The 115343-nt window shown below is 38.7% G+C and carries 99 protein-coding genes, 1 pseudogene and 1 riboswitch (2 of these 101 running past the window's edge); of the genes and pseudogenes, 60 read left to right on the plus strand and 40 right to left on the minus strand.

From position 1 onward, the window contains the following. Positions 1-625: the 5' portion of a phosphate regulon transcriptional regulator PhoB gene (phoB, locus tag AC2117_RS00535; RefSeq protein ID WP_042895848.1), read on the minus strand. It extends 86 nt beyond the left edge of the window; only the first 625 of its 711 coding nucleotides appear in the window; the start codon lies at positions 623-625; the stop codon falls past the left edge of the window. Between the two features lie 254 nt (positions 626-879). Next, positions 880-1551, minus strand: coding sequence for a TetR/AcrR family transcriptional regulator (locus tag AC2117_RS00540; RefSeq protein ID WP_042895847.1), 672 nt, complete (start codon positions 1549-1551; stop codon positions 880-882). Positions 1552-1763: 212 nt separating this feature from the next. Between AC2117_RS00540 and AC2117_RS00545 the strand changes: the two genes are divergently transcribed. After that, positions 1764-2597, plus strand: coding sequence for an SDR family NAD(P)-dependent oxidoreductase (locus tag AC2117_RS00545; protein WP_133971172.1), 834 nt, complete (start codon positions 1764-1766; stop codon positions 2595-2597). Between the two features lie 56 nt (positions 2598-2653). Here the strand turns inward: AC2117_RS00545 and AC2117_RS00550 are convergent, their stop codons facing one another. The 5 genes from AC2117_RS00550 to AC2117_RS00570 all read right to left on the minus strand — a co-directional run bounded on the left by AC2117_RS00550 (position 2654) and on the right by AC2117_RS00570 (position 7796). Further along, complete coding sequence (locus AC2117_RS00550; RefSeq protein WP_197730960.1) at positions 2654-4021, minus strand: MATE family efflux transporter; 1368 nt, start codon at positions 4019-4021, stop codon at positions 2654-2656. Between the two features lie 106 nt (positions 4022-4127). Continuing rightward, on the minus strand, positions 4128-5282 hold the full coding sequence (locus AC2117_RS00555; protein ID WP_133971174.1) for a pyridoxal phosphate-dependent aminotransferase: 1155 nt from the start codon (positions 5280-5282) through the stop codon (positions 4128-4130). Positions 5283-5310: 28 nt separating this feature from the next. Continuing rightward, positions 5311-6621: a DUF445 domain-containing protein gene (locus tag AC2117_RS00560; RefSeq protein ID WP_133971176.1), complete on the minus strand. Its 1311-nt coding sequence runs from the start codon at positions 6619-6621 to the stop codon at positions 5311-5313. Between the two features lie 13 nt (positions 6622-6634). Beyond that, positions 6635-7198, minus strand: a complete 564-nt coding sequence (locus AC2117_RS00565; protein ID WP_004640061.1) for a CC0125/CC1285 family lipoprotein — start codon at positions 7196-7198, stop codon at positions 6635-6637. 58 nt (positions 7199-7256) lie between these two features. Further along, positions 7257-7796: a DUF924 family protein gene (locus tag AC2117_RS00570; protein ID WP_032054534.1), complete on the minus strand. Its 540-nt coding sequence runs from the start codon at positions 7794-7796 to the stop codon at positions 7257-7259. A gap of 168 nt (positions 7797-7964) precedes the next feature. Between AC2117_RS00570 and gshA the strand changes: the two genes are divergently transcribed. The 6 genes from gshA (at position 7965) to AC2117_RS00600 (ending at position 16970) form a co-directional block, all read left to right on the plus strand. Further along, positions 7965-9542, plus strand: a complete 1578-nt coding sequence (gene gshA / locus AC2117_RS00575) for a glutamate--cysteine ligase (protein WP_133971177.1) — start codon at positions 7965-7967, stop codon at positions 9540-9542. 16 nt (positions 9543-9558) lie between these two features. Further along, positions 9559-10080, plus strand: a complete 522-nt coding sequence (locus tag AC2117_RS00580) for a disulfide bond formation protein B (RefSeq protein ID WP_133971179.1) — start codon at positions 9559-9561, stop codon at positions 10078-10080. 158 nt (positions 10081-10238) lie between these two features. Continuing rightward, positions 10239-13532, plus strand: coding sequence for a type VI secretion system Vgr family protein (locus tag AC2117_RS00585; protein ID WP_133971181.1), 3294 nt, complete (start codon positions 10239-10241; stop codon positions 13530-13532). Further along, positions 13522-15426 (plus strand): glycoside hydrolase family protein, encoded by a 1905-nt coding sequence (locus AC2117_RS00590; protein WP_133971183.1) that lies wholly within the window; start codon positions 13522-13524, stop codon positions 15424-15426. The genes AC2117_RS00585 and AC2117_RS00590 overlap by 11 nt, the downstream gene beginning before the upstream one ends. Beyond that, on the plus strand, positions 15413-16153 hold the full coding sequence (locus AC2117_RS00595) for a lysozyme inhibitor LprI family protein (protein WP_133971185.1): 741 nt from the start codon (positions 15413-15415) through the stop codon (positions 16151-16153). Before AC2117_RS00590 ends, AC2117_RS00595 begins: the two co-directional genes overlap by 14 nt. 106 nt (positions 16154-16259) lie before the next feature. Then, the gene (locus AC2117_RS00600) at positions 16260-16970 is read left to right on the plus strand and encodes an SH3 domain-containing protein (RefSeq protein WP_133971187.1); all 711 of its coding nucleotides are present in this window, start codon (positions 16260-16262) and stop codon (positions 16968-16970) included. Between the two features lie 79 nt (positions 16971-17049). Here the strand turns inward: AC2117_RS00600 and AC2117_RS00605 are convergent, their stop codons facing one another. Beyond that, on the minus strand, positions 17050-18393 hold the full coding sequence (locus tag AC2117_RS00605) for an alpha/beta fold hydrolase (RefSeq protein WP_133971189.1): 1344 nt from the start codon (positions 18391-18393) through the stop codon (positions 17050-17052). A 210-nt stretch (positions 18394-18603) separates the two neighbouring features. Here AC2117_RS00605 and AC2117_RS00610 point away from each other — a divergent pair, with 210 nt between their 5' ends. Beyond that, the gene (locus AC2117_RS00610; RefSeq protein ID WP_042895825.1) at positions 18604-19185 is read left to right on the plus strand and encodes a YqiA/YcfP family alpha/beta fold hydrolase; all 582 of its coding nucleotides are present in this window, start codon (positions 18604-18606) and stop codon (positions 19183-19185) included. A gap of 14 nt (positions 19186-19199) precedes the next feature. After that, a complete protein-coding gene (gene parE, locus AC2117_RS00615; protein ID WP_042895824.1) occupies positions 19200-21083 on the plus strand; it encodes a DNA topoisomerase IV subunit B in 1884 nt (627 codons plus the stop codon). Between the two features lie 136 nt (positions 21084-21219). Here parE and AC2117_RS00620 read toward each other — a convergent pair whose 3' ends face one another. Both AC2117_RS00620 and alc read right to left on the minus strand, forming a co-directional pair. Continuing rightward, positions 21220-21723 (minus strand): ureidoglycolate lyase, encoded by a 504-nt coding sequence (locus tag AC2117_RS00620; protein WP_197731014.1) that lies wholly within the window; start codon positions 21721-21723, stop codon positions 21220-21222. Then, positions 21720-22730: an allantoicase gene (gene alc / locus AC2117_RS00625; RefSeq protein WP_133971193.1), complete on the minus strand. Its 1011-nt coding sequence runs from the start codon at positions 22728-22730 to the stop codon at positions 21720-21722. The genes AC2117_RS00620 and alc overlap by 4 nt, the downstream gene beginning before the upstream one ends. A 199-nt stretch (positions 22731-22929) precedes the next feature. Here alc and hpxO point away from each other — a divergent pair, with 199 nt between their 5' ends. Further along, entirely contained in the window at positions 22930-24087 is a 1158-nt protein-coding gene (hpxO, locus tag AC2117_RS00630; protein ID WP_133971195.1) for an FAD-dependent urate hydroxylase HpxO, read from the plus strand. 52 nt (positions 24088-24139) lie between these two features. On the opposite strand, the gene AC2117_RS00635 is transcribed toward hpxO, so the two are convergent. From AC2117_RS00635 to puuE, 5 genes are all read right to left on the minus strand, one after another. After that, a complete protein-coding gene (locus tag AC2117_RS00635) occupies positions 24140-24865 on the minus strand; it encodes an outer membrane protein OmpK (protein WP_133971197.1) in 726 nt (241 codons plus the stop codon). A 121-nt stretch (positions 24866-24986) separates the two neighbouring features. Beyond that, positions 24987-26354, minus strand: coding sequence for a nucleobase:cation symporter-2 family protein (locus tag AC2117_RS00640; protein ID WP_133971199.1), 1368 nt, complete (start codon positions 26352-26354; stop codon positions 24987-24989). Between the two features lie 26 nt (positions 26355-26380). Continuing rightward, a complete protein-coding gene (uraH, locus tag AC2117_RS00645) occupies positions 26381-26704 on the minus strand; it encodes a hydroxyisourate hydrolase (protein WP_133971201.1) in 324 nt (107 codons plus the stop codon). Beyond that, complete coding sequence (gene uraD, locus AC2117_RS00650; protein WP_133976111.1) at positions 26701-27204, minus strand: 2-oxo-4-hydroxy-4-carboxy-5-ureidoimidazoline decarboxylase; 504 nt, start codon at positions 27202-27204, stop codon at positions 26701-26703. The genes uraH and uraD overlap by 4 nt, the downstream gene beginning before the upstream one ends. Before the next feature lie 99 nt (positions 27205-27303). Continuing rightward, positions 27304-28269 carry an allantoinase PuuE gene (gene puuE, locus AC2117_RS00655; RefSeq protein ID WP_197730961.1) on the minus strand — a complete coding sequence of 322 codons (966 nt, stop codon included), beginning with the start codon at positions 28267-28269 and terminating at the stop codon, positions 27304-27306. A gap of 251 nt (positions 28270-28520) precedes the next feature. Here puuE and AC2117_RS00660 point away from each other — a divergent pair, with 251 nt between their 5' ends. The 4 genes from AC2117_RS00660 (at position 28521) to dsbD (ending at position 32192) form a co-directional block, all read left to right on the plus strand. Then, positions 28521-28871, plus strand: a complete 351-nt coding sequence (locus AC2117_RS00660) for an HPF/RaiA family ribosome-associated protein (RefSeq protein WP_197730962.1) — start codon at positions 28521-28523, stop codon at positions 28869-28871. Between the two features lie 153 nt (positions 28872-29024). Continuing rightward, a complete protein-coding gene (locus tag AC2117_RS00665) occupies positions 29025-29570 on the plus strand; it encodes an ankyrin repeat domain-containing protein (RefSeq protein WP_133971207.1) in 546 nt (181 codons plus the stop codon). Between the two features lie 12 nt (positions 29571-29582). Then, the gene (locus tag AC2117_RS00670) at positions 29583-30350 is read left to right on the plus strand and encodes a transporter (RefSeq protein ID WP_133971209.1); all 768 of its coding nucleotides are present in this window, start codon (positions 29583-29585) and stop codon (positions 30348-30350) included. Between the two features lie 15 nt (positions 30351-30365). Continuing rightward, a complete protein-coding gene (gene dsbD / locus AC2117_RS00675; RefSeq protein WP_133971211.1) occupies positions 30366-32192 on the plus strand; it encodes a protein-disulfide reductase DsbD in 1827 nt (608 codons plus the stop codon). Here the strand turns inward: dsbD and AC2117_RS00680 are convergent. Next, entirely contained in the window at positions 32187-33380 is a 1194-nt protein-coding gene (locus AC2117_RS00680; protein WP_197730963.1) for a GGDEF domain-containing protein, read from the minus strand. The genes dsbD and AC2117_RS00680 overlap by 6 nt on opposite strands. Positions 33381-33555: 175 nt before the next feature. Next, positions 33556-34467: an alpha/beta hydrolase gene (locus tag AC2117_RS00685; protein ID WP_133971213.1), complete on the minus strand. Its 912-nt coding sequence runs from the start codon at positions 34465-34467 to the stop codon at positions 33556-33558. Between the two features lie 151 nt (positions 34468-34618). On the opposite strand from AC2117_RS00685, the gene AC2117_RS00690 reads away from it, so the two are divergent. Continuing rightward, on the plus strand, positions 34619-35056 hold the full coding sequence (locus AC2117_RS00690; RefSeq protein WP_003654111.1) for a DUF2147 domain-containing protein: 438 nt from the start codon (positions 34619-34621) through the stop codon (positions 35054-35056). 39 nt (positions 35057-35095) lie between these two features. On the opposite strand, the gene AC2117_RS00695 is transcribed toward AC2117_RS00690, so the two are convergent. Together AC2117_RS00695 and AC2117_RS00700 are read right to left on the minus strand one after the other, a co-directional pair. Continuing rightward, complete coding sequence (locus tag AC2117_RS00695; RefSeq protein WP_133971215.1) at positions 35096-35446, minus strand: arsenate reductase; 351 nt, start codon at positions 35444-35446, stop codon at positions 35096-35098. 454 nt (positions 35447-35900) lie between these two features. Beyond that, positions 35901-36725, minus strand: a complete 825-nt coding sequence (locus AC2117_RS00700; RefSeq protein ID WP_133971217.1) for an exodeoxyribonuclease III — start codon at positions 36723-36725, stop codon at positions 35901-35903. 38 nt (positions 36726-36763) lie between these two features. Here AC2117_RS00700 and pyrE point away from each other — a divergent pair, with 38 nt between their 5' ends. Continuing rightward, positions 36764-37414 (plus strand): orotate phosphoribosyltransferase, encoded by a 651-nt coding sequence (gene pyrE, locus AC2117_RS00705; protein ID WP_133971219.1) that lies wholly within the window; start codon positions 36764-36766, stop codon positions 37412-37414. Positions 37415-37464: 50 nt separating this feature from the next. Here the strand turns inward: pyrE and AC2117_RS00710 are convergent, their stop codons facing one another. Together AC2117_RS00710 and AC2117_RS00715 are read right to left on the minus strand one after the other, a co-directional pair. Continuing rightward, entirely contained in the window at positions 37465-39657 is a 2193-nt protein-coding gene (locus AC2117_RS00710; protein ID WP_227549217.1) for a TonB-dependent receptor, read from the minus strand. A gap of 230 nt (positions 39658-39887) precedes the next feature. Then, positions 39888-40100: a DUF1737 domain-containing protein gene (locus AC2117_RS00715; RefSeq protein WP_133971221.1), complete on the minus strand. Its 213-nt coding sequence runs from the start codon at positions 40098-40100 to the stop codon at positions 39888-39890. 814 nt (positions 40101-40914) lie between these two features. Here AC2117_RS00715 and hemG point away from each other — a divergent pair. Beyond that, the gene (hemG, locus tag AC2117_RS00720) at positions 40915-41469 is read left to right on the plus strand and encodes a menaquinone-dependent protoporphyrinogen IX dehydrogenase (RefSeq protein ID WP_133971223.1); all 555 of its coding nucleotides are present in this window, start codon (positions 40915-40917) and stop codon (positions 41467-41469) included. A gap of 22 nt (positions 41470-41491) precedes the next feature. Here hemG and AC2117_RS00725 read toward each other — a convergent pair whose 3' ends face one another. Next, complete coding sequence (locus AC2117_RS00725) at positions 41492-42361, minus strand: hypothetical protein (protein ID WP_133971225.1); 870 nt, start codon at positions 42359-42361, stop codon at positions 41492-41494. A gap of 1 nt (position 42362) precedes the next feature. After that, positions 42363-43178, minus strand: a complete 816-nt coding sequence (locus AC2117_RS00730; protein ID WP_133971227.1) for a hypothetical protein — start codon at positions 43176-43178, stop codon at positions 42363-42365. Between the two features lie 1079 nt (positions 43179-44257). On the opposite strand from AC2117_RS00730, the gene gshB reads away from it, so the two are divergent. From gshB to lpxC, 8 genes are all read left to right on the plus strand, one after another. Next, the gene (gene gshB / locus AC2117_RS00735) at positions 44258-45202 is read left to right on the plus strand and encodes a glutathione synthase (RefSeq protein WP_042895789.1); all 945 of its coding nucleotides are present in this window, start codon (positions 44258-44260) and stop codon (positions 45200-45202) included. A gap of 237 nt (positions 45203-45439) precedes the next feature. Beyond that, positions 45440-46537 (plus strand): undecaprenyldiphospho-muramoylpentapeptide beta-N-acetylglucosaminyltransferase, encoded by a 1098-nt coding sequence (gene murG, locus AC2117_RS00745; protein ID WP_133971229.1) that lies wholly within the window; start codon positions 45440-45442, stop codon positions 46535-46537. An 11-nt stretch (positions 46538-46548) separates the two neighbouring features. Further along, the gene (gene murC, locus AC2117_RS00750; protein ID WP_005044271.1) at positions 46549-47997 is read left to right on the plus strand and encodes a UDP-N-acetylmuramate--L-alanine ligase; all 1449 of its coding nucleotides are present in this window, start codon (positions 46549-46551) and stop codon (positions 47995-47997) included. A gap of 36 nt (positions 47998-48033) precedes the next feature. Then, entirely contained in the window at positions 48034-48960 is a 927-nt protein-coding gene (locus AC2117_RS00755) for a D-alanine--D-alanine ligase (RefSeq protein ID WP_133971231.1), read from the plus strand. Positions 48961-48962: 2 nt separating this feature from the next. Further along, the gene (locus AC2117_RS00760; RefSeq protein WP_133971233.1) at positions 48963-49817 is read left to right on the plus strand and encodes a cell division protein FtsQ/DivIB; all 855 of its coding nucleotides are present in this window, start codon (positions 48963-48965) and stop codon (positions 49815-49817) included. A gap of 60 nt (positions 49818-49877) precedes the next feature. Beyond that, positions 49878-51140: a cell division protein FtsA gene (ftsA, locus tag AC2117_RS00765; protein WP_042895778.1), complete on the plus strand. Its 1263-nt coding sequence runs from the start codon at positions 49878-49880 to the stop codon at positions 51138-51140. 164 nt (positions 51141-51304) lie between these two features. Then, positions 51305-52480, plus strand: coding sequence for a cell division protein FtsZ (ftsZ, locus tag AC2117_RS00770; protein WP_133971235.1), 1176 nt, complete (start codon positions 51305-51307; stop codon positions 52478-52480). A gap of 110 nt (positions 52481-52590) precedes the next feature. Next, positions 52591-53493, plus strand: coding sequence for a UDP-3-O-acyl-N-acetylglucosamine deacetylase (lpxC, locus tag AC2117_RS00775; RefSeq protein ID WP_133971237.1), 903 nt, complete (start codon positions 52591-52593; stop codon positions 53491-53493). A 94-nt stretch (positions 53494-53587) separates the two neighbouring features. On the opposite strand, the gene AC2117_RS00780 is transcribed toward lpxC, so the two are convergent. Beyond that, positions 53588-54031 carry a DciA family protein gene (locus tag AC2117_RS00780; protein WP_133971239.1) on the minus strand — a complete coding sequence of 148 codons (444 nt, stop codon included), beginning with the start codon at positions 54029-54031 and terminating at the stop codon, positions 53588-53590. Positions 54032-54138: 107 nt separating this feature from the next. Here AC2117_RS00780 and AC2117_RS00785 point away from each other — a divergent pair, with 107 nt between their 5' ends. The 5 genes from AC2117_RS00785 (at position 54139) to AC2117_RS00805 (ending at position 61003) form a co-directional block, all read left to right on the plus strand. After that, positions 54139-54831 (plus strand): M23 family metallopeptidase, encoded by a 693-nt coding sequence (locus AC2117_RS00785; RefSeq protein ID WP_005038016.1) that lies wholly within the window; start codon positions 54139-54141, stop codon positions 54829-54831. A gap of 250 nt (positions 54832-55081) precedes the next feature. Continuing rightward, entirely contained in the window at positions 55082-57799 is a 2718-nt protein-coding gene (gene aceE, locus AC2117_RS00790; protein WP_133971241.1) for a pyruvate dehydrogenase (acetyl-transferring), homodimeric type, read from the plus strand. Positions 57800-57801: 2 nt separating this feature from the next. Further along, positions 57802-59766 carry a 2-oxo acid dehydrogenase subunit E2 gene (locus tag AC2117_RS00795; protein ID WP_133971243.1) on the plus strand — a complete coding sequence of 655 codons (1965 nt, stop codon included), beginning with the start codon at positions 57802-57804 and terminating at the stop codon, positions 59764-59766. Positions 59767-59911: 145 nt separating this feature from the next. Beyond that, the gene (locus AC2117_RS00800) at positions 59912-60190 is read left to right on the plus strand and encodes a hypothetical protein (protein ID WP_133971245.1); all 279 of its coding nucleotides are present in this window, start codon (positions 59912-59914) and stop codon (positions 60188-60190) included. A 36-nt stretch (positions 60191-60226) separates the two neighbouring features. Continuing rightward, positions 60227-60412, plus strand: a riboswitch (yybP-ykoY riboswitch). 15 nt (positions 60413-60427) lie between these two features. Continuing rightward, positions 60428-61003 carry a TMEM165/GDT1 family protein gene (locus AC2117_RS00805; RefSeq protein ID WP_133971247.1) on the plus strand — a complete coding sequence of 192 codons (576 nt, stop codon included), beginning with the start codon at positions 60428-60430 and terminating at the stop codon, positions 61001-61003. Positions 61004-61062: 59 nt separating this feature from the next. Here the strand turns inward: AC2117_RS00805 and AC2117_RS00810 are convergent, their stop codons facing one another. Next, on the minus strand, positions 61063-63195 hold the full coding sequence (locus AC2117_RS00810) for a TonB-dependent siderophore receptor (RefSeq protein WP_133971249.1): 2133 nt from the start codon (positions 63193-63195) through the stop codon (positions 61063-61065). 253 nt (positions 63196-63448) lie between these two features. Between AC2117_RS00810 and AC2117_RS00815 the strand changes: the two are divergent. The 5 genes and pseudogenes from AC2117_RS00815 to recJ form a co-directional block, all read left to right on the plus strand. Then, positions 63449-63538, plus strand: a pseudogene (locus AC2117_RS00815) (MBL fold metallo-hydrolase); the annotation flags it as partial. Between the two features lie 176 nt (positions 63539-63714). Continuing rightward, on the plus strand, positions 63715-65181 hold the full coding sequence (guaB, locus tag AC2117_RS00820; RefSeq protein ID WP_003654069.1) for an IMP dehydrogenase: 1467 nt from the start codon (positions 63715-63717) through the stop codon (positions 65179-65181). A 149-nt stretch (positions 65182-65330) separates the two neighbouring features. Beyond that, the gene (gene glmM, locus AC2117_RS00825) at positions 65331-66668 is read left to right on the plus strand and encodes a phosphoglucosamine mutase (RefSeq protein ID WP_133971251.1); all 1338 of its coding nucleotides are present in this window, start codon (positions 65331-65333) and stop codon (positions 66666-66668) included. A gap of 10 nt (positions 66669-66678) precedes the next feature. Continuing rightward, positions 66679-67335 carry a pyridoxamine 5'-phosphate oxidase gene (gene pdxH, locus AC2117_RS00830; protein ID WP_133971253.1) on the plus strand — a complete coding sequence of 219 codons (657 nt, stop codon included), beginning with the start codon at positions 66679-66681 and terminating at the stop codon, positions 67333-67335. Beyond that, positions 67336-69036 carry a single-stranded-DNA-specific exonuclease RecJ gene (gene recJ / locus AC2117_RS00835; RefSeq protein WP_133971255.1) on the plus strand — a complete coding sequence of 567 codons (1701 nt, stop codon included), beginning with the start codon at positions 67336-67338 and terminating at the stop codon, positions 69034-69036. 45 nt (positions 69037-69081) lie between these two features. Here recJ and AC2117_RS00840 read toward each other — a convergent pair whose 3' ends face one another. After that, positions 69082-69849 (minus strand): putative porin, encoded by a 768-nt coding sequence (locus AC2117_RS00840; RefSeq protein WP_133971257.1) that lies wholly within the window; start codon positions 69847-69849, stop codon positions 69082-69084. A 335-nt stretch (positions 69850-70184) separates the two neighbouring features. Continuing rightward, positions 70185-71042, minus strand: coding sequence for a putative porin (locus tag AC2117_RS00845; protein WP_133971259.1), 858 nt, complete (start codon positions 71040-71042; stop codon positions 70185-70187). Between the two features lie 207 nt (positions 71043-71249). Here AC2117_RS00845 and prfB point away from each other — a divergent pair. The 5 genes from prfB (at position 71250) to AC2117_RS00870 (ending at position 76125) form a co-directional block, all read left to right on the plus strand. After that, positions 71250-72345, plus strand: a protein-coding gene (gene prfB, locus AC2117_RS00850; protein ID WP_133971261.1) for a peptide chain release factor 2 whose coding sequence is annotated in 2 segments (ribosomal slippage) — positions 71250-71321 and positions 71323-72345 — 1095 coding nt in all. Because the reading frame shifts where the segments join, the coding sequence is not laid out codon by codon here. Positions 72346-72567: 222 nt separating this feature from the next. Beyond that, positions 72568-72870 (plus strand): ArsR/SmtB family transcription factor, encoded by a 303-nt coding sequence (locus tag AC2117_RS00855; protein ID WP_133971263.1) that lies wholly within the window; start codon positions 72568-72570, stop codon positions 72868-72870. A 28-nt stretch (positions 72871-72898) separates the two neighbouring features. Next, positions 72899-73957 carry an alkene reductase gene (locus AC2117_RS00860; RefSeq protein ID WP_133971265.1) on the plus strand — a complete coding sequence of 353 codons (1059 nt, stop codon included), beginning with the start codon at positions 72899-72901 and terminating at the stop codon, positions 73955-73957. Between the two features lie 171 nt (positions 73958-74128). Then, complete coding sequence (locus AC2117_RS00865) at positions 74129-75421, plus strand: 3-deoxy-D-manno-octulosonic acid transferase (protein WP_133971267.1); 1293 nt, start codon at positions 74129-74131, stop codon at positions 75419-75421. Next, entirely contained in the window at positions 75418-76125 is a 708-nt protein-coding gene (locus AC2117_RS00870) for a 16S rRNA (uracil(1498)-N(3))-methyltransferase (RefSeq protein ID WP_133971269.1), read from the plus strand. Before AC2117_RS00865 ends, AC2117_RS00870 begins: the two co-directional genes overlap by 4 nt. Here AC2117_RS00870 and AC2117_RS00875 read toward each other — a convergent pair. Both AC2117_RS00875 and AC2117_RS00880 read right to left on the minus strand, forming a co-directional pair. After that, entirely contained in the window at positions 76105-77085 is a 981-nt protein-coding gene (locus AC2117_RS00875) for a mechanosensitive ion channel family protein (protein WP_133971271.1), read from the minus strand. The genes AC2117_RS00870 and AC2117_RS00875 overlap by 21 nt on opposite strands. Positions 77086-77199: 114 nt before the next feature. Further along, positions 77200-77775, minus strand: coding sequence for a DUF805 domain-containing protein (locus tag AC2117_RS00880; RefSeq protein ID WP_133971273.1), 576 nt, complete (start codon positions 77773-77775; stop codon positions 77200-77202). Between the two features lie 294 nt (positions 77776-78069). Here AC2117_RS00880 and acs point away from each other — a divergent pair, with 294 nt between their 5' ends. Beyond that, positions 78070-80019, plus strand: a complete 1950-nt coding sequence (gene acs / locus AC2117_RS00885; RefSeq protein WP_133971276.1) for an acetate--CoA ligase — start codon at positions 78070-78072, stop codon at positions 80017-80019. 36 nt (positions 80020-80055) lie between these two features. On the opposite strand, the gene AC2117_RS00890 is transcribed toward acs, so the two are convergent. After that, on the minus strand, positions 80056-80598 hold the full coding sequence (locus AC2117_RS00890; protein WP_133971278.1) for a cysteine hydrolase family protein: 543 nt from the start codon (positions 80596-80598) through the stop codon (positions 80056-80058). 105 nt (positions 80599-80703) lie between these two features. Here AC2117_RS00890 and AC2117_RS00895 point away from each other — a divergent pair, with 105 nt between their 5' ends. Continuing rightward, a complete protein-coding gene (locus tag AC2117_RS00895) occupies positions 80704-81117 on the plus strand; it encodes an Lrp/AsnC family transcriptional regulator (RefSeq protein WP_133971280.1) in 414 nt (137 codons plus the stop codon). Positions 81118-81210: 93 nt separating this feature from the next. On the opposite strand, the gene sfnG is transcribed toward AC2117_RS00895, so the two are convergent. Then, on the minus strand, positions 81211-82323 hold the full coding sequence (sfnG, locus tag AC2117_RS00900; RefSeq protein ID WP_133971282.1) for a dimethylsulfone monooxygenase SfnG: 1113 nt from the start codon (positions 82321-82323) through the stop codon (positions 81211-81213). Positions 82324-82367: 44 nt separating this feature from the next. After that, a complete protein-coding gene (gene msuE, locus AC2117_RS00905; RefSeq protein WP_133971284.1) occupies positions 82368-83105 on the minus strand; it encodes an FMN reductase in 738 nt (245 codons plus the stop codon). Between the two features lie 376 nt (positions 83106-83481). Here msuE and AC2117_RS00910 point away from each other — a divergent pair, with 376 nt between their 5' ends. Then, the gene (locus AC2117_RS00910; RefSeq protein WP_042895731.1) at positions 83482-84132 is read left to right on the plus strand and encodes a response regulator; all 651 of its coding nucleotides are present in this window, start codon (positions 83482-83484) and stop codon (positions 84130-84132) included. 44 nt (positions 84133-84176) lie between these two features. Here AC2117_RS00910 and AC2117_RS00915 read toward each other — a convergent pair whose 3' ends face one another. Both AC2117_RS00915 and AC2117_RS00920 read right to left on the minus strand, forming a co-directional pair. Continuing rightward, entirely contained in the window at positions 84177-84944 is a 768-nt protein-coding gene (locus AC2117_RS00915) for a hypothetical protein (RefSeq protein WP_197730964.1), read from the minus strand. A gap of 387 nt (positions 84945-85331) precedes the next feature. Further along, the gene (locus AC2117_RS00920) at positions 85332-88829 is read right to left on the minus strand and encodes a PAS domain-containing hybrid sensor histidine kinase/response regulator (protein WP_133971288.1); all 3498 of its coding nucleotides are present in this window, start codon (positions 88827-88829) and stop codon (positions 85332-85334) included. Positions 88830-89011: 182 nt separating this feature from the next. On the opposite strand from AC2117_RS00920, the gene AC2117_RS00925 reads away from it, so the two are divergent. From AC2117_RS00925 to AC2117_RS00940, 4 genes are all read left to right on the plus strand, one after another. After that, on the plus strand, positions 89012-89344 hold the full coding sequence (locus AC2117_RS00925; protein WP_133971290.1) for a DUF485 domain-containing protein: 333 nt from the start codon (positions 89012-89014) through the stop codon (positions 89342-89344). A 1-nt stretch (position 89345) separates the two neighbouring features. After that, positions 89346-91061, plus strand: coding sequence for a cation acetate symporter (locus AC2117_RS00930; RefSeq protein WP_133971292.1), 1716 nt, complete (start codon positions 89346-89348; stop codon positions 91059-91061). A 171-nt stretch (positions 91062-91232) separates the two neighbouring features. Then, complete coding sequence (locus tag AC2117_RS00935; protein ID WP_003654029.1) at positions 91233-91925, plus strand: ion channel; 693 nt, start codon at positions 91233-91235, stop codon at positions 91923-91925. A 167-nt stretch (positions 91926-92092) separates the two neighbouring features. Then, a complete protein-coding gene (locus tag AC2117_RS00940; protein WP_133971294.1) occupies positions 92093-94060 on the plus strand; it encodes a BCCT family transporter in 1968 nt (655 codons plus the stop codon). A 59-nt stretch (positions 94061-94119) separates the two neighbouring features. Here AC2117_RS00940 and omp33-36 read toward each other — a convergent pair whose 3' ends face one another. After that, positions 94120-95025, minus strand: coding sequence for a porin Omp33-36 (omp33-36, locus tag AC2117_RS00945; RefSeq protein ID WP_042895717.1), 906 nt, complete (start codon positions 95023-95025; stop codon positions 94120-94122). 1011 nt (positions 95026-96036) lie between these two features. Between omp33-36 and AC2117_RS00950 the strand changes: the two genes are divergently transcribed. Further along, positions 96037-97746, plus strand: a complete 1710-nt coding sequence (locus AC2117_RS00950; RefSeq protein WP_133971296.1) for a GGDEF domain-containing protein — start codon at positions 96037-96039, stop codon at positions 97744-97746. Between the two features lie 38 nt (positions 97747-97784). Here the strand turns inward: AC2117_RS00950 and uvrA are convergent, their stop codons facing one another. After that, positions 97785-100616 (minus strand): excinuclease ABC subunit UvrA, encoded by a 2832-nt coding sequence (uvrA, locus tag AC2117_RS00955; protein ID WP_133971298.1) that lies wholly within the window; start codon positions 100614-100616, stop codon positions 97785-97787. Between the two features lie 295 nt (positions 100617-100911). Here uvrA and AC2117_RS00960 point away from each other — a divergent pair, with 295 nt between their 5' ends. The 4 genes from AC2117_RS00960 to AC2117_RS00975 all read left to right on the plus strand — a co-directional run bounded on the left by AC2117_RS00960 (position 100912) and on the right by AC2117_RS00975 (position 103309). Continuing rightward, positions 100912-101514 (plus strand): TetR/AcrR family transcriptional regulator, encoded by a 603-nt coding sequence (locus tag AC2117_RS00960; protein WP_133971300.1) that lies wholly within the window; start codon positions 100912-100914, stop codon positions 101512-101514. Positions 101515-101517: 3 nt separating this feature from the next. Continuing rightward, positions 101518-102495: a zinc-binding dehydrogenase gene (locus AC2117_RS00965; protein ID WP_133971302.1), complete on the plus strand. Its 978-nt coding sequence runs from the start codon at positions 101518-101520 to the stop codon at positions 102493-102495. A 66-nt stretch (positions 102496-102561) separates the two neighbouring features. Further along, positions 102562-102915: a DUF1304 domain-containing protein gene (locus AC2117_RS00970; RefSeq protein ID WP_133971304.1), complete on the plus strand. Its 354-nt coding sequence runs from the start codon at positions 102562-102564 to the stop codon at positions 102913-102915. 52 nt (positions 102916-102967) lie between these two features. Then, entirely contained in the window at positions 102968-103309 is a 342-nt protein-coding gene (locus AC2117_RS00975) for a GlpM family protein (protein WP_133971306.1), read from the plus strand. 44 nt (positions 103310-103353) lie between these two features. On the opposite strand, the gene AC2117_RS00980 is transcribed toward AC2117_RS00975, so the two are convergent. The 3 genes from AC2117_RS00980 to tenA all read right to left on the minus strand — a co-directional run bounded on the left by AC2117_RS00980 (position 103354) and on the right by tenA (position 105373). Continuing rightward, positions 103354-104157: an SDR family NAD(P)-dependent oxidoreductase gene (locus AC2117_RS00980; protein WP_133971308.1), complete on the minus strand. Its 804-nt coding sequence runs from the start codon at positions 104155-104157 to the stop codon at positions 103354-103356. A 103-nt stretch (positions 104158-104260) separates the two neighbouring features. Next, positions 104261-104632, minus strand: a complete 372-nt coding sequence (locus AC2117_RS00985; protein WP_133971310.1) for a MerR family transcriptional regulator — start codon at positions 104630-104632, stop codon at positions 104261-104263. A gap of 66 nt (positions 104633-104698) precedes the next feature. Continuing rightward, complete coding sequence (gene tenA, locus AC2117_RS00990) at positions 104699-105373, minus strand: thiaminase II (protein ID WP_133971312.1); 675 nt, start codon at positions 105371-105373, stop codon at positions 104699-104701. A 262-nt stretch (positions 105374-105635) separates the two neighbouring features. On the opposite strand from tenA, the gene AC2117_RS00995 reads away from it, so the two are divergent. The 7 genes from AC2117_RS00995 (at position 105636) to AC2117_RS01025 (ending at position 114346) form a co-directional block, all read left to right on the plus strand. Beyond that, positions 105636-106718: a DUF475 domain-containing protein gene (locus AC2117_RS00995; protein ID WP_133971314.1), complete on the plus strand. Its 1083-nt coding sequence runs from the start codon at positions 105636-105638 to the stop codon at positions 106716-106718. A 147-nt stretch (positions 106719-106865) separates the two neighbouring features. After that, the gene (locus AC2117_RS01000; RefSeq protein ID WP_133971316.1) at positions 106866-108230 is read left to right on the plus strand and encodes an MFS transporter; all 1365 of its coding nucleotides are present in this window, start codon (positions 106866-106868) and stop codon (positions 108228-108230) included. A 51-nt stretch (positions 108231-108281) separates the two neighbouring features. After that, positions 108282-108878: a single-stranded DNA-binding protein gene (ssb, locus tag AC2117_RS01005; protein ID WP_133971318.1), complete on the plus strand. Its 597-nt coding sequence runs from the start codon at positions 108282-108284 to the stop codon at positions 108876-108878. A gap of 155 nt (positions 108879-109033) precedes the next feature. Beyond that, the gene (locus AC2117_RS01010) at positions 109034-110260 is read left to right on the plus strand and encodes a site-specific integrase (RefSeq protein ID WP_133971320.1); all 1227 of its coding nucleotides are present in this window, start codon (positions 109034-109036) and stop codon (positions 110258-110260) included. Continuing rightward, the gene (locus AC2117_RS01015) at positions 110253-111809 is read left to right on the plus strand and encodes a site-specific integrase (protein WP_133971322.1); all 1557 of its coding nucleotides are present in this window, start codon (positions 110253-110255) and stop codon (positions 111807-111809) included. The genes AC2117_RS01010 and AC2117_RS01015 overlap by 8 nt, the downstream gene beginning before the upstream one ends. Further along, complete coding sequence (locus AC2117_RS01020; protein ID WP_133971324.1) at positions 111802-113925, plus strand: integrase; 2124 nt, start codon at positions 111802-111804, stop codon at positions 113923-113925. Before AC2117_RS01015 ends, AC2117_RS01020 begins: the two co-directional genes overlap by 8 nt. A gap of 1 nt (position 113926) precedes the next feature. Beyond that, positions 113927-114346, plus strand: a complete 420-nt coding sequence (locus tag AC2117_RS01025; RefSeq protein ID WP_133971326.1) for a hypothetical protein — start codon at positions 113927-113929, stop codon at positions 114344-114346. Between the two features lie 87 nt (positions 114347-114433). On the opposite strand, the gene AC2117_RS01030 is transcribed toward AC2117_RS01025, so the two are convergent. Next, positions 114434-114748 carry a type II toxin-antitoxin system Phd/YefM family antitoxin gene (locus AC2117_RS01030; protein ID WP_133971328.1) on the minus strand — a complete coding sequence of 105 codons (315 nt, stop codon included), beginning with the start codon at positions 114746-114748 and terminating at the stop codon, positions 114434-114436. 321 nt (positions 114749-115069) lie between these two features. Between AC2117_RS01030 and AC2117_RS01035 the strand changes: the two genes are divergently transcribed. Next, on the plus strand, positions 115070-115343 hold the beginning of the coding sequence (locus tag AC2117_RS01035) for an AAA family ATPase (RefSeq protein ID WP_133971330.1). 1940 nt of this gene lie beyond the right edge of the window; only the first 274 of its 2214 coding nucleotides appear in the window; its start codon is at positions 115070-115072; the stop codon falls past the right edge of the window.

Consider the following 115343-nt stretch of genomic DNA (forward strand, 5'->3'; position numbering starts at 1 on the left):
CTAAAACTTTACGCAAACGACGGATGTGCACATCGATAGTTCGATCTTCGATATATACATTACCGCCCCATACCTGATCGAGCAACTGGGCACGTGTATATGCTCGCTCTGGATGGGTCATAAAAAACGCAAGTAAGCGATATTCAGTTGGACCCATTTCTAAAATACTGTTGCCGAAGCTTACGCGTTGGCTTACAGGATCAAGAATTAAACCATTGGCGTCAATCATTTTTTCGCCACTTAATGCATTTGCACGACGTAAGACTGCTTTAATACGTGAAACCAGTTCACGTGTTGAGAAAGGCTTCGTCATGTAATCATCTGCGCCAGCGTCAAGACCTTGTACTTTATGGTCTTCTTCTCCGCGAGCGGTGAGCATAATTACTGGAATTTCTGCTAAGTTCTCATCTCGTTTTAAGCGGCGACATAAATCGACACCACTTACGCCTCCAGGTAACATCCAATCGAGCAAGATAAGCGCCGGACGTTGGTCGACGATAATTTGATGAGCTTGTTTGGCATCTTCCGCCTGTAAACACTGAAAGCCTGCCATGTCCAAAGATGTATGGATCATTTCGCGAATAGGAAGCTCATCATCGACAATTAAAATATAGTCATCTTTCACAGCGCAATATCCTATAGATTTAACGGTGAACCGTTTTGTAGTTATGACAGGCTTATTACAAAGATTAATTATGACAATTTCATTGCAGAAAAGTCTATAAAATTAAAATTAGCAATAATTTGTGACAAAAGTAAGGCAAAGATGTGACCATATGATGACATGAAAGATTAAATATTATTAAAAACATTCAATAAGTTAATGCCTTAAAAGCTTAAATAGTTTTGCACATTTTAGAGTGTCAAAAAACTTTCATATTATTTTGAAACCTTGGCCAATAAAGATAAGAATACAATGCGGCATGCGGTTAAAACCTGTTCAAGAGACTGCTCAAACCCTCCCATGACCCATCGAATTGCAATTTGAGTGACATATCCATTTAAGCCAGTGGCGATTAAAGAGAGCTCATTTTCGTTGTGTTGGATTTGTGGCATGGTGAGCATGACAAAAGCCTGAATCATGCGATCAAACTGTGCAAGTGTTTCTTGAATGGTTGCCTGATTATGTAATTCTTGTACCAAAACTGCGTCAACATAGACAATGCGGGCTAACCGTGGGTCATTTTTTAATGTAGTCAGCAGTGCTCGTAAACCAGCATCTACCATTTTTTCTGGATCTGGTGTCGCTTTAATTACGGCTTGCATTAAGTTTTGCTGCAATTCTTCAATCATTTTTAAAAAAATCGTTTGGAATAAATCCTCACTTTTTTTAAATGATTCATAAAAATAACGTTCAGTCAGTTTTGCCTCTTGGCAGACATCTTTGACAGTAACTGAAAAAAAACCAAGTGTTCCATAGGTGGCAATACCGGCTTCAATCAATTTTTCTCGGCGTGCCTCTTTACGTTCTGAAAGAGATAACCCTTTGAACTGACGTTCTTTACTCACACTTTTGGTTTTCTTTTTACTGGTTGAGTCGTTTGTCGCCATAAATAAAACGTATCCTAAAGAAGGGCTTCCTAATTTATCAGTTTTTACCAAATATGCTCACTATGATAAAGCTCTCAGCAGAATTGTGCCATTCTATCTGAAATTACAGTGTACTATATTGACAATGGATATTGTCAAAATTATATTGAAGATGTCTGAATTGCACATGCAATGAACCGGTTGTGCAAATATCGAAAAACAAAGGATGGACAATGAAAAATTTTAAAAACAAAGTCGCTGCAATTACGGGCGCAGGTTCTGGCATTGGGCAACAACTCGCAATTCTTTTGGCACAACAGGGCTGCCATCTTTCGTTGAGTGATATTAATGAACAAGGGCTACAAAAAACTGTCGAGCTTTTAAAGCCGTACAACGATATTACCGTTAGCATAAAAAAGCTTGATGTTTCTGATCGTGAATCAGTAAAGCAGTGGGCTCAAGAAACTGTGCAAGATCATGGTTGTGTTAACCTGATTTTTAACAATGCTGGGGTGGCTTTAGGCTCAACTGTTGAAGGTGCAACTTACGAAGATTTAGAGTGGATCGTTGGAATTAACTTCTGGGGCGTGGTTTACGGAACTAAAGAATTCTTGCCGTTTATTAAGCAAACTCAAGATGGCCATATTATTAATATCTCAAGCTTGTTTGGTTTAACTGCTCAACCGACACAATCTGGCTATAACGCAACTAAATTTGCGGTGCGTGGTTTTACCGAATCACTCCGCCAAGAGTTAGATATTGAAAAAAGTGGTGTAAGTTCTTTGTGTGTGCACCCAGGGGGAATTCGGACCAACATTGCTAAGGCTGCAAAAATGAGTGATAGCCTGAGTACTTTAGGTATGGACCCTGCTAAATCGATTCAAAATTTTGACAAGTTACTGCGTACTCCACCCGAAGAGGCAGCACGTCAGATTTTAGAAGCGGTATTGAAAAATAAACGCCGTTTACTCATCGGTAGTGATGCAAAACTTCTTGATGTATTCCAGCGCTTATTCCCAACTGGATATCAACGCGCTTCTACCATTGTGACCAAATGGATGAAGTAATTTTAAATTAAAAAAAGCCATCAATTGATGGCTTTTTTTATAAGAATTGATTGGTTCTAAATAAGAACTTTAATCTTCTTTTTCTTCCAGATAAATTGGTAGTACAGTCCTTGAATAATACATAAACTGACAAATGCCAAGGCGTAGGCAAACCAGATACCTTTAAGTCCCCACATTGAGCTAAACCAATAAGCACATGGAATTTCAATAAATAAAATAGCAGAAATATTAATGAGCATCGGGACAGTCACAGTGCCACTTGCACGCATGATTGATGCAAAAATGGCACCTGCACCAAAAAATAAAATTGCCCAAAGCACAATAAATAAAAGTTGTTGGCCTAATACCACGACAGTTGGGTCGGTAATGAACAGAGCCATGAGGTATTTTGAAAATAGATAGCCCAGTACGATTAAAGCACCCGTAAATAAAAAGTTCATGCCTAAGGCAGTACGGGTCACACGAGATAACAAATCAGGTTTACCCGCGCCAATTGCCTGTGCTGCAAAAATTGAAGCTGCAATTGAAATAGAGATAGCAGGGAACTGAATGTAATTGAGTACCTGATTTACTGCGCCATAGGCTGCTGTAGCATGAGATCCATAGTGGTTGACCAAACCAACAATAACTAAGCCTGCCATAGAGGTGGTAATCATTTGAATGCCGGTTGGAACACCTAAGCGTAAAATGATTTTACTCAGTTCTGAATTATGACGGATATGTTGCAGAAGCTGACGATTCGGTCTAAGCGGATGCTTTTTCTTGTTCAGATAAATCGCAAGAAAAATTAATATTGCGATATAACTAATAATTGATGCTATGGCAGGTGCAATAATCCCTAGAGCAGGGAAGCCAAAATAACCTTTAAGTAGGATTGGTGTAATAATTACGCCGATGATACTGGTTAAGGCAAGAGCCAGCAAAGGCGTGGTACTGTCACCTACACCACGTAAAATTGAAGTGTAAATAATATAAACAAACAGAAGCGGGCTGCCCGCTAGCATCCATTGAACATAAGGCAAAGCGAGGTGCATGACCTTTGGATCTGTGCCTAATAACTCTAAAATATCATGGGCAAAAAACACACCGATAATCGCGGTAATTACCCCACCAATCAGTGTCATAAACAGGGTAGAACCGACCACACTTTGGACTTTCTCTATATTTTGCGCGCCCCATGCTTGCCCTACTAAAACAGTCGTACCCGTTGAAATCCCGATAATAAAAGCGAGGAGCAAGAATAAAATAGGGAAATATACAGAAACTGCTGCAATTGCATCTACTCCCATCATTTGGCCAACGAAGATGGTGTTAATGGTTCCCGACAAGTTCTGCAAAATATTGGTTGCGATCAGCGGCAACAAGAAAACAAAAAATGTTTTCCATAGATTTTGCTGATGAATTAATGACTGTCTTGGTGGCATGTGTTCTCCATCGCCCATCTCTTTGATGAGCGGGGCAGATATCCAACTTAGCATAGTTGGAGCAAATGGCTTGTAGTGTTTTTACTATGCTAAGTGACTAAATTTATTAACATTGATTCAAAATTTCTCCAGCTTTTTGCAGAGTCTCATCATTTTTAGCAAAGCAGAAACGAATTAGGCGTAAGGACTCTGGCGCGTGCTGATAGAAAACTGAAACAGGAATAGCCACAATTTTGTGTTGTTCGGCTAGAAACTGGCACATTTCAACATCGTTCAGGTCAGGCCGAATTTGGCTGTAATCGAGATTTTGAAAATAAGTGCCTTGAGAAGGCTTAAGCAAGAAACGACTATTATGGATCGCCTGATTAAAACGATCTCGTTTAGTCTGGTAAAACTGCGAAAGCTCTTGAATATGTTCTGGATGTTGCTCCATATATTGCGCTAGAGCAATCTGACAAGGTGTAGTGCCACAGAAGTTCGCATATTGATAAATTTGACGGAATAACCGCATTAACTCAGGTGAGGCGACGCAATAACCTGTTTTCCAACCCGTCACATGAAAGGTTTTTCCAAAAGAACCAATCACAAGACTACGCTCTCTGAGCTCTGGAAAATGCAATGCACTAAAGTGTTGTTGTCCATCAAAAACTAAATGTTCATAGACTTCATCGGATAAAATCACAATGTTTTTATCTTGAATCAGTTCAATAAGTTCTAACCAGTCTTGTTTATCCCAGATTGTCCCTGTCGGATTATGGGGAGTATTCACCACAATCATACGAGTTTTGTCATTAATCAAATCTTTAACGTGTTGCCAGTTCACCTTAAAGTCTGGAGCTTCAAGCGCAATATGAATCGCTTTACCACCTGCTAACTGAACAGAAGGGCCATAGCTGTCATAACTTGGGTCAAAAATAATGACTTCATCGCCCGCATTGATGCATGCTTGTATTGCACAAAAAATTGCAATGGTTGCGCCAGGAGTAATGGTAATTTGCGTTACAGGATCAAGTTGAAGTTGGTCGCGTTGCTGAAATTGTAAAGCAAGCTGTTCACGTAAAGCGAGAATACCATCACCAGGTGGATATTGGTTATGTCCAGCTAAAGTTGCCTGAGCTAAAGCTTCCAGCAGGGCAGGCGGTGCTGGAAAATCTGGAAAGCCCTGCGACAGGTTGAGTGCACCTAGTCGCTGTGCCATTGCCGTCATGGTACTGAAAATAGTAACGCCTTGCGTGGCCAATTTTGACTGAAGCTGTAGCATATTGTTCTCTTATTAAAAATATTTAAAGTTATAAAATTGATTCGATAACCGCCCGTATTACGCCTAGTGTTAAGCCGATAAATGCCCCGACTACAACGCCGTTCACACGGATCATATGCAAGTCGCCACCGACTTCGTTTTCAATTTTCCCGATCATTTCACGTGAGTCCCATTCATGAATGCGTTCACTGACATAGCGGATGATTTTGTGACTATATTGGTCCGTAAAATTCATCGCAAGACCTGTCATTTCATGATTTAAAACTTCGCGGACTTTTGCATTCTGAACGAGATTTTCACCCAACTGTTGAATAGCGGCCTGAAGGTTCATTGCGATACCAGAGTCTTTTTTCATTAAATCTTCTTTAATGGCATCACACAAAATGGTCACTGCACCACTAATAAAATTCAAGACTTGTGGACTATCTAAAAGGGCATCTTTCCCGCTGTTGAGGCGTTGACTGGCAGCACTGTCCGGTTTTGCCAGCTCAAGCATGAGAGCATGCGCTACCGTTTCAATTTCTTGGCGCCATGGGTGTTCATGGTCTGCTAGCATCGATTCTACTTTTTCAACCAGTGAATCGATTGTTCGTTGCTGAACATCAATACCAATCCAGCTTGCACCTTTTGCAAGTGACCAGACACCAAGTGCTTTAAACATTTTTCGGGTTAATTCACGGGTTTTATCTGGATTTTGTACCACCCACTCATGAGCGATATCGAGTCCGCGTTGTAAAACGTCTTGGTGAAAGTCATTTTCCAGCACGGCGCGTAACATTTCACTCGCAAGTTTGTTAACTTGTGTATTACGTACCCATTGCACACTATTGTTTTGCACAAAATTTGCAATTTGCTCTTGGCTGACAAACTCAAAAATTTTCGGCACAGTTTGCTGAATAAGCTGCACCACTTGTGTATTGTTTTGTGGACTTGCCAACCATTGACCAATTGCGAGGCTTAAGTCAGTTTTTTCTAAGCTTCGTTCTACCACTTGAGGCGAAAGAAAATTTTCCTGTACAAAACGGCCCATTGACTCTGCAATACGCGCTTTATTACGTGGAATAATTTCGGTGTGATCGCGTAGAAATTTAGGAATGGGTAATTTACCAAAGGGGTTCCGAAACAGAACTGTAATGGCATACCAGTCAGCTAATCCACCAACTACACCAGCTTCTGCTCCTAGCATCAAAATATGAATAAATTCTGTGTATTCTGGCAGAAAGCGATCGACCACCATCAGCGCAACCCACAGCACAATCACGATGATAAGCGCTAGAGTGGCAAAATATTTGCTACGTTTAAGACTGGGCACGTGGTGAACTTCTTCTGCCATGTTCATAAATTTATCCTATTCATTTTTGTTTTACTGGCGGCTCAGGCGGGGGCAACAGCTCTCCTGTCGGACTCAATCCATATTTTTGTCCGATTGATTTCAAGATCAATGTCGCATCAAAAGCGTCCTGAGGAGCCTGCTTTTGATCCCGATAACATTCAATAGTATACGACACTTGAACAGGGTCGATATTGACCACTTGTGGGTAATCATAGAACGGATCATGCCAGAAACCAGGGTAGCGACGACCGTAACCATATGGGTAAAAGCTTGGGGCAGATGGATAGACCACAGCCTGACGTGGTGGTTTCTGACTTTGATTACTTGGGTCATTTTGCACTTTAAAAAAGCGGAAACCTTTTTGTACCGTCGTTTGTGCTGATTTCACCAAGGTAATTTCTTCGGCTGCGCCATAACTCATGTTTGGGTCTGCTTGAAAGCTGATCCGAAAAGTTTGTGCATTGAGAGGATAGGCCGAGAATTGTCCGAGCTGGTCAAAGGTTCGTGGTTTACTTGGCGTTGTCGCACAGGCAGTTAAAGTTAAGGCAGTGCCTAAAGCTAAACAAAGAGAGAGATATTTCATGATGAACTCCCAGCTGAGCATTAAAAATAGATGACTCAGCGTTAAAAATTAAGAAGTTTTAAAAACTACTGTTGGGTTCTAATAAAAATTCGGTTTCCTCTGGAGTGGAGACACGTCCAAGAATCGTATTGCGATGAGGATAACGTCCAAAGCGATCTATAATCACTTTATGCTTTTTCTCAAAGCTTAAGTTAATTTCATTGCCGAGGCGTTGAAATAGTTTCAAGGCAAACTCATGAATCAGTTTTGATTCACTATGCATAAACGGCATATATAAAAAAGAGCGTTGCTCTGGATTAAGCTGTGCGTCCAATTGCAAACTAATAGCTTCTTGTGCCAACGCTAAGGCTAAGCTGTCATAGGCAAAAGATTGGGGCTGATCACGATAAATGTTGCGAGAAAACTGGTCTAGTACAATAATCTCTGCCAGACGGCCTTCAGCCGTTTTTCTCCAAGACCAGAGTTCTGCTTGAGTTGCCTGTCGATGAACGTCAGAAAAATTTTCACGAATTTTTTTGTCAAAATCATCACTTTTTGCAAACCAAAGTGAACGGTGTTCAGGTGAAAACCAGAAGTTTAAAATGTCTTGATCGTTCATGATATTGACAACTCTTTAGCAATTATTCTTCAATAAAATCACAATTCTTTCGTGTCTTAAATAACAAGATTGTGATAAAAATTGCCAAACTGGAATGATGTGAGTATATAAATAGCCGTATCATCTCACGATTTTGTATATAGTGATCTTTAATAAGCGAGCAAATGCATGAGTCAACCCACTACACCATCTCAATCAGTTATTCCTGCTTGGGTGGATTCGTCGCTACTACAAGGCATGTTACGTGGAATAGAGCGTGAAAGCCTACGTATGCAAAGTAATGGGTTCTTATCGCAAGAGTTACATCCAAAAGCATTAGGTTCGGCTTTAACACATCCGCAAATTACGACTGATTATTCAGAAGCATTGATGGAGTTTATTACTTCTCCAAAGCCAACCATTGGTGAAGCTTTGCATGAGCTCACTGATATCCATGCGATTGTGCATCGTCATCTAGAAAATGGTGAAAAACTCTGGCCGCTGTCTATGCCATGTATGTTAGACGACAATGAAGAACGGATTCGTCTAGCGCAATACGGCACTTCTAATATTGGTCGCTTTAAAACACTATATCGTCGTGGTTTGGGAATTCGATATGGTCGTCGTATGCAGACGATTTCAGGTGTGCATTACAACTTATCTTTTCCTGATACGCTTTTTGCTGAATTGCAGGCACAAGAAACAGATGAACAATTAAAATCATTAAGTTTGCAGGATTATCGCAGCCATCGTTATTTTGGCCTCATTCGTAATTTTATCCGCTTAACACCACTGGTTATGTTTTTAGTGGGAGCGAGCCCAACAGTATGCCGCTGTTTTTTAACCGGACATAAACATCAGTTGTTGCCTTTAATCAAAGGTTCATACTATTTGCCGTATGCTACAGCTTTACGTATGGGACGCTTGGGCTATCAAAACTCTGCTCAAAAAAGCTTAGGTATTCATTACAACAATTTGACTGGCTATCTGGATGGTTTACAAAAAGCCGTTCATTCTCCTTACCCACCATTTAGTCGTTTAGGGTTAAATGATGCCGCTGGTGAGCCGTTGCAAATTAATGACCATGTTTTGCAGATCGAGAATGAATATTACAGTCTAGTCCGTCCAAAACAGGTGCCTCAAGCAGGTGAAACGCCGTCTCAAGCCTTAAAAAATCGAGGGGTGGGATATGTTGAGCTACGTGCTGTTGATGTAAACCCATACTCGGCAATTGGTGTTGATGAAATAACGGCAGGCTTCCTTGAAGTGTTAGCACTTTATTGTTTGCTAAGTGACAGCCCAGAGTTGTTAGGCCCTGAGCAAGACTTGATTGAAAAGAACCAGACGGAAGTGGTAAACCGAGGTCGTGCGCCGAACGCAACCATTACAGATTCAAATGGGTCTTATCACATCGAAGATTGGGCACGTTTGCATATTGCTCAAATGCAAGATTGTGCAGAATTACTCGATCAGACTTATGCAACAGACTTATACAGTTCAGCATTGGCAGTTATGCAAGCGCGAATTGATGAAGTTGATGAAACTTTATCTGCCCATGTCATCGACGATACGCTAAAGCATGGTGGAACTTGGAGTTTTGGTAGTCACATGGCGCAATTACATGCTGAAAGTTATGAACAGCATGAGCTTAGTGTGGGCACTTTGAAACATTTTGAACAGTTGGCTGCACAATCTTTACAGCAGCAAGAACAACTTGAGCACGATACTCAGATCAGTTTTGATCAATATCTTGAACAATATCGATAATAAAACGAGGTTTTACATGCGATTAAGTTACCGTTTGGTGAGTGGACTACTTGTTTTAGCAAGTATTGTCGGCATGTCTTTTGCGTTGTATCTGGAACATGTAAAAGGTTTAGAGCCATGTCCGCTCTGTATTTTTCAACGTGTTGGCTTAATGGCAATGGGCCTTATAGCACTGATTGCATTTTTGCATAACCCAGTTTCTAACGCGGTTAAACGCTTTTATGCATTTTTGGCTGGCATCGCGATTTTATGGTCAGTAAGTGTGGCAGGACGTCATGTCTGGCTACAACATTTACCCCCAGATCAAGTACCAAGCTGTGGTCCAGGCTTAAACTATTTAGTTGATGCCTTACCAATGAAAACAGTTTTACAAGAAGTCTTGTCGGGTTCAGGTGAGTGTGCAGCAATTGACTGGGCCTTCTTAGGCCAATCTTTACCAGTTTGGTCATTGGTCTATTTTATTTTGCTATTACTAGTCTGTTTATGGCAATTGTTCCGCTTCTATCCAGTGTTTAAGACCGCTAAAAAAAGAGTTTAAATAGATTAAAAAAAGCCCAACATTGTGTTGGGCTTTTTTTATTGTTTTAGAATTAATCAAAATATAAAAAAACGAATTGAAAAAAAGAATAATGTTGTAGACAGATAGGTCTGTTTTTTATAAAGTGCAGCCGTTTTATATCCTTATGATTATAAAAAATGTTTTTTAATATCTTTAATGTTTTGGAAAAAGTAGGATTAAGTGCGCAGAAACGTGCGATCCACGTGCAATTTTCTAATGAATTGCTCAATCACCAAGTTTTTTTACAACGTATAGAAGGCCAACATCAGCTAAATGGGGGAATTGAAGCTGAGTTAATTTGCCTTTCGACGAGTACCCAAATTGCATTGAAGCAGTTTATAGGTGTTCAGGTTGCTGTTGATCAGGTTACAGATTCGGGCCAATTATTTCGAACTACAGGAATTGTGACTGAAGCCAGTTATGGCCAAAGTGATGGTGCTTTAACGCTTTATAAATTGACCTTAAAAGACACGACAAATTTATGGCATAAACGCCGTAACAGTCGTGTTTTTATGAATAAAAGTATCGTAGAAATTACCGAAGTTCTATTCAAAGAATGGCAAGAAAAAAGTCCACTTTTTGCGACAAGTTTAAGCCTAGACCTGAGTGGGTTAAGCCAGAGTTATGATACTCGTCCATTTATCATGCAGCATAATGAATCCGACTATGACTTTCTTACGCGTTTATGGCGAAGTGAAGGCGTGAGTTGGTTAGTTGATGAATCAGAACTTTTTGTTCCTCATTTTACTGCTCCGGTACAGGGCCAAAAGCTTAGATTAATTGATGATAATAACCAGTACCAAGCTTTAGCACGCCGTAGCATTCGCTATCACCGCAGTAGCGCGACAGAATATCAAGATAGTATTACGGGTTTTGTTGCGGTGCGGAGTCTGCAACCGACTGCTGTACATGTGCAACGCTGGCAGCCCGATGCCTTAGCACAAGAAGAAGGCGCTGGTTCCGTCATCACTACCCATACACATTCAGACAATTTTGATTCGGCGAGTTTAAGCCTTGAGCAAGCATGGCACATGAGTCCAGCTTGGATGCAAGATTTAAAAGGTGAGGATCAAGCTACTGCTTCAACTAGTAATCAGCTAGAGAAACTGAATCAGCAGTTCAATGAGATGTATGCCAGTCAGGCCAAATACTTCAAAGCTTATAGCAGTGTCCGCGATAGCCAAGTCGGCTATTGGTTTAATCTCCGAGAGCATCCTGAAGTTGATCAACATGAAGGGGTTGATCAAGAGTTCCTAATTATCGCTAAAAATTTCTATAACCAAAACAATTTACCAAAAGATCTACATCAGCAAGTTAGTCAGTTACTAACTCAAAGTCGATGGGACAAACATGGTGGTGATGATATTGAGCGACAAGGTAATGAGCTGACTTTAATTCGCCGTCAAATCAAAACTACACCTGAATATAATCCAGAACAGCATCGTCCGATTGCCTACCCGCAAAGAGCGAAAGTTGTGGGGCCAGAGGGAGAAACCATCCATGTCGATGAATGGGGACGCATTAAGGTCCGTTTTCTGTTTACCCGTAGTGATGATCATGGTCATGATGGTGGTGCAGGTAGCAATGACAACGATACCGACTCGGCTTGGGTCGATGTACTGACTCCGTGGGCAGGGGAAGGCTATGGCGCACGCTTCTTACCGCGTATTGGTGAAGTGGTTGTCATTGACTTCTTTGATGGCAATATTGACCGTCCATTTGTGACGGGGCGCATCCATGAAGCACAGCGTTCACCAACCAAGTTCGATGTGAAAGGACAGCTTCCTGCGACTAAAAAACTGAGTGGTATTCGTAGTCAGGAAATCAGCGGTAGTGGTTTTAACCAATTACGATTTGACGATACGACAGGGCAAATCAGTACCCAACTACAAAGTAGTCATGCAGCAACACAGCTGAATTTAGGTAATTTAAGCCATCCTAAAGAACAATCGACTAGTCAAGGTCGTGGTGAAGGCTTTGAGCTGAGAACCGATGCGTGGGGAGCTGTGCGTGCGGGCAAAGGCATGCTCATTAGTACCTATGCACAAGAGCAGGCAATTGCAGATCATTTAGAGGCTGCACAAGCACAATCCTTACTTTCACAAGGCTATGAAAGCATGAAAATGCTCAGTGAAGTTGCAGCCAAGCAACAAACTGATGCTTTGAACGTGATTAACCGGTTACCCAAATTCATCCAGTCCCTTGAGCTAAAAACCACAGGGCAGGCTTTAAATAGCACGGTAAATCTATTTAAAGAAGGGATTAATAGCGATCCTATTCATGCGTTAAAAGATTGTGGTGGTTTTATTGAAGATATTGGTGCACTAGGTGGCGATGCAAAAGGAGTTGTAGATGAATTTAATACTTTCTTTAGCGATGCTAAAGATTCGGTAGAGAATTTAAAAGCCTTTATTGAAAATGTTGAAGAACATGGTGCTGACATTATTAAAGGCAAACTCGCAAGCATTAAAGATCGAATTCATCAAAATCCATTTGAAAGTCTTAAAGAGGTCAGCAAAGTCTTAGGGAATGTCGAGACTAAAGACTTTGACTTGATGAGTGTATGCGGAACTTTTAGTAAAGGCAGTAAATTGGACGTGACACCTTCTAAAGCGTTGAGTTCTTTGCAAGGCTTTATGGAGGGTTATACCCAAGGCTTAGAAAGCAGTTCCGATACTCAACAGCAAGAACAAGGCAAAATCTTTAGACAAGCTCTTATGTTATTAGCATCACCAAATGGTATTGCTTTAACGACACCTGAAAATATTATTCTGCAAGCGTCGCAAGATATTGCCCAAAGTGCCAGTGGTTCAATTAATTTCAGCGCACAGAAAAATATTATTGGACATGCACAAGACAAAATCAGTTTGTTTGCTGCACAAAAGGGTTTTCGCGCTTATGCAGCAAAAGGAAAGCTCGAATTACAAGCGCAAGACGATGCCATTGAAGCGATTGCCAAGAAGGTCATCAAGCTTATTTCTACTGAAGAAAAAATTGAGCTTACGAGCCCAAAAGAAATTGTATTAACAGCGGGTGGATCTCAGCTCAAAATTAATGCGGATGGCGTATTTTCAACAACAGGCGGTAAGTTTGAAAGTAAAGCTGGACAGCATTTGTTTACGAGTGGAGCTAAGGTTTCTTATGAGGTTCCACAGCTTCCAAATACTGCTATGTATAGTAATAAGTTAGATGTTTATGATTTATTTTGGGAGAGCAATTTTAGTCAGTTTACTTATAAAGCTTTTATTCAAGAAACAAATTCATTTATCTCAGGAGCCTTAGATGAACATGGGCGAACTGGGAAAATTACAAAAGAAGATCCGTTTAATATAAAAGTTTTAGTTGGAAAAGAGCAAGAGCTGTGGGATGTAATTGTTGATGAATGGGATAATGAGGATTTTACTTTAGGAGTAAAAAATAATGAAAAATAAGTGTTTAGTAACCTTTATTTTATTAGACCTACTAGGGCATCCCATTAAAAATGCTAAATATCAAATAAAAAATGGTAATAATCTCATTGCTGAAGGATTAACAAATTCTAAAGGAGCGATTGTTGATATAAGTAGAGATAAAGGAGTTGTACTTGATGTTTATTTCCAAAATATTTTAAATCAGATGCAACTTATCAGCAGAGTTTGTCTTGAAAAAAGCCATGCTATCGTTAAGTTATATAGTCCATCAGTTTTAATAAAAACTCAGCTGAGAGAGAAAGGGAAAACTGGTCAATATAGTAGAAAAACATATAAAGTGAAAAAGGGTGATACTTTATTAAAAATTTCAAAAGATACGAATTGTAAAATTGAAGAAATTCAAAGAATAAATAAAATTAATGATGCAAATAAGATTTCGGAAGGACAAATACTAAAGCTACCTTTAAACAAAGGAAATAATGGAGAACCAAAGAAAATAAATAATAGTTCTAACATTAATAATGGAGTTGCTAAAAAGGATAATCATGATGATAAAGATGATCATTGGTTTGGCACATTAGCGAAAGCTCCGGATTGGGTGCCAGATATTAGTGCAGATAAGATCTATAATCATATTAAAGATCAGATTCTTAATAGTACTGCACCAGAATTAAAAAATATGAATGCTGAAAGTCAAGATACAGGGAATCCAAAACAGAATATATCTAATTATAAACCAAGTATTATTTTCCCTTTTAAAGTAAAACCTATCAATGATATTGGTGGAGAGCTATCAAATTATTATTGGGGAGCTAAACTCAATGATACTAATGCTTCAATGGCAATCTTTGGAAGAAATAGAAGTGGTAATAGAAAGCATGCGGGAAGAGATTTATATAGTAATTGTAAACCTGTCAGCAAAGCAGAAAGTGGCTTTGACGTAGTTGCTATAGCACCAGGTAAAGTAATAGCTTCGCAAGGATTCTATCTACAAACTAATCAAGTAAGTATTAGGCATAAAACTGATGATGGTAGAGAGTTTGTAATTAGGTATGGTGAATTGGATCCAGAATCAATAACATTAAAAGTGGGGGATCCCGTTAAGCAAGGCCAAATATTGGGCAAAACAGGTGTAATGAAAAATAAGAATGGACCAGTTGCTATACCTATTGCTGGAAAAACAGCACATAATGTTTCAATGCTACATTTTGAATATTTTACAGGCAATGGTTTTTCATTAGATGATGCGTCAAATCTTACAATAAAAGAACATGGACTTTATTCGAGACGTGATGATATAGCTGATCCTTTAGCAATATTGTTAGAAGGATATAGAAATAGTTTTGATTTACAGTTGCCTCAAACTACTTCTCAGAAATCAATTGGAAATAGAATACCTATAAGCAATTTAACAACAAGTGCAAATGCAAGATTATTTGTTCAAGAATGGGAAGGAAAATATTTAACTCCTGATGGGCAAGGAACATACTATTACGATGATTCTAAAGGATATTGTACAGTTGGCTGGGGGCATCTCGTAGGTCAATCATCATGTAAAGCTTTAGGTAAAAAGGCTTTAAAAGATTTTATCTCAATATCTCAGGCTAAAACTTATTTTGAAGAAGATGTTTTGAAACATGAAGCTTATGTCAAAAAAGCTATTAAAGTTCCTCTATATCAATATGAATTTGATGCTTTAGTATCGTTAGCATTCAATATCGGGAATATTGCTAGTAAAGCCCCAAATTTATGTAAGCTTATTAATGAAAGTAATTATAAAGATGGGCCTAAAGAAATGTTAGATATAAATAAAATAACTGTAAATGGAAAAAAAGTTCCAGATCTCGGTTTAACGAAAAGACGTAATAGTGAATATCAATTGTTTATTAAAGGAACGTACGATGCAAGGCATTAATCTTAATTTTCTTAGTGTGCTATTAGTCTTTAGTTTGAGTGCCTGCTCAAATGCTGCAGATTATAAGCCACAACAGTTAGATGAGAAAACAGTATATAAAAATAGTGAGCATGATCTGAATAGTACATATTCAGATATAAAAAGCTATATTAGTGATAATAAAAACGAAGTTAAGTATCTTGTTGACAATCAACGTTCTTGGTTGAAAAATAGAAATTTAAAATGTAATTTTAATGGGAAAGAAGCAAATAATGAAAATTATAAATGTCTGAGTGATTTTAATAATTCTAAAATTAAAGATTTAAGAATGTCATACCTAGACTTTGATAGTTTAGAAGGGAACTTAATAAAGCCATTTAAGTATAAAGATGGTGTTATAAAAGAGTTGGAAGTAGGTGGGTGTTATTGTAATGAAAGTACAATTAAGATTTTAAAAAATAAGATTTATATATATCAAGTTTGTGATAAAAAATTAAATGAACCACGTATATATAATATTGTTGATAAGAAAAAAGATGAATTTTCTGTAGAGTATCAAATTGATACTAATAATAATAAAGTCCCAGAATTTAATTTGGTTTTTGTCACTAATGGAAAAAATGTTTGGAATATTGTCCCTAAGGTTTTTAGAAAAGAAGACTTATTAAATTTAAATTTTAAGATTGGCTATACAACTGATGCAAATTTAAAAAATAAGAAAATTGATTGTAATGATTATGAGGAATAATTATAAATTATTGGAACTTTGATTGTATTTAATAATAGTAATATTAGCTAAAAGATAATATTGCTATTTTATTAAAATATAAAATTAAACACGGAACTTATCCTAAATGAAGAAACAACTTAAGTTTATAATTTTTATTGTTTTAATGATTGGGTCTATTGAGGTTTCATATGCAGACTTTGGTTTTATTCAAGATAAGGATGGGTACGTTAATGTACGAAGAAATTCAAGTTTGAATTCTAAAGTTATATCCAAATTAAATAATAACGAAATTGTTTCTTGTGTTATGGATGAAAGGATGAATAATTTTTGTTTAGCTAATGCAAGCAATGGTGTAACTGGATTTGTTTATAAAAATAGAATAAATAATTTTAGTGGCTTTACTTCTATTAATCTATCTCAATATTCTAGAGAAAAAGCTGTTTATACTGATAAAAATTTAATAATAGAAATATATGCAAGAAAAGCTATTTCAGATCCTAAACTTTATAAAAGTTTTAAAGGTGAATATAAGTATTTTAATGATAAAACATTCTTTGGTACTGATGGTAGTCTACCTAATAATGATTTTTTACAACTTGATAAAATTATAATTAAGGATAAAGATAAAAAAATAGAAATTGGTAAAACAGATATAGAGCAATATTTCTTCCCCAAAAAAGGTATGGATGGTGATAAGAATGAACTTGCTGACTTTAAAATATATTATTTGAATAATAATATTTATATTTTAAATACTTTTAATAATGGTGGTGCAGCAGCCTACAATATAGTTTTAAATATAAAAAATGGAAAAATAGCTACTAATAAAGCTTGAAAGGTTGAAATTTGATAATATTTCTCTTTCTTCATAAAAGCTAATTAATTAGAAAAACCCAACATAAGTTGGGCTTTTTTTACGTCTCTACAATCCCTTCTAAATCTTCGAGCGTATAGTTCGGCATATCAATAATATGGGTTTGGATACCTTCTTGCACGTAATCATTAACATGAGGATATAACCAGCGAGTGATCTGCTCGGCAACACCTGAATGATACTGAATTTCAAAGTGATTTAAGCCATAAAACACGGCTTTATGTGAATCAGGAACTTTGAGCTGAAAACGTGGATTTGGATGTTCACCCAGCGCGCTTTTAATACTTACCAAGTAGTCACCAATCACAGTAAGTGCTTTATTACGTACTTTTTCAAACTCGAGGGTGCCTGCCACTAAAAAGGTATTGATATGGGAAGGCAAAGGAGCAGGGGCGCGGTTATCATCCATCATGCCAATACGGGCATCCATATATTCCCAGTCGTCATCACGAACACTACCATGTCGTAAATCTAAAATACCGTCACTGCGAATATTGACCAGTTGACCCAGTAAACCCACAAAAGGGAAAGCCCCTAGTTTATCTTGTATGGTAAAACCAAAACGCTCTAAGACTGCACCATGATGTGGAGAGCCAATACAAACTAGATTCTCAACCATATGAATCCATTGGTACATATTTTGTTTGCCGTAAAACAGCGCACTACGGGAAACGAGTCCACCCATACTATGGCCAATCACATCAATGCTGGTAATTCTTGGGTTACGCTGTACCAGATCTTCTAATAAATTTGAGAAACTGCGTCCATTGGCTGAAATACGGCGGCCTGTATTGTAATTTAAATACAACATCGTGTTATGGTCACGCTGGGCTAATAAGCGTTCCCCAATGCCACCATAATGTGCATTTGACCAAGTCAGATGGTTCATACACAAACCATGAACTAAAATCACAATACGACCCGCAAGCTCACCTTGTTGTATAGCTCCGTAGTGATCGTATAGGACCATTGGCAAGGCGAGAGGACTGTGCTGTTTGAGTAAATAATCCCCAAAAATACCATTCAAAATTCCCACCAAAAAATGAAGACTTGGTGTCAGAGGCTTTTCATGGAGCGTTGGGAACTTTTCAATAATACGGCGTAAGCTGGGTGCTAAAAAGCAACTCCCATATTTTTGTAAGGCGCCATAAGAAAACTGATATGCCTTTTGAACTAAAGGTCTTTTTTGAAAGTTTTTAGCATTTTGAGTACTAATACCAAAAGCATTTTTTAATACTTCAATATTAATGACTTGTATTAATTCATGTACACCATTTAAGCTGGTACTGAACAGTTGAGCTAAACCCTCTAATACATCTGCCTGACTAGGTGGCGTACTATCCCATTTACAATAAGTCTCATGTAGTGGTGTTAAGCTCGGCATATCTTTTCCCCATATACGTTATAACCGACGTTTTAAGCTGTACTTTTTATAAACGGCAGTAAACGTTTCCATCTTAGTAGTTTAAATAACACATTTTTTTAAAATACTGATGAATGGTTAGTTGAGTGGTTTTTCTTGTCTGACAATTGTGCTTTTCTATACAAACTGAGAACAAAATTGTGAAATTTGTCTCAATTTAGAGGGAAATATATGAATATTATCTACCTCCATGGTTTTAATAGTAGCTCTCTTTCGATTAAAGGATTGAGCTTACGGCAGTATTGTAGCGAATTAGGAATTAAAGTGCATTTGCCAAACCTAAATAGATCTCCAGATCAGGTGGTTGAGCAAGTTTCAGAGCTTATTGAAAGTCTGGATGATGTTGCATTGGTCGGAAGTAGTTTGGGTGGTTTTTTTGCGACATATTTTGTCGCGAAATATAACATTCCGGCTGTACTGATTAACCCTGCTATGCAACCATGGAAGTTGTTTGATGAGTTGTTTCAAGTTGAAAGCATGCCCTATGTGGTCAACGATCAGTGGTCAATTGATCATGTTCAGTTACGACAGTTACAACAACTTGAACTGAAACAGCCTAAAAATGCCGACAAAATACTCGTCTTGTTGCAACAAGGCGACGAAATTTTGGATTATCGTCAAGCACAACGCTATTATAGTGCTGCAACCCCATCCTCATTGATTTTGACGGATGCTCATGGCAATCATGCTATGGAAGATTTTGAAGAAAAATTACCGTTAGTGATCGAATTCTTTGCGCACACCATCAAATAAGGAAAACGTACAACGTGACACAATATACGGCTCAATCGCTTGAAGTCCTTTCCGGTTTAGACCCTGTTCGTCGTCGTCCAGGTATGTATACCGATACGACTCGACCTAACCATTTAGCCCAAGAAGTTATTGATAATGCTGTTGATGAAGCATTAGCGGGTCATGCCGACAAAATATGTGTCACAGTTTATAAAGATGGTTCGTTATCTGTTGAAGATAATGGACGTGGTATGCCAGTTGATATTCATCCTGAGTATGGCCAAAGCGGTATCGAAATTATTCTGACCAAGCTCCATGCTGGTGGTAAATTTAGTACTGATAATTACCAGTTTTCTGGTGGTTTACACGGTGTCGGTATTTCTGTTGTTAATGCTTTATCAACACGTGTTGAGGTAGAAGTACAACGTCAGGGCAATCTTTATCAGATGGCTTTTGAGCAAGGTGAACCCGTTGCTCCTTTAACTGTGTTAGAAGGCAAAGTCCCAAAACGTGCGACAGGTACGACCGTACATTTTTGGCCCGAAACTAAATATTTCGACAGTCCGAAGTTTGCTTTAAAAGCACTCAAACATAACTTAAAAGCCAAAGCTGTTTTAGCAGCAGGCTTAAAAGTTATCTATATTGATCAAATTAATGATGAAAAAATCGAATGGCAATTTGAAAATGGGCTAGTCGACTATTTGATGGATGAATTGCAAGATCGTGAAATCTTGCCAAATCCGGCTTTTGTGAGTTATGGGCAGGCAGATCGTGCGGCATGTGAATTTGCAATTTGCTGGAATGTAGAAGGCGGCGAGCAGGTTCAAGAAAGTTATGTGAACCTGATTCCTACTGCCCAAGGCGGTACTCATGTGAACGGTTTACGTTCAGGGGTGACCGAAGCATTACGTGAGTTCTGTGAGTTACGTAACTTGTTACCGCGTAATCTGAAGCTTTCAGCAGAAGATGTCTGGGATGGCGTGAACTATATTTTATCACTCAAGTTTCAGGAACCTCAGTTCTCGGGTCAAACCAAAGAACGTTTATCAAGCCGAGAAGCGGCCAATATCGTTTTAAATATCGCTAAAGATGCTTTTTCACTTTGGCTGAACCAACATGCTGAAATTGCCATGCAATTGGCAGAAATGGCGATTTCGAAAGCGGGTCGTCGTTTAAAAGCGGCTAAAAAAGTTGAGCGTAAAAAGATTGTTTCTGGGCCTGCTTTACCGGGTAAATTGGCTGACTGTGTGGGGCAAACGCGAGAAGACAGTGAATTATTTATTGTTGAGGGTGACTCAGCAGGTGGCAGTGCTAAGCAAGCACGCAATAAAAACTTTCAGGCGATCATGCCAATTCGTGGAAAAATCTTAAATACTTGGGAAGTTTCTTCAGATGAAGTTTTGGCTTCTCAAGAAGTTCACGATATTGCGATCGCAATTGGGGTAGATCCAGGTAGCGATGATTTGTCCGAGCTACGTTATGGCAAAGTTTGTATTTTGGCCGATGCGGACTCAGATGGTTTACATATTGCGACTTTGTTATGTGCGCTGTTCGTTAAACACTTTCCTGCATTGGTTGAAGAAGGTCACCTGTTTGTAGCAATGCCACCATTATTCCGTATTGATATAGGTAAAGATGTACATTATGCCCTTGATGATGACGAGCTTGAAGTCATCTTGAAAAATGTCAAAGGCAATAGAAATCCGCAAATTACCCGATTCAAAGGACTGGGTGAGATGAACGCGATTCAGCTACGTGAAACGACCATGGACCCAAATACACGTCGTTTGGTGCAGCTTGATTTGGACGATACACATTTAACAGCAGGATTGCTTGATAAATTACTTGCTAAAAAACGTTCCGCGGACCGCAAGCAATGGCTTGAGCAAAAAGGCAATTTAGCAGATATTTCTGTCTAAAAAATCTATTAAAAAAGTCCCCGCCAGTTGAACGGGGATTTTTTATGTAAACTTAAATTGTTGGAAATCACCACAACGGTTTCTACTATTGGTTTTTAGACATCAAACTTAAATAGACAGATCTATATATTTAAGTTTAGACAGTAATTTTTATAGCGTGTGGAAATTGAAAAACATCACAATTTGCTCCGCCTCCAATTCGGTCTACTACTGCAAAATCACTCGGTGCTTCAAAGGTAAGTAGCGGATGATGCCACGTACCTGCGCGGTAATTAATGCTTTGCTTTCCATCCGAAATAAATGCACATAGCTTTGAAATATCGGGAATATTCTCGTCCAAAGCGGGTGCTACAATAATTAAAAACTTTTGTTGTTGTAAGGGGATAAATGCTTGAGAACCTTTTGGATGACGCTCAAGCATCGAAATTTCCAGAGGTAACACGCTGGCCTTAATATTCCGAAAAATACTGATCCCCGTTTTTGCTTCACCTTCAATTTCGGTTTCAACGAGCGCGTGGTAGCGCTCGGTGTGGGCATCATTAATATGAAAAAAGTCATGCCCGTCACAACAAATGACTTCTCCGAAGGGCTGAAAGCTCTCAATTGTTAAGGGTTGAATTTGGACACTATTCATGATCATGACTTGGCAATTTTTCCCCATAAACGTACACGGCTAATGCCGCCATCTGGAATCATGTTAATACGAATATGAGAGATTTTTTCATGCTGCAAAATTTCATTCACATATTCATGAATATGGTCCATTTGCATAGGTTGAGCTTCAAGTAAATAAGACCAGAACATACTCTGTGGAATTAATTGTGCATCTGTTGCATTTTCAAGATAAACCGCCTGAATGGAGACTTGGGCAGGAAAGTTTCCTTTAAAGTGAGCCGTATCAATTTCAAGCTTCTCAATTTTCCCGCTTTTACCCAATGCAAGAATACACCAGTCATAACCCGGTGCTCGGCGGCGTTTGGTTTCCCATCCATCACCCATATTGACTCCACGGCCGGGATTAAGCAAATTACGTGGATGTCCAAAATGGGCATCGCTATACGCTACTACGCGACCGCCATTTTCTAGGGCCAATAAATCGAGTGTTTGCTCGCTGTCAGTCACCTGAATATGAACTTCCCCATAGACACGTAAACGGGCAATACCACCATCTGGGAAAATGTTGAGGCGTATATGAGTGAAAAGTGCACCATTATTGACCATAAAAATATGATGTTGGCTTGGGCCTAACTCAGTATTTCCTAAAAGACTCTCCCATTTTGCTCTTGTAAGGTCATCATTTGGTGCATAACAAGCTTCTAATGATGCAGATGCAGGATAATTTCCTGTAAAAAAGCTGGTATCAATATCAAGCGCACTAATTTTCCCACTCACACCAAGCTTCACAATACACCAGTCATAGCCTGCATGACGCTTACGGCGCGTTTCCCAACCGTCCATCCATTTACCGTTGTCATCAAATTTATCTTCAACAAAAATAGGTGCTTCAAATTGCAGCATACGCTTTGCTTCTGCAAAGAAATCATCTGAACACTCAATGATTTGTGCACCAATTCGGGCATCTGCCAAATTGGTTTTTGTATTCAAAATTTCAGGAAGTTCAAAAGCTGGAGCGTGCAGTGTTGCCATAATGGAGTATCCGTATTTCTTATTAAAAACATGATTTTTCATTTAAAACAGCCCTAACACTGAGCGTGCTAAGACGAGTTTTATCCTTAAATATATAAGCATGGTGCATGCCAGTTTTGTGGAAAAGCCAAATAAATTTTGAACGATGGCATGTTTTTAGCATAAGCACCCTATAGGTGAATATCTATAGGAGAGTGTCATGAATGTGGTGATTATTGGTGCGGGAATGGGAGGTCTAACTACAGGCATTGCATTAAAGAAATTTGGTCATCAAGTTCGCATTCATGAGCAAACTGAAAAAATTCTTCCTGTCGGCGCGGCAATTTCGCTGTGGTCGAATGGTGTGAAATGTTTAAACTATCTGGGATTAACCGAGAAAATCGCCCAACTTGGTGGACAAATGGATGACTTGGCCTATGTAGATGGTTTAACTGGAGATGTGATGACACAATTCAGTTTACTGCCATTAATTGAAGAAGTCGGACAAAGACCTTATCCAGTTGCACGCGCCGATTTACAAAACATGTTGATGGATGAGTTTGGCCGAGATCAGATTTATTTAGGCAAAAAAATGGTCAATCTTGAGGATAAGGCTGATTTTGTTGAGGTTCATTTTGCAGATGGTAGTTCTACACAAGCTGACTTACTGATAGGGGCTGATGGTACTCACTCACTTACACGGACCTATGTGTTGGGGCAGCAAGTACAGCGCCGTTACGCGGGTTATGTAAACTGGAATGGTCTGGTTGAAATATCTGAAGATTTAGCACCGGCCGAGCAATGGACGACTTATGTGGGGGAAGGCAAGCGTGCTTCTTTAATGCCAGTTGCAGATGGCAAGTTCTATTTCTTTTTAGATGTGCCTTTACCAGCAGGTTTAGAAAATAATCGAGATGAATATAAAAAACTTTTAAAACAATATTTTGCTGATTGGTGTTTACCAGTACAGCAGCTCATTGAACGTTTAGACCCGCAAAAGACCAATCGCGTAGAAATACATGATATTGAGCCATTCACCCAGTTTTATAAAGGTCGCGTGGTGATTTTAGGTGATGCTGCACACAGCACGACACCTGATATTGGACAAGGCGGTTGCCAAGCAATGGAAGACGCTATTTATTTAGCACGTTCTCTGCAAATTAATACTTTAGGTGTCGAAGACGCTTTGCGTCGCTATCAAAATAAGCGTAATGAACGTGCCAATGAATTGGTACTTCGTGCGAGAAAACGCTGCGATGTGACGCATATGAAAGATGAAAGCGTTACACAAGCGTGGTATGCAGAATTACGCCGTGAGCAAGGTGGACATATTATGCAGGGGATTATTAGTAATATTGTGGGTAATCCACTCGATTAAAATAAAAACAGCAAGGAATTTTCCTTGCTGTTTAATCTTCTAAATTAAAATTTTAGAAGTGGTATTTAACCAATGCGCTTACGTTATTTTCGTCAGCACCTTTAATACCGAATTTGTTATTCCACACAGAGTGTTCAATACCGAGGTATAAACGTGTGTCAGGAGAAATGTGTTTACCTACATTCCATTTCCATTGGGTGGTCCAGTTTAACTCGCTGGCATGGTCATCTTCTGCAGTTGACCAGTCAAGGAAACCATCTACCAAGAAATCTTCAGATGCGAGTTTAAATGGAATGCCATAAACAAACGTCATTTGGTAATCGTCGTCAGTGTTCTCATTATTTGCACGGTAGAAGTTTAAATTTGCATATTGGAAATATGGAATATCTAAATCAACTGCAAAGCCATAAAGAAAGTTGTCGAAGTTGTTGCCATTTTGGGAGTTGCTTTCCCACGTGGTACTTACTAGCACATCTTTTACTGGACCATACGCCAGTTTTTTACCTGACACTTCGCCTAAGCTTAAACGTGGTGATAACTCAAAATATGTACTTTTATGATCGTCTTCACCACGCATGTGGTCCATGAAGAAAAACACATCAGCGTATTTAACTTTCGCTGCATATTCCAAAGTAATCGTGGTTTCTTTTTCATCTACAACTTCATAGTTTTCACCATAAAGTCCAGTCACGCTAAAATCTTGCCAGATTGGTTTTGCCTGAACCATGGCAGTTGCAGATAACAAGGCACAAGTTGCCGCAAGTTGCTTTAATTGCATTTAAATGATCTCCCCCCAAATAAAGCATGCTAAGGATACATTGTCTTAAGCAAAAATGAAGCCAAATTTGATCAACGGTTAAAAAAAGGCCCACCGAAGTGGGGCGCTAAAAACTGAATTATTAATGTGTATTTTGTGTCTTTATTGTTTGGCTTAAATGTGGGGTACGCGAGCTGCGAAATGTAGGTAAATGATTAAATAACAAATTCAACAAGATAGCAAAAATACAAGTTGAACTAATGCCTGAATGGAACAAAGTTTGTACCCAAACAGGAAAATGAGCATAAAACTCATGGTTAATAATTGGAATCATACCAGCAGATAAAGCAGTCGCGACAATAATTAAATTTTTCTGATCGTTATAATCTATTTTTGCCAAAGTGCGAATTCCGCTCGCTGCAACTGACCCAAATAAGACTAAACCTGCACCACCAAGTACGGGCATTGGAATCGCTGCAATTAAACGCCCCATAATAGGGAGTAGCCCCAAAATAATCAGGATGAATCCACCTGCTGCCACTACAAATCGGCTTTTGATGCCTGTAATCGCAACTAGTCCTACATTTTGAGCAAAAGCGCTTTGCATGAACGAACCAAAGAGAGGAGCGAAAGCACTTGAAAACATATCCGCACGAACACCATTGGCGATACGTTTAGCATCTACTTCCGTTCCTACAATGTCGCCGACAGCAATAATATCGGCTGTGGTTTCCGTCATGATGACTAAGGTCACAATCAGCATTGACAAGATTGCACTTAATTCGAAAGTTGGTAAGCCAAATGCAAATAAATGTGGGAATTGTACCCATGCACCAGAGCTCACTTGACTAAAATCACCAAAGCCCATGAAGTAGGCCAGTATAGTGCCTGCAACAATCGCCAATAAAATTGATAAACGGCGAATGCTGGCTTGAGGCAGCATATTTAGAACAATCACAATACCTAAGGTCAGCAAGGCCAAAGAGATATTTTCTACGCTACCCCAGTCAGGTGCTTTATTGTTACCACCCATCATCCAGCGAACTGCGACAGGTAATAGAGATAAACCAATAATCGTAATAACACAGCCCGTTACAACAGGTGGAAAAAATCGAATAATTTTAGAAAAATAAGGCGCAAGACATAGGCCAATCAGAGATGCGGCAATGACCGCACCGTACACCGCAGGTAGGCCGCCTCCTGTGGTGATAATGGCCACCATGGTTGCCACACCAGCAAAAGACACGCCCTGAACTAAAGGTAATTTTGCGCCTAGATATTTGGTTCCAATGGTTTGAATCAGTGTTGCCAATCCACCTACAAATAGGGCTGCTGCAATTAACATTCCGACTTGTGCTGAGCTTAATCCAGCTGCTGTTCCAATAATCAGGGGTGGGGCTACAATGCCACCATACATGGTCAGGACATGTTGTAACCCGTAAGCAAAACTTTTGGATATTCCTAAATATTCATGCTCTGGAGAAATAGAGGTTTTTTGCTGACTATTCATATTTTTCTCCTATCTATATTCTGTTTTTAACTGCCGCGATAAGTGGAGTAAGCAAACGGGCTGATCAGTAAGGGAATGTGGTAATGCTGATTAATGTCTTCTATAAAAAATTGAATACAAACACGCGGGAAAAAAGTTTTGACTTGTTGCGATGAAAAATAAGGCGCAATTTCAAATTCAAGTTGATACGCCCCTTTAGTCAAGTCTTTTAGTTCAAAATCACTCACTCGACCATCTGGGTTGGTGGTTGCTGTCGCAATCAGCTCATGGGTTTCTGCATGAAATAACTTCACTTCTACGTGTGCAGCTGGTTTGCCTAAATTCGTATCTAAAATATGAGTGCTGATCATGCTTGTATTTCCTGAGAAAGACGTAAGAGGGCAATCGCTGCGAGTTGCTCATGTACAATTATTTTTTCTGTGGCTAAATCATTTTGAAGACGGTCATGTAGATTTTTTAAAATCTCTTCGCTACTTAAGCCTGCTGCTTTAATTAAAAAAATGAAGCCAAATTTTTGTTCATAATCGAGATTGCCTTGCGGTAGGGCTTGCTGCGTTTTCTCATCTAGAGAAATGCCGGCCTGTTCTTGATTTGAAAAATGTTGCTCTTTTGCATTGAGCTGATTTTTTGCCTGCCGTTCACCAATTTTGGGGTGGGTTGCTAAAGCCGCTTCTATCTCTTGCCAAGTCCACATTTGACTTAAATTTTCTGCATATTCCAGAAGAGATGCTTTTGATAAATAGGGACGTTCTGAGATGATTTTTTCGGCCCATGCGGGAATGTGGACACAGTTTTTTAACAAAGTCTTGAGTTGTGCGGGTGGGGCTTGATTAAACTCGGCTAAAAACACTGTTATTCCTAAACTCATTGTCGTGATATAGAGTTTTAGCAATAACAGTGCCAATAGTGGTTTGTGATTCACTTATGAATTTTGAAAATTAAAAATCAATTATTCAGTTATGTGATTTTTATACCAATGTTCAGCAATATCCTGACGTCGACATATCCAGATACGATCATGCATTTGAATATAATCGAGGAATCTTTGTAATGCTTTAAAACGGCCGGGCCGCCCTAAAATGCGGCAATGCATTCCAATTGACATCATTTTTGGTGCAGTTTCACCTTCTGCGTACAGCACATCAAAGCTATCTTTTAAATATTGGAAAAACTGCTCCGAGTGATTAAAACCTCCCGGTGAACAGAACTTCATGTCGTTACATTCCAAGGTGTAAGGAATAATTAAATGTGGGCGGGATGCACCAGAAACATCGGTCAGAGTCACCCAAAAAGGCAGGTCATCACCATAATAATCAGAGTCATATTGTATTTGTGGGAACTCTGCAAGTAACTGACGAGTATTGGGGCTGTCACGTCCGGTGTACCACCCTATCACTTTATTTCCAAACAAGTTTTCTAAAACAGATAAAGCTTGTTCCATATGCTGTTTTTCTAGTTCGATATCAGTATCTTGATAGTGAAGCCAGCGGTAGCCATGAGACACTACATCATAATCAGCTTGCTTAATGGCTTCTACAATATACGGGTTGCGGGCAAGCGCCATTGCAACTCCAAAAATGGTCATTGGAAGCTTACGTTTTTGGAATTCAGCATGAATGCGCCAAAATCCAGCACGTGAACCATATTCGTACATTGAGTCCATCGACATGTGTTTAGCTGGGTAGCTTGCAGCACCAATAATTTCAGAGAGAAATTGCTCAGAACCTGCGTCGCCGTGCTCAATATGTTTTTCGCCACCTTCTTCATAATTAAGAACAAACTGGATGGCAATTTTGGCGTGATTAGGCCACTGAACCTGTGGTGGTTTTCCGTGATAACCGATTAAATCACGTGAATAAGGAGATTTTTGAATTTGCTCAATAAGCTCGGCTCCAGATAGATAAGATTCAAGCACGATTGTTCTCCTTTTGTTCGAATTTTCATAAAAATTTAAAAAATCAGCTTGCATATTTTTATAGATGGACTGATATTGAAGATAGAAGATCTTCTAAAACACTCCAAAACAATACGGTCAAGTGAGGAGATAAAAAACCATTACACCGTCAAACTGTACAATTGAACTCGATTTATGCATGCTTAAAACATGCCAAGATAAAAAAGTTTTGCATAGAAAAGATCCACAGTAAGAAAGAGAGGATGGTATTTATGAATATTGAAATCCGCACAGATAAAAACATCCATAATAGTGAACGTTTAATTACTTATGTACGTGCAGAACTTACTCAAGAATTCCAACGTCATAGCGAACGTATTACACATTTCTCGGTTCATTTTAGTGATGAAAATGGGGATAAAAGTGGCGACAAAGACATCCAATGTATGATCGAAGCACGTCCTTCAGGTTTGAAACCAGTTGCAGTGCACCATAAAGCAGGCAATATTGATGCTTCAATTCATGGCGCGATTGAAAAATTAAAACGTAGCCTCGAACATACTTTTGAGAAAAAAGAACACCCGAGAGGTGGGCAACCAGAATTCATTGATGATGAAGTTTAATTGAAAATGCTAAAAAGCCCTTCGGGGCTTTTTTTATATTTGATGAAAATAAAACTATTCACAACATTAGGTTTGCAATGCTATGCAATCAACCTCTAAAATCTGGAGAAGAGATTAGGCATAATAGCCCTAATATATTTTTGAGAGATGGTCATGTTAACCACCCAGCAGCAAGCTTTAATTAAAGCCATAGAAGAATTAGAACTCGCGCAAGTGCAGAAATTACTTGCTGACGGACTTGATCCGAACTTTATTGATCCGGAACAAGGACCACCTGTATCAATTATCTGTGACGGAATTTTTAAATGGTGGGAAAATGTATCAGAAGCTTATGAAGCAGGTACACCATTATCAAAAGAAGAAAAGCAACAAGCATTGCAAGTTTACCTCGATATTCTCGAAGCTTTGATTCAGGCCAAAGCCAATGTATATCTTTGGGATGCAGAAGAGTTCTATGGTCCGTTATGGGATGCTGCAAGCTCAGCATGTGCGCCAGCCGTTCAACGTTTACTTGATGAAAAAGTAGATCCAAACACACGTGATGAAGAAGGACTTACTATTTTATCTTCGATCAGTCAGTTATTTTTTGATTGTGATTTTGATGAAATAGATTGGGCAGAATCGCTTGAAGAAGAGCGTGAAACATTAGAGTTATTGCGCCGTCATGGGGCTAAAATGACAAAAGAATTAACTACTTGATTGGATATTAAAATGAAAATAGTACAAGTCTTAACTTTTGCTTTATCTACTGTTGCTGCTGGAAGTACTTTTGCAGCTGAGTTCTCGTTTGACCGCCCAGGGGCAGGAATGGGGACGGGTATTACCCCCGTAGGTAATTTGGTTTGGGAGCAAGGTTTACCAAGCGTAACCTATACTGAAGCAACTGTTGATGGTGTTAAAGAAAAGGCCGTAACCTTAAATCAGGATATGTTGTTCCGTACAGGTTTGGCCCGTGACTTAGAATTACAGTTAGGATGGCAGGGTCCGGCATGGACTCAGACTAAACGTGCTGGCAAAAAAAATGATACTTCGGGCTTTGGTGACGTAAGCATCGGTTTAAAAAAAGCGATTGATTTAAAAGATGACAGACTGTCTATGGCAGTGTTGGCTGAGGCGATCATTGCAACCGGAAATGATGAATTTACGGCACATGACGACATTTATAGTCTTACCTCTGCGGTAGCTTACCAATATAGTGATTTAGTAGGTACTTCAATTACCATGCGCTATGAAGTGCAAAATAGTGATTGGGCAGTGACAGCTGTACCAACTATTGACTATAAAATTGCAGGTAAGCTCTCAGGTTATTCAGAGTTCATTTACCGTAAAGCTGAAAGCCAAGACTATGAATATGGTCTAGGTACAGGTCTGGTTTATGCGGTAAATAATCGTACTCAGCTTGATGCAAGTGTAGGGGTAGATTTAAACGGGCAAGATAAGAGTTATAACGGTGGCTTAGGCGTATCGTTCTTGTTTTAAAGAACGATTGATTAGATGTTAATGAAAAAGTTTATTCAGCAAGGAATCATTTATTTTCTGGCAATTGTTTCGCTTGTACTTAGCCAATTTATCTTTGCGCAGGACAAGTTATTGTCGCCTGAACAAGCTTTTTCATTTTCGGTTGAATCTTCTGAGTCGCATACTGCGAATTTATCTTGGCAGATTCAGCCAAATTACTATCTATATCAGCATAAATTTACCGTACAACAAGGTACTCAACCTTTAGCTTTAAAGTTACCTAAAGCTGTTGCTCAATATGATGAAAATTATGGGCAAAGTCAGGTTTACTATCATCAAGTTAATTTCCAAATTAAGACGAAACCTTCTGAACACTATAGTGTGACTTGGCAGGGCTGTGCCAAAGATCGGATTTGTTACCCACCACAAACCATTGAGTTTCAAACTGATGCAGATGGTTTAGTTGGTGTACAAAACCAAGCTGGAACAGCACCAAAACGTTTGCTGGATTTGGCAAATTCCCAACCAGAAGCTTCTTCAGATTCAAAAGTTTTAGAAAAAGAGCAGAGTACAGAGCCAGTAATAGATCCATCCACGCCAGAAATTGCGCAAGATCAGATCTGGTCAGCGAAGTTAATTGAACACTCACTTTGGTATGGGATTTTATTATTTTTAGGTTTAGGCATGCTGCTCGCATTTACGCCATGTTCTTTACCGATGCTTCCTATTTTAACTTCGTTAATTATTCGAGAGCATAAAGGCTTAAAAGCTTGGGCTATTGCACTTACTTTTGTCTGTAGCATGGCATTGGTTTATGCAGGTTTAGGTTTAATTGCTTCTTCAGCAGGCTTGAATTTCCAACGCTGGCTACAACAGCCTGCTACTTTAATTGCTTTTAGTTTGTTGTTTATCGTATTTGCACTCAACCTATTTGGTTTGTTTGAACTTCATTTGCCACAAACATGGTTAAATCGACTTGACCGCATTCAGTCAATGCAACAAGGTGGCACTTTAGTGGGTGCTGGAGTTATGGGTGTAGTTTCTGCACTCTTGGTGGGTCCTTGTATGACCGCACCTCTCGCTGGAACTTTATTATTTATTTCTCAAACACAAAATCAATGGCAAGGTGCTTTGCTTTTATTCTGCCTAGGTTTTGGAATGGGAATTCCGTTGTTACTGGCAAGTATTTTAGGTGCAAAATTCTTACCTAAAGCGGGCGATTGGATGCATCAGATTAAAGTAATTTTTGCTTTTCTGATGTTGGGCTTAAGCCTCTACTTTATTCGTCCTTTATTGCCAGATTGGGGCATGCAAGTAATTAGTCTCGTATTAGGACTCGCTTTTATTGTCTATTCACTTTATCAGCTTTTCTGGAAAAAGGGACAGCTACAATGGCTCTACGCGATCTTATTGTTAGTCGTTACACCTTTTGTAGCCTATAACCAATATCAGCATATTCATAATCGAAATTTGCAAAGTTCTGATCACATGGTCGAGTGGCATGTTGCGGCTAGCGCGGCAGACTTCCAAAAGATTTTAGCAGCAGCGCCTGCTGATCGGGCCATTGTGATTGATGTCTATGCAGACTGGTGTGTTGCCTGCCAACCGATTGAGCACCGTATTTTAAAAGCACCCGAGGTTCAATCTGCTCTTACGCCATATTATTTAATTAAGCTTGATTTGAGCCATTATGATCAGTCGCATGAAGCGCTACTGAAACAATGGAATATTTTAGGGCCACCAACGTATCTATTTTTAAACCCAGAGCAAAAAGAAATTCGTGCTTTGCGTTTAACTGGTGCCTTTAGTCAGCAAGAGCTTTTGCAGCAACTCGCGAACTTGGCGAAACTAAAAGAATCATAAGGTATTAATAGCTTCGATCTGATGAAATGTGCGCACCTGATTACGTCCCGAAGCTTTTACCGCGTAGAGGGCTTGGTCTGCCTGTCGGATAACAAGATAAGGGTCTTGTGCAAAAGCTGAACTACTTATTCCAAAACTTGCACTAATATGAATGGGATTATTTTGAGCACTAAAAACTGGTAGTTCTTCTAAAGCGTGACGGCAACGCTCAGCAATTTTTTCTGCTTGAATAATATCAGTATGGGGCAATAGTAAAATAAATTCTTCTCCACCAAACCTGCCAATAATATCTTCATTACGCAAGTTTTTTGACAGACATTGAGCGATTTCAATTAAAACCTGATCGCCTTGATGATGCCCATAAATATCATTAATTTTTTTAAAATGATCGATATCCAGAAGTACCACCGCATAATCAAATTGCTGTTGGTGTAGCGATTCTAAATGCGTGTTTAAACTACGTCTGTTTAATACATTGGTTAATGGGTCAAGTTGACTTAAACGTTGAATATAAGTTTCGCGCTGGCGCCATTGGGTCAATAATATTTCAAATAAAACAAAACAGGCCAATAAAATCGGCATAATAAAAAATGCCATACTTCCCAGCCAAAAAGGATTGGTTTGAGCACGTTGCATAGCAATAAGATTAAATAACGGCGCATAAGATAAAGTGCCTCTCATACTTAAATACGTACATACCGTTAAAATAATCGTTGCAGGTACGAGAGCGCTATAAACAATTTTTCGGTCAAATAACACGAGTCCTACACCAATGGTACCGACATAACCGACCATAGTGGCGGGACTAATACTTCCAATTAAATATCCATCGTGGCATAGCATGAGTGCAAAAAACTGCACACTAATGAAAGGAATAATTCTTTGAGCCCATTCATAATTTTTATAGCAATAGCAGGAAATAATCAGTAAAACTAATAAAAATAAGGTGAATAGATTGAGCCGGATTTGCGACTCAACTAAAGGTAAATTTGCCCATTGCCAGATATCTGGAGTAATTAAAATATAAGCTTTCCACAAGATCCAACTAAAATTCATTGCACAAGCAAGTGTGAGCATGAGTGCGCTTTTTTGTAATGGTGTCCAGTTGATGATGTGATTATGGTGGATGAAATCGATTATCACCTGTTTTATTCTATGTATTGGACGAGTGATTAAACGACTTTTCATAATAAGTAAGGGCTCCTAAATATAGATGCCTCTTTGTTGGACCATCCTAAAATTGGATTGTTTAAATAATTTATATTTTAAACATAACATGATTTTCAATTTATACATGATGACTTTTTTATAAAGATAATGATGTGAAAAGTTTGCGGGACTATTCACATCATTTATAGATAAATTAATTTTTATCGAGCTCATGGGCAAATTCAGCAATATCTGCCAATGCTTGTTTAGCCTCATCAAACCATGCATTGAACATCTGGAAGTTATGCCACATACCTGTATAAAGTTTGAATTGAACTTTAACACCTGCATCTTCGGCTTTTTCTCTAAAGCGCTTGGCATCATCTAATAATATTTCTTTAGAACCTACTTGAATCAAAGTCGGCGGTAGGCCATGCAAGTCATCGAAAATAGGTGAAACACGTGGGTCGTCAGCTGCAATTTGATTACCAATATAATGTTGGATCCCTGTTTGCAGGGCTTCAAGCGAAAGCAGGGCATCATGTTTCTGGTTATATCTAAGAGACTCGCTGGTTAGCGTTAAATCCAGAAATGGAGATAATAAAATCAGACCACTTGGCATGATTTCAGGTTGTTCTTTTAAGCGTAAGCAAAGCGCCAGTGCTAAATTTGCTCCGCATGAATCACCCGATAAAATAATATCTTTTGGCTGAACGCCTTGTACTACTAAAGATTGATAGATGTCATATAGAGCTTCAGTTGCCTCAGGGTACGGGTGTTCAGGCGCAAGCGGATAATCTACATGAATAACCTGCATTTGGGTGCGAGCGGCCAAATCTGTCATAAAAGCATGGTGTGTTTTGACACTACCAAGAAAAAAAGCACCGCCGTGAATGTGAAAAATCAGCTGAGTAGCATGATCTTGTGGTTTGATTTCTTCACCTTTAATGCCTGCTAGCCGAATTGGGCGAACAGAGACATTTTTTTGTCGTGGAAAAGCACGACACATTTGGTCTAAAACAGGACGTAAGGCAGTAGGCGGTAAATTTAGCTGACTTGGCTTGCGAATTGTTGTTTTAAGAAAAGTTTCTGTAAAGTAATATTTCCAAACATTTGATATATTCATAGAGCATCCATTTTTATGCTAGTTTCTTGTTTTCTTGTAAATTTTATTTTGCAAGATTACAAGGTTACACGAAACAGTCACATTCAAAAATTGCAATATCTTTGCGACTTCTGAATACTAAAATCTTGAAAGACCCAAGGATATTACAAAAATGAAAAAGATTGCTTTAGCTTTAGGACTCATTGGTATGGCTGCATTTGCCAATGCGGCTGATACACTCAATGGAACGGTATGGAAAACAATTGATGATCAGACCAATAAGCCAAAAGCCGTAGTTAAATTTACGGAACAGAAGGATGGAACCTTAACTGCTACTATTCAAAACATTTTGACACCAGGCGAAGAAAACGCTTGTACAAAATGTGAAGGTCCGTACAAAAATAAACCGCTAAAAGGCGTCACCATTGTACATAATTTAAAAAATGTAGGTGGCAACAGTTATGAAAACGGTACGATTTTAGATCCTAAATCTGGCAAAACTTACAAATTAAAAGGTGAGTTAACAGACGGCGGTAAGAAGCTTAAATTGCGTGGCTATATTGGCGTTTCTGCCCTTGGTCGTAACCAAACGTGGATTCGCGCTAACTAAAAGTTTTAATAAAAAAAACGAGCCAAATGGCTCGTTTTTTTATGCTTGGATATTTTGATAGGTTGTTTCATCAAAACCGACGATAAAACCTTGGGAGGTTTGTAAAACGGGTCTTTTAATTAAACTTGGTTGAGCAATAAGTGCTTCAATAAGATGGTCTTCACTGCTTAACGCACGCGTTTGTTCTTCTTCTGATAACTTGCGCCAAGTGGTTCCTTTTTTGTTTAAAACCGTATCTTGCCCAATTTCTTTTAACCAGATTTTTAGAGTATCTGCATCAATACCTTGTTTTTTATAATCATGAAAATCATAGTTAAGCCCTTTGGCTTGTAAAGCATCAAATGCTTTTTTCATTGAGTTGCAGTTTTTGATTCCATAAATTTTTAACATTTTATCGGACCATGTCAAAAAGAGAGAGCCCACAGCCTAACCCAAAAAGCATTTGAGCACTACTTTATACAGATACTTTTAAAACAAATGAAAAATTATGATTAATCGAAAGAGAAATGTCATGTTATTGTCATAAGACAAAGCGATAATGGGTTTAATAAGAAGAAGTTAAAACTAAAAAAACTTAGCGCAAAAAATAAGAGATTGAAAAGAGAAAACCCGCATTTAATCATCCTGATCATGCGGGTCTCATTTCAACGTCCAATGTCACATCCTTGCAAATAAACTTATCATAAGTTTATTTTATCTTCCTACGGCGTCCTATCCTTTTGCGTCATCCTGACTGCTTCCCTGTGCCGTGCAGCTATAATGCCGTTAAAGCTGTGTAAGAAAAATACTCAAAAACGACAGATGCTGTAAGCGAAAACGACAAGGTAAGTGAACGAGTGTTCACTTAATCTTGAATTTTATAGTCAATAATGACTGGTGCATGGTCGCTAAGCCATTGATCTTTATAGACCCATGCGTTAACTGTACGTGCTTGCCAGTCTGGTGAGCAGGCTTGGTAGTCAATACGCCACCCAACATTTTTTGCACGAGCTTGACCGCGATTTGACCACCATGAATAAAGTTCGGCTTCTGCTCGAACTACACGGAATGTGTCAACATAACCAAGTTCATCATAAATATGATCAAGCCATGCGCGTTCATGCGGCAAACAGCCAGATGATTTTTGGTTACCCGACCAATTTTTAATATCAATCCGTTTATGAACAATGTTGTAGTCACCACAAATGATGACTGACTTATTTTCATCACGCCATTGTTTTAAGATTTTCGCGTATTCACCTAAAAATAAATCTTTACGGGCTTGCGCTTCTTCACCACTTGAGCCTGAAGGTAAGTATAATGACGCAATATGTACCGGATGTGACAAACCTAGATCAAATTCAGCAGAAATAAAGCGACCTTGACTGTCAGCCAGTTCAAACCCTAAACCGTCTTTAACAGAGACAAAGGGTAAACGACTATATATGGCAGTCCCTGCGTAACCTGCACGCTCTGCTGGAAAGAGATGGGTATGCCATCCTTCGGGTCTAAATTTTTCAGTCCATTGTTCATGGGTAATGCGGCTTTCCTGCATGCATACGACATCGGCATCTGATTGTTCTAACCATTCAAGTAAGCCTTTCGTCACCGAAGAACGCAAGCCATTTACGTTAATGGAAACGACTCGAAGAATTTTTACATCACTTGGATACTGATCCTTTGGTATCATGCGAAAATTTAACCTCAATTGTGAATTTGGAGCACCTCATGACAACGCCTGTGTCATTTAACCCGCAAGCATTTATCGAACTCGCATTATCACGCGGTGTGCTTAAATTTGGTGAGTTTACTTTAAAATCTGGACGTGTGAGTCCTTATTTTTTTAATGCAGGCCTACTTAATGATGGTGAAGCTTTATCTCTTTTAGCACAAGGCTATGCCGATAAATTAACACAATGTGAAAATGTTGATGTTATTTTTGGGCCAGCTTACAAAGGGATTCCGTTTGTAGCGGCAACTGCTGTTGCCTTGTCGCAAGTACATAACAAAAGTGTGCCATGGGGTTTTAATCGTAAAGAAGCTAAAGATCATGGTGAGGGCGGCGTTTTAGTTGGTGCTGCGGTTGAAGGTAAAAAAGTCTGGATTATTGATGACGTCATTACCGCAGGTACAGCCATTCGTGAAGTCGTAACGATTTTGAAAAATGCAGGCGCGACTATTGCAGGTGTATTGGTAGCATTAGATCGTCAGGAATGTGGGCAAGGTGAACTTTCTGCAATTCAAGAAGTTCAAAAAGAGTTAGAAATTCCTGTGCATGCACTGATTACTATGAAAGATTTAATGGATTATTTAGAAGAGAAAGGCGAAAAAGAAGCGCTAGCAAATATGCAAGCTTATCGTGAGAAATACGGTATCTAAAAATAAAAGGGCATACCTCTAAATAGGGGTATGCCAGTTTAATATTTTATTTAAAATTGATAATTAAAACGAACTAAAATATTACGTGGTGTGCCTGGCATGCTGTCTGAACGCCAGTATTCTTTATTGGTTAGGTTGTTCACTGCAAGTGTGACATTCCAAGGGTCAGCACTATAACCAATTGCTGCGTCGACACGATTGAAGCCTTCCATTTTTACTGCATTATTAATGTTCGGATAATAAGACCCCACATAGGTTACACCCATTTCGGTATACCACTGTTCGGTTGGTAAATAACGAACAAATAAATTACCTGTGTTTTTAGATGTGTTGGCTAAATAGTTACCTTCTTGCTCAGGCTTTTGTTTGTCTTCTTTTACTTTGGCATCGGTGTAACCATAACCACCGCGGACAAAGATATTATCTATTACGCGACCAATAAAGCTAAATTCAACACCACGTGATTGATGCTGACCAGCAGTTGCCCACACCTCTGGTTCACTGTCAGGATTCGGTTTATAGCGAATATTATTTTTACGAATATCAAAGACAGAAAATTGAGTATTTAAACGACTATCTAACCATTCACTTTTTACCCCAACTTCATATTGCTCGTTATATTGAGGCTCTTTATCCATTTTTGTGACATCGGTGCTGCCTGTAACTTGGTTAACACCCATTTGTCCGCCAAATGGTGCAAAACTCTTAGAGTAAGACGTGTAAAAACTATGTTCAGGAAGCGGTTGCCATACCAAACCAACATTTGGGCTAACAGTACTGTCTTTTACATTGCGATGTGCATTAGTGAGTTTGTTAGTGGTTGAAAAGTCAAAGTAATCATAACGTAAGCCTAACATGAGTTTAAGTTGGTCGTTTAGACCAATTAAATCCTGAATAAATATGCCGTAAGTTGTGCCTTCATTATAGTTATGCTGACTAATCTTTAATGGGCCATTGCCACGACTTGATTCTCTTTCACCTGTGAATGGATTGACGTAACCATAAATGGCTGAACCATTTTGAGTCTTATTAGCTAGACGTGGTTCTCGTTGTTCATAGGTCCAGTCTGTACCCATCATGATTTGATGTTCAAGCTGGCCGGTTTTGAACTTGCCTTTAATATCAAAGGTATTGGTGGTGGTTTTATTGCTGGTTTGCTGCCAGTAGTAATTCTGATTGATATAACCTTTTTTGGTGTTGCATTCTTTGCCTTTCAGGTCATTTCCATCGAGGCCACAATAAGTTCCAAAGTAAAAATGATCAAAGTTCTGTTCTGCTTGTCGGTAACTTGCTGCCCAGTGAAAGTTCCAATCAGGCGCATATTGATAATTCACATCGGTGCGGACCACTTGCAAAATATCATCAACATAATCGCCGTCTTGGGCAAATCCTGTTTTGATCGAAGTTCCCGCAGGTAGAGTGTCACGTGATGGTCCGCGATCAGGTACACGACCTAATTTGTCATAGGTATATTGTGTGGTCCAAGTGAGTGTTCCATCGTCATTTTTATAAGTAAAACTTGGTGAAAACATCTCAATTTTATTTTCAATACCAGAGTGGAAACTGTCGGACTCTCCATATTCTCCGGTAAGACGTACTGCTAAATTGTCATTAATGACTTGGTTGATGTCAGCAGTTGTTCCATAGTTGTCGTATGAACCTGCATAAGCGCCAACTGAACTTTTAGAGTCGAAATTGGCGAATTTACTCACCATATTCACAACCCCGCCACCAGCACTACGACCATATAAAACAGAAGCTGGGCCTTTTAAAATTTCTATACGTTCGATATTTGCTGTACTACGACGTACTTGTCCGCTTTCACGTATACCATCGCGGTAAATATCGCCTGCGTCCGCTCCAAAACCACGAATGGTAATGCCATCACCGCGCATATCGTAATTGGTAGATACGCCAGGGGTACCTTGTAACATAACGCTTAGATCATTTGATCCATAAACTTTGTACTTCTGAACATCAATGGTATCAATGGTTTGAGGAATATCTTTTTTATCTAAACCATTACGTGTGACATTGGCTTTGTCATAATCGATATAGCTTTTGATTGGGTCGAGTTCACTCATGGCCTCAATTTTTATGGTAGGCATGGTCGCTGCAACTTTCGAGGATGAGTTACTAGAGTCTTCAGCGTATACACCTTGGATATTCAAGATCATTAAACTGAGTAAGCTGAGCGGGAAAAGACGCTTAATTGGGGGAGATGATATAGAAATTCTTAACATAAAGATAAAGTCAGTTAACAAAAATAAAAGTATAAATGATAATTATAATCATTTAATTGTTTAGAATAAAAGAACTATTACCTTAAAAAATGACATATTTAATTTTTAGTAACTGATTTTTAGTAGTGTAATGAGTAAATTAAAAGAACTGGTAGAATCAACTTATTAGTTTTTCTTGTTAATTGAGTCTAAAAAGGGTGCTTTTTATAGAGAAAAGCACCCCCTTAGAGTTAAGCATTATTTTTGAGAATATCTAAAATATCCATTTCTGGATCATAATTCTCATCAATCGTTTTACAAATTGCTTGTCCAACAATCACATGTGTGCCATTAAAGGTCATGCTGGGTGCTTCATATAATTCCCAGCCGTGATTCAATGCTTTAGTTACTCGTGTACAAAAAGCAGAGTCATCTGGTCCGGTTAAATAGCGATAAAGTTTCATCATCAAGCCTAAAAATTAATATTTTATGGTCATAGTTTAACTGAATTTACCTTAGTGTAATCGCGAATAAGGAATTGAATTAAAAAATATAAGCGCTGGAGTCATCAGTAGAGTTACCACACCAAATTGACATCTTTTAAGAATGAAAATAGTTCAACTGAGTGTTTCACAAATTAGCTTTATTGCTATCTTATAAAAGTGTTTCGAATTTAATAATTTCAAAACATTTTTCTCACAGTTAAAATAATAACAAATTCGTTTATTTAAAAGTTTACCTTGTAAATCAATAGCCCATATTGTATTCCTTGATAAAAGCCATTGAGATAGTTTTATGGTTCTAAATTATACATTTCCTATATTAGAGTGATTGAACAATGAGTCAAATTTTTATAAACAAAGTATTAATGGATAGTTGTTGTATCAGTCAAGATTTAAAAAGAAAACTGAAAGAGCATGGATTCTGTTGAATTTTTTGATCAGATGAATATTACTTAAAACAACCTGATGAAATAGAGAATTTATGTAAATATCAATTAGTACATCAAAATAATCCTATGATTTGAATTATGGATCCTTAGGTGAAAAAGTATTTGGGTTAATTGTGAATAGTAATTTATTTTTATTCGATCCAAATTTATTTTTGATCTTACAAAAATAAATCGCTAATAGAAAATCGTATATATGATATAGATATTTGTAGCTTTTCATATGTCTAAAAATGGTTTTAGTTGTAAATGTTATTGGATTAATTTTAAGATATTATATAGAATTAATCAATTTTAATTTATTAATATATTGAAGGATTTTATTGTAAATGAAAAATATTCTTATATTGTTTTCAACTACAGATGGTCAAACATTAAAAATAAGCAACTATATAAAAGATATATTGCTTGGTTATGGTTTTAAAATTTCTGTTTTTTCTATAGATGATTACTCTAAAATAGATATTAAATATGATTTCATTCTTATAGGTGCTAGTATTCGTTATGGAAAATATAGTCAATCTCTTTATAAATTTATTGAAAATAACTTGCAAGAGTTAGAATCAATAAATAATGGTTTCTTTTCAGTCAGTGCAACAGCTAGAAAAAAAGGTAGAGATATACCAGAATTAGATAATTATTTTAAAAAATTTAAAGAAAAGACAAATTGGAAACCTGATATTGTTGGTGTTTTTTCAGGAGCTATTAATTATCCTAAATATAATATTATTGATAGATACATGATAAAATTTATAATGTATCTAACCAATGGACCTACAAATTTATCTAAGACATTTGAGTTTACAGATTGGAATAAAGTTTCCTTATTCGCTATCAAAATAGTTGATATTTTTAAATATCAAAATAATTTTGATAGTCAGTAAATTCATTTGACTACTAAAGATATTATTTTAGAGCTTCGTACGCTGCATTAGAAAGTATGGTATCAGAACTTAGCTTTGCCTTTTCCCAAATTTCATTACGTAAAGTCGGGTTAAATTTAGTTAGTTCCTTCATTATTTCAATACGTGTTCTTCTACAACTATGGGAATCTTTTAATTTCCAAAAACTGTCTAAGCATTTAGAACCGAGTAAATCAGCTATAAGATGTACAGTTTGGGCTCTTTTGAATGTATCGTTTTCCAAAGGTCTTATGATTTTCTTATTGGTTAAATCAAAAGCATATTGGTCATTAAATCGCTGTTGACCTTGTTTTCGCACAATCAAATTTAGGCTAATAGAAAAATCATCTGGAGAACGTTGTTGATGTATTTCTTTACCTGCACGGAAGAGATAGGTTTGGCCTAGTTTTAATTGATTGAAAGAGATCTTTTTCATTTCAATACTTTCTCCAGTTTTACCTATAACTGAATCATAATCATATTCATAAGTTTCCGTATAGTAACCTGAGCCATAATGACCAACTGTTAAGAAACTGAAATCATGATCATGTGCTATAGAATAAATTAGTAGACCTCGATCAACATCTACATTTACAAATTTTCTTTCTTTATCTGAAATCCAGCAAACTGCCCTTATTACAAAATCTTCATCTTTATAAAGAACATAACCACTAGCTTGATAAGGATTATTTTCTTGAAAAGGTTTATTTGAGTACCTTAATTCTTCACATACAGCTTTAGGTAATAAGTCTTTATCGTTACTTAATTTTATCAACATTGGAGCAGCAGAGTTAATAGAATTTAGATCATCTAAGTCTATGTTTTTTTTAATATAATCAATAAATTCATCTAAAGAGATTTTATCTTTATTCATTTTATTTATTCCTATTTTGGATTAAAAATAAACTTTGATTAATAGCATTAATAACATGAGGATGTTGTTCTTCTGCTAAAACTCTTGAAAGGAATATTTCTGCTTGATCAGGGTTTACTTTACAGAAAGTTCTTGTAGCTTCCCATCTAATAAAGTAATCACTATGATTAAAAGCTAAATGTTCTGCTACATCTGAACAAGCTTTATAATTCATATGTCCCATAGTAAACAACATAAGTTCTAAACGTGATGATGCAAGACTATTTGATACTATATGGCTAAATTTTCCAGTATTTATAGAATAAACTTCTCTTATTGATTCATTAGTCACATTTGTATTATCAGTTAAATATAAAAGATAAGTTGAGACGGTAGAATTATTTTCTATGACCACCAGTTCATGATCTATTAAAGTGGATTGTCCACTAGATATGATTTCTTTTGAAATTTCGATTATTTCTTTTTTATCATTTTTTTTTGAAAATATTTGTATTTTAGCACTACCGATCAATACGCCAATAGCTTGTTTACTGCCGTTAGGGGATATGAAATTCCTCGGTGGAATATTTGCAGGTAAAATTTCTAATTCTAAATGAATTGATTGTGTTTGAAGTAATGTTGTGCGAGATGATATTGCTGGGTTAAATGAAGGAACAAAATCGTGTTTTCTTTCTAATAATTCTAATAAATACTCACCTATGGTTTGATAAACTTTGGGTGATAAATATGTGTTAAATTTATCTAGATTAATAGAATTTTTACTAAAAACAGATTCTATGTGATTAAAAACTTTATTAAAATTAAACTGTTTATTCATTTTAAACTTATTTGATAATATTAATTTTTAAATTGGAAAGAATTTATAATAAGTAATTAGGGGTGATGGAATTAAAAACTCTAATCACCCCTAATTCTTTATCTAACTAAAAATTAGATAAACCACCATATCAGTGCTAACTGACCATTTCCATCACACACATTTTGTTCTAGGTTTACTAAACAATCATCAATACGCATTTTAAAATCCTCTGTAATATAGGGTTGAGACCACAATATATATTAAAGAATTTGAAATAGTAAATATTAAAATTAATTTTTTTATATTTTTTTATTAAAATAATAAGATTAATTTAAGAGTAAGTTGTTTTATTTAATTTATTCTAAACACCTTTTAAATTAATTTTAATAATGCTATGAGATAGTGGTTTTTATATAAATAATAAGTTTAATTAATAAAAGTATATTTTTATTAATTATTTTATATAAAATGAAAAGCCATTATGTATTTTTAAATTTAGCTTAATAGATAATGTATTTTTAAATTATCTGAATCGTGGATAAGAATTTGACTTGAAAATATAGTGGTTAGAGTCATCAGTAGAGTTGTCATACCAAACTATCACTTTTTAAGAGTGGGAATGGTTCAACTGAGTGTTTCAGACATTACCTTTATTACTATGTGGTATGAGTATTTTCAATTTAATAATTTCAAAGTATTTTTCTTATAATTAAAACAATATAAAGTCATTTGTTTAAAAGCTTACCTTGTTATCAAGGCGTGATTTATTTGATCAATATGTATCAATTGGTACTATCCATTTTATATATGGCTATGAGTTATATATTGTGATGAATTAGTTCGCTGAAATTGTTAGTTCTGTTTTATCTAATGGGTATATGCTGATATTAAAATAGTTAAGCAGTTAGTCAAACAAAGCTTGGGCGGCTAGTTGTTACATCAGCTGGGATTTAAATTTAAAAACAAAACTGAAAGAATAGGATTCGGATTAGTCTAAGCTAAAGGAATAACAGATAACGATGTACTTAAATTAAGAAAAACCAGTGAAAAATCTCAGCTATACTCATGCTAATTTAAATTTTAAGAAGAGCTTGAGCATGCGTGTACTTGTCGTCATGGATCCGATTGAAACCGTGAATCTGAAAAAGGATTCAACCATGGCAATGTTGTGGGCGGCGAGCCGCCGTGGACATGAATTGGGTTATGCATTACAACAAGATTTATATATCGACCAAGGTAAAGCTTACGGTTTGATTTCACCATTAGAAGTGTTTGAAGATTACAACCATTATTATGAGCTGGGCGAAAAGAAAAAAGAATCAATCGCTGCTTATGACGTTGTGCTCATGCGTAAAGACCCACCGTTTGATATGAATTTTGTCTATACGACTTACGTGCTTGAGCAAGCTGAACGCGAAGGTTCATGGATTATTAATAAGCCTCAGTCACTGCGTGATTGCAATGAAAAACTTTTTGCAACCCAATTTCCAGAGCTACAAGTTCCTACGCTGGTAACTTCACAACAAAGCTTGATTCGTGAATTTATTAAAGAACATGGCGATGTCATTGTTAAACCACTTGATGGTATGGGTGGTACGGGAATTTTCCGTTTATACCAAGATGGTGTGAATATTGGTTCTACTTTGGAAATGCTGACCGAGTTAGGTAACCGTCCAATTATGGCTCAACGTTATATTCCTGAGATTGTAGAAGGGGATAAGCGTATTTTGATGGTAAATGGTGAACCTATTCCTTACTGCTTGGCACGTATCCCACAAAATGGCGAAGTACGTGGTAATTTAGCGGCGGGTGGTTTGGGCCAAGCGCGTCCACTCACTGAAAATGATAAATTGATCGCAGCTAAAGTTGGGCCATTCCTACGCGAAAAAGGTTTGATTTTTGTTGGCTTAGATGTAATTGGTAATTATGTTACTGAAATTAATGTCACTAGCCCAACCTGTATTCGTGAAATTGATGCTCAGTTTGGTACATCAATTGCCGATAACCTGTTTGATGTATTAGAAGCTGGTCGCCCTGCATAATTGATTGTTTCAAGTGGTTTTCTGCCTAACGGGTAGGAAATCACTTGAAAATATATGAATTTGTAAAATAACAATACTAAATACACCATAGCTTTGTAGGCATATTTTCAAAAAAGCACATCTTTCTGTTATAAACGAGTGAAATTAGCTTTTCGTTAATGAAGCTTTAGGATTAAAATAAACGGCTACAAAAATAGATGACAATTTCCATTGTTTTTTGAGTTGAAGAATTAGACCGTGACCGATTCGCAGCAAAGTAAACCTAAACATGTCTTGATGATGGCTGCTGGTACAGGTGGACATGTTTTTCCAGCCCTCGCCGTAGCCAAACAACTTCAACAACAAGGTTGTCAGGTTTCATGGTTAGCCACGCCAACAGGTATGGAAAATCGATTATTAAAAGATCAAAATATTCCAATATATCAAATTGATATTCAAGGTGTTCGTGGGAACGGCGTGATCCGTAAGCTTGCTGCGCCTTTTAAAATTTTAAAAGCAACATTAAGCGCAATGCGCTATATGAAACAGCTTAAAGTTGATGCTGTAGCTGGATTTGGTGGTTATGTTGCGGGGCCTGGTGGTTTAGCAGCGCGATTATTGGGTATTCCTGTACTTATTCATGAGCAAAATGCGGTAGCGGGTTTTACCAATGCTCAGTTATCACGTATCTCTAAAGTGGTATGTGAAGCATTTCCAAATACATTTCCTGCTAGTGAAAAAGTAGTGACAACCGGAAATCCGGTACGTCGTGAAATTAACGATATTTTAAGCCCAAAGTGGCGCTATGACGCTCGTGAACAGGCGGGGCAGCCTCTAAATATTCTTATTGTTGGTGGTTCTTTAGGCGCCAAAGCACTCAATGAACGCTTACCTCCAGCATTAAAACAATTACAAGCACCACTCAATATTTTTCACCAGTGTGGTCAGCAACAAGTTGAGGCAACTCAAGCACTTTATGCTGATGCGCCAGCTAATTTAACGGTACAGGTTTTGCCGTTTATTGAAGATATGGCAAAGGCTTATAGTGAGGCTGATTTAATTATTTGCCGAGCTGGAGCATTAACGGTAACGGAAGTCGCAACAGCAGGTATTGCCGCAGTTTTTGTACCTCTTCCTATAGCAGTTGATGATCACCAAACTGCAAATGCCAAATTTTTGGCCGATGTTGGTGCTGCAAAAATTTGCCAGCAATCGACCATGACACCAGATGTTCTAAATGAATTGTTCACTTCGCTGATGAACCGCCAATTACTTACAGAAATGGCAGTGAAAGCGCGTCAACATGCCCAACCAAATGCGACTCAGCATGTGGTTGATCTTATCCAAAAAATGTAATCGGATTTACTATGTCTCCATCAACAGCTGCGAACCAAGCAAAAAAACTGATTAAAGTGCCTGAAATGCGCCGTATCAAACACATTCATTTTGTGGGGATCGGTGGGGCTGGGATGTGTGGCATTGCAGAGGTATTGGGTAACCAAGGTTATAAAATTTCTGGTTCAGACATTAAAGCATCTAAAACTACAGAACAATTAGAGAAAAATGGCATCAAGGTTTATATTGGCCATCAAGCGGAAAATATTAAAAATGCCAATGTGCTTGTAGTTTCTACAGCGATTGATCCAGAAAATCCGGAAATTAAAGCAGCGATTGAACAACGTACTCCAATCGTACGCCGCGCAGAGATGCTAGGTGAGCTTATGCGTTACCGTCATGGTATTGCTGTAGCTGGTACACATGGTAAAACCACTACTACAAGTCTTTTAACCACCATGTTGGCTGAAGAAAACCTTGATCCAACCTATGTCATTGGTGGTTTACTTAACAGCACAGGTGTAAATGCTGCACTTGGTGAAAGTCGTTTTATCGTAGCGGAAGCTGATGAGTCAGATGCATCTTTCCTTTATTTACAACCAATGGCAGCGATTGTAACGAACATTGATGCTGACCATATGGATACCTATGAAGGTAGCTTTGATAAATTAAAAGATACGTTCGTACAGTTCCTTCATAACTTACCATTTTATGGTTTGGCAGTTGTTTGTGGTGATGACGCCAACATTCGTGAAATCATGCCGCGTGTAGGCCGTCCAGTTATTACTTATGGTTTTAATGAAGATAACGACATCCGCGCAATTGATGTTGAACAAGATGGTATGCGTTCACACTTCACCGTGTTACGTAAAGGTCGTGAGCCGCTACGTTTAACCATCAACCAACCGGGCATGCATAATATTTTGAATGCTTTGGCTGCTATTGGCGTTGCGACTGACGAAGGCGTTTCTGATGGAGCGATTAGTCGTGCTTTAGACGGATTTAGCGGTGTTGGTCGTCGCTTCCAAGTACAAGGCGAATTTGAACTTGCCGATGGTAATGTTAAGTTAGTTGATGACTATGGACACCATCCGAAAGAAGTAGAAGCAACAATTAAAGCTGCTCGTCAGAGCCATCCGGATCGTCGTTTGGTTATGCTATTCCAGCCACACCGTTACTCTCGTACCCGCGATTGTTTTGATGACTTTATTGAAGTGCTTTCTCAAGTCGATCAATTATTATTACTGGAAGTTTATCCTGCCGGCGAAAAGCCTATTGTCGGTGCAGATAGCCGTACTTTAGCGCGTAGTATTCGTTTACGCGGACAGGTGGAACCGATTTTGGTCGATCCGGTTGAAGGTAATTTGCAAAACATCATGCAAAATGTGTTACAACCAAATGACTTGTTATTAACGCAGGGTGCGGGTAACGTTGGAGCAATTTCAGTAGAACTTGCACAACACCATTTGTATGTGAAATAAACAAAAATATTGAATTATCGGGTTAAGGATTTAAACGTGTCAAATGCTACAAAATTCGGCAAAGTTGCCGTGTTATTTGGTGGGAAATCGGCTGAGCGTGCTGTGTCTTTAGATAGTGGTCAGGCAGTTCTGGATGCTCTGTTACGTTCAGGTGTTCAGGCTGAAGCATTTGATCCGCAAGACCGCAGTGTGACTGAGCTTGTAAATTATGATCGTGCATTTATTGTGTTGCATGGTCGTGGCGGTGAAGATGGCCAGATTCAAGGTGTACTTGAATGGTTAAATTTGCCTTATACCGGAACAGGTGTACAAGGTTCTGCTATTGGCATGGATAAAGTCAAAACCAAGCAAATCTGGCAAGGTAGCGACTTACCTACCGCGCCATATCGCATTATTACTAAAGAAACAGATTTAGATGCGGTTATTGCTGATTTAGGCTTACCTGTGATTATCAAACCTGTACATGAAGGCTCAAGTGTGGGCATGAGTAAGGTTGAGAAAGCGGAAGATTTTGCTGCTGCAATTGAAAAGGCGACTCAGCACGATGCTGTTGTTATGGCAGAAAAATGGATCACAGGTCGTGAGTTCACAATCTCATTCCTAAATGGTCAGCCTTTGCCTGTTATTCGTTTACAACCACCAGCAGATGTTGCCTTCTATGACTATGAAGCAAAATATGAACGTAATGATGTTGAGTACGGTATTCCTTGTGGTCTAAGTGAGACAGAAGAGAAGAACCTACAGGCATTGTGCTTACGTGCTTTTCAGGCGGTTGGTGCAGAAAGCTGGGGTCGTATTGATGCGATGCAGGATGAGCAGGGTAATTTCTGGCTTCTAGAAGTAAACACTGTGCCGGGTATGACTAGCCACTCTTTAGTTCCAAAAGCTGCGAAAGCTGTTGGCTATAGTTTTGATGAATTGTGTGTTGCCATTCTTGAGCAAACATTGGAAGGTACGGCTTAAATATGGCACAACTTCCGGCTTCCATGCGCCGTAAACGTGCGGCCATCACCTCTATTCATGATAAACCACCTACACGTAAGCAGAAGCTTGCCAATGCTGGTGGATGGGTGCTGTTGGTTATTGCTTTTGTAGTGCTGGCATTCGGAATTTATGGGTTATATAAAGTTATTACAGATGCAAAAGTTGCAAAGCTAGAGGTTGTCGGGTCAACGTCTTCAGTTGAAACACAACAAGTGATGCAGCATGTTGCTCCAATTATAAAAGCGAATTATTTCACATCTGATTTAGAACAGGTTCGTGATAAAACGTTAGAAATTTCTTGGGTAGACCGAGTTGTCGTATCTCGTGCTTGGCCCAATGGTATTCGTGTTCGTGTTATGCCTCGACATGCCATCGCCCGTTGGGGAACAGGTCGCTTGTTAAGCGATGGAGGCGATGTGTTTAGTGAGGCAGAGCCGACAATTCATCCTGAGCTTCCGTTACTACATGGTCCGGTAAGCCAGTCGAAAATGATGATGCGACGCTATAATGAAATCAATCAATTATTCCATCCCGCCAATTTGCGTCTAAAAGAGTTATATCTGACGGAGCGAATGACTTGGTTTATGCAGTTTGATACAGGTTTGCGAATTATTGTTGACCAAGATCAAACAATGAATAAGTTGCAACGTTTAAGTCATCTGGCACAATCTGACTTAAAACCGGTGTGGTCGAAAATCTCAGCCATTGATTTGCGATATCGTAATGGATTATCTATTCAATGGAAGAACGCAACACCACCTAAAATTGTGAATGGTCAGTTTGTTGTAACGATTGATGACACAAGCATTGCAGGTGGAACAAAAGCAAAGCCATAATACGTGGCTTTAAAATAGGCAATTTGCCTGGTATTAAACAACAAAGAAATGGTATGAGTGATGAATGAAGCTGTTCCCTCAGTTGTTGCGATTGACATTGGGACGCATAAAGTTTCAGTTTTGATTGGAAAAATTCATGCGCCGGATAACATTCAAGTTATCGGTATGGCAACTGCTCGTAATCGAGGCATGAATAAAGGAAAAATTGTAAGCCTCGATAAAGTCATCGCTGCGATTAAAAATGCTGTTGCTGAAGCGGAAAATATGGCCGAATGTCGCATTCATAGCGCGTGGGTATCGATTCCGAGTACCGAGTTGCAAAGTTTTTATGCCTCTGGTCGTACACCAGTCGCTAATCCAGCACATGTTATTACAACAAATGAAGTCGTGCGCGCGTTAGAATTGGCAAAAGCAAGTCATGTGACTTCTGATTACTATTTAGCAAGTGCAGTGCCGTTGGGCTTTGAGTTGGGTGATTCTGCTGAATGGGTGCAGAATCCAATTAACATGACTGCCCATAGTATGACAGGACATTATCAGTTAATGATGATGCCGATTGCGACTATGCAAAACCTTGATCGCGCTATGAAAGGTGCAAATATCGGGGTTGAAAAAATGGTGGTATCTTGTCTGGCAACCGCTGAGGCAAGCTTGCTTAAAGATGAAAAAGAATATGGTGTTTGTCTAGTCGATGTTGGTGCAGGCATTACCAATCTTGCTGTTTATCTGGATGGGCGTCTGGCTCTGGCACGCACATTGCAGCGCGGTGGTGAACACGTTACACGTGATATTGCTGCTGTATTGCAAACCACGACAGAAGAAGCTGAACGCATTAAAATTCTATATGGTTGTGTCGATTTAAGTGCTGTTAAGCCAGATCACATGATTCAGGTGGAAGGAATTGATGGCCCTCAAACCATTAGTCGAATTGAGCTGTCAGAAATTATTATTGCCCGTTATGAAGAGATCTTTAGCCAGATTCGCGATGAACTCGAACACAGCGGCGCAATTCATGGTTTATACCATGGTGTAGTGTTGACAGGGGATGCTTGTCAAATCGAAGGTATGGTGAGTTTGGCTCGCCGTATGTTGGGGGTATCTGCACATTTAGGTAATCCACCGTTACAGGTTTATGCTGATGATCAGCATCAAGCCTCGTTACGTCGTTCGATGTATGCAACAGCAGCTGGTTTGCTCATGTTTAGCCAAAGTGAGTTGCAAGAAGCTGTTGAAGAGCCTGAAGAGGCAAATGACCGTTCGGTATGGGAGCGAATGGTAAATGGCTGGAATGCATTTAATAGCAAGCTAAAAGCCATTTTTTAGGATGTATGGATTTATTGGTAGAATTGTTAGGAAGTTGTAAGAGAAAACCACTGTACTTGACAAGGTTTGTATTGCACAGCATTCTTAAAATTAGTTATTTTTGAAAATCAAGGCAGTATACGGGCTGAAGTGACTGCCATAATGTATTAGGAACCCTAAAGGTCATGGCCTCATTTGAATTTATAGAAGATGAACTAAACGATGGCAACGGTCAAGCCCGTTTCACTGTATTTGGTGTAGGTGGTGGTGGCGGTAATGCCGTTCAACATATGGTGCAGTCTGATATTCAAGGTGTTAAATTCGTTTGTGCCAATACAGACAAACAAGCACTGGACTGTATGAATGCACCTTTCAAAATTCAGTTAGGCGAGCAAAGTACACGTGGTCTAGGTGCTGGCGCTAACCCTGAAGTAGGGCAAGTTGCAGCAGAAGAAAGCCGTGAAATTATTCGTCATCATCTTGAAGGTACGGATATGGTATTCGTTACCGCTGGTATGGGTGGTGGTACGGGTACGGGCGCGGCACCTGTCGTGGCTGAAGTTGCCAAAGAAATGGGTATTTTGACTGTTGGTGTTGTAACAACTCCATTTAACTTTGAAGGCCGTCGCCGTTTAAAATCTGCTGAACGCGGTATTGAAGCGCTTGAAGCACATGTTGATTCATTGATTATTATCCCTAACCAACGCTTGTTAAGCGTATATGGCGATATTTCAATGAAAGATGCTTATAAAAAAGCTGATGATGTATTGTTAAACGCTGTACGTAGTATCTTTGACCTTGTTGTAAACCGTGGTCACATTAACCTTGACTTCGCCGATTTGAAAACTGCAATGAGTACTCGTGGTTATGCCATGATGGGTGCTGGTTTAGGTCGTGGTGAAGATCGTGCACGTCAAGCTGCTGAACAGGCTATCCGTAGTCCATTGCTTGATAACGTCAATATTATTAATGCTAAAGGTGTGTTGATTAACATTACTGGTGGTGATGATATTACTTTACGCGAAACTGAAATCATTACTGATGTTGTGAATCAGATTGTTGACCTTGATGAAGGCGAAATCTTCTACGGTACTGTATTTGATCCAGATGCGCGTGATGAATTACGTGTAACAGTGATTGCAACTGGTTTAACTCGTAATGCAGCAGATGCAGAACCGAGAAAACGTAATACAGTAAGTCATGCATCGTCTCAATCAGCTCAATCTGTTGATGAAGATGACGTTCCTGCAATTAATAAGCGTCAAAATGCAGACAATGAAGTGAGTAGTAACGCAAGTTCTTCTCCGCGCTCTTCTCCGATGAGCATTCAAGATTACTTGAAAAATCAGCAACGTAAGTAAAATATTATTAAATTTAAAAAAAGGCAGTGTTTAAACACTGCCTTTTTTTGTTTTTGATCAATGACTAAATATGCTAACGTATAGCGGTTTTAAAAAAGAAGTTACAAAGCATGGTGAAACAACGTACTCTCAATCGTGTGGTAAAAGCGAGTGGAATAGGTCTTCATAGCGGTCAAAAAGTGATGATCAATTTCATTCCACATACCGTGGATGGAGGTATTGTATTTCGTCGTATCGATTTAAATCCGCCTGTGGAAATCCATGCGAATGCTTTGCTGATTCAAGAAGCTTTCATGTGCTCCAATTTAGTGATTGGAGATATAAAAGTTGGAACAATTGAGCATGTGATGAGCGCAATTGCAGGTTTGGGAATTGATAACCTTATTGTTGAGGTATCTGCGTCTGAAGTTCCGATTATGGATGGAAGTGCTGGCCCATTTATTTACCTGTTAATGCAAGGTGGATTGCGTGAGCTGGATGCGCCGAAAAAATTTATAAGAATATTAAAACCAGTTGAAGCATTAATAGATGATAAGAAAGCAATTTTTAGCCCGCATGATGGTTTTCAGCTAAATTTTACGATTGATTTTGACCATCCGGCATTTGCTAAAGAATATCAGTCTGCGACTATCGATTTCTCTACTGAAACTTTTGTATATGAAGTCAGTGAGGCTCGTACTTTTGGTTTTATGAAAGACTTAGATTATCTCAAAGCAAATAATTTAGCCTTAGGTGCAAGTTTAGATAATGCAATTGGCGTAGATGATACAGGCGTAGTGAATGAAGAAGGCTTACGTTTCGCCGATGAATTTGTGAGACATAAGATTTTAGATGCAGTAGGTGATTTGTATTTGCTTGGTCATCAAATTATTGCCAAGTTTGATGGCTATAAATCAGGACATGCTTTAAATAATCAGCTGTTACGCAATGTTCAAAGTGATCCGAGTAATTATGAAATTGTAACATTTGATGACGAGAATGAATGTCCAATTCCCTATGTGAGTGTGACATAAGTCATTGTCTTTATTTGGCTACGTTATAATGTAACATTTTAAAATGTGATTTATGTCACAAAAATATAGCTAAACTTTTCATAGAATATAAAGTTCATAATTTTTTATTGCTTGCCAAACGTAGTAAAGCTTGGCTAAGCTTAGGGTCGCTCACGAAGTCGGCTGCACTACGTAACATTTCTTGTGTTTCCGGGGGGATGGGTTTAGATGGCTCAGATGAGGGTGGATTGGGAATGTTTTTATTCCTCAAGCGAACCTGAATTCTTTGTAAGTCTTTTAACCCTTCAAGTTGAGATAATTTAGATACATATTGGTTCTGTAAGTAACTGAGTTGACTGATCATCGCCTGATTTTCACCAGTAATGATTAAAGAGCCATTTTGATAACACACGACCTGCCATTGTTCCGGTTGGGGCAATAAGGGTTGGACCATTTTCGTAAGTCTTTGCCATTGCGCGACTTGCGTTGTTAGAAACGTAAGGTTTCCTGTTTTTATGTGTTTTCCGGATTGTTGAAAAACGTTATCGGGTTTAGACATGGGTCATTCTCGGATAGATTCTTGTCTTCATCTTAAGCGTTCATTTCAATCGATATCAAGGAAGAGATCATAAGGAACTTAAGTAAGAACAGTTTCAAGAGGTTTTTATGCACACGCGTCGTATTTTATTAGCGTTTTCACTTGCCGCTTCGGCAGCATCAGTTGCTTTTGCAGATTATCAAACAATTAACCAATCTACTGATTCAGATCGATTGGAACAACTATCAAAAACATTATCTCAAGGTTCATATACTCATCCTGATGATTTAGATCTTCCAGCGAGTGCGAAAGTTTCAGTGACCTTACGCCAAAAAACGGTTGAGCTCAACAATGAGTCACTCGCTAAAAAATATGGCAATACGACAGCTAAGAACTCTTTCAATACCTCTTCTTCAAATGCTTATTCATGGTTAGTTTCTCATCCTCTTCCTGATACAGTGCGTGTTTCTTCCAACTTTGGTGGCCGTACGATGGGTGGTCGTGCCGAACATCACGGTGGATTGGATATGGCTGCTCCAAGTGGTACGCCAATTTATGCTACAGGGCCAGGTATTGTAACCAAATCTGGTTGGGGTACTGGCTATGGTCAATATGTTGAAATTAACCATGGTAATGGCTATTTAACACGCTATGCGCATGCTTCTCGTTTAATGGTACGTGTAGGTGAACAAGTCTCTGCAGGTGAACATATTGCCAATGTAGGTTGTACTGGTCGCTGTACTGGCCCACATTTGCACTATGAAGTAGTAAAAGATGGTCAACGTAAGAATCCAACAACTTACTTGGCGATGCTTCCTTAAAAGCATAGTTAAAAAGATTAAGGTTATTAAATTTATGAATCTGAAAATAACTTAAACCTTTTTTAACGTAAAGATTGTATAAAAAAACGCCATTATTGGCGTTTTTTTGTTATTTTGTTTAATGCTCGGTCAATGACTATTCATTCAGAAAATAATAGGACCCCCTCACATTCACCCATGGCAATAACTAGAGAGGGGTAAAACGTGGTAAAAATACAAAGTAGATTAAAGGACAAGGAACAGGTGAATTATGGCGTTTTACGGTGACTCCGATGCACAAGAAACCCAAGAGTGGCAAGATGCATTCGATTCAGTTTTACAACATATGGGAACTGAGCGCGCGGCATTCTTGTTGGAGAAACTTTATCAACAAGCAATTGCTAAGCATGTTCCCATTCAACGTCTGAATACACCTTACTTAAATACAATTTCTGTTGAAGAACAACCTGCAATGCCAGGCGACCAAGATATGGAACGCCGTATTCGTGCATTGATTCGTTGGAATGCCTTAGCAATGGTACTTCGTGCGAATCAAACAGGTGATGATTTAGGTGGACACTTGGCGAGCTTCGCATCAAGTGCAACATTATATGACGTAGGTTTTAACCATTTCTTCCGTGCAAACAGCAATAACTTTGGCGGAGATATGATTTATTACCAAGGGCACTGTGCTCCTGGTATTTATGCACGTTCATTCCTTGAAGGACGTTTAACTGAAGAACAGTTAAGTAATTTCCGTCGTGAAGTTGGCGGTAACGGTTTACCAAGCTACCCACACCCATATTTAATGCCGGACTATTGGCAATTCCCAACTGTATCAATGGGTCTTGGTCCAATCATGTCGATTTATCAAGCACACATTCAGAAATATTTAATGAATCGTGGCTTGATTAAAGAAGAAAATCGTAAAGTCTGGGCTTATCTGGGCGATGGTGAGATGGATGAGCCAGAAAGTACTGGTGCAATTTCACTTGCTGGTCGTGAAAAACTCGATAACTTGATCTGGGTTGTTAACTGTAACTTACAGCGTCTAGATGGTCCGGTACGTGGTAACGGTAAAATTATTCAAGAATTAGAATCTTTATTCCGTGGTGCAGGCTGGCGTGTCATTAAAGTAGTATGGGGCCGTCATTGGGATCCACTACTTGCAAAAGACAACACAGGCGCTTTAAAAGCGGTAATGGAAGAAACAGTTGATGGCGAGTACCAACGCTATCAAGTGAAAGGTGGTGCATATACACGTGAGAAATTCTTTGGCAAGTACCCAGAAGCTGCGGAACTTGTAAAAGATTTAAGTGATGAAGATATCGATAATCTTAACCGTGGTGGTCATGACCCGTACAAAGTTTTTGCTGCCTATGCAGAAGCAATGAAAGCCAAAGGTCAACCAACAGTTATTCTTGCGAAAACTGTTAAAGGTTACGGTTTGTCTGAAGAAATTGAAGCGGTGAATAAGACTCACCAAATCAAAAAAATGCAGATCGACTCTTTAAAATATGTGCGTGACCGTTTTAACCTGCCATTTACAGATGATAAATTAGAAGAGCTTCCATTCTATCGCCCAAGTGAAAACTCTCCTGAAATGAAGTATATGAAGGCGCGTCGTGAAGCTTTAGGTGGCTATTTACCTGCACGTCGTAAAGAGAGTGAAATTTTAGCGATTCCTGAATTATCTGTATTTGATGCAGTATTAAAAGGTTCTGCAGGCAAAGAACAATCAACTACCATGGTGATGGTGCGTTTAATTGCTTCTTTACTTAAAGAAAAAGCAATTAAAGACCGCGTAGTGCCAATCGTTCCAGATGAAGCGCGTACTTTTGGTCTAGAAGGTATGTTCCGTCAGCTCGGTATTTATGCCGCTCACGGTCAAAAATATACCCCAGAAGACCAAGAACAGTTAATGCATTACCGTGAAGCAAGTGACGGTCACATGCTTCAAGAAGGGATTAACGAAGCTGGGGCGATGAGCGCATGGGCTGCGTTGGCAACAAGTTATTCAACCAATAACTTGCCAATGATTCCAATGTACATGTACTACTCAATGTTCGGTTTCCAACGTATTGGTGACATTGCGTGGGCTGCGGGTGATGCACAGGCTCAAGGTTTCTTGTTAGGTGCAACTGCTGGTCGTACAACATTGAACGGTGAAGGTTTACAGCACCAAGATGGTCATTCGCATATCTTGGCGAACACGATTCCTAACTGTGTATCTTATGATCCATGTTTTGGTTATGAATTAGCTGTAATCGTACATGATGGTTTACAACGTATGTATGTGAACCAAGAGCGTGTGTTCTATTACTTAACTGTAATGAACGAAAACTACGAGCATCCTGCAATGCCTGAAGGCGCTGAGGAAGGCATTAAACGTGGTATGTACTTGTTCGAAAAAGATGAAAAAGCAACTGTTCAATTACTTGGTTCAGGTGTAATTCTTCGTGAAGTGATTAAAGCTGCGAAAATCTTACGTGATGAATACCAAATCCGTTCAAACGTTTGGAGTGTAACAAGCTTCAATGAGTTGTCGCGTGATGGTATGGCATGTGAAGAATACAACCGTTTACACCCACTTGCTGAAGAAGTGAAAGAGTCTTGGGTATCTAAACAATTACGCGGTACAGAAGGTATTGTGGTTTCAGCAACAGATCATATGCGCGCTTATAGCGAACAAATCCGTGCCTATCTTCCAGATGGTCGTCCATTTGTTGCGTTGGGTACAGATGGTTATGGTCGCTCAGATACACGTGCTAACTTACGTAGTTTCTTTGGTGTTGATGCTGCACATATCGTTGTTGCTACTTTGAAAAAATTAGCTGACGAAGGTGAAGTGGATGCACGTTTAGTGAAAGATGCAATTTCTAACTTTGAGTTAGATACTGATCGTCCAGTGGCATGGGCTCCACAAGCACATCCAGAAGTTCAGGCAGTTGCTGAATACAATGAAGCGCAAACAGGTGAGGGGAACTAAGCATGCAAATTAAGACCCCTGATATTGGCGTAGATAAAGCAGTTGTTGCTGAAATTTTGGTAAAAGTTGGCGATAGCATTGCTGAAAACGACAGCCTTGTTTTGCTTGAGTCAGATAAAGCCTCTGTTGAAGTGCCTAGCACTTCAGCAGGTGTAGTCAAAAGCATCTTAATCAAAGAAGGCGATAGCGTAACTGAAGGTACGGTATTGTTTGAACTTGAAGCTGAGGGCGCTGCACCTGTAGCTCAAGCAGAAGAAGTTGCAAAACCTGCACCAGCAGCTGAAAAAGAAGCACCTGCTACAGCACCACAAGTTGCTGCGCAACCAGCAGCGGCAACCACTAGCCAAGTTGTTGAAGTTCAAGTTCCTGACATTGGTGTTGAAAAAGCACTAGTTGGTGAAATTTTAGTAAAAGTTGGCGAGCAAATCGATGTTGAGCAAAGCATCGTTGTGGTTGAGTCTGACAAAGCAACTGTAGAAGTACCGAGCAGTGTTGCTGGTACTGTAGAAAGCATTCAAGTTAAAGAAGGCGATACAGTTAAAGAAGGTGTTGTACTCATTCAAGTGAAAACAACGTCTGCATCAAGTGCGCCAGTTGAAGCTCCTGCTTCTACAGCAGCTACAGCGGCAGCACCTGCACCAGTTCAACAAGAAACTGTAGCTGCGGCTGCTACTCAATCTGGACCAGTTGATATTAACGTTCCTGATTTGGGCGTAGACAAAGCAGTTGTTGCTGAAATTTTGGTACAAGTTGGCGATAAAGTTGATGTAGACCAAAGCCTTGTTGTGGTTGAGTCTGATAAAGCAACTGTAGAAGTTCCAAGTACTGTTGCTGGCGTTGTGAAAGCGATTCACTTGCAAGCAGGTCAACAAGTTTCACAAGGTGTTTTGCTTGCAACAATTGAAGCGGAAGGCCAAGCACCTGCTGCTGCACCAGCGGCAAAAGCAGAAGTAGCTCCAGCTCCTCAGGCAGCAGCACCTAAAGCGGCAGCTCCGACTCAGGCTGTATCTGCTCCAGCGTCTGGTAGTGACAAGTTAACGAAAGAGCAAGAAGCTGAAAACGCTAAAGTTTATGCTGGCCCTGCTGTTCGTAAGCTTGCTCGTGAGCTTGGTGTAGTTTTATCACAAGTTAAAACTTCTGGTGAACATGGTCGTGTGATTAAAGAAGATATCTTTGCGTATGTGAAGACTCGTTTAACTGCACCACAAGTGGCACCAGTTGCTCAAGCTGCTGCTCCGGCTGGTTTACCTTCATTACCTGACTTTACTGCTTTTGGTGGTGGTGAAGTGAAGCCGATGACTCGTTTACAGCAAGTATCTGTGCCACAGTTGTCTTTAAACAACTATATTCCACAGGTAACTCAGTTTGACCTTGCTGATATCACTGAGTTAGAGGCTTGGCGTGGTGAATTGAAGGATGGCTTTAAGAAACAAGGTGTGAGCCTAACAATTTTGGCATTCATTGCAAAAGCGTTAGCACACTTGTTGAAAGAAGAGCCGTATTTTGCTGGTCACTTGTCAGATGATCAAAAGTCTGTATTGCTTCGTAATGAAATTCATATGGGTATTGCGGTTGCAACACCAGATGGTTTGACAGTACCAGTGCTACGTAATCCTGACCAAAAATCAATTAAGCAAATTGCTATTGAATTAGGTGAGCTAAGTAAGAAAGCGCGTGATAAGAAATTAACACCGAAAGACTTACAAGGTGCGAACTTCACGATTACAAGCTTAGGCTCGATTGGTGGTACATCATTTACACCGCTAGTAAATTGGCCGCAAGTTGCAATTTTAGGTATTTCACCAGCAACTATGCAGCCTGTGTGGAATGGTAAAGACTTTGACCCACGCTTAATGTTGCCGTTGTCATTGTCTTATGACCACCGTGTAATTAATGGTGCAGATGCCGCTCGCTTTACCAATAAACTTACGAAACTTCTTAAAGATATTCGTACTTTATTAATCTAATATTTTGAAATGAATTATTAAAACCTCGCTTCGGCGGGGTTTTATTTTGGTATTTAATTTAATTGATTTTAGGTTAATCTAAAGATTAAGAGGGAGTAATCGAGAGAGGAAAAATTTCTCGTTTTGGTTAAAGGAAAAATAATAAATGGCGAGTTTCTTAAAAATCATGTTGCCGATTCTGTTGATTGTATTTTTACTGATGGGATTATGGGTCAGTATTTTACACTTTCCTTGGGAGTGGATGACTTACGTTGCAATGGGCTTAGAAGTATTTGTGGCAACGCTTATTTTGCCATTTGAATTTCAATCACAGCAGGTAGCTGGTATTAACAATTTTGGGTTTATTAACTTAAGTATTTGTTTAGCCATACTATTGGGCTTAGGTCGGTTGTTGGTGTGGGCATGGATAAAATTTTTTGTCTGAATGTTTGAAAAATACCACTACTCGAATATAATAAGCACATACTTCATTGGGGAGTAGCCGCTATTCATTTCTGAATGAATAGGTGATGGTCAACATAATTGTTCAACAGAACATGGTCATCATAGCTTAAACGTCTCATCGTTTCCGAGTTGGCAAGACCTTTGATTTACCACTCTGCAGATATTTGGCTAGCAGGAGGGGTAGGTCATGGGCATTTATGCTAGCCAGAGAAACGATATGCAAGAATTTCTGATTTCTACCTCAATTGTTGCCCTAGCTGAAATGGGCGATAAAACTCAATTACTCGCTCTTTTATTGTCTGCACGTTTCCGTAAGCCAATCCCTATTCTCATTGCGATTCTTTTAGCAACTTTAATTAACCATGGTATCTCTGCTGTGCTTGGGCAGTGGATTACGACCGTTTTGAGTCCCGAAATCTTAGTTTGGGTTCTTGCAGGTGGTTTTATAGGTATGGCGTTCTGGATGCTTATTCCAGATAAGTTAGATGATGAAACAGATAGCATTAATAGATGGCAAAAATTTGGTGTTTTTGGCGCAACTTTTATCTTGTTTTTCTTAGCTGAAATTGGTGACAAAACCCAAATTGCAACAGTGGCCTTAGCTGCTCGTTACGACAGCATTTTCTGGGTCATGCTAGGTACAACTTTAGGTATGATGATTGCCAATGCACCAGCTGTATTTATTGGTAATAAATTGGCTGAACGTTTATCTATTTCACTCATTCATAAAATTGGTGCCGCTATTTTCTTAATTGTAGGTATCTCTACTTTGGCACAACATTATTTCTTCTAAAGTATTTAAAGCTGCCATCAAAAACGCACTCGAATTGAGTGCGTTTTTTGTAGATCGTTTTAGTAGTTAAATTTCACTGTAAAGTTAATTTGGCGTGGGTTGCCCAGAGTTACCATATTTTCATTCAGTGCTCCAGCATAGTAATCTTTATCAAATAGATTACGGATAGCAAGTTGAGCACCCCAATGCCCAGCGTCATAGCCAGCTTCAGTGTCAAAGACTGTATAGCCTGGAATATGAACATCTAACTTATCCATGGTTTTATAAGTTTCTCCACGGAACCCGCCGCCTACATACCAACCAAGTTTTGACGCAGGATCAAATTTATAGCGTGCTGATAAGCTATAAGCATGTTCTGGAATATTATCAAGAGACTTTCCAACATTGCTAATATTTGCATCTTTACTAATTTCTGCATCAGCCGTGTAGGTATAAGTTGCGGTGAGCTTTAAACCATCAAGAATATCTGCATTTAGTTCAGTCTCAATCCCACGAGTTAACTGTTCACCGCGCTGGATTTTGAAAGTAGTATCCGTAGGGTCGTTGACCAAAAAATTTTGACGTTTTAAATCATACCAAGCGATACTACCTTGTACACGCTGATCATGACTTTGTAATTTCATCCCGACTTCAACCTGTTTACCTTTTTCAGGATCAAAAGTATTTCCAGCAGAGTCTGAGCCACTTGTTGGGAAGAAGGATGTTGCATAGCTGACATAAGGTGCGACTACATCATTGATTGTATATAACAATGAGGCATTACCCGTAAAAGCTTCTTCCGATTTTTTAGTATTTGTATTTTTAACTAAATCTACAGTTTGAGTTTGAGCCCAATCTTGGCGGCCAGCAAGATTTAAAACGAGCTGGTCATTAATCTGAATGCGGTCGCGTAAATATAACCCCATATATTTTAGACGGTTTATATCATGGTTCGTGACTTTTTCAGGGCAAGTAACTTTTGTGCCGTACTTTGGTGAATAGAGATTCAAATTTGTGGCAGTACAGCGATTATTTAGATAATCATTTTTATCTTGCAGACCATCTATTCCGACCGTTATCTGGTGTGCCATATCCGCAATTTGAAAGGTCTTTTGGACACTATTGTCGATTGAGAAACTTAGATTGCTGACATCCTGATAGCGTGCTTGACGCTTAAGGGTTGTATGGTTTTTATCCGTCCAGCCATTGTAAAATACGGCAGGGCCAATCATTTCGGTTTTTTGAATTGCAAAGTTTTGCTTAAACTCCCAGCCATTATTAAAAGCATGCCTAAAGTTATAACCTGTACGGAATACGTCGGCATCATAAGCTCCGTAGCTCGGTTCACCAATAAATAAGTCTTTAGGTAAGCTTCCATTAGGATTATCTTTTAAGGTACCAATGACGGGTAAACCTTGCTGACGAATATATTCGCGGTGTTGGTAACTTGCGATGACAGAAAGGTCCGTGTTATCTCCTAAATCGAAGTTATAAGAAGGGGAGATGTAGTAATTTTTAAAATACACATAATCTGTCGGGTCATCTTGGTCAGAAATACGGCCATTTAAACGGAAAGCACCTTTTTCACTATTATTGGGACTATAGTTGAAATCGAATGTGCCTTCTTTAAGACTATAACTACCATAAGTCATGCTAGCACGAGCAAAACTTTCTGCTTGAGGGCGTTTAGTGACTAAATTAACAACGCCACCGGGCTGGACCAATCCAAAATTAATAGAAGCTGGACCTTTTAATATTTGTACTTGGTCAAGTCCTGATATTTCGGCACCTACAAAAGTATTTTGTTGGGCTTGTCGTAAACCATCTATGAAAATTTGATCAGAAGATGTTTGTCCACGAATAATAAAATCATCCCAACCCCGACGACCAAGTTGCCCAGCAGAAATACCAGCTACACCATTTACTGCTTCTGCTAGAGTTCTTGCTTGTTTTTGGTCAAGCTGTTCACGTGTTACCACCGAAACCGACTGCGCAGTTTTAAATAAGGGTGCATCTGATTTTAAAACCGATGCAGCTTTCGTTGCGACATAGGGAGAGGTAGTTTCTTTTTGTGCCTGAATAGAAATTGTGGGTAGCACACTGGTCGAATTTTGTTGTTCTGCTGTTTCATCAGCATGACTTGCTGTCATCAAACTAAAAATAGCAACTGCTAACAATGTTTTGGAGCTTGAAAAATAAGGTGCTTGGTTCATGGGAGGCCTAGGCAGCGCAAAAGACAAAACTGATAATGAGAATTATTTTAATTTATTGTGAGTTAATTTTAAATAACATTATGATTCATTTATAAAATAAGAAAAGCAAAAGCTATTTTAAAATATTATGAGAAAAATAAAGCAATTCATTGCAAGAATTATCGAATCTCTTCATTTTTATATGGGTATAAAAATAACTAATATTTAAAGTTTTTTTGGGGATTACATAGGGTTTGAAAAAATAATATCGTAGATATTATTTGATAATGGCGTACATAAATGTATTAGTTTTACCAGTTTGGTCAAAGGCGAAAGCATACAAGCCAATCAATTTTTAATTATTGTTTAAGATAGGGCTGTCGTGATTAATTCAGTTAGGTTAATTGGTATGCTAAAAAGCAGATTAATAAGGAATATTTAGAAACGAACTTTATCTATTGCTGAAAAAGGCAAAGATAATATGAAAATTGCATTGAAATTTGTTTATAATAGCTCACGGAATTTACCAGTGAGATTGTTATGCTGACCATCGTTCAAGAAGCGCTAACCTTCGATGATGTCTTATTACTTCCTGCCTACTCTACTGTTCTCCCAAAAGATGTCTCTTTAAAGACACGTTTAACTCGCGGCATTCATTTAAATATCCCATTAGTTTCTGCGGCAATGGATACAGTGACTGAGTCACGTATGGCGATTGCAATGTCACAAAATGGTGGTATCGGGATTTTGCACAAAAACATGGATATTGCTGCTCAAGCTGCAGAAGTACGCCGTGTAAAGAAATTCGAAGCGGGTATGGTGAAAGATCCTATCACTGTAACGCCTGAAACTACAGTACGTGAACTGATTGCAATTACCACTGCTAATAACATTAGCGGTGTACCTGTTGTTAAAGACGGCAAGGTTGTTGGTATTGTGACAGGCCGTGATACACGTTTTGAAACCAATTTAGAACAACCTGTTAGCAACATCATGACAGGCCAAGATCGTTTGGTGACTGTGCGTGAAGGCGAGTCTAAAGAAAATATTCAAGCATTATTGCAAAAACACCGTATTGAAAAAGTCTTGGTCGTTGGCGAGAGCAACGAACTTAAAGGTCTCATTACAGTGACTGACTTCCGTAAAGCTGAGAGTTATCCAAACAGTTGTAAAGATGATCTTGGTCGTTTACGTGTTGGTGCTGCGGTAGGTACAGGTGCTGATACTCCAAGTCGTGTGGAAGCATTGGTTGAAGCTGGTGTTGACGTAATTGTTGTTGATACAGCACATGGTCATTCAGCTGGTGTAATTGAACGTGTACGTTGGGTGAAACAAAACTTCCCTCAAGTACAAGTAATTGGCGGAAACATCGCAACTGGTGATGCTGCATTAGCATTATTAGATGCAGGTGCAGATGCTGTAAAAGTGGGTATTGGTCCTGGTTCTATCTGTACAACTCGTATTGTGGCAGGTATTGGTATGCCACAGATTTCTGCGATTGATAGCGTTGCTAACGCACTGAAAGATCAAATTCCTTTAATTGCAGATGGCGGTATCCGTTTCTCTGGCGATATGGCAAAAGCGATCGGTGCAGGTGCAAGTACAATCATGGTTGGTTCACTTTTAGCTGGTACTGAAGAAGCGCCTGGCGAAGTTGAGTTTTTTCAAGGTCGTTACTACAAAGCATATCGTGGTATGGGTTCATTAGGTGCAATGGCGGGAGCAACCGGTTCTGCTGACCGTTATTTCCAAGACTCAAAAGCGGGTGCTGAGAAGTTAGTACCAGAAGGCATTGAAGGTCGTGTTCCATATAAAGGCCCAATGGGTAACATCGTTCATCAAATGATGGGTGGTTTACGTTCATCGATGGGTTATACAGGTTCATCTGTGATTGAAGATCTTCGCCAAAATGCAAAATTTGTGAAAATTACTTCAGCAGGTATGTCTGAGTCACATGTTCATGATGTAACGATTACTAAAGAAGCTCCAAACTATCGTGTTGGTTAGATTTTGGTAACCAAAACAATGAAGAAAGCCGTCATTACACTGACGGCTTTTTGTTTTTGGTGTAAAGTAAATCTAACGAAAAGAAATATGGCGGAATTGCCATATATGAAGTGAGCCACCGCTGAAGTGGCGTAAGAATGAGATAAGCTATGAGTTATTTTGGAACGGATGGTATTCGTGGAAAATTTGGGCAAATGCCTATTACTCCAGAGTTTGCTTTAAAACTCGGTTTTGCTGCAGGGAAGGTATTAAAACGAACGAGTCCAAAAAATAAACCGCTCGTTGTATTAGGAAAAGACACACGTTTATCTGGCTATATTTTAGAATCTGCTTTACAGGCAGGCTTAAACGCTGCTGGCGTATATGTTCATTTACTTGGTCCATTACCAACACCAGCAATCGCACATCTTACTCGTGCTTTGCATGCACATGCAGGTATTGTTATTTCTGCTTCGCATAATCCATATTATGATAATGGGATTAAATTCTTCTCAAGTGAAGGCAAGAAATTACCAGATTCATTACAAGAAGAAATTAATCAAGAATTAGAAAAAGACTTATTTATTGAGGACACTGCAAACTTAGGTAAAAGTGTTCGTGTAAATGATGCAAACGGTCGTTATATCGAATTTTGTAAATCTACTTTCCCTTACCACTTTGATTTAAATAATTTAAAGATTGTGTTGGACTGTGCTCATGGCGCGGCATATAGCGTTGGGCCTTCAGTTTTCCGCGAGCTAGGTGCAAAAGTCATTGCTTTATATAATGAACCAGATGGCTTAAATATTAATGAAAGCTGTGGTTCAACACATCCTGAACACTTGCAAAAAGCAGTGGTTGAGCACCAAGCAGATTTAGGAATTGCATTTGATGGCGATGCTGACCGTGTTGTGATGGTTGATAAGTTTGGTAACTTAATTGATGGTGACCATATCTTATATATTTTGGCAACTCAGGCTCAAAATAAGCCAGCTGGTATTGTTGGTACTGTCATGAGTAATATGGCACTTGAAGTTGCACTTGAAAAAGCAAATGTTAATTTTGTTCGTGCAAAAGTCGGTGACCGCTATGTATTACAGGCTTTAGAAGAAAATGGTTGGGTGACAGGTGGCGAACCTTCTGGTCACATTCTCACTTTAGACAAGAGTACGACTGGTGATGCCATTATCGCCGCGCTTCAAGTTTTAACGGTGATGGTCGAGCAAAATAAGGCTCTTCATGAATTGGTTCAAGACTTTAAACTATTCCCACAAGTTCTTTTAAATGTACATTTAGAACAAATGCTTGATCCATATTCTATTCCAGCATTGGTTACTGAATTTGATAAAGCAGAAGCACAGCTTAAAGGCCGTGGACGTATCTTGATCCGTAAGTCTGGAACAGAACCAGTGATTCGTGTCATGGTTGAAGGGGATAATGAGCAAGAAGTAAATACTTTAGCTCAGCATTTAGCAGATGCGGTTCGTTCACAAGCACAAGTCGCATAAGGTGTATGACATGAGTGATGTCATTAAAGATTTAAGTGAATTACGCTTGAGCTATGAGCAGGGCGAGTTGTATGAGGGACAGGTTGAATCAAACCCTCATCAGCAGTTTCTTGGTTGGTTTAACCATGCTCTAGCTGCCAATTTGCATGAACCCTATACCATGTCGTTAGCAACAGCAGGTGCTAATGGCAGACCTCATGTTAGAACTGTTTTGTTACGTGGTGCCACGGAAGCTGGGTATGATTTTTATACTAACTATGACAGTCAGAAAGGTATTGATTTGGCAGAAAATCCTTATGCCGAATTATTATTTTACTGGCCGAGTCTAGAGCGTCAGGTGAGAGTTGGTGGTCGTGTTGTAAAAATTTCTGAACAGGAATCTACAGACTACTATCGTAAACGACCACGTGATAGTCAAATTGCAGCGCATATTAGTGCTCCTCAGAGTGGCAAAATCGAAAGTCGGGAACTGTTACAACAACGTTTCCAAGACTTACAGCAACAAGTTGCAAGTCATGAAGTACTCGATAAACCGGAGTTCTGGGGAGGCTATCGTCTGCAACCGGATTATTATGAATTCTGGCAAGGGCGACCAAATCGTTTACATGACCGCTTGAGTTATGAAAAAATCGACGGTCAATGGATGTTGCACCGGCTGATGCCTTAAATGACAAAAATACAAATCAAACAAAGACCTTTATTGACACGCCCTGAACAGTTTCAGGGCGTGCCTCCGTTTATTGCCGAGATTTTGGCAAGACGTGGAGTCCAATCTGAACAGGAACTAGAGCTCAAGCTTAAGAATTTACTCGCTCCTGAGCTCAAAGGTTTAGAAACCGCTGTAGCCTTAATGGACCAAGCCATTGATGAGCAGAAAAAAATTGTTATTGTCGGGGATTATGATGCCGATGGAGCAACCAGCACAGCTTTAATGGTTCTGGCACTTCGTGATATGGGTGCACAAGTTGACTATCTGGTTCCTGATCGGTTTAAGTATGGTTATGGTTTAACGCCTGCTATTGCTGAATTAGCCTATTCAACATACCACCCCCATATATTAATTACTGTGGATAATGGTATTTCGAGCCATACGGGTGTAGAGGCTGCTCATACATTAGGTATGCAGGTCATTATTACCGATCACCATTTAACCACTAAAGAAACTCCACCAGCAGAAGCAGTTGTAAACCCAAACCAATTAGGCTGTGATTTTCCAAGTAAAGCTTTAGCGGGAGTTGGCGTTGCTTTTTATGTCTTGGCGAATTTGGCAAGTTTACGTAACAAGCAAGGCAAGAGCACAAGTAAGGTAACTCAATACCTAGACTTAGTTGCTTTGGGGACTTATGCGGATGTTGCTGTATTAGATTATAACAACCGAATATTGGTTGATGCAGGCGTAAAAAGAATTCAACAACAACAATGTCGAGTGGGAATTCTAGCGCTATTAGATATTGCTGGTCGAGAAGCCGTTTCATTGCGGGCACAAGATCTAGGATTTGTGATAGGGCCCCGTATTAATGCTGCTGGGCGTATGGAAAGCATGCGTATTGGTATTGAGTGCTTGTTGGCAGAGAATATGGAAACTGCTTATCCTATTGCTCAACAATTAAATCAATTAAATATAGAGCGCCGTCAAGTTGAAGGAGCGATGAAACAACAGGCTCTTACAGCTTTAGATAATCTGCAACTTTCAAAAGAAAATATCCCGTCCGCTCTCGTACTGTTCGAAGAAAGCTGGCATCAAGGTGTTATTGGAATTGTGGCCGGGCGTTTAAAAGAGCAGTTTCATCGACCTACTATTGTTTTTGCCCCTGATGAAGATGGTATTCATATCAAAGGGTCTGCGCGTTCAATTGACGGCGTGCATATTCGAGATACGATTGAACAAGTTGCAGAGCGGCATCCAGAGCTGGTCAGCCATTTTGGTGGGCATGCCGCAGCAGCAGGTTTAACAATTCGAAAAGAGAACTTTGATGCTTTTAAAACGGTTTTTACCGCTTGTGTAGATGCAATGGATGAATCACTTTTTCAGGCAACTTTGTGGACTGATGGAGAGTTGCCAGCTTCGGCTTTACAACTTGACACGCTAACCTGGATAGAGCAGTTGGGGCCATGGGGACAAAAATTCCCTTTTCCTCAGTTTGAAGGCCTTTTCAAGATAATAGATTATCGTTGGCTTAAAGAAACCCATCTAAAACTTAAAGTGGCACTAGATCAATATAGTTTTGACGCAATTGTCTTTAATGCAGCAGGTCGATTTGAGTTCGACCCTATGCGAGATCATGTCCATTTAGTTTATGAGATTGACCGTAATGTATTTAATGGGAACGTGAATTTGCAGTTGCGCATCGTACATTTAAAGCAATAAAAAAACCGCTCTATTGAGCGGTTTTTTATAAGCTTTTAGACTAGATTAGAAGCGGTATCCTGCACGAACACCATAAGTGTTGTCGTTGTCACCGAATCCAATACGACCTTCAACACTTACTTGCTGATTTAAGAATTTTTTAGCATTGATGCCAAATTCATCTTTATCAGTTAAGTCATTGTTGTAGTAGTCAGCACCTACACTGAAAGTTTTGTCGATGTAGTAGTCACCACGAACTTTATATTCGTCTAGGTCACCAAACGCACCGAATGCTTCAAGGTTTACGTCATGTTGACCTACTTGAGTAACGTATTTAGCACGAACTGTTGGATCAGCGCCGTCTTTACCGTCTTTTTCGTCGTAGCCTTTAACACCTAGAGCAAGTAATAAACCAGGAGCTGGTAAATAACCTACTTCAGCAGCATAAGTCGTAACTTTACTATCAATATTAGTGTTGTCGATTTCACGTTCATTTCGGCCTACATCACCGCTAACGTAGAAATCTGAGTTAGGAACATAGTATTCAACGCCTACGCCATACTGAGTGTCTTTTGTACCGCTGTTATCGCCATAGTTGATAAGAGCGTTAACATTACTTGCACGGCTTAAGAAAGCTGCTTCAGCAAGTGGAGCGTTACGAGTTTGAACAGGATTAAAGTAATAAGTCCCGTCAACACCAAATTTGCTTACACTGCTGCCGTCATCTGGATCAAGATAATTGTAAGAACCACCAACTTCAGCTTGGTAAGCGTTTGCTGCGCCACTTACTGCCAGTGCAGATAAAAGAGCTGATGCAATTGCTAGTTTTTTCATGGAATCTCTCCCCTCTAAAAAGCGATTTTATAAATGTTTTGTTACAACTTTTAGTCTAGAGGAAAATGCTTGATCGTCAATCTTAGACAAGTAACCATACTGTAACTATGTGCTTTTTTTGTAAACATATTTAACTTAAGTAATTGATTTTAAATTATAAAAATAGAATGTTTTATTTTATTAAAATTGAGGATGTTTTGTGTAGATCATAAAAAATGCTGTAAAAGTACCCGATTTTGTATGAGGATGTTACCAATTAATCTTAAAATGAAATGAAGAACGCTCAGATAAATCTATCCAAGCGTTTATATCTTTAATTAATAAATTCTTATGAATTAGAAACGGAATGTTCCATTAATACCAAAAGAATCAGCATCCTCAACAGTCGTATAAGTTAAGCCTACTGCTAATTGTGGTGTAATGAATTTTTGTGCACGAAGACTAAAAATTGTATCTGAATCTTCTGCTGTTGAATCTGCAAAAGATGCTCCAATACTTAAAGTTGGATCAAGATAAAGATCTGCACCTAAACGATAAGTGGTTTCATCCCCAATATAAGTTTGTCCTTCAAAATTAGTATAAAAACCAGAAATTTGAGTAACATACTTGGCACGTAGAGTTACGACTGTATCTTCATCTTCACCAGTTACGGCTGCGGCATTTGACAACGAAGTAATAAAGCCATATTTAGCTGCTTGTATTGGATCGAAACTTTCAGATAAATCTGTTACACCAGCAGCCAATAATAATCCATCTGTTGGTAGGAAACCGACCTCTACAGCATAGCCATTACCGTTATCATCAGCTGAACCGAAATCATTTGCAGTGGCTTCTCTTTTTGTACGGTTAAATGCTCCTGATAAATAGAGCGAGGTATTTGGAATAAAGTATTCACCAGTAATACCTACAGAACTAAATTCGAGTTTTCCAGAATCTTCATCATCTTCTAGTTTGCTATATGCATAGCCTAGTCCAATATTTGAAGATTTATTTAGAAATGCAGCTTCTGCTAAAGGATATGTTTTTGTTTCAACTGGATTAAAATAATATTTGCCGTTAATACCGAAGCTATTATTTTCTCCCCCATCCATATCTGTAAATTCGTACATTGTACCAACTTCAGTTTGATAGGCATTTGCATTGAAAGCACATGTGGCGGTAAGGATTGCGAATAAAATATTTGATTTTTTCATGAGAAAAACTCTAGTAATGAATGTTATAAAGTTATTAAGATTTTAAGTTGTTAATTTTAATATATTTTTATGATATTAATCAATAATATTATATCTACTTATCTTTTTTAGAGTGATAAAAATCAATAAGTTTTAGTCCTTTTGTTTGGGAATGACAAGCTATGCTAAAATAATCGACTGTTTATCTGCTTTTATGGGAACACTCGCGTGGAAATTAATCCTTATCTAAACCAATTGAAAGACTTAACTGATCGTAGCCAAACACTACGGGGGTATCTTTGACTACGATCTAAAGAAAGAACGTTTAGAAGAAGTTTTACGTGAGTTAGAAGACCCTGCAATCTGGAGCGATCAAAGTCGTGCTCAGGCTATGGCCAAAGAAAAGGGCGAGCTTGAAAATGTCATTAATGTGTTAGACGGTTTAGCAACACAGCTTGAAGATGCAAAAGCAATGCTAGATTTGGCCGTAGAAGCCGATGATGAAAGCCTGCTTGAAGACGTTCAGTCTGAGCTTGGTGCTGCCGAAGATGAACTGGCTAAACTTGAATTCCGTCGTATGTTTAGTAATCCAATGGACCCAAATCCTTGCTATGTCGAGATTCAATCGGGTTCAGGTGGTACAGAAGCACAAGACTGGGCATCTATGCTGTTACGTATGTATATGCGCTGGATTGAACGTCACGGTTTTAAAGCAGAACTTATGGAAGTATCTGACGGTGATGTGGCTGGTATCAAGTCTGCAACGATTCGTGTTGAAGGTGAATATGCCTATGGTTGGTTACGTACCGAATCAGGTGTACATCGTCTAGTTCGTAAATCACCATTTGATAGCGGTAACCGCCGTCATACCTCATTCTCTGCGGTATTTATTTCACCGGAAGTTGACGACAATATTGAAATTGATATCAATCCGTCTGATGTTCGTACCGATACTTACCGTGCATCGGGTGCGGGTGGTCAGCACATTAACAAAACTGATTCGGCAGTACGTTTAACTCACATGCCAACAGGTATTGTGGTGGCATGTCAGAACCAGCGTTCACAACATGCTAACCGTGACCATGCATGGAAACAGTTACGTGCGAAGTTGTATGAATTGGAAATGCAAAAACGTAATGAAGCAGCTCAAGCTCTAGAAGACTCGAAGTCTGATATTGGTTGGGGAAGCCAGATTCGTTCGTATGTATTAGATGATTCACGTATTAAAGATTTACGTACGGGTGTTGAAAACTCTAATACGGGTGCTGTTCTTGATGGTGACCTTGACCGCTTTATTGAGGCGAGTTTAAAACAAGGTTTATAAGAGTCTGATGAACTTTTAGTTTAAATACAGTTCATCTATGAATATGTAGGACTCTTGGATTTTTAGCGATTAAAACGGCAAAGCAGTTCAGTACTTAAATGTTAATCGAAAAAATACGATATCAATATCGAAAAAAATAGATATGAATATCGAAAAAATGCGATATGATGTTTTTGAAATGCTGAACAAAGCTTTGTTCGTTTAAAAAGACGTGTTGAGCCTATGGATATTGATGCAATTAGCAAAGCCCTTTCCAATCCTCTGCGCAGGCAAATTTTGCAATGGTTAAAAGAACCTGAACATTATTTACCTGTAGAAGAATGTGGCGGTAGTTTTGAGAAGGGTGTTTGCGCAGGTCATATTGAACGTTTGGGTGAAGTAGCTCAGTCTACAATGTCTAATCATTTGTCTGTGTTACAGCAGGCGGGGCTTATTCAGGTCCAAAAATATGGTCAATGGTCTTATTTTTCACGTAACGAAGCTTTGATTCAGCAATATATCGAACATTTAAAACAAACACTTTAACTATACTAAAGTGTAAGTCGAGGCGATTATGGCTGAACTCAATACTCCTTTAACGGTTGGTGATTTTGAAATTAAAAATCGACTAGTTATGGCTCCACTAACACGTGCGCGTAGTGGTGAAAGTCGAGTACCTAACGATTTAATGGTGGAATATTATCAACAACGTGCAAATGCTGGTCTGATTCTGACTGAAGCAACAGTGATTGGTTCAAAAACTGTGGGTTATGCAGAAACTCCAGGGTTATGGTCACAAGAGCAAGCACAGGCTTGGAATAAGATTATTGAGGCAGTTCATGCTCAAGGTTCGAAAATTGTAGCTCAACTTTGGCATGTGGGACGTATTTCGCATCCTGAACTTTTAGAAGGTGATACACCTGTTGCGCCGAGTGCGATTCAGCCTGCTGGTGAAGTGAGTTTGTTACGCCCTAAACGTCCATATGTGAAGCCGCGTGCACTTTCAATTGAAGAAATTAAAGAGGTCGTTGCTCAATATAAACATTCAGCAGAATTGGCTAAGGTTGCTGGTTTTGATGGCGTTGAGTTACATGCCGCTAATGGTTATTTAATTGACCAGTTCCTTCAAAGCAATACCAACCAACGTAATGATGAGTACGGTGGTCCGATTGAAAATCGCGCTCGTTTATTATTAGAAGTGATTGACGCATTTATTGAAGTGTGGGGCGCTGGCCGAGTAGGTGTACATATTGCACCACGTGGTGATTCACACGATATGGGTGATGAAAATCCGTTAGCGACATTTGGTTTTGTCGTTGAGCAATTGAATCAACGTAATGTTGCTTTCATTTTCTCTCGTGAATATGAAGCTGCTGACAGTATTAGTCCTCAACTTCGTGAAAAATTTAATGGTGTATGGATTGCCAACGAAAACCTAACTCCAGAATCTGCAAAACGTATCTTGCGTGATGGTGGGGCTGACGCTGTATCTTTTGGTAAAGCTTATATTGCAAATCCGGACCTGTTGCAGCGTTTAGAGCAAAACTTACCTTTAAATGAGCTTCAACCTACTACTTTATATGCTAAAGGTGCGGAAGGTTACACAGATTATCCAGCGTTGGAAGCTTCATAAAATAGTATTAAATATTTAAAGATTTACTAATTGCTGATCTTGTTAGTTTATGAGCTCAGTAAATAGCTTTTCTTATAAATGGTAGAGTTTCAGTATAGAAGCTCTGCCATTTTTTTTATCTATGTTATATTTTCCCCAGTTTTTAAACTTTGATTATTTGAGGCAAACCGCTTGGCGACCCCATTTTGGTACAACACCGCACTTCATTTATTAAAACCTTTTTATCGCTGGCGAATAAAAAAACGTGCAGAAAACCAGCAATTGTATGATCAGGAATGTCTAGAAAGATTTGGACCGTTTGAATCTCCTAAAAATGTGCGAGCGATTTGGTTCCATGCCGTTTCGGTCGGAGAAACAAATGCTGCGCAGCCATTAATAGAACATTATCTTAAACTTGGGCAGCCTGTTTTAGTCACCAATACCACTAAAACAGGGCAGGCCCGTGCCAAATCATTATTTTTAAAACCACCTTATCTAGACTTATTTCAAGCGGTCTATTTGCCAGTGGACCAGAAGCATTCGGTGAAAGAGTTTTTTGAATTATATCAGCCTCGATTGTTAGCATTAGTTGAAACAGAACTTTGGCCAAATTTAATTGATCAGGCCAAGCAACAGCATGTGCCTTGTTTATTATTAAATGCACGCTTGTCGGAAAAATCGGCTAAAGGATATGGGCGAGTTGCGGGGCTAACGGCAGGAATGCTCAAAAACCTTGATTGGGTCTTGGCACAAGATGCTGCGACTCGACAACGCTATGTGGAACTTGGTTTAGATCAACAAAAAAGTCAGGTGGTTGGAAATATTAAATTTGATATTCACGCCCCAGAAACATTTGTAAATCAGGCAGCACAATTACGCCAGCAATGGTATTTGGGGCAACGTAAAGTTCTGACAATTGCCAGTACACATGCACCCGAAGAACAGCAAATTTTGCAGGTACTTCAGCCTTATTTAAAGTCAGATCCAGATTTAGTTTGTATTGTGGTGCCACGTCATCCTGAACGGTTTGATGAAGTATTTGAAATTTGCCAAAACTTAGATTTAGTGACTCATCGTAGAAGTATGAATCATGGCATTCATGCAAGTACGCAGGTTTATTTAGCCGATAGTATGGGGGAGCTTTGGTTATGGTATGCCTTAAGTCAGGTGTGCTTTGTGGGGGGATCGCTTAATGAGCCAGGTGGTGGGCACAATATTTTAGAGCCTATGGTTTTAAATGTGCCGACAGTCATTGGACCACGTTATTTTAATTTCCAAACGATTGTTGATGAATTCATTGATGAAAATGGTGTGCTGATTGCTCAAGATGCTGAGCAAGTTGTAGCAATCTGGATGGCTTGCTTAGCTGAACCTGATGACGCTCAGCAAGTGGTAGAGCAAGCGCATAAAGTTTTACATCGCAATAAAGGTTCTTTGCAAAAACATATTGGGATAATTAACAGATATCTAGCCGAAAAATCATGAATATCGTTTTATTAGAACCAGAAGATGTTCAATCAGACACGTGGTTAATTCACTCAAAACGCCAATTACAGCATTTACGTGAACACCTTGATATTGCGGTTGGAGATCAGCTTAAGGTTGGGATTCGAAATGGTGCGCGATATGTCACTGAAATTGTTTCTATCACAGAACAAAAGGTAGATGTACGCCCAGTTTGCGAAGAAATAGTACCTGCAAAACTTCCAGTACATTTAATTGTAGCTTTGCCAAGACCTAAAGTTTTACGCCGTTTAATGATGGATAGTGTGACTTTAGGTGTTGAAAAAATTAGTCTGATTCATAGTTATCGGGTCGATAAAAGCTATTGGCAGACTCCATTTTTGCAGCAAATCGACAACTATGTGACTTTGGGGCTTGAGCAAGCAGGGGACACGATTGTTCCTGAAATTCAAATTTATAAACGCTTTAAGCCTTTTGTTGAAGATGTTTTGCCGAGCTTAATTTCAAAAGAAATACCTGCCTATGTGGCGCATCCTTATGCTGAGCAGAGCATGCCAACCCATATTAGCCATGCTTGTAGTATTGTGGTCGGACCCGAAGGTGGTTTTATCCCTTATGAGGTTGATTTGCTCACAAAAAACGGCTGCCAAGCTGTGAGCTTAGGCAACCGTATTTTAAGAACTGAAACGTCTATTTCTTATATTTTAGGTCGTCTCTTTAGTTGATGCTTCAGGGTTTAAAAGCGGCTGATTCGCAGCCATTTTTAATTCCTGAATTGGGTAAGGAATATTAATACCATGCATACTAAAAGCCTGTTTTACTTGAGCTTGAATTGTACTCGTAGATGAAGACATATCAGTTTCAGTTGTATCAACCCACCAACGTACAGTTAGGTTAACCGAGAAATCTGCTAAAGCTGTGACGTTAACAGAGAAGGCTGGCTGACTAAGTACATTTCGGTCATTATTAAGAATATCTAAAATAATCTGTTTGGCCTTTTGTTCATCATCGTCATATCCAATTCCGACCACAAACTCGCAGCGTCGTTGTTGATAAGCAGTATTTACAGTTAAAGCACTCGTATAAACAGTTGCGTTTGGAATGACAATACGACGACCATCTGGCGAACGTAAGAATGTTGCACGAATCTGAATATCTTCAACAGTTCCTTCAAGTGAGTTCACCACGATTGAGTCGCCAATACGGAATGGCTCACTTAATAAAATTAAAATACCTGACAGTAAGTTCTGAAAAATATCTTTAAATGCGAAACCAATTGCGACCGAACCAATCCCTAATGCGCTCATTAATTGGCCTGGAGTAAACCCTGGAATCATGATGACTAATGCAATTAAGAAACCAAAAAATAAAATTGCTGTACTACCTACGCGGTTCAATACCAGAACTAGATTTTGACGAGTATAAGATCGGTTTTCTAAGGTTTTACGAACAAAGAATTTAAATAATTTGGTGAGTAGCCAAAAAATAACAAAGACGATGATTGCAATACAAATATAAGGCACACGTTCCCAGAAGCTATCCACAATTTTATCAATTGTGGTATAGGCATCATGATACTTTTCAGTATGGGCCAAAACCGTTTGAGTGGTTTTAGTCCCAGCCTCTTGCAAAAGTTCGCCTGTATTTTTTGCGACATCCGTTAAGGATTTTTGTTCATCAGCCACGATAAGTCTCTATTAAAAAAAGTTTATGAAAGCGATGATCGGCTTTCATTATAGTAGGAGATAAAATGTGCGCCTACTATAATGAGTTCATCTGAATAATAAAGTGTTTTTTAATTAAAAGTATTCCGTTCCTTTTTGTAAGATTTGTGACGGTGTTTCTAGAGTATCGGTCCCTGAGAAATAGTAAAAAATTCCTGCTGTTGAAATGAGGCTAATTAAAATAGCCACTAAAATAAGCCAAGCCATAAGTTTTTCTATAAACGTTGATGGTCGAACAGGACCATACTGATTGGTACCTGCTGTACCTGAGGCAAGCAGTAAATAAATCATAAAGAAGAACTGAATAACTGGAATGAATAACAGTAATCCCATCCAGCCACTCTTATTTAAATCATGCAGACGTCGAACAACGAGAACAATATTTAAATAAATCAAGAAGACCGAAAAAGCCCAGACCACTAAAGCACTGAGGCCAGAAAGAGAACTATAAAATTCAAAATTAAACAGATTACTTGAAAGCTGAAAACTTCCAAAAAATGAGGCCAAAATAAGATAACCTACAAGGGTGACTAAATAAATTAGTCCATATCCACCTAAATAGCTCATACGATTAAAGCGACCATGAATTGAAAAAGGACTATCTTTAAAAGGGAGCTGGGGTGGGCGTGAAGAGGTTGTTTGGGCAAACATATTATTTTATTCCTGTGCTCGATATGAGAGACAAAATAATCTTTGTTGATGATCAAAACCATCAAATCTTGAAAAAATTATAAAAGTAAAAGCTATAGACAAATGTTTTAAATCAACTTAATTTTATAAAAATGTTCACAATTTCGTATGCTTGAGTAAGTGGTTAATATATGACCAAAGTCGCATTGTTTGGACTTTGAAAGAGTCATCATACTGCAAAGGCATGCAAATAAGATCCAGTAAAATAATAGCCACAGTCTCGAGATGGGATGCACAAGATCAAGGAAGTTGCGTATGAATGAGATCTATCCAGTACCAGAGGAATTTAAAAAAACAGCTCGTACTGTTGAAGCAGACTACTTTAAACGTTATCAACACTCTATCGAGAGCCCAGATGAGTTCTGGGCAGAGCAAGCTAAAATTGTCGATTGGATAAAGCCATTTACCCAAGTTAAAAATACGAGTTTTGACAAAGACAATTTCAAAATTGAATGGTTTGCCGATGGTGAGTTGAACGTGTCAGCAAATTGCCTAGACAGGCATCTTAAAGAACATCCTCATAAACCTGCAATTATTTGGGAAGGTGACCATCCTTCTCGCCATAAAATCGTTTCTTATAAAGAATTACACGATGAAGTCTGCCGCTTTGCTAACGTTTTAAAGAAATATGGCATTGGTAAGGGTGATCGTGTTGTGCTCTATATGCCAATGGTCACTGAAGCTGCAATTGCCATGTTAGCCTGTGCCCGTATTGGCGCAGTTCACTGTGTGGTATTTGGTGGTTTCTCACCAGACTCTTTAGCAAGTCGTATTGAAGACAGCCAAGCTAAACTTGTGATTACAGCAGACTCGAGCCTACGTGCGGGTAAGTTGTTACCACTCAAAGAAAATGTTGATTTGGCTTTAGCGTTACCCGGCACTGAATGCGTTGAAAATGTGATTGTGGTTTACCGTAATGCGAACCCAATTGAAATGAAACCGGGCCGTGATTTGTGGTATCACCTCGTTATCATGGAAGTTGATGCGAACTGTCCGCCAGAGCCTATGAAGGCAGAAGATCCTTTATTTATTCTCTATACTTCTGGTTCAACAGGTAAACCAAAAGGGGTCTTGCATACCACTGGTGGTTATCTGGTTTATGTGACAAGTACATTTAAAGAAGTTTTTGATTTAAAACAAGATGATGTGTATTGGTGTACAGCCGATGTAGGCTGGATTACAGGACATAGTTATCTCCTCTATGGACCGCTGGCAAATGGCACCACGACTTTAATGTTTGAGGGGGTGCCTCAATACCCAACATGGGCACGTCTTGGTCATGTGGTCGACAAGCACAAAGTCTCTATTTTATATACGGCTCCAACCGCGATTCGCGCCATGATGCGAGAAGGTGATTCATTTGTGCGTGAAAGTAACCGCAGCAGCTTGCGTTTACTCGGTTCGGTCGGTGAGCCTATTAACCCTGAAGCTTGGAACTGGTACTACAACGTGGTCGGTGAAGGCCGCTGTCCAATTGTTGATACATGGTGGCAAACTGAGACAGGTGGTATTTTAATTGCACCGTTACCAGGTGCAACCGCGCTAAAACCCGGTTCGGCAACACGTCCGTTATTTGGTATTCAGCCAGCAATTGTAGATGGTGAAGGCAATGAGCTAGAAGGTGCCGTAGAAGGTAATTTAGTTATTAAAGATTCATGGCCCGGCCAGATGCGTACCATTTGGGGTGACCCAGATCGCTTTATTGAAGCTTACTTCTCGACCTTTAAAAATACTTATTTTACAGGTGATGGTGCTCGCCGTGATGAAGATGGCTATTACTGGATTACGGGCCGCGTAGATGATGTTTTAAACGTTTCAGGTCACCGTCTGGGTACGGCTGAAATTGAAAGTGCTTTGGTGTCGCATGAATCAGTAGCAGAAGCTGCGGTGGTGGGGATGCCACACGAGATTAAAGGACAGGGTATTTGTACTTTCGTGACTTTGCAGGCTGGTGTACCTGAGTCAGAAGAGTTGCGTAAAGAGTTAATTAACTGGGTACGTAAAGTGCTTGGACCAGTGGCTTCGCCAGATGCACTACACTGGGCACCAGCATTACCTAAAACGCGTTCTGGAAAAATCATGCGCCGTATTTTAAGAAAAATCGCGGCAAATGAGTTAGATAGTTTGGGAGATACTTCAACCTTGGCTGAGCCAGCTGTGGTAGATCAGTTAATTGCAACGGTCTATCCAGATAAGCAAAAGTAAAATTTAAAAAAAGCCCCGTTTGGGGCTTTTTATTTTTTAATGTTTTTCTAAAAACTCTGCTGTGCTTTGTACATCAGCAAACATGCTTAATGCAGCTAAAAAGGCATTTTGTACGTCTTCAGCTTTCACGATTTTACCGTTGAAGGTTAAATCGCGGGTAGCTGTTGCATCGCCAATTAATATAGGTTCATAGCCACGTTCTTTTGCAGCTCGGGTTCCTGAATCAATACAAATATGTGTCATCATGCCTGTAATAACAAGTTGCTCAATTTGATATGCTTTTAAAAGTTCATCTAAATTGGTTTCTAAAAAACTATTTGGATAATGCTTTATCACGATCAATGAATCACTGCCAGCATTGAGTTCAGAGTGAAGCAAAACACCGTCGGTATTTTCTTGAAAGAAGCTGGCCTGTGGTGGGCTAATATGTTGCACATAAATGATTGGGAGATTTTTCTCGCTAAAATATTGTTCGAGCTGCTTTATTTTTTCTAAGGCTTGATCAGGTTGTACCAATTCCATTTTGCCATTTGTAAAATAATCATTTTGTACGTCGATAATTATCAATGCTTGTTTCATGAGATCACTCTTGTTCATATGAGATAAAACAAGGTTATTCTCTACTGGCAAAATCGGCTATAGTCAGATGAAAGCATTACCGCCAGTTTTCTTTCGCCATGAAAAATGTATATTGAATTAGACCCGATTGATCTAAAAATTATTGCATTGCTCAAACAAGATTCCCGTCTGACAAATAAAGAAATTGGGCAACGTGTCCACCGGACAGGACAGGCAGTAGGAGCCAGAATTGCTCAGTTGATGGATGCAGGTGTCATTAAAAATTACACCATTGCCGTTCAATACAACCATAAACAATTTATTCATTTGCATTTAAATGAACAACGCGCATTTGAAGAAATTGAAAATTTAGTCAAGCAATATGAACAAATAGATGAATGCTTTAAAGTCATGGGAAACGCGTGTTATATGATCGTCAGCCATTTCGAACCCGCAGCATTAAATGAATTTATTGAGAAACTTTCAAAATGGTGTCGCTATTCGGTTGAAACAGTCATTCGAGAGGTTGAGAAATCTTAAAAAATAAAGGCTCCAAGCCGAGTCTTGGAGCCAATAAGTGTTTATTTTTAATTTATTGTTTTTATTGTCTTGCGCTGCTTTAACTGAAGTTTTTTAGGCTGATTTGGCTTGAATTTCTATCTCCTTTTCTTGTTGAAGTTCTAATTGGCGCACAAGAGGTAGAACTTTTTCCCCAAAATATTCTACCTCTTCAATGAAATGTAAAAATCCAGAAAGAATCAAATCAACACCTACATCTTTAAGAGCCACAATACGCTCTGCAATTTGCTGGGGTGTACCAATTAAATTGGTTTTAAAACCATCGTTATATTGCACTAGATCTTCAAAACTTGATTTCGCCCAGTTACCTTGTTGCTCTGGTGAAGCTGCACCTGCTTCACGTGTTGCATCGCCAAACGCATTTACCGCTTCGGTGTTGGCTTTATCAATAATTTCTTGAAGTACCGTTTTTGCTTCTTCTTCGGTATCTCTGGCAATAATGAAGGCATTTACCCCAATTTTGACATGGTGGTTGTTGGCTTTTGCTTTGGTACGAATGTCTTCGACTTGTTTTTGAATCTCTTCTACTGTATTCCCGTTGGTGAAATACCAGTCAGAAACACGTGAGGCCATGTCACGTGCAGCACGGGAACTACCACCCTGAAACACTTCTATATAAGGTTTTTGCAGAGGTTTGGGTTTAAGTGTGTAGTTTTGAAATTGGTAGTATTTACCATCGAAGCTATAGTTGTCTGTAGTCCAGATTCCTTTTAGCGTACGGATAAATTCTTCAGAGCGGACGTAGCGTTCATCATGCTCTGGCCACTCTTCCCCAATCGCATCAAATTCCCCTCTAAACCAGCCACTTACTACATTAATGGCAATACGGCCTTCGGTTAAATAATCAATGGTTGCAAGTTGCTTTGCTGCGAGTACTGGTTTCCATGGGCCGGGCAGAATTGCAGCAATGACCTTAAGTTTTTCAGTTTTTGCAAGTAATGCATGACTGAAACTGACTGACTCATGCTGATTTTCTGCCCCATAGCCCGCCGTAAAACGAATTTGGGTGAGTGCATATTCAAAACCATTGTTTTCGGCAGCTTGTGCAAGGCGAACATTGTAGTCATAACTCCAGTCTGTACGCTGTTCGATGTTACTCACGACAAGGCCACCGCTCACATTTGGTACCCAATAAGCAAATTTAATCGGCTGTTGTAATTGCGTCATGGTGCGTTCTCCCAATTCGTTATTTTTATTTAGGCATATTGCGGTTAGGCAACATGCGTTAATGATTTGCCAGTCTTATGATGCAAACGAGATTCTGCTGCATCAAGATTTGGTACCGCTGCTGAAGGAAGAACTTCTTCTTGTTCAATCTGTTTATTAATCCCTAACTCTTGGTTCGCTTGCTGAGATTTAGATTTGATGACTTCAGCACGCTTACCTTTTGCTGGCGCCCATTCTAAAATTGGTAATGCACGAGCCACAGCTAAGGTAATGCGGTCAGATAACTGCTCACTTTTCACTGTGTATTCAGGAGTAAAGTCTCGATCTGTCGCATATACCCCAATTGGTAAAGTTTGTGCTTGGAAGAAGCTAAACAATGGGCGTAGTTGATGCTCAAGTACAAGCGCATGACGATCACTACCGCCTGATGCTGCTAAAAGTACAGGCACATCAACTAATGCAGTTTGTTCAACAAAATCGAAGAAATGTTTAAAAAGACCTGTGAAAGAAGCACGGTAAACAGGTGTGCCAACAATTAAAGCATCTGCTGCTTCAACCGCTGCAAGATCGTCTTGTACACGTTGTGGAAGTTGGTTGCGATAAAATGCGCCGCCTAATAAAGGCCCAATTTCGCTTAATTTAATGAAATGAACTTTAATATCGATTGCTTCAGATAATTCATCAAGAATGGCTTGAACCAGACTTTCCGTTTTAGATGGGGTATTTAAGCCACCAGAAACAGCAACAATATTCAAAGGTTTTGGTGATGAGATACCAGTCATAATTTGGTTCCTAAGCCTAAAAAAGGTGATTGGACCTATTAATCAACAACGACGGTAAACTGTAAAATAACGAAATTGGTCAACCTTATCTGTTTTAAATATAAAAGATAAATAGTGGATTTTTATACTTTTTTTCTTAATTAAGTAACTGTTTTTATTCTATATAATTATTGGTGATATATTTTTTATAATAAAAAGGAAGCTTATATAAAAAACAGATTAATTTTGATTAAAAGTTAAAAAACATCTGAAAATTTTTGCTAAGTTCTGCATTTATCAACATTTTGCATAAAAATGGATAAGATGAACGTATCTTTCATCTAAATAGTAGGGTTACAATAGGCCATAATTATGCTCAAGATTACTTTAATCGCTTATGAATATTTTAATCGTTGATGATCATCCTTTGTTTCGTCATGCTTTAATTCAAGCAGTACGTTATAGCCTGCCACAGGCACAAATTCATGAAACAGCTTCGGTTGATGAGTTTTATGAGCGTTTGGAAAATGGGGCAGAACCTGATCTGGTATTGCTCGATTTAAATTTACCGGGTGCTTCAGGCTTTTCTGCTTTGGTTTATGTGCGAGCACAGTATCCAGCTATTCCAATTATTGTGGTTTCTGCACATGAAGAAACTTCAATCATTCAGCGTGCGATTGCACATGGCGCGATGGGTTATATTCCTAAATCTGCTCATCCAAGTCATATTGGTGAAGCGATTCGTCAAGTCTTAGAAGGTGATATCTGGTTACCACCTAACTTGCCATCTAACCTTAATCTTGACCCGAGAGCGGCAGAGGAAACTGCTTTAGCTGAACGTATTCAATCTTTAACACCACAGCAGTTCCGTGTTTTGATGATGGTTGCGGAAGGCTTGTTAAATAAACAGATTGCCTACGAGCTAGATGTTTCAGAAGCAACGATTAAAGCCCATGTGACAGCCATCTTTAGAAAATTGGGTGTACAAAACCGAACACAGGCTGTACTGGCCATTAGTGCATTAAATATTGAAGATAGAAAAATCTAAAATTAAAAAAAAGACCTCAATTGAGGTCTTTTTATATGTGTGAATTAAGCAAGGCAATCTTGTTTTGGGGTTAGGCTGTCGCAGTACAATGGGTTGAGTGCACATTGCAAATCATCAATCTGTTCTTGAGTCACATAACCTTTCGTTTTTAAATATTCAGCCACGCGGTCATCGCGAAGACTTAAGAACGCCGCATCATAAACACCCAAATCAACAAACAGGGCAGCGGTTTCAAGGCTATTAAATCGATCTAGAAAAATATCATTGCCATACATTAAGAAGATATGGTCGAGTTTTGCTTTTGCATCAACATGTAGACGTTCAGCAAGTTGATCGGGATGAGTCTTAATAAAGAGTAAGTCAGAGAGTTCATCAAACTGAGTCATGTCTAACTGATTTTCTCCAAGTTTGACATGGCCAAGCCAAGCTTTAAAAACAAGTACAGCTCCACCGCGAAGTAGCATACTCCAGATTTGATGACGCGTATCGTGATCAAGGTTTTCGCTTTCAGAGGTAAGGACCTGTAAGAATTTCTCTTCTTGTTGGCCTAATTTATCAAATAATCCTAAACCTTGCGGGTGATAGGCTGCTGGAGCAAATACATCAAAATTCAAATCATGAAAAATATTAAGTGCCAAAGGAACAGCACATTGATAAATCGTATTTAATGCCTTGATATGTGCTTCATTCAGTTTGCTATTGGGAAAAATACTTTGCCAATCTAATTCAGGAAGTAAAGCATTGGCACTATATTGACGATAAAACTGTTGAGATGAGAGTTGGTTTTGTGGGCTGTTATCAGAAATATTCATGGCAATTATCCTTTGCATTAATTCGTGAGCAGGGGTGCTTAATATAGAAGTTGGTTAAAAAATGGTTATACATTTATTTAATGCGTTTGGAATAGTTATGTGTCATCAAGAATGCAAGTAGAATAAGACTAAAGTCGTATATGGTGGCTTTATGTATATAATAATTTTAAAAAACAAATGCTTATTAAATTGTAACTAGGTGTACACGTGTTCACTTACAAAAAAGGTGGGCTTTGCCATAGGAAAAAGGGCATTGGAAAGTTTGGTCAATTATTTCTTGGATAAAAGTAGACTTTTTGAGCAGTTCTGCCTATTGGCTTAAATTAAACCTATAACTTTTGCCAAAAATCTCTCCCAAACCTATAAAAAAGCTGGGAGAGAAAATATTTAATCTGCCGCGCTGGCAATTTTAAGCCCAGATAACCAAGCTCTTAATGAAGCTGGTTTAAGCGGTTTTTTGAGTAAAACAATATTAAGTTCTTTCAATTGTTGAGGTAACTCTGGATGGGAGTCAGCTGTAATCAGGGCAACTGGAACATCATGCTGTCGATTTTGCAAAATAAAATCGACGCCGAGTTGATTGTTATTCAAGTGTTGGTCGATGAGCCAGACCTGAATATTTTCCTTTTGAATAATCTCAAGCGCCTGTTCTGGTTCAGTGGCTTTAAATACTTGATATCCCCATCGACCGAGTAAACTACTCATACCTTCTAAAATAGTTTCATCGTTGTCTAAACACAAAATTCGATAGGCTTTGGTTTTTAATGGCACTGTCTGGACGGTTGGGATGATCACTTTTGGCGCTTCTACGACTGGAACTTCAATCATAAAGCATGAGCCTTTATCGAGCTGCGAATAGACATGAACAGGGTAATTCAACAAACTTGTCATACGCTGCACAATAGCAAGTCCTAAGCCTAGGCCCTGCTCACCCCAAGGTGATAAATGTCCACAGCGCTCGAATTCTTGAAACAGTTTAATTCGCTGTTCTTCTGCAATTCCAGGGCCTGTATCCCACACACCAATGCGAATATGACCTGACTTTTGCGCCGAGCGTAGAACGCCTACAATCACTCGGCCTTTGGCTGTATAGCGCAAAGCATTGCTGACAAAGTTCTGAATAATACGTCGAATCCATTGTGGATCTGTATCAATCCAGAATGATACATCGTGAACTTTGAGTGAAATATTTCGCTGAGCAGCAATTGATTTAAACTGTAGTTCAAGATCACTGAGTAAATCATGCAAAGGATAAGGCTGTCTTTTTGGCTGTATGCTACCGCCTTCTAAACGTGCAATATCGAGTAGGGCAGAGAGCATACTTTCCGCACCATATAGAGCACGGTCAAGTTGTTGTAGAGTCTGACGGTCTTCTTCTGTCGCAATGCTTTGTTCAAGAACGGTACTAAAGAGGCGAGCCGCATGCATTGGCTGTAATAAATCATGACTTGCCGCAGCAATGAAACGGCTTTTTGACATATTGGCCATATCGGCCTGTTCACGTGCAAGCTGTTGTTCTGTTAAAGCACCGGCAAGCTGTTGGGTTCGGTCTTTTACCCGGGCTTCAAGTATTGCCTCATTGGTACGGAAGGGCGTAATGTCGGCGAAGGTTGTGACAAAGCCGCCGCCTGAAATCGGGTTACCACGCATTTGAATAACCCGACCATCTTTACGGATACGCTCAAATTCATGAGCACTTCCAACTTTCATCCAGTGCAAACGTTTGCGTACATGTTCTTCGACTGAACCGGGGCCACATTCGCCTCGCTCAGCGTTATAACGAATCAGGTCGGCAATTGGACAGCCGACGTACACTAAGTCTTTTGGATATCCAAACAGTTTTAAATATTGGTTATTCCACGCCACCAGACACATATTTTTATCGACTACACTCACCCCTTGGGTCATATGGTCAATCATAGTCATGAGCAAGTTCTGGTTAAAACGTTGCCATTGTGAGGCTTGGTCCAAAATATTAGCCACTTGGCCCAACGCCAGACCATTATTGATCATTGCTGTAGTGAGCAAAGTACGGGCAGAGGCAGCGCCGATAATGCCGGCTAGATATTGCTCGGTAAAACGCCACCACATGCCATTCGCAATGCTATTTTCATTCAATATTAAATGATTTTGCTCACAAAAGTTTTCAAATGCTTGGGTTGTTGGCTGTTCACCTGTAATTCTTTTAGCAAGGGCGAACAGATCACCTACTTTTAAACGTGCTGCATCGTGGGGTAAATAGGTTAAATCGGTAGATGTATGCGGTGAAGGTAGCGGTTTTGTTTCATAATAGAAAAAGCTTTCTGCCTGAATTTGCTCAGCCACGCTTGGCCGATAAATTTTTGAAATCCAGATATATAAAAGAATATTTAAACCGAGAGACCAAATAACGCCATGTGTTAAGGGTGCAAATGATTCAAAACCAAAAAGTGACTCTGGACGTAACCCATTAATTCCTAAAGGGCCGAAAAGTAAAATGTGTTGAGCAGTTTCCTGATAGGTTTCTGGCAAGCTACGTAAAATAGTTGGGACGAGTAAAGTGTAGCTCCACATTAAAAATCCAACGATGAGTCCTGCATAAACACCTTGGCGACTTCCACCCCGCCAGTACAATCCGCCAATGAGGGCCGGTGCAAACTGAGCAACAGCACTAAACGCTAATAAACCAAATACAGAAAGCTGATTAATATCATTAAAGAAATGGAAGAATAAAAAACCAAGTAGCATGACCGCTACAATGCTAATACGGCGGCTAAATTTAAGAACTTTAGGCAAATGTTTATCGTGCCGTGAAAGTAACTTAAAACGCCAGAGTGCGGGCATAATCAAGTCATTACTGAGCATGATAGACAACGCAACTGAAGAAACCAGTAACATGCCTGTCGATGCAGAGAACCCCCCTAAAAAGGCAAGTAAGGCGAGCCACTCTTGGTTATAGCTCAGTGGTAAGGACAACACTGCAACATCAGGTACAGTCAGAAACTTTGGCGCCGCATGTAAGGCCCAGCTTGCAATCGGAATAATAGCTAAAATCGTTAAAATCAGATAAGCCGCAAACCATTTACGTGCACCACGAATATGCTTTTCATCACGTAATTCTACAACCGCGACATGAAACTGACGTGGTAAGCAGATAATTGCTAAACCTGCCAATAATGTCTGAATCCAGAATGTTTCAGGCACTCCAAAGAGTTGAACTTCCTGAAAGGTTTGGTTCACATCGGCTGTAACTTGTACAAGGTTTGCTGGTGTTTCAAAAATAAAAAATAAAGCGACGCAAATAAGTGCGAATAATTTTACAAAAGATTCAAATGCGACGGCTAACATGAGGCCGCCATGTTGCTCGGTATTTGCAATTTGCCTTGTACCAAAAATCATTGCCAAAATAGCCAGTACACTGGTTAAAAGCAAAACACTATTGGTGGTTGTATGAATATGAGCATTCTGTTCCATAATGACAGAAGTACTTAACGCAATCGCACGTAGCTGTAAGGCAAGATAGGGAATAATTGCGATTACAGCCAAAATAGTCACTAGTGATGCCAATACCCCACTTTTCCCATAACGTGCCGCAACAAAGTCAGCAATAGATGAGATGGCGTGGTGTTGACGTACCCGACCTAAACGCCGCCAAATGTCATAACCGAACCAGACAAATAAGAGAGGACCTAAGTAAATAGGCAAGAAAATGACGCCTTCTCGGACAGCTGCTCCAGTCGCGCCGTAAAAAGTCCATGATGAACAGTAAACGCCTAGTGTTAAGCTGAACAAGAACATGCGGCCACGTGTACTCAGACGGCTGGCATGCTTTTCACCAAAAAAAGCACAAACAAATAAGAGTGCTATATAAAGGGTGAGTACCCCAATAATCAGCCAGCTGTTCATATGACTCACATGATTAAAACCTTGTGCCTATCATACCGCAAGCAGAAACAAAGCTATAAATTGATTAAATTTTAACGACCAAAGTCTAAGTTACGAATTACACGTAATTTTGCTAACTTTAATCCTGAGAAACTACTATTAAAAAAGTGGCCAAGGCTGGACACAGGGCAAGGAGTTTGGTTATGGATCAGAACCAAGTAGAACAGATTCTACACAATCCAAAGTTTCAAAAGATGGTCAAGAAAAAAAGTGCATTAAGTTGGACGCTCACAGTCATCATGTTAGTGCTTTATGTGGGCTTTATGCTACTTGTGGGCTACAACAAAGAATTTTTGATGAGTTCATTTAGTGGTGGTGTAACGACATGGGGAATCCCGCTAGGTTTAGGAATTATTGTTTTATCTTTCCTACTATGTGGCGTGTATTCTTTTATCGCGAATAGGACCCTTGACCAGTTGAGTGAAGAAGCGTTGAAGGAAGTTGAAGCCATCGCGCATGAGAAAGGACTACACTAATATGAAATGGAATTCATTAAAGGCGAAAGTCTTGCTGACAGCAGCATCGCTATATTCAACGGTAGCTATGGCGGGTCCTGACTTAGGTGAAGCTGAGCAACAGGCGACTAACTGGCATGCCATCATCATGTTCTTAATTTTTGTTGGTTTCACTTTGTTTATTACCAAGTGGGCTGCAAAACAAACCCAATCAACACAAGATTTCTATACCGCAGGGGGTGGCATCAGCGGTTTCCAGAATGGTTTGGCAATTGCTGGTGACTATATGTCTGCCGCATCCTTCCTTGGTATTTCTGCGCTGGTATTTAGTTCGGGCTTTGATGGCTTACTTTATTCTCTTGGGTTTATGGTGGGTTGGCCAATCGTTTTATTCTTGGTTGCAGAGCGTTTGCGTAACCTTGGTAAATATAACCTTTCAGATGTAGTTTCATTTCGTCTTGAAGAAAAACCAGTACGTACTTTAGCTGCGGTCAGTTCGCTTGTTGTTGTGGCATTTTATCTTATTGCTCAAATGGTAGGTGCTGGCCAGCTCATCAAATTACTATTTGGTTTGAACTACAATATTGCTGTCGTCATCGTTGGTTTATTAATGATGGCCTATGTGATTTTTGGTGGCATGTTGGCAACCACATGGGTACAAATTATCAAAGCGGTCATGTTACTCAGTGGCGCAACCTTCATGGCATTCATGGTGATGAAAGCAGTCGGTTTCAGCTTCAGCAATATGTTTAGCCAATCAATTGAAGTTTTTAGTAAAGTACACGATGTCAGCTTGACCGATGCTGCAAAAATTATGGGACCAGGTAAACTTGCGGCAAATCCGATTGATGCCTTGTCTCTGGGTCTAGCATTAATGTTTGGTACAGCAGGTCTACCGCACATCCTTATGCGTTTCTTTACAGTAAAAGATGCGAAAGAAGCTCGTAAATCAGTTGTAGTTGCGACAGGTTTTATTGGTTACTTCTATCTTCTAACTTTCATTATTGGTTTTGGTGCGATTCTTTTCGTTTCAAACAACCCGCAGTTCCTTGATGTTGCAAAAATGGCAATGACAGGCAAACTTGAGCTTGTTGGTGGTAACAATATGGCAGCCGTGCATTTAAGTGACGCTTTAGGCGGTGACTTATTCATGGGCTTCATTTCAGCAGTAGCGTTCGCGACTATTCTTGCTGTTGTTGCTGGTTTAACACTTTCAGGTGCATCTGCAATTTCGCATGACTTATACGCTAACGTATTTAAGAAAGGCAAAACTACACCAGCTTCTGAACTTCGTATGTCAAAAATTGCGACACTTGGTTTAGCTATTTTTGCCATGATTTTGGGTATTTTGTTTGAAAAGCAAAACGTCGCTTTCATGGTGGGCTTAGCGTTCTCTGTCGCGTGTTGTGCAAACTTTCCGGTTCTTGTTCTTTCAATGTTCTGGAAAGGCTTAACGACTCGTGGGGCAGTTATTGGTGGTGTTGTTGGGCTTCTAATGGCAGTGACATTAATTATTCTTTCTAAAGCAGTTTGGGTCGATACCTTAAAAATTTCGGATACACCAATTAATCCATTCAATGGTCCTGCATTATTCGCAATGCCATTGTCTTTCTTTTGCTGTTGGTTATTCTCGGTTACTGACAACTCTACGCGTGCTAAAAAAGAGCGCGCTGCTTTCGATGCTCAGTATGTTCGCTCAATGACAGGTATTGGAGCATCTGGTGCCTCGGATCACTAAGCGCAATATTGCTATCTAATTTTTGAAAAAAGTCCTACGGGGCTTTTTTTATGCTTATTTAATTTCCAATTTAGGGCTTAGATATTAATAAAGAATAACTTGTTTGCCTTGTTTTGTGTACAGTATGATTTGCTAGACCTCAAAAAGCATAATGAAACAAGGAAAATAATAATGCGATCTATCATCGAGTTCTGGGCGAGCTTTCGATTGCTACCTTCTGCATGGTTGCTACTTGTGCAATTTATCTTACTCATTTTGGCTATGCTGACTTTTCATGATGTATTTTACCGCACCCTAACATGGGCTTTAGGAGTGCTGGCCTTACTCATTATTGCCAAGGTTATTCGTCAAACCCCAATGTTTACTTTTCTCGGGTTAACATTTGTCAGTGGGGCGATTATATCCTCGGTATTTATTTTATTAGGATATGGAAATTTATACGTTCAGGTTTTTGCGCATGGTTGTGAAGCGCTAGCGTATTTTTCAGCAGCTTATGGCTTATTTCGTTATATGTTTGCCGATCAGTATTTAACAAGAGATGAGCTGTTTGCAGCAGCAGCAGTCTTTACGCTTATCGCATGGGGGTTTGCATTTTTATATAACATTTGTCAGCTTATTCTTCCGTCTAGCTTTCAAAATCCAAATAACGTGCACCACTTACAAACTTGGTTAGATTTATTATTTTTAAGCTTTAGTTTGCAGTCGGCTACAGGCTTGTCTGATTTAATGCCCCTTAGCCCACCAGCACGCGTTTTAGCCATGCTCCAAATGTTCTGTGGCGTCATGTATTTAGCTTTAATTGTGACTCGATTAATTGCTTTACAATATATTACCCACCTCCCTAAAAAAAATTCAGATAAATAATGTAGAAGGTGTTTTAATTTATTTACACCTTTGTAACTGCAATATTCTTTAAGTTTAATTAGAGTATTATCGGCTTTCTCAATTGAAAGGCCTAACTTCGTTCATTCTATGAATATCTTATCGGCATTTAAGCCTGTCACTCGTCATTAAAATAACATGGAGGATTTATGCCTTCCAAACAACCCGGTTGGTTCGCAAACGTTAATCCTAACGTATTTTTTGGTACGGTCATTATTATTGCTCTGTTCTTAGCAGTTGTTGTGATCGCTCCGAGTTCTTTTGAACTTTTAACGCAACACTTGAAACAATGGATCACTGACTCGTTTAGCTGGTTTTATGTTTTATCTGTTGCTTTCTTTCTCATCTTATTGATTTATATCGCCTGTTCATCAATTGGACGTATTAAATTAGGCCCCGACCATAGTCAACCTGATTATAATAATGGGTCTTGGTTTGCCATGCTGTTCACCGCAGGTATGGGAATTGGCTTAATGTTCTTCGGTGTTGCTGAACCCGTTATGCATTACGTTACTCCCCCGAGCGGTGACGCACAAACAATTGATGCGGCCCAGCAAGCGCTAAGAGTTACCTTTTTCCACTGGGGGCTACATGCTTGGGCGATTTATGCTTTAGTGGGATTGGCTTTAGCTTACTTTGCCTATAGACATAATTTACCTTTAAAGACACGTTCTGCACTTTATCCTCTCATCGGTAAAAAGATTTACGGCCCACTGGGCGATAGTATTGATATTTTTGCAACGATAGGAACTGTATTTGGTGTCGCAACATCTCTTGGTTTTGGGGTAACCCAGATCAATTCCGGTTTGCATTATTTATTTGGTGTCGAGCAAAGTACCCATGTTCAAGTTTTACTCATTATTTTCGTTAGTATTTTAGCATCTTTATCTGTTTTTTTAGGTCTAGATAAAGGTGTAAAACGCCTATCAGAAATAAACTTGGTTTTAGCTGTAATTCTCTTAGTATTTATTTTTATTGCCGGCCCAAGCATTTATTTGCTCCAGACAACCATTCAAAACACTGGGCAATATATTTCTAATCTTTTTACCATGACATTCAATTTATATGCTTATCAGCCAAATGGATGGATTGGTGGTTGGACAATTTTGTACTGGGCTTGGTGGATTTCTTGGTCACCATTCGTGGGAATGTTTATTGCCAGAGTGTCGCGTGGTCGTACCATTCGAGAATTTATTGTTGGGGTTTTGCTTATTCCAACAGGCTTCACCATCATCTGGATGGGCTTTTTAGGAAATGCTGCGCTATTTAGTATTATTCATGAGCATCAAACAACTTTAATTCAGGCTGTTCAACAAGATTCGTCAGTTGCATTATTTGAATTTCTAAATCATTTACCTTTCTCTGGGGTAATGAATGTCTTGGCAACTGTTTTAGTGGTTTTATTTTTTGTCACCTCCGCTGACTCTGGTGCATTAGTGACCGACTATTTAACTGCAAAAACAGAAAATTCGCCAACATGGCAACGTCTGTTCTGGACAGTACTGATGGCTCTACTCGCTATTATTTTATTGTTGGTAGGAGGTTTGGCTGCACTTCAATCTTCAATCATTATGAGCGCACTCCCATTTACAGTCGTCATGCTATTTATGAGTTGGGGGTTAATAAAGGCGCTGCATCTTGATGTCACTAAAATGACTGCTATTCAAGAAGCGAGAATTACACCGCGCGCTATTCATAATCCGCGGAGCTGGCAACAGCGTCTGGGATTAATCATGCACTATCCTCATAGTGAAGCAGAAGTAAAACAGTATATTGAAAAGCAGGTGAGCGGTGCTTTTGAAAATATTAAACATGAGTTTAGACGCCGTCATCTGGAAGTTTCAATTAGTCAACTTGAAGATGGTATGCAGCTTAGAGTAGACCATCATCATGAAATTAATTTTATTTATAAAGTTGTTTCACGTGAAACATTACCGCCAAGTTTTCTTATGGGACGTACTGAAGCGGAAGATGGACAATACTTTCAGGCAGAAGTCTTTTTACGAGAGGGCGGTCAGAACTATGATGTGATGGATTGGACTCAAGAAGATTTAATTCAGGACATTATTGATCAATATGAACGTCATCTGTATTTCTTAAATATTGTACGAAGCTAATATTTAGGCATTAAAAAGGACTCAATTGAGTCCTTTTTTAATTCGATTTCTAAATTAAATTAGAAACGGAATTTAGTATTTAAGCCGATAGTTTGTGTATCGTAGCTAGTAGAAGCATTTTTAACGTCAGCTTTCATGTACGATGCACCAACTGCTAAAGCTGGAGTAATGAAGTAGTTTACGTTACCACCCCAAGCTTGACGGAATTCACCAAGTTCATTACCTTTGATGTCAGCTACGCCATCGTTACCCACGAAAGATGCGCCAACACTTAACTTAGGAGTTAAGTAAAGGTCAGTTTTTAAACCGTATTGGTTTTCTTCACCGAAAGCACCAGCAGCTTCAAAACCAATTGCCATGTTAGTTCCATCGATTGGACCTACATATTTAGCACGTGCTGTAATAGCATCTTGGTCATCTTGAATCGCAGCAGTTTGGTTTACAGCAGAGTAGATACCGTTGCTGATGATGCCAAAGTTGTCTAAAGCGAATTGGTTAGCAACACTTGTATAACCAACAGTCATCAAGAAGTTAGGTAACAACATAGCACCAACTTCTAATGCATAACGGTCACCGTTGTCATCTTTAGAGAAGTTGTTTTTACCATCAACATCAGTGTGGTTGTAAGTTGCGCTAGCATATACAGGAAGGTAAGGTGTAGGAACGTAAGCCTCACCTTTAACACCGTAAGTACCAACGTGGTAGTTTACGTTGTTTTGGTCATACTGTTGGTAGCTATAGCCTACAGATACGTTAGAAGCTTGGTTCAAGAAAGCCGCTTCAGCTAAAGGACCTTTAGTGGTATCAACATTTTTTAAATAGTATGTACCAGCAACGTCACCAGTGAAGTTTTTATCATTTGCAGTTGTGTCAACATATTCAGATTGACCTTGAACTTCAAATTGATAAGCATGAGCACCGGTCATGGCTAATAATACAGCAGTGGCTAAACCAAGTTTTTTCATAATCATTTCCAGCAATAACAAGAGATAAAGCTGGGGTCATTGTATTGTAACAATTTATGAAGTCAATAATGAAAAAAAGGAATGTTAAAGATATTTGACACTTATGTAAAAAATGGTGAAAAACTAATCAAATGAAAAGTAAATTGTCAACCTGATAAAAAAATGAACATTTACAAGAGACTAATAATTATATTTCATAAGGAATTTAGTAGTAAATGTTTAAAAGTTATTACAATCATAATTGGAAAAATAGATTACATTAATCGGTTTTAACATTAATAAAAGTATAATATTGTTTACAGAGTGGATAAAAAATCACCTATTTCTTATCAAATTAGTATTATTTTGAGTAATAGTTAACGATATTTAGATTAGTTTAACTAAAAAATTTAACTATTTTTAGTTATTATATAAGGGAATAAAATAAAAGAAATCTCTATTTTAAATTGAAAAAACGATTAAATTTTAAATTCTGATTAATTTAATCGGCTTTACAAAAGTAGAGATAAGTCACATAATTTAAATGCAAAGTTCACTGCCTAACGTTTTTAGGATTTAAAGTGCTTTCCCAGATACGATGTGCATAGCACATCAGATTTTATGAGCTCAGCTTTCCCCAAGGTTGAGCTTTTTTTTTATCTATAAGAAAATCTTAAAATTATAATAACAATTACATGAAATTTAGTTAAAAAAATATTAGGCCAAAAAGAACCCAGCTTAAAGCTGGGCAGTGGATGCTGGGAGAATTGCATCCAAGAGGATAACTAAATACGTTTTACTATCATTGCTAAATATTTTTAATCTGTAAAATAGAGTTTTTTCATAAAAGTAATTTAATTTTTCGATACAGTTTATTATTTAAGCTTACTAAAATGTAGGAACCGTATAATTATTAAACGAGAAATGAAGGGTTTATTGATGAAATTCTAGTTATTAAAATGCTAGGATGGATTTAAGCCTAATTTATATAGTCGTAAAAATGTCAGGACATTTACGGAGTACGAGCTAGAAATGTCAGGATTACGTTCAGAGCACATCAGTAATCGACTGTTCTTTTTTATGCTGGTTATTATTTTGTCCCTATTATTCATGGCAATACCACTTATTGTGGGAAGCTATCAGGATTATATAAAAACTAGACAAGCCTTAGCCGAAATAAAAAGTTTAAGAGCGGTAGCCGATATTGCCTATAAAATTTCTAAGGAGCGTGCTCCAGCTAATAAAATGATGTCGAGTAGGCCTGATAATTTATTGAAAAATCAGCAAGAATTAAAAAAATTTCGTTTAATTGTTGATGCGCAAATTGATACAAGCATTCTTATCTTAAAACAAGCCGGTTATATTTCATTAGCAAATGAGCTGCAAACCAACTTTAAAGAAAATCTTAAACAAGCTCGACGTGTCGTTGATTATTACGGTGAAACTTCATATGAAGCGAGAACTTCCGTCCAAATGGATAATGCTATTTTGGGGATGTTTGGAGTATGGGATAATTGTAGAGAAATACTGCAAAAATTGATGTTGCAGCTAAAAAGTAAAGATAGCCGTATTTCTAATTACTTTACGCTGATTATAGTCCTGACCGATATGCGAGATCAGGCGGGGCGGATGGCATCTAATATTATTGCTCCTGTGAGCTTTAATGAAGAAATTCCAAGTAATAATCGTGCACGTTCCTTGCAAACTCAGCATCAATCTAAATATTTATGGATTTTGGTTGATACCTTGCAGCCGGAACAGGCAAAGACTCCTAAATACCGTCGGTTATATTCCCAAGTGAAATCAGAATTTATAGATAAAGGTATTCCGATTGTAGAAAAGTTATTAGAAGAAAGCCAAAAAGGAGAGCCATATTATTTAAATGGCACTCAATTGACAGAAGCAATCGTGGGTAAATTTACCACTGTGGTTGATTTACAAAGTTATATTCTTGATGAAAGTGTAGTGATTGCATCTCAAGAAAATGTAATTGCTCGAAATGGTTTTCTTTTGACTTTATTAATTTCTTTAATTTCTTTAGCCACAGCGTTACTTACGCTTAATTATGCGCAAAGAAGAGTGTTTTCTCCTTTAATAAAAGCAAGAACTTTAATTTTAGATTTATCGCATAGTTCTAATCATTGGACAGATGAGATGAATGTAACAACAAAAGGTGAATTTCTTTCCCTATTTGAAGCGATTGATCGATTACAGCGTATGTTGCAACAACGCGATGCTTTTGAATTTCAATTAAAGAATATTGCTAATACTGATCCATTAACTGGTGTGTCCAACCGTCTAGCTTTATCTGAATATTTAAAAATTGTTGAAAGCTATCCTCAAAAATTTACCCAGACCTGTTTAATGATTATAGATATAGATCGTTTTAAACAGGTGAATGACCAATATGGGCATATTGTGGGTGACCATGTCATTGTCAGTATTGCCGAGCAATTAAAGCAAAATATCCGAAGTTCGGATTTAATTATTCGTTATGGTGGAGATGAATTTTTAATATTGTTAGAGCAGGTGCAATTTGTAGATGCTCGCCTTTTAGCAGAAAAAATTCGTAATGCTATTTCTTTAGAAGAAATTGATTTATCTGGTTCAGATGAAAAATTGCATGTGTCTGTCAGTATTGGTTTTGCAATAGGAGCGACGAGTTGGATAGAGCTTTTAGAGAAAGCTGACCGTTCGCTATTAAAAGCTAAAGCCCGAGGGCGGAATGTAGTTGAGGGGTAAAAAAGCCGGAAATGATTTCCGGCTTTTTATTCAATAAATTACTTCAACATCGGTTTTAAGAAACGACCTGTATGTGAAATCTCAACCTCAGCCACTTGTTCAGGTGTGCCTTCGGCAATGATCATCCCGCCGCCTGAACCACCTTCAGGACCTAAGTCGACAACCCAGTCAGCTGTTTTAATCACGTCTAGGTTATGTTCAATCACTACAATAGTATTACCCTTGTTGCGTAGCTCATGCAAAATGTCGAGTAGTTTTGCAATATCATGGAAATGAAGACCTGTGGTTGGCTCATCCAAGATATATAAGGTTTTACCCGTATCTCGTTTTGCTAACTCACGCGCTAGTTTCACACGTTGTGCTTCACCACCAGAAAGTGTAGTTGCAGCTTGACCTAAGCGAATATAACCGAGACCCACTTGAGTTAAGGTTTCTAAACGACGATGAATGACTGGAATTGCACTAAAGAATTCGGCAGCATCTTCAACGGTCATTTCTAAAACATCAGAAATGTTTTTGCCTTTATAGCCCACTTCAAGTGTTTCACGATTGTAGCGTTTGCCATGGCATGCATCGCAAGGCACATACATGTCTGGCAAGAAGTGCATCGCAACTTTAATCATGCCGTCGCCTTCACACGCTTCACAGCGTCCACCTTTAACGTTAAATGAGAAACGTCCTGCGCTGTAACCACGGGCTTTTGCTTCTGGTGTTTGGGCAAATAATTCACGGATTGGGGTAAATAGTCCTGTATAGGTCGCAGGGTTAGAGCGTGGCGTACGACCAATTGGACTTTGGTCAATATCAACGACTTTATCAAGATGTTGAAGACCATCAATTGCATCAAATTTTTCAGCAGTTAAAGTCGTTGCACCATTAAGTTGTGTCGCTGCTAAAGGTAGCAAAGTACGGTTAATCAGCGTCGATTTACCTGAACCTGAAACGCCAGTCACACAAGTCATAATGCCGAGTGGAATGGTTAAATCGACATTTTTTAGGTTATGACCGCTCGCACCTGAAAGTTTGATGAACTCGTCTGGACGTGGCGATTGAGTCCGTTGTTTTGGTATCTCAATTTTGCGTTTGCCTGAAAGATATTGACCTGTGAGCGAGTCAGGATGGTTAGCCAATTCATCATAAGTTCCTTCGGCAATAATCACCCCACCATGAATACCTGCGCCTGGACCAATATCAATAATATGGTCGGCTGCACGAATTGCATCTTCATCGTGTTCAACAACCAGTACCGTATTACCTAAATCACGCAAGCGAATTAAGGTTTGTAGTAGACGGTCATTATCACGTTGATGTAGACCGATCGATGGTTCATCAAGTACATACATCACACCCATTAAACCCGCACCAATTTGTGATGCTAAACGGATACGCTGTGCTTCACCGCCCGATAACGTTTCGGCAGAACGGGCCAGACTTAAATAGTTCAGACCAACGCTCACCAAGAAGTGTAGACGTTCACGAATCTCTTTAAAGATTTTATCTGCAATTTCGCCTTTGGCACCTTCCAGATTTAAGTCTTGATAGTAGTTTTCGGCATCACCAATCGACATGCGGGTAATGTCGGCAATGGTTTTGTCTTTAACACGAACGTTGCGGGAAATTTCATTTAGGCGTGAGCCATCACATGCGTCACAAGCTGCGTTAGATAAATATTGAGCTAAATCATCGCGGACATAGTTACTTTCAGTTTCACGGTAACGACGTTCCAGATGCGGCAAAATTCCTTCAAAAGGTTGTACACGTGTGTGTTTTCGTCCACGTTCATCCATATAACTTAAATCGATTTTTTCTTTGCCCGTACCTTGTAAAAATTTCTTTTGAGTATCTTTATCTAACTGGTTCCACGGTGTATCCAGTTGAAAACCAAAATGATCAGCAACTTTTTGTAGCATTGAGTAATAGTAAGGACGCTGACGATCCCAACCACGAATTGCTCCTTCACTAATCGCAAGATCAGGAGTTGGAATTAATTTCTCAGAGCTAAAGTGACTGCGTGTACCTAATCCATCACAAACAGGGCAGGCACCGAATGGATTGTTAAATGAAAATAAACGTGGTTCGAGTTCTGCCACAGCACGATCACATTCAGGACATGAATGTTTTGCAGAAAAAACGCGATCAGGATGTTCACCATTCATCCATGATAAAACTGCAATATCACTACCTAAACGTAACGCGGTTTCAAATGATTCAGCAATACGGTTACCTAAGTCTTCACGTACTTTAAAACGGTCAACTACAACTTCAATAGTGTGCTTTTTCTTTTTGTCGAGTTCTGGTGGCGTATCAATATCAATGATTTCGCCATCAACACGTGCTCTTACAAAGCCTTGACCTTGTAATTGTTCGAACAAATTACTGTATTCACCTTTACGTTCACGAACCACTGGGGCAAGCAACATAAGCGATGTGCCTTCCGCCAGCGTTTTTACCGCATCTACCATTTCAGAAATAGTTTGCGCAACCATCGGTAAATCATGCTCAGGGCAATAAGGCGTACCGACACGAGCGTAAAGCAAACGCAAATAGTCATAAATTTCGGTAATGGTACCGACAGTTGAGCGGGGGTTGTGACTGGTAGATTTTTGCTCAATCGCAATGGCTGGAGACAGACCTTCAATCGAGTCTACTTCAGGCTTTTCCATTTGCGATAAAAACTGACGGGCATAGGCCGAAAGTGATTCGACGTAACGGCGTTGTCCTTCGGCATAGAGGGTATCGAAGGCAAGAGAAGATTTTCCTGAACCTGATAACCCCGTAATTACCACAAATTTGTCGCGTGGAATATCGAGTGACACATTTTTTAAATTATGGGTACGTGCGCCTCGAATACGGATATGACTTTGGCTCATAAAACATCTCAATAAGTATTGATGAAAATTTAGTTGTTGATCGATCAGCTATGTGTTGCACGGCTATTTAGAAACAACAGACCATATATGATAACGATTTAAAATTGTTCAAGTGGTATAAAATGATTTAAAGCGACAAATTGTGACGGTTAAACGACAATCGACAAAATTTGTTTAATTTTTCAGGTTGTATTTTTAACACTCATCACTTTAGATTTCCACTTTAAGTCACAAACAAAATGAAGCAACATAATTTTACTAGACGACTGGTCTAATAGTGGGTTAGTCTGTTTGCATGAAACGACTAAATAAAAGCGAAACCACCCGTCAACATATTTTGGATACCAGTTTTGAGCTGGTATTACACAAAGGTTTTGTCGGTGTCGGTTTGCAAGAAATCTTAAAAGCGTGTGACGTACCTAAAGGTTCGTTCTACCACTACTTTGCTTCGAAAGAGGCATTTGGCTGTGCTTTGCTAGAGCAATACATGGCTGACTATAAAGTGCGTATGGAACAACTTTGGCAGCACAGTGAGCAAAGTGCCCACGCTCGTTTAATGGCGTTATGGCAGGCATGGATTGATGATCCGGTAAATGGTAGCTGGGCTGAAAATTGCCTGATTGTGAAACTGGCAGCCGAAGTTTCTGACTTATCGGAAGATATGCGTCAAATTCTCAATGACGGTGTGCACAAATTAACGCAACGTTTGGCTTTGCTACTCAAAGAAGGCCAACAAGAAGGATCAATTCCAAAATATATTGACCCTTTGAAAACTGCCCAAGTGATGTATCAGTTATGGTTAGGTGCAGCTTTACTCACAAAATTGTCGCAAGACAAAGCGCATCTACATCTAGCTTTAGAAACCACCCAACAACTCTTAAAACCGATAGAGGAATAAAGCATGCGAAGTATTATCCATGGTAATTTTGGCGAACCTGTAGACGTTTTAGAGCAGGCGGATATGCCAAAGCTAGAACCAAAAGCAGGCGAAGTACGTATTAAAACGATCATGTCTCCAATCCATAACCATGACGTGTGGACAGTACGTGGAAGTTATGGCTACAAGCCTACTTTACCTGCTATTGGTGGTAGTGAAGCTGTTGGTATTGTTGATGCATTGGGTGAAGGCGTTACTCATGTACAGGTAGGGCAACGTATTGCAGTTGCAGCTGTTCATGGCAGTTGGGCTGAATACTTTATTGCACCAGCTCAGGGTCTTATTCCATTAAATAATGAAATTGATGATGAAACAGCGGCGCAGCTGATTGGTATGCCAATTAGTGCCCTCATGCTGTTGGACTTTGTAAATGTTCAACCGGGTCAATGGTTAATTCAAAACACAGCGAATGGTGCAGTAGGTAAAACGGTTGCCATGATTGCGCAGGCACGTGGTTTACCTGTGATTAATCTGGTTCGTCGTACTGATGCAATTGCAGAGATGCAAGCATTAGGCATTCAACATGTTGTAGCAACCGATCAGCCTAACTGGAAAGAGCAAGTTAAACAGATTCATGGGGACCAACCTTTAATTGCGGGTGTGGACTCGATTGGCGGAAGTGCAAGTGGTGAAATGCTTAACTTGCTCAGTGAAAATAGCCTATTAGTTTCATTTGGAAGCATGACAGGTGAAACCATGCAAATTTCATCGGGTGATCTCATCTTTAAACAAGCAACTGTAAAAGGTTTCTGGGCAAGTGTGGTCAACAAAGAAATGCCAGCAGAACGTAAAAAAGAGCTTATTGTCGAGTTATTAACGTTAGCGACTCAGAAAAAATTAATCCTTCCTGTAGAAGGCGTTTTTAGTTTTGATGAGATTAAAACTGCTGCCCAAAGAGCAACTCAAGGTGCTCGCCAAGGCAAAGTATTGTTAAAGCCGTAAAATACTAAAAGATCAGTCGAGAGACTGATCTTTTTTTAATATCTTTAAAATAAAAAGGAAAATCGTATGATCGGACAAGTTTTAGTGGGTTTAATTGCAATATTACATGTCTATATTTTAGTGTTAGAGATGTTTTTGTGGGATAAGCCCTATGGCATGAAAGCCTTTGGAAATAATGCAGAAAAAGCAAAACTCACCAAAGTAATGGCACAAAACCAAGGGCTTTATAATGGCTTTTTGGCTGCGGGTTTGTTTTGGTCTTTATTGGCAGATGCACCGTTTGCGACATCCATTGCTAACTTCTTTTTAGGCTGTGTACTCATTGCAGGTATTTACGGTGGACTAACAGCCAGTAAAAAGATTATTTATATTCAGGCAGTTCCCGCATTGATTGCGTTGCTTGCTGTTAATTTTCTCTGAAAAGCGCACAATACAGCGTTTTGATATGGAAATGACCAGATAGGATCGGCGCATGTGGGCGTTATTTTTAAAATGTATGTTGGGGGCAGGGGTTGTTCTCGTCATTTCGATTTTATCGAAAAGTAAGGCATTTTATATTGCAGGTTTAGTTCCGCTTTTTCCTACATTCGCTTTGATTGCTCATGTGATTGTTTATCAGCAAAAAGGAGCTGAGGCTTTACAGAAAACAGCTCTGTTTGGCCTATGGTCACTTATTCCATATGCCATTTATTTAGTGGCGGTCTATGTACTTGCAACGCGTATGTCGATGTGGTTATGTCTAGGTTTGGCAACACTGTGTTGGGTAGTTGCCGCGGCAGGTTTAATTTATGGCTGGCAGTCGTTTCAGCATTAAAAAAGATTAAGAGAGAACCCTTAATCTTTTAAATTTAAATATGTTTATGATTCAATAACGCGGGTTCTAAGCATGCCTTCAACTAAATTGATCATTTTTTTACGAGAAAGAATTCGAGGCAGTTGAGACGTTAAATAATTGCTATAACCTACAACAAGAGTCGGTTTATTTTTATCTAATGCTGCAACCGTCACAGACACAACATCATCAACTGTCGAACTTTTCATACCGCTGGTATCGGCATTTGCGACCTGAGAAAAATTGGTTTCTGTATTTCCTGGGCAAACCGCTAGAAACTTAACACCTGAAGATGCATATTCTCCTGCCAGCGCCTCAGTAAATTGCAATACGTAAGATTTACTCGCACCATAAACAGCGATATAGGGTAATGGCTGAAACGCACCTGTCGATGAAATATTAATCATGATGCCTTTTTTGTTAGCAAGCATATGAGGCAGAAATAAATAACATAAAGACGTTACGCTACTGATATTCAGCGTGATCATTTCTTGATAGGTAGCTACAGATTGATCTAGAAATTTAGTCCATTTTCCAAATCCTGCGTTGTTAATTAAAATTTCTACTGATAATTTTCTAGCTTGTACTTCATCAAATAAGGTTTGTGCTGAATTTGGTTGAGCTAAATCTAAAACGATCACCTCAACAGTCACGTTATATTTTTTTCTAAGTTCATCGGCTAAATCATTCAGCTTTTGCTCGGACCGCGCCGTTAGAATTAAATTAATCCCTAAAGATGCAAGTTTTTGTGTATAGGCTTTGCCTATTCCTGAAGATGCTCCAGTAATTAATGCTGTTGAATTTTTGAAGGTAGAAAGATGAGCACTCATTTTATTGGTCCCTAATAACAGAAGTTATTACGATAAACCTTGTCCCTAAGGGCAGAGTCAAGCACTCATTTTGAAAGCTATTTTCATATTTTAATAAGCTGTTTTAGGCAGAAATTTTATTGGTAATATAAGTTTGAATAATCTCATTCTCCAGTTGCTTTAAATCTTCTTGTAAACGCGTTAATGCTGCTTTTTGCTCAATAATTTGTTGATTCTTTTTCTGAATGAGCTGTTGTGCAACTTCTACAGGAAATCGATTATTTTTATATTTTAAAGCTGATAAGTCATACAGTTCTAAAAGGCTAAATCCGACAGCTTGCGCGAGGCGAATCATCTTAACCGACTGAACATCAATCGCTTCATAAATACGATAATTTCCCTTTCTTTTTGCCACAGGTAGTAAGCCTAATTTCTCATAATGCCGAATGGCTTTAGGAGTGGCTCCAGTTAAAGATGCTAATTCGCCGATATACATATCTGTCTCATATTTTATTGAAAATCGATCAGCGTATTGAACAATCTGATCAATTCATTTGAAGTTTTAAATATGATCTAAACCTAACCATTGTCTTTGGTGGTAGGCGCTATCCCAAAATAACCACTCAAGTTTTGCGCCCATAGTGTAAGCAGCATGCATTTTTTCTAAAGTGTCTGCATCGCAACGTGCCGCAACTTTATCTACTGTCGCAATCACATTACGAACGGCTGTATGAAACTCTTCACCAGCATAGGTGTCTACCCATGCTTGATACGGGTTGTTCGGAACCGATTTGCTCACAATATCTTTACCGACTTCGGCATAAATCCAGAAACAGGGTAAAAGTGCGGCAAGCACAACAGGATAGCTTTCAGACCAAGCAGTTGCGGTTAAAAATGAAGTGTAATGGTGGCCTGCCAACGTTAATGGCGTATTTTTAAATTCTTCTTTGGTTACGCCAAAGTTTTTCATGAAGTCATCATGCAAACTGCGTTCAACCACAATCGCAATTTTGGCTGCGTCTGAAAATTGCATAATATCGTCAGCATCAAAAGCCTTTGCTGCTGCAACAGCAAGCACACGACCATAGGCCACTAAATATTGGGCATCCTGAATTACATAATGACAAAAAGCTTCTTTATCTAAAGTTCCATTGGCAAGTTCCTGATTAAAAGGCAGGTCGAGAATTTTTTGATATAAATTTAGATTACGTTGCCAGAGTTCTTGAGAAAAAAGCATAAAATCATTCCATTTAAAATAAGACAGCTGAACCGGATTTTAAATCAATTTTAAAATACAAAAATAATAATGATAGATATATCGCAAGAAAATATTTAATACGATTAACAAGTTAATAAAGAATTATAAATTTCTTATTTAACATAGGGATAAAGTAAGTGTAATAACGGCACAAAACGACATCATTTTATGGTGAATTATCGATATAATAACCGCGTTTTTAAAGAAAGATTAAGTTTAATTCTTGGCATAGGTCTGATCCATGAAGCATTTCCGATTTTCGATATTTTTTACGGTGGTGTGTTTAGCACTATCCGCGTATTGGGGTTTTACCCATGGACCTGAAGCGGGCATGTCTACCATGCTTAAAGCTTTAACAATTACAGCCATTTTAGCTGTAATGGAGGTTTCTCTATCTTTTGACAATGCTGTTGTCAATGCATCGGTTCTGCGTAATTGGGATCCTTTCTGGAAAATGCTATTTTTGACGGTGGGTATTTTAATCGCCGTTTTTGGTATGCGTTTAATTTTCCCAGTGGCGATTGTTGCTGTAACCGCGGATATGGGAATGATTGAAGTGGCCAAATTGGCACTCAACGATCCAAAAACGTATTCTGAACGCTTAATGGCCCACCACGCCGAGATTTCTGCTTTTGGTGGAACATTCCTATTATTGGTTTTCTTAAACTTCTTTTTTGATGAAGAAAAAGAAACTCATTGGTTCAGATGGCTTGAAGCTAAACTTTCTAGCTTAGCTAGCGTACCAGCAATGTCTGTTTTTATTGCTCTCATTGCGATGTTAATTATGGCAGCCAATGTTGATGAATCGCAGCGCCTTGTTGTGACTATGGCAGGTATTTGGGGCATTGTAGTTTATATTGGTGTAGAAGTATTAAGCCATATGTTAGGCGGTGAACCTGAAATTGATGAAGATGGCAATGCCGTTATGAAAGATGGATCAGGCGCTGCTTCTGGTGTAGTTAAGGCGGGTATCGGCGGTTTCTTATACCTAGAAGTGTTAGATGCATCTTTTAGTTTTGACGGCGTGATTGGTGCTTTTGCGATTACGAGCGATGTTGTCGTGATTATGCTTGGTCTTGCAATTGGTGCTATTTTTGTCCGTTCAATGACAGTTTATCTTGTTGAAAAAGGCACGCTAGATGCGTATGTGTTCTTGGAACATGGCGCACATTATGCCATTGGTGCTTTAGCATTCATTATGATTGCAAGTGGTACAGGCGTACATGTACCAGAAGTGGTAACTGGTTTAATTGGTGTAGCATTTATTGTTTGGGCGGTATTTGCTTCAATTCAATATAGTAAACGCCATCCACATTCGTCTTAAGCTAATTTTCAGTAAAGATGTTTAAAATAAAGAGGCTAAATGCCTCTTTATTTTTTTAAGCTGAAATCGTTAATTTAAATAAGGTGTCCCGTCTTTTTAGAAACGAATCGGCTTATAATTTGCCTAGTTTGATAAACGTGTATTGATATGATGAATGCTTTGGAACGTCGCTCAACTTTTGCCTTAAGTAGTATTTTTGCGCTACGCATGTTGGGTTTGTTCATGATTATTCCTGTCTTTTCTGTAGTCGGGCAGTCATATCAATATGCGACTCCAGCACTCATTGGTTTGGCTGTAGGTGTCTATGGTTTAAGTCAGGCTATTTTACAGATTCCCTTTAGCCTGCTTGCTGACCGCTTTAGCCGTAAACCTCTCGTGGTGCTTGGCCTATTACTCTTTGCACTTGGTGGTGCAATTGCCGGTTTATCTGACACGATTTATGGCGTAATTATTGGCCGTGCGATTGCGGGTGCAGGTGCTGTTTCGGCAGTGGTCATGGCACTTCTTGCCGATGTCACGCGCGAAGAACAACGTACTAAAGCCATGGCAGCCATGGGCATGAGTATTGGCTTGTCTTTTGTGGTGGCTTTTAGTCTAGGGCCTTGGCTCACAAGCCTTGTAGGCATTTCTGGCTTATTCTTTGTCACGACCATTATGGGTTTAATCGCGATTTTGATGTTATTGCTTGTGCCTAAAGTGACCCGTCATCATCGTAATTATCAGCAAGGCTACATGGCGCAGCTTAAGCAAGTGATTCAAATGGGTGATTTAAACCGTTTGCATGTTTCGGTTTTTTCATTGCACTTACTGCTCACAGCCATGTTTATTTATGTGCCTTCACAGCTCATCGAGTTTGCGCATATTCCTTTAGCCAGTCATGGTTTGGTATATCTGCCACTCTTGGTGATTAGTCTGTTTTTTGCATTTCCCAGCATTATCGTGGCTGAAAAATATCGCAAAATGCGAGGTATTTTCTTAACGGCAATTACAGGGATTATTGCAGGTTTGCTGTTACTCATATTTGGTTATCAATCAAAATATGTATTGCTCGCAGGCCTCGGTATTTTCTTCATTGCCTTTAATGTGATGGAAGCATTATTGCCATCGTGGTTATCAAAATGTGCGCCAATCCAGTCAAAAGCAACTGCTATGGGTGTAAATGCCAGTAGTCAGTTTTTAGGTGCTTTTTTTGGGGGCACACTTGGTGGACAACTATTGATGTTACATAATACTGCGATGGGATGGAGTGTCTTAGCAGGGATTGCTATAATATGGCTGCTAATTAGTTTTGGTTTAGCTCAGCCGCGGTATTTGTCATCTATTGTGTTGCCATTACCGCAAGTGCAACAGGTGAATGAGTGGACCACACAGCTATTGGCAATTCGTGGTATTGAAGAAGTTGTGGTGATGCCTGACCAGCAAGTTGCTTATATTAAAGTCGATAAACAGTCACTTGATGAGGCTGCGCGACGTGATTTAACGCAGTTGTTCGGTAAAGAGGTAGCCATTTAAGCATAACTCTTATAAAGTAAAACATAGAAATGTATAGGATGAAGACAGCTAATGCGTGGTGTAAATAAGGTTATTTTGGTTGGTACTTTGGGTCGTGATCCTGAAACAAAAACTTTTCCAAATGGGGGCTCGTTGACTCAATTTTCAATCGCGACAAGTGAAGCTTGGACCGATAAAACTTCGGGTGAACGTAAAGAACAAACAGAATGGCACCGTATTGTTTTGCATAACCGTTTAGGGGAAATTGCTCAGCAGTTTTTACGTAAAGGTTCTAAGGTTTATATTGAAGGTTCATTACGTACGCGTCAGTGGACTGATCAAAATGGCCAAGAGCGCTATACAACAGAAATTCGTGGCGAACAGATGCAAATGTTAGATGGTCGTCAACAAGGTGAACAAGGTCTCGCTGGCGGTAATGATTTTAATCAACCGCGTTTTAACGCACCTCAACAAGGTGGCAATGGTTATCAAAATAATAATAACCAAGGCGGTGGTTATAACCAAAATAGTGGTGGCGGCTATGGCAGTAACCCAGCTGGTTTTGGTAATGGTGGAAACAGTAACCCACAATCTGGTGGTTTTGCTCCAAAAGCTTCACAACAGCCTGCGTCTGCACCAGCTGATTTAGACGACGATTTACCGTTCTGAGATACACTAGAGATATAGTTTTGTAAATTTTATAAAATTATTCTTTATTAATAGGTAGTTATGAAAGAAATTTACAGATACTAGAAATGGTTCTGTAAATTTTTTTACTTCTAATTTATTATATTTAATACTTAGACTTTTTGTTAAATTTAACCATGATGTCTGTTAAAAGATTTGTAATGAGTAGTGGTGAGCGATTTGCTGTTCTTTTGGATAGTAATGGTGTTCCTATGACTTACCCAAATTTATATACGATCATTCATTTAAGAAATCGTGGTCAATCAATCAATACAATTTCAGCTCTTTTAGAAGATATTAAGTTGCTTTTCCAGTTGTTAGATAATTTAGGAATTGACTTGGAACAAAGGGTAAAAAGTAAAGATTTTTTGAAATTAAATGAAATCGAAGCTATAGCAAATTTAGCTAGTTTCAGTCGTAGTCGATTAGATGGAATGGCTTCAAATAAAAAAATTATAAATTTTCCCAAAAGTAATAACAGAGAGCGATCTAGAGCAAAACTGGTTGCTACTCAGGATTATGTGTCCAAACAATTAATATATAGGCGTTTAACTAATTTTGCTGAATATATTGGATGGTTAGAGACGTATTTTCATTCATCAGCAATAACAAGTACAAAACGTTTCTTAACATCTCGTAGACCTCAAAAATCCATGGATACTCAGTCTGAATATAAGTCCTTTGATAGTGAGCAATTACATAAAATTTTAAAGGCAGTTGATCCTGATACTCAGAATCGTATTTGGGTTTCAGATTACATTACTTATAGAAATGAGCTGATTATCTATTTATTTTTATATCTTGGATGTCGTAAAGGCGAATTATTGAATTTAAAAATTACAGATATAACATCTCATCAAGATGGCACTGTATATCTTACTATAAGACGTAATGCTCATGATGGGAGTGATTCTAGATTGTATCAACCATTGGTTAAAACTAGAAGTAGATCAATTGCAGTCAATCAAAACCTAAAGAAGAAATTAGAAACTTATATTTTAAGTTATAGATCAACCGTGTCGAATGCAGAACTTACGGACTATTTGATCTTATCACACAAAGGACAGCCACTCTCGATCACTGCTCTAGATAAAATTCTCTCTCAAATTTCGAGAACCGTTTTATTTAATGTACATGCACATGCATTTAGACATACTTGGAATGATAAATATTCTGAGAAATCGCAAAATCTAGTGTCATCAGGTAGAACTACTGAATCTCAAGTTGAAAATGATCGTGCTTATCTGATGGGTTGGATACCAAATTCTCAAAGTGCGAGAAGATATTCTAGACGTGCAGAAAATAAAAGAGCTATAGAAGTTGGTTTAAGTATCCAAGAAAAATTTGAGGATGGAAATGAATAAATCACTTCTAGTCGATAGTTTCGATAAATCAAAAAATACCTTTATCTCATTCAAAGGATATGAATTTCATGTTTTTGATAACAAATGGTTTTTGGATATTAATGCAACTTTAAAGTTAAATTATGTAAACTTCTTGAAAGAAGATGTGAAATACGATGTTCTATTAACTCTAAGTAATTTTGCTCAGTATTCTTCAAGTTCTCATACTGCTAATATGAATAAATATATTGCAAAGTATGTTGAGATTACACAGCAAGATCATTTCTCAGTTGAAGGCCTTTTAAATTATAAAAATTTTTATTCGTCAAAAAAAGATGAATACAAAGTAGCAATGCTACGAGTTTTTTTGAAAAAACTATATGACTTGGGTTATTCCTCAGTAGATGATGAAATTTACGATTTAATGGATTCATGGAGATTAAGTGGCAATGAAAAAGGAGCAGCAGTTCTTTCCCTTGATCCAGATGAAGGCCCATTTAGTCCATTTGAATTTCAAGCAATTATCACTAGAACCAACGAATATTTAGCAGAAAAAAAGATTTCTTATTATGAGGCTGCTTTAATTCGTATTTTCTGTGCGACTGGTAGACGACCAATCCAAATTGCTGGATTAAAGGTTAAAGACCTATACATGACTGATAAGTATAATTTTAGTGATAAAAAAGAAGTTCATATACTTAATATCCCAAAAGCTAAAGTTAGAGGCGCTAGTGGCTTCCGATTTACTTTTAGTGAAGTAGGAATTCGTGAAAGTATTGCGAAAATTTTATTTGAGCATATTCAAATTCTAAAGCAGAGACTAACTAAACAGATAAAGCGAGAGTTATCTGAACAGGAGCTTGCAGAGCTACCCCTATTCTATGATTTTGAGAAATTAACTAATCTGGATTGGGGAAATCAAAATGAAATTTTAGAAATTTTGACAAATGAAATCATTCATATGCCGACCAATGAATTAACCCAATTATTAAAAGGGGCGGTAAGCAAGCTTGGTATCCGCTCTAGGGAAACTGGTCAACCAATATACATTAATGCATATCGGTTTCGTTACACGCTTGGAACAAATGCTGCTCGACAGAAAGCAGGCGTAAATGTCATTGCAAAGCTGTTAGATCATCATGACACCCAGAATGCACATTGCTATGTACAAAGTGTTCCTGAAATTGCACAGCAAATATCATCCATCATGGATGAGAACTTACGCAAATATGCAGATGCTTTTCAAGGAAAAGTTGTTAGTGATGAGACTGAGGCTCACTTACAAGTTAAAGATGCGAATCGAATATCTTGTGTAGAACAGGACTGTGATGTTGGCTCATGTGGAACACATCAATATTGTAGAGATCATGCGCCTGTAGCATGTTACCTATGTAGTAAATTTATGCCATGGGCAAAAGCCCCTCATCAGCTTGTTTTAGAAATGTTAATAAAAGAGCGAGATGATCTAATAACAATGGGTTGTAGCCTTGAGGTTGCTTCCGTGAATGATCGAGCTATTATTGCTGTTCAGCAAGTAATTGATGCTTGTCGGGAGTTTAATCATGGATAATTTAATATATTTCCCATCTGTTAAAATCCAGTCTCCTTACTCCGAAATTAAGCGGTTCATTGACTTTGTTAAACAGTTATCAGAGTTAAATGAAGATATTAAATTCTATGAGAATTATTGGAAAGGCGAAGTAAACTTTGTCAAAACAGGCATCTCATCCAAAGATAGATCACCCGAAAATCTTTTGCACAATTCAATTCTAGAATTTGCCAAGGCGTATGTTAAGTATCAAAGAATTAATCGTAAGTTAAAAACTCAAGATACGATTCTAGCAATTCGGGCAATAGAACAAATATGTTTATATCGATATGGTGAAGTTGATTTAACTAAATTGATTATTGCTGATTTTGACTTGGCTGCTGAAAATACAAAGGAAAATTATAAAGCAAGCTCTGCTTACCATGTGGGAAGACACCTAAAGATTCTTTTAGACTTTCTTCGCCAATTAAAAATAGTTGATTTACCAGAATGGAAAAATCCAATTAAAAAAAGTGCTGATAAGTCAATTGTGCTAGATAAGAAGTCAGAGGAATATCGAGCATCTAAACTTCCTGATGAGAACGCTATTTTTGCATTAGCAGATATTTTCTCACGAAAAGATTCCGAGTTGTCAGATAGAGATATTTTTGTCACCAGTGCTGTAAGTCTGCTTCTAGCTGCGCCTGAACGAGCATCAGAGCTGTTTTTTCTAAAATATAATTGTATCCATGAGGAAGAAGTTCAAACGTTTTCTAAGAGCAATTTAGGTCTTCTAACAGATAGCTCTAATATTGAGAAAGTATTAGGTATTAGGTGGTATGCACAAAAAAATTATGGGTATGATATTAAATATATCCCAAGTGTCATGATTCCAACAGTCAAACGAGCCATTCAGCGTTTGATTAAGATGTCAGAAAAGCCAAGACGTTTAGCATATTTAATTGAGACAAGTGATAAATTTCCTAGACATGAACTTTGCCCTGATATTGCTGATGATAAGTTACTTAGTTGTGCAGAGGTTTTAAGAGCGATGGGATTTGATGAATCCTTATATTCATCTACTGTACAAGCACGGGATGCAGCTTTAAGTTTTTTATGCTCTAGGAAAATACCAAGTGAGGATTATGTAGTTAGTTTAGAGGACTTGAATATAATTTTGCGTAATAGATTACCGAAGGGCTTTCCTTATGTACCTTTTAAGACTGGTAATGGGGTTCAGGTTAAATGGTCAGAAGCTTTATTTTGTGGTTTTGTAAATCAATTTCATTCTAATAAATTAACTATATTGTCAGAGTTATGGATGCCGAAGGTTGGTACTTTAGGTGAAGATTTATCTCCAACCAGAAAAAAGCTACGTGGAAAAGATAAGTTATCAAATGTGCGATCTATTTTTCAGCGGTGGGGACATGGCAATTACAGTATGACAACTCATCAATTTCGGCATTTATTGAATACCATAGCAAATACGAATGGAATGGATAACTTATTACTCGCTAAATGGTCAGGACGAGCTGATATGAAGCAAAATCGAGTATATGACCATACCACGGTTGAAAATCGTAATTATGGCTTAATCCAAATGCAGAAAAATGAGGTCGGTACAGTAAAGACCGATAGTACATTTACATTTCAGATTTCTACACCTCGCACTCTACAGGAGCTAAATACCAAAACAACATTGTCCATGCACACTACGGAGTTTGGACTTTGTACACATTCATATATTGATGAACCCTGCCTAAAATATAGAAACTGTCTCAACTGTACCGAACATGTGTGTATCAAAGGTGATGCAGAAAAGAAAAAGCGGCTTCAAGATCGACTAAAAAAAGAAAAAATCCTATGGGTAAAGGATAAGGAGGCAGTTAGTAAGAATGTTACTGGTGCAACAGTCTGGTTGGAGATGAGAGAACTAACGATTAAACGTTGTGAAAAGATGATTGCACTATTGGATGATCCAAGCATTCCTTATGGTACACCTTTAAGTCTCCCCCCTTCTGAAGATGTCACTCATCTTGATTTAGCGTATCAAAAGGCAGGTCGTAAACGCATCCCCGTTATTGAGAATACTCAACGTAGACAGATTGAAAAGCAGCAAGTTTTGCATGACTCTTTGTTGTTGGATTTATGGAGTTAACATGTCACAACATTTAACGGATCAGAATATTCAAGATATTGTTGAAATTCTTGATTATTGGCCACCAAATGAAAAGTTAACATGGGAGCGATTATGCAAAGCGATTGAAGTACAACTAGAACTTGTGCCTGCACCAACTCGTCAAACCCTACAGAAATTTGCAAGAATTAAGAATGCTTATGATCTAGGGAAAAAATCTCCAACAGCTTTAAAAATATTGAAATCAAAGCAACAAAAACTTCCTGCGAGCTTGAAAATTGCTCAAGCTAAAATTGAGGCTTTGGAAGCTAAGAATGCCAGATTGGAAAAAGAAAACGCTATGTTGTTAGAACAGTTTGTAGTGTGGCAATACAATGCTCATAAGTATGGATTAAGTATTGCTAAATTGAATGAGCCGATGAACAAAAAAAGTTCGGATTGATTTTAAAAAGTAAATTATTACACCGCTTAAAAGTGGTATCTGAGTCATATCTTACAAAAATTCGATAAATATCATCAACAGCCATATTTATTGCTCTTTTGATTCTTCAAACACACCTTTTGAGTTTAAAAGCATGTGTTTGATCGGTTGACCAGTTAACTGAGCAATATCCAAAAGATCACAAGTCATTTGTTGCCCTAGTTGCTCACGCCGAGCAGCTTTAACGATTTCCTGCATGTTTTGAAATTCTTCAAAGCTCAGAACAACAGCTTCGGGCGTATTATTCATACAAACAAAAACAGGTTTATGGCTATCTTTGATACATTGAACAATTTTGCTCCAAGATTTGCGCACATCAGTCGCAGAAACAATTGCACCGTTTATAAAAGTTAATCTATCCATATCTAAGACCTTATACTTTATTTCAAAGATACTCTAAGCATTAGTGATTTAATTTAATTCTTAGTCACCGACTTGAAACAAGAATGAGCGGTAGGGTGGAACAGGAATCAGTGGTAGGTTTATGCTTGAATATAAATCTAGGTTTTGGTCATTGTACTGCCTCTAACATATTCAATAATCATTAGAAAATGACCTAAACTTTTTATAGATTTATTATCGCAATTTCTTTACATTTTCTATAATGAAAAATGTAATTTTGAATCTTATTCCGAATGTAAAAAAATAAATTTTAAATTGTGCAAATTAAAAATAGGGAAATCTATGCTTACTGGAATTTATATAAATAACGTTGCCACTTACAATGTACCAACACAATTAGACGGTTTAAAGCAGATAAATTTTATATTTGGGGCAAATGGGTCTGGAAAAACTACAATTGGTAGAGTTATAGATCAATCATCAGGCTACACACATTGTTTACTTCAATGGTTTGGTGAGGAACCAATAAAAACTCTCGTCTATAATAAAGATTTTATTGATCGTAATTTCAATCAAGAAAATACCGTTAAAGGAGTTTTTACCCTAGGTGACGATC

The organism is Acinetobacter calcoaceticus (assembly GCF_900520355.1).
Lineage (GTDB): Bacteria > Pseudomonadota > Gammaproteobacteria > Pseudomonadales > Moraxellaceae > Acinetobacter > Acinetobacter calcoaceticus_C.

What these genes read in the sequence shown, in the direction of transcription:
- AC2117_RS00540 (WP_042895847.1), bottom strand. Translation starts at nt 1,551, where the DNA reads ATGGCGACAAACGACTCAACCAGTAAAAAGAAAACCAAAAGTGTGAGT.
- AC2117_RS00545 (WP_133971172.1), top strand. Translation starts at nt 1,764, where the DNA reads ATGAAAAATTTTAAAAACAAAGTCGCTGCAATTACGGGCGCAGGTTCT.
- AC2117_RS00550 (WP_197730960.1), bottom strand. Translation starts at nt 4,021, where the DNA reads ATGCCACCAAGACAGTCATTAATTCATCAGCAAAATCTATGGAAAACA.
- AC2117_RS00555 (WP_133971174.1), bottom strand. Translation starts at nt 5,282, where the DNA reads ATGCTACAGCTTCAGTCAAAATTGGCCACGCAAGGCGTTACTATTTTC.
- AC2117_RS00560 (WP_133971176.1), bottom strand. Translation starts at nt 6,621, where the DNA reads ATGAACATGGCAGAAGAAGTTCACCACGTGCCCAGTCTTAAACGTAGC.
- AC2117_RS00565 (WP_004640061.1), bottom strand. Translation starts at nt 7,198, where the DNA reads ATGAAATATCTCTCTCTTTGTTTAGCTTTAGGCACTGCCTTAACTTTA.
- AC2117_RS00570 (WP_032054534.1), bottom strand. Translation starts at nt 7,796, where the DNA reads ATGAACGATCAAGACATTTTAAACTTCTGGTTTTCACCTGAACACCGT.
- gshA (WP_133971177.1), top strand. Translation starts at nt 7,965, where the DNA reads ATGAGTCAACCCACTACACCATCTCAATCAGTTATTCCTGCTTGGGTG.
- AC2117_RS00580 (WP_133971179.1), top strand. Translation starts at nt 9,559, where the DNA reads ATGCGATTAAGTTACCGTTTGGTGAGTGGACTACTTGTTTTAGCAAGT.
- AC2117_RS00585 (WP_133971181.1), top strand. Translation starts at nt 10,239, where the DNA reads ATGTTTTTTAATATCTTTAATGTTTTGGAAAAAGTAGGATTAAGTGCG.
- AC2117_RS00590 (WP_133971183.1), top strand. Translation starts at nt 13,522, where the DNA reads ATGAAAAATAAGTGTTTAGTAACCTTTATTTTATTAGACCTACTAGGG.
- AC2117_RS00595 (WP_133971185.1), top strand. Translation starts at nt 15,413, where the DNA reads ATGCAAGGCATTAATCTTAATTTTCTTAGTGTGCTATTAGTCTTTAGT.
- AC2117_RS00600 (WP_133971187.1), top strand. Translation starts at nt 16,260, where the DNA reads ATGAAGAAACAACTTAAGTTTATAATTTTTATTGTTTTAATGATTGGG.
- AC2117_RS00605 (WP_133971189.1), bottom strand. Translation starts at nt 18,393, where the DNA reads ATGCCGAGCTTAACACCACTACATGAGACTTATTGTAAATGGGATAGT.
- AC2117_RS00610 (WP_042895825.1), top strand. Translation starts at nt 18,604, where the DNA reads ATGAATATTATCTACCTCCATGGTTTTAATAGTAGCTCTCTTTCGATT.
- AC2117_RS00620 (WP_197731014.1), bottom strand. Translation starts at nt 21,723, where the DNA reads ATGATCATGAATAGTGTCCAAATTCAACCCTTAACAATTGAGAGCTTT.
- alc (WP_133971193.1), bottom strand. Translation starts at nt 22,730, where the DNA reads ATGGCAACACTGCACGCTCCAGCTTTTGAACTTCCTGAAATTTTGAAT.
- hpxO (WP_133971195.1), top strand. Translation starts at nt 22,930, where the DNA reads ATGAATGTGGTGATTATTGGTGCGGGAATGGGAGGTCTAACTACAGGC.
- AC2117_RS00635 (WP_133971197.1), bottom strand. Translation starts at nt 24,865, where the DNA reads ATGCAATTAAAGCAACTTGCGGCAACTTGTGCCTTGTTATCTGCAACT.
- AC2117_RS00640 (WP_133971199.1), bottom strand. Translation starts at nt 26,354, where the DNA reads ATGAATAGTCAGCAAAAAACCTCTATTTCTCCAGAGCATGAATATTTA.
- uraH (WP_133971201.1), bottom strand. Translation starts at nt 26,704, where the DNA reads ATGATCAGCACTCATATTTTAGATACGAATTTAGGCAAACCAGCTGCA.
- AC2117_RS00660 (WP_197730962.1), top strand. Translation starts at nt 28,521, where the DNA reads ATGAATATTGAAATCCGCACAGATAAAAACATCCATAATAGTGAACGT.
- AC2117_RS00665 (WP_133971207.1), top strand. Translation starts at nt 29,025, where the DNA reads ATGTTAACCACCCAGCAGCAAGCTTTAATTAAAGCCATAGAAGAATTA.
- AC2117_RS00670 (WP_133971209.1), top strand. Translation starts at nt 29,583, where the DNA reads ATGAAAATAGTACAAGTCTTAACTTTTGCTTTATCTACTGTTGCTGCT.
- dsbD (WP_133971211.1), top strand. Translation starts at nt 30,366, where the DNA reads ATGTTAATGAAAAAGTTTATTCAGCAAGGAATCATTTATTTTCTGGCA.
- AC2117_RS00680 (WP_197730963.1), bottom strand. Translation starts at nt 33,380, where the DNA reads ATGAAAAGTCGTTTAATCACTCGTCCAATACATAGAATAAAACAGGTG.
- AC2117_RS00685 (WP_133971213.1), bottom strand. Translation starts at nt 34,467, where the DNA reads ATGAATATATCAAATGTTTGGAAATATTACTTTACAGAAACTTTTCTT.
- AC2117_RS00690 (WP_003654111.1), top strand. Translation starts at nt 34,619, where the DNA reads ATGAAAAAGATTGCTTTAGCTTTAGGACTCATTGGTATGGCTGCATTT.
- AC2117_RS00695 (WP_133971215.1), bottom strand. Translation starts at nt 35,446, where the DNA reads ATGTTAAAAATTTATGGAATCAAAAACTGCAACTCAATGAAAAAAGCA.
- AC2117_RS00700 (WP_133971217.1), bottom strand. Translation starts at nt 36,725, where the DNA reads ATGATACCAAAGGATCAGTATCCAAGTGATGTAAAAATTCTTCGAGTC.
- pyrE (WP_133971219.1), top strand. Translation starts at nt 36,764, where the DNA reads ATGACAACGCCTGTGTCATTTAACCCGCAAGCATTTATCGAACTCGCA.
- AC2117_RS00710 (WP_227549217.1), bottom strand. Translation starts at nt 39,657, where the DNA reads ATGTTAAGAATTTCTATATCATCTCCCCCAATTAAGCGTCTTTTCCCG.
- AC2117_RS00715 (WP_133971221.1), bottom strand. Translation starts at nt 40,100, where the DNA reads ATGAAACTTTATCGCTATTTAACCGGACCAGATGACTCTGCTTTTTGT.
- hemG (WP_133971223.1), top strand. Translation starts at nt 40,915, where the DNA reads ATGAAAAATATTCTTATATTGTTTTCAACTACAGATGGTCAAACATTA.
- AC2117_RS00725 (WP_133971225.1), bottom strand. Translation starts at nt 42,361, where the DNA reads ATGAATAAAGATAAAATCTCTTTAGATGAATTTATTGATTATATTAAA.
- AC2117_RS00730 (WP_133971227.1), bottom strand. Translation starts at nt 43,178, where the DNA reads ATGAATAAACAGTTTAATTTTAATAAAGTTTTTAATCACATAGAATCT.
- gshB (WP_042895789.1), top strand. Translation starts at nt 44,258, where the DNA reads ATGCGTGTACTTGTCGTCATGGATCCGATTGAAACCGTGAATCTGAAA.
- murC (WP_005044271.1), top strand. Translation starts at nt 46,549, where the DNA reads ATGTCTCCATCAACAGCTGCGAACCAAGCAAAAAAACTGATTAAAGTG.
- AC2117_RS00760 (WP_133971233.1), top strand. Translation starts at nt 48,963, where the DNA reads ATGGCACAACTTCCGGCTTCCATGCGCCGTAAACGTGCGGCCATCACC.
- ftsA (WP_042895778.1), top strand. Translation starts at nt 49,878, where the DNA reads ATGAATGAAGCTGTTCCCTCAGTTGTTGCGATTGACATTGGGACGCAT.
- ftsZ (WP_133971235.1), top strand. Translation starts at nt 51,305, where the DNA reads ATGGCCTCATTTGAATTTATAGAAGATGAACTAAACGATGGCAACGGT.
- lpxC (WP_133971237.1), top strand. Translation starts at nt 52,591, where the DNA reads ATGGTGAAACAACGTACTCTCAATCGTGTGGTAAAAGCGAGTGGAATA.
- AC2117_RS00780 (WP_133971239.1), bottom strand. Translation starts at nt 54,031, where the DNA reads ATGTCTAAACCCGATAACGTTTTTCAACAATCCGGAAAACACATAAAA.
- AC2117_RS00785 (WP_005038016.1), top strand. Translation starts at nt 54,139, where the DNA reads ATGCACACGCGTCGTATTTTATTAGCGTTTTCACTTGCCGCTTCGGCA.
- aceE (WP_133971241.1), top strand. Translation starts at nt 55,082, where the DNA reads ATGGCGTTTTACGGTGACTCCGATGCACAAGAAACCCAAGAGTGGCAA.
- AC2117_RS00795 (WP_133971243.1), top strand. Translation starts at nt 57,802, where the DNA reads ATGCAAATTAAGACCCCTGATATTGGCGTAGATAAAGCAGTTGTTGCT.
- AC2117_RS00800 (WP_133971245.1), top strand. Translation starts at nt 59,912, where the DNA reads ATGGCGAGTTTCTTAAAAATCATGTTGCCGATTCTGTTGATTGTATTT.
- AC2117_RS00805 (WP_133971247.1), top strand. Translation starts at nt 60,428, where the DNA reads ATGCAAGAATTTCTGATTTCTACCTCAATTGTTGCCCTAGCTGAAATG.
- AC2117_RS00810 (WP_133971249.1), bottom strand. Translation starts at nt 63,195, where the DNA reads ATGAACCAAGCACCTTATTTTTCAAGCTCCAAAACATTGTTAGCAGTT.
- guaB (WP_003654069.1), top strand. Translation starts at nt 63,715, where the DNA reads ATGCTGACCATCGTTCAAGAAGCGCTAACCTTCGATGATGTCTTATTA.
- glmM (WP_133971251.1), top strand. Translation starts at nt 65,331, where the DNA reads ATGAGTTATTTTGGAACGGATGGTATTCGTGGAAAATTTGGGCAAATG.
- pdxH (WP_133971253.1), top strand. Translation starts at nt 66,679, where the DNA reads ATGAGTGATGTCATTAAAGATTTAAGTGAATTACGCTTGAGCTATGAG.
- recJ (WP_133971255.1), top strand. Translation starts at nt 67,336, where the DNA reads ATGACAAAAATACAAATCAAACAAAGACCTTTATTGACACGCCCTGAA.
- AC2117_RS00840 (WP_133971257.1), bottom strand. Translation starts at nt 69,849, where the DNA reads ATGAAAAAACTAGCAATTGCATCAGCTCTTTTATCTGCACTGGCAGTA.
- AC2117_RS00845 (WP_133971259.1), bottom strand. Translation starts at nt 71,042, where the DNA reads ATGAAAAAATCAAATATTTTATTCGCAATCCTTACCGCCACATGTGCT.
- AC2117_RS00855 (WP_133971263.1), top strand. Translation starts at nt 72,568, where the DNA reads ATGGATATTGATGCAATTAGCAAAGCCCTTTCCAATCCTCTGCGCAGG.
- AC2117_RS00860 (WP_133971265.1), top strand. Translation starts at nt 72,899, where the DNA reads ATGGCTGAACTCAATACTCCTTTAACGGTTGGTGATTTTGAAATTAAA.
- AC2117_RS00870 (WP_133971269.1), top strand. Translation starts at nt 75,418, where the DNA reads ATGAATATCGTTTTATTAGAACCAGAAGATGTTCAATCAGACACGTGG.
- AC2117_RS00880 (WP_133971273.1), bottom strand. Translation starts at nt 77,775, where the DNA reads ATGTTTGCCCAAACAACCTCTTCACGCCCACCCCAGCTCCCTTTTAAA.
- acs (WP_133971276.1), top strand. Translation starts at nt 78,070, where the DNA reads ATGAATGAGATCTATCCAGTACCAGAGGAATTTAAAAAAACAGCTCGT.
- AC2117_RS00890 (WP_133971278.1), bottom strand. Translation starts at nt 80,598, where the DNA reads ATGAAACAAGCATTGATAATTATCGACGTACAAAATGATTATTTTACA.
- AC2117_RS00895 (WP_133971280.1), top strand. Translation starts at nt 80,704, where the DNA reads ATGTATATTGAATTAGACCCGATTGATCTAAAAATTATTGCATTGCTC.
- sfnG (WP_133971282.1), bottom strand. Translation starts at nt 82,323, where the DNA reads ATGACGCAATTACAACAGCCGATTAAATTTGCTTATTGGGTACCAAAT.
- msuE (WP_133971284.1), bottom strand. Translation starts at nt 83,105, where the DNA reads ATGACTGGTATCTCATCACCAAAACCTTTGAATATTGTTGCTGTTTCT.
- AC2117_RS00910 (WP_042895731.1), top strand. Translation starts at nt 83,482, where the DNA reads ATGAATATTTTAATCGTTGATGATCATCCTTTGTTTCGTCATGCTTTA.
- AC2117_RS00915 (WP_197730964.1), bottom strand. Translation starts at nt 84,944, where the DNA reads ATGAATATTTCTGATAACAGCCCACAAAACCAACTCTCATCTCAACAG.
- AC2117_RS00920 (WP_133971288.1), bottom strand. Translation starts at nt 88,829, where the DNA reads ATGAACAGCTGGCTGATTATTGGGGTACTCACCCTTTATATAGCACTC.
- AC2117_RS00925 (WP_133971290.1), top strand. Translation starts at nt 89,012, where the DNA reads ATGGATCAGAACCAAGTAGAACAGATTCTACACAATCCAAAGTTTCAA.
- AC2117_RS00930 (WP_133971292.1), top strand. Translation starts at nt 89,346, where the DNA reads ATGAAATGGAATTCATTAAAGGCGAAAGTCTTGCTGACAGCAGCATCG.
- AC2117_RS00935 (WP_003654029.1), top strand. Translation starts at nt 91,233, where the DNA reads ATGCGATCTATCATCGAGTTCTGGGCGAGCTTTCGATTGCTACCTTCT.
- AC2117_RS00940 (WP_133971294.1), top strand. Translation starts at nt 92,093, where the DNA reads ATGCCTTCCAAACAACCCGGTTGGTTCGCAAACGTTAATCCTAACGTA.
- omp33-36 (WP_042895717.1), bottom strand. Translation starts at nt 95,025, where the DNA reads ATGAAAAAACTTGGTTTAGCCACTGCTGTATTATTAGCCATGACCGGT.
- AC2117_RS00950 (WP_133971296.1), top strand. Translation starts at nt 96,037, where the DNA reads ATGTCAGGATTACGTTCAGAGCACATCAGTAATCGACTGTTCTTTTTT.
- uvrA (WP_133971298.1), bottom strand. Translation starts at nt 100,616, where the DNA reads ATGAGCCAAAGTCATATCCGTATTCGAGGCGCACGTACCCATAATTTA.
- AC2117_RS00960 (WP_133971300.1), top strand. Translation starts at nt 100,912, where the DNA reads ATGAAACGACTAAATAAAAGCGAAACCACCCGTCAACATATTTTGGAT.
- AC2117_RS00965 (WP_133971302.1), top strand. Translation starts at nt 101,518, where the DNA reads ATGCGAAGTATTATCCATGGTAATTTTGGCGAACCTGTAGACGTTTTA.
- AC2117_RS00970 (WP_133971304.1), top strand. Translation starts at nt 102,562, where the DNA reads ATGATCGGACAAGTTTTAGTGGGTTTAATTGCAATATTACATGTCTAT.
- AC2117_RS00975 (WP_133971306.1), top strand. Translation starts at nt 102,968, where the DNA reads ATGTGGGCGTTATTTTTAAAATGTATGTTGGGGGCAGGGGTTGTTCTC.
- AC2117_RS00980 (WP_133971308.1), bottom strand. Translation starts at nt 104,157, where the DNA reads ATGAGTGCTCATCTTTCTACCTTCAAAAATTCAACAGCATTAATTACT.
- AC2117_RS00985 (WP_133971310.1), bottom strand. Translation starts at nt 104,632, where the DNA reads ATGTATATCGGCGAATTAGCATCTTTAACTGGAGCCACTCCTAAAGCC.
- tenA (WP_133971312.1), bottom strand. Translation starts at nt 105,373, where the DNA reads ATGCTTTTTTCTCAAGAACTCTGGCAACGTAATCTAAATTTATATCAA.
- AC2117_RS00995 (WP_133971314.1), top strand. Translation starts at nt 105,636, where the DNA reads ATGAAGCATTTCCGATTTTCGATATTTTTTACGGTGGTGTGTTTAGCA.
- AC2117_RS01000 (WP_133971316.1), top strand. Translation starts at nt 106,866, where the DNA reads ATGATGAATGCTTTGGAACGTCGCTCAACTTTTGCCTTAAGTAGTATT.
- ssb (WP_133971318.1), top strand. Translation starts at nt 108,282, where the DNA reads ATGCGTGGTGTAAATAAGGTTATTTTGGTTGGTACTTTGGGTCGTGAT.
- AC2117_RS01010 (WP_133971320.1), top strand. Translation starts at nt 109,034, where the DNA reads ATGATGTCTGTTAAAAGATTTGTAATGAGTAGTGGTGAGCGATTTGCT.
- AC2117_RS01015 (WP_133971322.1), top strand. Translation starts at nt 110,253, where the DNA reads ATGAATAAATCACTTCTAGTCGATAGTTTCGATAAATCAAAAAATACC.
- AC2117_RS01020 (WP_133971324.1), top strand. Translation starts at nt 111,802, where the DNA reads ATGGATAATTTAATATATTTCCCATCTGTTAAAATCCAGTCTCCTTAC.
- AC2117_RS01025 (WP_133971326.1), top strand. Translation starts at nt 113,927, where the DNA reads ATGTCACAACATTTAACGGATCAGAATATTCAAGATATTGTTGAAATT.
- AC2117_RS01030 (WP_133971328.1), bottom strand. Translation starts at nt 114,748, where the DNA reads ATGGATAGATTAACTTTTATAAACGGTGCAATTGTTTCTGCGACTGAT.